Source organism: Robinsoniella sp. RHS (assembly GCF_001029355.1).
GTDB lineage: Bacteria > Bacillota > Clostridia > Lachnospirales > Lachnospiraceae > Robinsoniella > Robinsoniella peoriensis.
In genome coordinates, this window is sequence record NZ_JNGB01000001.1 from 115,344 (window position 1) to 230,686 (window position 115,343).

Annotated in this window: 102 protein-coding genes, 3 tRNA genes, 1 other RNA gene and 1 pseudogene (1 of these 107 only partly in view); 25 read left to right on the forward strand and 82 right to left on the reverse strand. The window is 40.4% G+C overall.

The genetic code is table 11. From position 1 onward, the window contains the following. Positions 1-1,698, reverse strand: partial view of a metallophosphoesterase gene (locus tag RHS_RS00475; protein ID WP_047832065.1) — the 5' portion only. 4,128 nt of this gene lie to the left of the window's left edge; the window shows 1,698 of its 5,826 coding nt (coding positions 1-1,698); its start codon is at positions 1,696-1,698; its stop codon lies beyond the left edge, outside the window. A gap of 307 nt (positions 1,699-2,005) precedes the next feature. Between RHS_RS00475 and RHS_RS00480 the strand changes: the two genes are divergently transcribed. Continuing rightward, positions 2,006-2,077, forward strand: a tRNA-Glu gene (locus RHS_RS00480). A 146-nt stretch (positions 2,078-2,223) separates the two neighbouring features. On the opposite strand, the gene RHS_RS00485 is transcribed toward RHS_RS00480, so the two are convergent. Further along, positions 2,224-2,613 carry a tyrosine-type recombinase/integrase gene (locus tag RHS_RS00485; protein WP_047832066.1) on the reverse strand — a complete coding sequence of 130 codons (390 nt, stop codon included), beginning with the start codon at positions 2,611-2,613 and terminating at the stop codon, positions 2,224-2,226. 801 nt (positions 2,614-3,414) lie between these two features. Here RHS_RS00485 and RHS_RS29800 point away from each other — a divergent pair. Beyond that, positions 3,415-3,630, forward strand: a complete 216-nt coding sequence (locus tag RHS_RS29800) for a hypothetical protein (RefSeq protein WP_395020884.1) — start codon at positions 3,415-3,417, stop codon at positions 3,628-3,630. A gap of 470 nt (positions 3,631-4,100) precedes the next feature. On the opposite strand, the gene RHS_RS00500 is transcribed toward RHS_RS29800, so the two are convergent. The 4 genes from RHS_RS00500 to RHS_RS29805 form a co-directional block, all read right to left on the reverse strand. Beyond that, positions 4,101-4,502: a hypothetical protein gene (locus RHS_RS00500; RefSeq protein WP_047832068.1), complete on the reverse strand. Its 402-nt coding sequence runs from the start codon at positions 4,500-4,502 to the stop codon at positions 4,101-4,103. An 86-nt stretch (positions 4,503-4,588) separates the two neighbouring features. Continuing rightward, positions 4,589-5,539: a hypothetical protein gene (locus tag RHS_RS00505; RefSeq protein ID WP_047832069.1), complete on the reverse strand. Its 951-nt coding sequence runs from the start codon at positions 5,537-5,539 to the stop codon at positions 4,589-4,591. A gap of 67 nt (positions 5,540-5,606) precedes the next feature. Continuing rightward, positions 5,607-6,548 (reverse strand): leucine-rich repeat domain-containing protein, encoded by a 942-nt coding sequence (locus tag RHS_RS00510; RefSeq protein WP_047832070.1) that lies wholly within the window; start codon positions 6,546-6,548, stop codon positions 5,607-5,609. A 37-nt stretch (positions 6,549-6,585) separates the two neighbouring features. Next, entirely contained in the window at positions 6,586-8,886 is a 2,301-nt protein-coding gene (locus tag RHS_RS29805) for a S8 family peptidase (protein ID WP_395020888.1), read from the reverse strand. Positions 8,887-9,149: 263 nt separating this feature from the next. Here RHS_RS29805 and RHS_RS00520 point away from each other — a divergent pair, with 263 nt between their 5' ends. From RHS_RS00520 to RHS_RS00535, 4 genes are all read left to right on the forward strand, one after another. Next, positions 9,150-9,794, forward strand: coding sequence for a hypothetical protein (locus tag RHS_RS00520; protein WP_047832071.1), 645 nt, complete (start codon positions 9,150-9,152; stop codon positions 9,792-9,794). Between the two features lie 346 nt (positions 9,795-10,140). Then, positions 10,141-10,410 carry a hypothetical protein gene (locus RHS_RS00525; RefSeq protein ID WP_395020890.1) on the forward strand — a complete coding sequence of 90 codons (270 nt, stop codon included), beginning with the start codon at positions 10,141-10,143 and terminating at the stop codon, positions 10,408-10,410. 172 nt (positions 10,411-10,582) lie between these two features. Continuing rightward, entirely contained in the window at positions 10,583-10,912 is a 330-nt protein-coding gene (locus RHS_RS00530) for a cupin domain-containing protein (protein WP_027294300.1), read from the forward strand. Between the two features lie 912 nt (positions 10,913-11,824). After that, on the forward strand, positions 11,825-12,385 hold the full coding sequence (locus RHS_RS00535) for a DUF2812 domain-containing protein (protein ID WP_395020893.1): 561 nt from the start codon (positions 11,825-11,827) through the stop codon (positions 12,383-12,385). 161 nt (positions 12,386-12,546) lie between these two features. On the opposite strand, the gene RHS_RS00540 is transcribed toward RHS_RS00535, so the two are convergent. The 3 genes from RHS_RS00540 to RHS_RS00550 all read right to left on the reverse strand — a co-directional run bounded on the left by RHS_RS00540 (position 12,547) and on the right by RHS_RS00550 (position 13,982). Next, positions 12,547-12,870: a hypothetical protein gene (locus RHS_RS00540; RefSeq protein WP_027294303.1), complete on the reverse strand. Its 324-nt coding sequence runs from the start codon at positions 12,868-12,870 to the stop codon at positions 12,547-12,549. Next, positions 12,863-13,075, reverse strand: coding sequence for a helix-turn-helix domain-containing protein (locus RHS_RS00545; RefSeq protein ID WP_047832072.1), 213 nt, complete (start codon positions 13,073-13,075; stop codon positions 12,863-12,865). Before RHS_RS00545 ends, RHS_RS00540 begins: the two co-directional genes overlap by 8 nt. Before the next feature lie 478 nt (positions 13,076-13,553). Continuing rightward, on the reverse strand, positions 13,554-13,982 hold the full coding sequence (locus tag RHS_RS00550; protein ID WP_027294305.1) for a hypothetical protein: 429 nt from the start codon (positions 13,980-13,982) through the stop codon (positions 13,554-13,556). A 337-nt stretch (positions 13,983-14,319) separates the two neighbouring features. On the opposite strand from RHS_RS00550, the gene RHS_RS00555 reads away from it, so the two are divergent. The 4 genes from RHS_RS00555 to RHS_RS00570 all read left to right on the forward strand — a co-directional run bounded on the left by RHS_RS00555 (position 14,320) and on the right by RHS_RS00570 (position 15,941). Continuing rightward, positions 14,320-14,679 (forward strand): DUF2089 domain-containing protein, encoded by a 360-nt coding sequence (locus RHS_RS00555; protein ID WP_027294306.1) that lies wholly within the window; start codon positions 14,320-14,322, stop codon positions 14,677-14,679. A 22-nt stretch (positions 14,680-14,701) separates the two neighbouring features. After that, complete coding sequence (locus tag RHS_RS00560) at positions 14,702-15,085, forward strand: hypothetical protein (RefSeq protein ID WP_027294307.1); 384 nt, start codon at positions 14,702-14,704, stop codon at positions 15,083-15,085. 14 nt (positions 15,086-15,099) lie between these two features. Next, positions 15,100-15,363 carry a hypothetical protein gene (locus RHS_RS00565; RefSeq protein ID WP_027294308.1) on the forward strand — a complete coding sequence of 88 codons (264 nt, stop codon included), beginning with the start codon at positions 15,100-15,102 and terminating at the stop codon, positions 15,361-15,363. Positions 15,364-15,734: 371 nt separating this feature from the next. Next, positions 15,735-15,941 (forward strand): hypothetical protein, encoded by a 207-nt coding sequence (locus RHS_RS00570; protein WP_044295916.1) that lies wholly within the window; start codon positions 15,735-15,737, stop codon positions 15,939-15,941. 112 nt (positions 15,942-16,053) lie between these two features. Here RHS_RS00570 and RHS_RS00575 read toward each other — a convergent pair whose 3' ends face one another. From RHS_RS00575 to RHS_RS00585, 3 genes are all read right to left on the reverse strand, one after another. Then, a complete protein-coding gene (locus RHS_RS00575; RefSeq protein ID WP_027294310.1) occupies positions 16,054-16,860 on the reverse strand; it encodes an alpha/beta fold hydrolase in 807 nt (268 codons plus the stop codon). Positions 16,861-16,882: 22 nt separating this feature from the next. Continuing rightward, positions 16,883-17,428, reverse strand: coding sequence for a helix-turn-helix domain-containing protein (locus RHS_RS00580; protein WP_047832073.1), 546 nt, complete (start codon positions 17,426-17,428; stop codon positions 16,883-16,885). Between the two features lie 145 nt (positions 17,429-17,573). Further along, positions 17,574-18,095 (reverse strand): hypothetical protein, encoded by a 522-nt coding sequence (locus tag RHS_RS00585; RefSeq protein ID WP_047832074.1) that lies wholly within the window; start codon positions 18,093-18,095, stop codon positions 17,574-17,576. Between the two features lie 244 nt (positions 18,096-18,339). Between RHS_RS00585 and RHS_RS00590 the strand changes: the two genes are divergently transcribed. From RHS_RS00590 to RHS_RS00600, 3 genes are all read left to right on the forward strand, one after another. Then, positions 18,340-18,414, forward strand: a tRNA-Pro gene (locus RHS_RS00590). 7 nt (positions 18,415-18,421) lie between these two features. After that, a tRNA-Gly gene (locus tag RHS_RS00595) sits at positions 18,422-18,492 on the forward strand. Positions 18,493-18,616: 124 nt separating this feature from the next. Further along, complete coding sequence (locus tag RHS_RS00600) at positions 18,617-19,084, forward strand: tryptophan-rich sensory protein (RefSeq protein ID WP_047832075.1); 468 nt, start codon at positions 18,617-18,619, stop codon at positions 19,082-19,084. Positions 19,085-19,173: 89 nt separating this feature from the next. On the opposite strand, the gene RHS_RS00605 is transcribed toward RHS_RS00600, so the two are convergent. From RHS_RS00605 to RHS_RS00630, 6 genes and pseudogenes are all read right to left on the reverse strand, one after another. Beyond that, entirely contained in the window at positions 19,174-20,004 is an 831-nt protein-coding gene (locus tag RHS_RS00605; protein WP_395020899.1) for an alpha/beta fold hydrolase, read from the reverse strand. After that, complete coding sequence (locus RHS_RS00610) at positions 19,985-20,641, reverse strand: GNAT family N-acetyltransferase (protein ID WP_242858541.1); 657 nt, start codon at positions 20,639-20,641, stop codon at positions 19,985-19,987. Before RHS_RS00610 ends, RHS_RS00605 begins: the two co-directional genes overlap by 20 nt. A 194-nt stretch (positions 20,642-20,835) precedes the next feature. After that, positions 20,836-21,015: a heavy metal-associated domain-containing protein gene (locus tag RHS_RS00615; RefSeq protein ID WP_027294316.1), complete on the reverse strand. Its 180-nt coding sequence runs from the start codon at positions 21,013-21,015 to the stop codon at positions 20,836-20,838. A gap of 55 nt (positions 21,016-21,070) precedes the next feature. Beyond that, a complete protein-coding gene (locus tag RHS_RS00620) occupies positions 21,071-21,373 on the reverse strand; it encodes a metal-sensing transcriptional repressor (RefSeq protein ID WP_027294317.1) in 303 nt (100 codons plus the stop codon). A gap of 29 nt (positions 21,374-21,402) precedes the next feature. Beyond that, positions 21,403-23,644 (reverse strand): annotated as a pseudogene (locus tag RHS_RS00625) (heavy metal translocating P-type ATPase). Between the two features lie 98 nt (positions 23,645-23,742). Then, positions 23,743-24,588, reverse strand: a complete 846-nt coding sequence (locus tag RHS_RS00630; protein WP_047832077.1) for a PHP domain-containing protein — start codon at positions 24,586-24,588, stop codon at positions 23,743-23,745. Positions 24,589-24,877: 289 nt separating this feature from the next. Here RHS_RS00630 and RHS_RS00635 point away from each other — a divergent pair, with 289 nt between their 5' ends. Next, positions 24,878-25,879, forward strand: a complete 1,002-nt coding sequence (locus tag RHS_RS00635; RefSeq protein WP_052377811.1) for a Cof-type HAD-IIB family hydrolase — start codon at positions 24,878-24,880, stop codon at positions 25,877-25,879. A 112-nt stretch (positions 25,880-25,991) separates the two neighbouring features. Continuing rightward, positions 25,992-26,114 carry a hypothetical protein gene (locus tag RHS_RS29810; protein ID WP_276325441.1) on the forward strand — a complete coding sequence of 41 codons (123 nt, stop codon included), beginning with the start codon at positions 25,992-25,994 and terminating at the stop codon, positions 26,112-26,114. Between the two features lie 789 nt (positions 26,115-26,903). Here RHS_RS29810 and RHS_RS00640 read toward each other — a convergent pair. The 12 genes from RHS_RS00640 to RHS_RS00695 form a co-directional block, all read right to left on the reverse strand. Next, the gene (locus tag RHS_RS00640) at positions 26,904-29,024 is read right to left on the reverse strand and encodes an RNA degradosome polyphosphate kinase (RefSeq protein WP_027294320.1); all 2,121 of its coding nucleotides are present in this window, start codon (positions 29,022-29,024) and stop codon (positions 26,904-26,906) included. A gap of 15 nt (positions 29,025-29,039) precedes the next feature. Continuing rightward, entirely contained in the window at positions 29,040-30,563 is a 1,524-nt protein-coding gene (locus RHS_RS00645) for an exopolyphosphatase (protein ID WP_047832078.1), read from the reverse strand. A 25-nt stretch (positions 30,564-30,588) separates the two neighbouring features. Next, positions 30,589-31,887, reverse strand: a complete 1,299-nt coding sequence (locus RHS_RS00650; RefSeq protein ID WP_027294322.1) for an ATP-binding protein — start codon at positions 31,885-31,887, stop codon at positions 30,589-30,591. A 109-nt stretch (positions 31,888-31,996) separates the two neighbouring features. Beyond that, positions 31,997-33,127, reverse strand: a complete 1,131-nt coding sequence (locus RHS_RS00655) for a bifunctional chorismate mutase/prephenate dehydratase (protein WP_027294323.1) — start codon at positions 33,125-33,127, stop codon at positions 31,997-31,999. Continuing rightward, complete coding sequence (gene folK, locus RHS_RS00660; protein WP_027294324.1) at positions 33,120-33,935, reverse strand: 2-amino-4-hydroxy-6-hydroxymethyldihydropteridine diphosphokinase; 816 nt, start codon at positions 33,933-33,935, stop codon at positions 33,120-33,122. Before folK ends, RHS_RS00655 begins: the two co-directional genes overlap by 8 nt. Positions 33,936-34,005: 70 nt before the next feature. Next, a complete protein-coding gene (folP, locus tag RHS_RS00665) occupies positions 34,006-34,815 on the reverse strand; it encodes a dihydropteroate synthase (RefSeq protein ID WP_044296061.1) in 810 nt (269 codons plus the stop codon). 36 nt (positions 34,816-34,851) lie between these two features. Next, positions 34,852-35,334, reverse strand: coding sequence for an HD domain-containing protein (locus RHS_RS00670; protein WP_047832079.1), 483 nt, complete (start codon positions 35,332-35,334; stop codon positions 34,852-34,854). A 10-nt stretch (positions 35,335-35,344) separates the two neighbouring features. Next, positions 35,345-35,899 (reverse strand): GTP cyclohydrolase I FolE, encoded by a 555-nt coding sequence (gene folE, locus RHS_RS00675; protein ID WP_027294327.1) that lies wholly within the window; start codon positions 35,897-35,899, stop codon positions 35,345-35,347. A gap of 5 nt (positions 35,900-35,904) precedes the next feature. Then, on the reverse strand, positions 35,905-37,194 hold the full coding sequence (locus RHS_RS00680; RefSeq protein WP_027294328.1) for a folylpolyglutamate synthase/dihydrofolate synthase family protein: 1,290 nt from the start codon (positions 37,192-37,194) through the stop codon (positions 35,905-35,907). A gap of 238 nt (positions 37,195-37,432) precedes the next feature. Continuing rightward, positions 37,433-38,233: an HAD-IIA family hydrolase gene (locus RHS_RS00685; RefSeq protein WP_044289401.1), complete on the reverse strand. Its 801-nt coding sequence runs from the start codon at positions 38,231-38,233 to the stop codon at positions 37,433-37,435. Continuing rightward, on the reverse strand, positions 38,221-39,564 hold the full coding sequence (locus tag RHS_RS00690) for a sn-glycerol-1-phosphate dehydrogenase (RefSeq protein WP_047832080.1): 1,344 nt from the start codon (positions 39,562-39,564) through the stop codon (positions 38,221-38,223). Before RHS_RS00690 ends, RHS_RS00685 begins: the two co-directional genes overlap by 13 nt. A 101-nt stretch (positions 39,565-39,665) precedes the next feature. Continuing rightward, positions 39,666-40,760 carry a LacI family DNA-binding transcriptional regulator gene (locus RHS_RS00695; RefSeq protein ID WP_044295911.1) on the reverse strand — a complete coding sequence of 365 codons (1,095 nt, stop codon included), beginning with the start codon at positions 40,758-40,760 and terminating at the stop codon, positions 39,666-39,668. Between the two features lie 219 nt (positions 40,761-40,979). On the opposite strand from RHS_RS00695, the gene RHS_RS00700 reads away from it, so the two are divergent. Continuing rightward, positions 40,980-41,360 (forward strand): hypothetical protein, encoded by a 381-nt coding sequence (locus tag RHS_RS00700; protein WP_027294332.1) that lies wholly within the window; start codon positions 40,980-40,982, stop codon positions 41,358-41,360. Between the two features lie 53 nt (positions 41,361-41,413). On the opposite strand, the gene RHS_RS00705 is transcribed toward RHS_RS00700, so the two are convergent. Beyond that, on the reverse strand, positions 41,414-41,815 hold the full coding sequence (locus RHS_RS00705; RefSeq protein ID WP_027294333.1) for a PH domain-containing protein: 402 nt from the start codon (positions 41,813-41,815) through the stop codon (positions 41,414-41,416). 298 nt (positions 41,816-42,113) lie between these two features. Here RHS_RS00705 and pyrB point away from each other — a divergent pair, with 298 nt between their 5' ends. Continuing rightward, positions 42,114-43,031: an aspartate carbamoyltransferase gene (gene pyrB, locus RHS_RS00710; protein ID WP_027294334.1), complete on the forward strand. Its 918-nt coding sequence runs from the start codon at positions 42,114-42,116 to the stop codon at positions 43,029-43,031. A gap of 135 nt (positions 43,032-43,166) precedes the next feature. After that, the gene (locus RHS_RS00715) at positions 43,167-43,595 is read left to right on the forward strand and encodes an aspartate carbamoyltransferase regulatory subunit (protein WP_047832135.1); all 429 of its coding nucleotides are present in this window, start codon (positions 43,167-43,169) and stop codon (positions 43,593-43,595) included. Positions 43,596-43,704: 109 nt separating this feature from the next. Here the strand turns inward: RHS_RS00715 and rnpB are convergent. The 26 genes from rnpB to argC form a co-directional block, all read right to left on the reverse strand. Further along, positions 43,705-44,049, reverse strand: an RNA gene (gene rnpB / locus RHS_RS01295) — RNase P RNA component class A. A gap of 78 nt (positions 44,050-44,127) precedes the next feature. Next, the gene (locus tag RHS_RS00720; protein ID WP_027294336.1) at positions 44,128-45,795 is read right to left on the reverse strand and encodes a nucleoside kinase; all 1,668 of its coding nucleotides are present in this window, start codon (positions 45,793-45,795) and stop codon (positions 44,128-44,130) included. A gap of 73 nt (positions 45,796-45,868) precedes the next feature. Next, entirely contained in the window at positions 45,869-47,110 is a 1,242-nt protein-coding gene (locus tag RHS_RS00725) for a cation:proton antiporter (protein ID WP_027294337.1), read from the reverse strand. Positions 47,111-47,193: 83 nt separating this feature from the next. Then, the gene (locus tag RHS_RS00730) at positions 47,194-47,991 is read right to left on the reverse strand and encodes a Nif3-like dinuclear metal center hexameric protein (RefSeq protein WP_047832081.1); all 798 of its coding nucleotides are present in this window, start codon (positions 47,989-47,991) and stop codon (positions 47,194-47,196) included. Further along, a complete protein-coding gene (locus RHS_RS00735) occupies positions 47,988-48,680 on the reverse strand; it encodes a class I SAM-dependent methyltransferase (protein ID WP_027294339.1) in 693 nt (230 codons plus the stop codon). Before RHS_RS00735 ends, RHS_RS00730 begins: the two co-directional genes overlap by 4 nt. 16 nt (positions 48,681-48,696) lie before the next feature. After that, a complete protein-coding gene (gene rpoD / locus RHS_RS00740; protein ID WP_027294340.1) occupies positions 48,697-49,797 on the reverse strand; it encodes an RNA polymerase sigma factor RpoD in 1,101 nt (366 codons plus the stop codon). Between the two features lie 77 nt (positions 49,798-49,874). After that, a complete protein-coding gene (gene dnaG, locus RHS_RS00745) occupies positions 49,875-51,641 on the reverse strand; it encodes a DNA primase (RefSeq protein ID WP_047832082.1) in 1,767 nt (588 codons plus the stop codon). A gap of 11 nt (positions 51,642-51,652) precedes the next feature. Then, positions 51,653-52,660 (reverse strand): deoxyguanosinetriphosphate triphosphohydrolase, encoded by a 1,008-nt coding sequence (locus RHS_RS00750; RefSeq protein ID WP_027294342.1) that lies wholly within the window; start codon positions 52,658-52,660, stop codon positions 51,653-51,655. 168 nt (positions 52,661-52,828) lie between these two features. Then, positions 52,829-55,045 carry a DNA internalization-related competence protein ComEC/Rec2 gene (locus RHS_RS00755; protein ID WP_395020906.1) on the reverse strand — a complete coding sequence of 739 codons (2,217 nt, stop codon included), beginning with the start codon at positions 55,043-55,045 and terminating at the stop codon, positions 52,829-52,831. Further along, on the reverse strand, positions 55,042-56,112 hold the full coding sequence (locus RHS_RS00760; protein WP_395020908.1) for a GerMN domain-containing protein: 1,071 nt from the start codon (positions 56,110-56,112) through the stop codon (positions 55,042-55,044). Before RHS_RS00760 ends, RHS_RS00755 begins: the two co-directional genes overlap by 4 nt. 14 nt (positions 56,113-56,126) lie before the next feature. Continuing rightward, positions 56,127-57,512 (reverse strand): HAMP domain-containing sensor histidine kinase, encoded by a 1,386-nt coding sequence (locus RHS_RS00765; RefSeq protein ID WP_330377211.1) that lies wholly within the window; start codon positions 57,510-57,512, stop codon positions 56,127-56,129. Positions 57,513-57,671: 159 nt separating this feature from the next. Then, positions 57,672-58,361: a response regulator transcription factor gene (locus tag RHS_RS00770; protein WP_027294344.1), complete on the reverse strand. Its 690-nt coding sequence runs from the start codon at positions 58,359-58,361 to the stop codon at positions 57,672-57,674. A gap of 15 nt (positions 58,362-58,376) precedes the next feature. Then, the gene (locus RHS_RS00775) at positions 58,377-58,997 is read right to left on the reverse strand and encodes a ComEA family DNA-binding protein (RefSeq protein WP_027294345.1); all 621 of its coding nucleotides are present in this window, start codon (positions 58,995-58,997) and stop codon (positions 58,377-58,379) included. A 99-nt stretch (positions 58,998-59,096) separates the two neighbouring features. Further along, positions 59,097-59,525, reverse strand: coding sequence for a DMT family transporter (locus RHS_RS00780; RefSeq protein ID WP_027294346.1), 429 nt, complete (start codon positions 59,523-59,525; stop codon positions 59,097-59,099). A gap of 88 nt (positions 59,526-59,613) precedes the next feature. Further along, positions 59,614-60,036, reverse strand: a complete 423-nt coding sequence (locus RHS_RS00785) for a TrkA family potassium uptake protein (RefSeq protein WP_027294347.1) — start codon at positions 60,034-60,036, stop codon at positions 59,614-59,616. Positions 60,037-60,189: 153 nt separating this feature from the next. Further along, positions 60,190-60,870, reverse strand: coding sequence for a D-lyxose/D-mannose family sugar isomerase (locus tag RHS_RS00790; RefSeq protein ID WP_047832083.1), 681 nt, complete (start codon positions 60,868-60,870; stop codon positions 60,190-60,192). Positions 60,871-60,967: 97 nt separating this feature from the next. Next, the gene (locus RHS_RS00795; protein WP_044289402.1) at positions 60,968-61,933 is read right to left on the reverse strand and encodes an ABC transporter permease; all 966 of its coding nucleotides are present in this window, start codon (positions 61,931-61,933) and stop codon (positions 60,968-60,970) included. Between the two features lie 78 nt (positions 61,934-62,011). After that, positions 62,012-63,496: a sugar ABC transporter ATP-binding protein gene (locus RHS_RS00800; protein ID WP_044295906.1), complete on the reverse strand. Its 1,485-nt coding sequence runs from the start codon at positions 63,494-63,496 to the stop codon at positions 62,012-62,014. Between the two features lie 62 nt (positions 63,497-63,558). Continuing rightward, entirely contained in the window at positions 63,559-64,701 is a 1,143-nt protein-coding gene (locus RHS_RS00805; protein ID WP_047832084.1) for a sugar ABC transporter substrate-binding protein, read from the reverse strand. Between the two features lie 156 nt (positions 64,702-64,857). Beyond that, entirely contained in the window at positions 64,858-65,691 is an 834-nt protein-coding gene (locus tag RHS_RS00810) for a PocR ligand-binding domain-containing protein (RefSeq protein ID WP_027294352.1), read from the reverse strand. 195 nt (positions 65,692-65,886) lie between these two features. Further along, the gene (locus tag RHS_RS00815; protein WP_047832085.1) at positions 65,887-66,948 is read right to left on the reverse strand and encodes a hypothetical protein; all 1,062 of its coding nucleotides are present in this window, start codon (positions 66,946-66,948) and stop codon (positions 65,887-65,889) included. Between the two features lie 156 nt (positions 66,949-67,104). Next, positions 67,105-70,005, reverse strand: a complete 2,901-nt coding sequence (locus RHS_RS00820; RefSeq protein WP_047832086.1) for a penicillin-binding transpeptidase domain-containing protein — start codon at positions 70,003-70,005, stop codon at positions 67,105-67,107. A 244-nt stretch (positions 70,006-70,249) separates the two neighbouring features. Continuing rightward, the gene (locus RHS_RS00825; protein ID WP_330373772.1) at positions 70,250-71,449 is read right to left on the reverse strand and encodes an aspartate aminotransferase family protein; all 1,200 of its coding nucleotides are present in this window, start codon (positions 71,447-71,449) and stop codon (positions 70,250-70,252) included. Then, a complete protein-coding gene (gene argB, locus RHS_RS00830) occupies positions 71,433-72,335 on the reverse strand; it encodes an acetylglutamate kinase (protein WP_027294361.1) in 903 nt (300 codons plus the stop codon). The genes RHS_RS00825 and argB overlap by 17 nt, the downstream gene beginning before the upstream one ends. A 152-nt stretch (positions 72,336-72,487) precedes the next feature. After that, a complete protein-coding gene (gene argJ / locus RHS_RS00835) occupies positions 72,488-73,708 on the reverse strand; it encodes a bifunctional ornithine acetyltransferase/N-acetylglutamate synthase (protein WP_044295902.1) in 1,221 nt (406 codons plus the stop codon). A gap of 64 nt (positions 73,709-73,772) precedes the next feature. Then, a complete protein-coding gene (argC, locus tag RHS_RS00840; protein ID WP_044295901.1) occupies positions 73,773-74,813 on the reverse strand; it encodes an N-acetyl-gamma-glutamyl-phosphate reductase in 1,041 nt (346 codons plus the stop codon). A 555-nt stretch (positions 74,814-75,368) separates the two neighbouring features. On the opposite strand from argC, the gene RHS_RS00845 reads away from it, so the two are divergent. Continuing rightward, positions 75,369-76,592 carry an argininosuccinate synthase gene (locus RHS_RS00845; protein WP_027294364.1) on the forward strand — a complete coding sequence of 408 codons (1,224 nt, stop codon included), beginning with the start codon at positions 75,369-75,371 and terminating at the stop codon, positions 76,590-76,592. Between the two features lie 102 nt (positions 76,593-76,694). Here RHS_RS00845 and RHS_RS00850 read toward each other — a convergent pair whose 3' ends face one another. The 5 genes from RHS_RS00850 to RHS_RS00870 form a co-directional block, all read right to left on the reverse strand. Beyond that, entirely contained in the window at positions 76,695-78,245 is a 1,551-nt protein-coding gene (locus RHS_RS00850) for an ATP-binding protein (protein ID WP_047832087.1), read from the reverse strand. Positions 78,246-78,272: 27 nt separating this feature from the next. After that, entirely contained in the window at positions 78,273-79,610 is a 1,338-nt protein-coding gene (locus RHS_RS00855) for a VWA-like domain-containing protein (protein ID WP_047832088.1), read from the reverse strand. A gap of 59 nt (positions 79,611-79,669) precedes the next feature. Continuing rightward, positions 79,670-80,578: a leucine-rich repeat domain-containing protein gene (locus RHS_RS00860; RefSeq protein ID WP_138002466.1), complete on the reverse strand. Its 909-nt coding sequence runs from the start codon at positions 80,576-80,578 to the stop codon at positions 79,670-79,672. Positions 80,579-80,650: 72 nt separating this feature from the next. Continuing rightward, positions 80,651-80,905 carry a hypothetical protein gene (locus tag RHS_RS00865; protein WP_027294367.1) on the reverse strand — a complete coding sequence of 85 codons (255 nt, stop codon included), beginning with the start codon at positions 80,903-80,905 and terminating at the stop codon, positions 80,651-80,653. Between the two features lie 121 nt (positions 80,906-81,026). Beyond that, on the reverse strand, positions 81,027-81,866 hold the full coding sequence (locus RHS_RS00870; RefSeq protein WP_047832089.1) for a DegV family protein: 840 nt from the start codon (positions 81,864-81,866) through the stop codon (positions 81,027-81,029). Positions 81,867-82,181: 315 nt separating this feature from the next. Here RHS_RS00870 and RHS_RS00875 point away from each other — a divergent pair, with 315 nt between their 5' ends. Both RHS_RS00875 and htpG read left to right on the forward strand, forming a co-directional pair. Next, on the forward strand, positions 82,182-82,685 hold the full coding sequence (locus tag RHS_RS00875; protein ID WP_027294369.1) for a DUF5721 family protein: 504 nt from the start codon (positions 82,182-82,184) through the stop codon (positions 82,683-82,685). A 203-nt stretch (positions 82,686-82,888) separates the two neighbouring features. Further along, positions 82,889-84,964, forward strand: a complete 2,076-nt coding sequence (htpG, locus tag RHS_RS00880) for a molecular chaperone HtpG (RefSeq protein ID WP_027294370.1) — start codon at positions 82,889-82,891, stop codon at positions 84,962-84,964. Positions 84,965-85,040: 76 nt separating this feature from the next. Here htpG and RHS_RS00885 read toward each other — a convergent pair whose 3' ends face one another. Genes RHS_RS00885 through RHS_RS00895 form a run of 3 tightly spaced genes read right to left on the reverse strand, consistent with a single transcriptional unit; the run spans position 85,041 to position 89,546 of the window. Further along, the gene (locus RHS_RS00885) at positions 85,041-86,297 is read right to left on the reverse strand and encodes an ABC transporter permease (RefSeq protein WP_047832090.1); all 1,257 of its coding nucleotides are present in this window, start codon (positions 86,295-86,297) and stop codon (positions 85,041-85,043) included. Next, positions 86,297-86,965: an ABC transporter ATP-binding protein gene (locus tag RHS_RS00890; protein WP_044296053.1), complete on the reverse strand. Its 669-nt coding sequence runs from the start codon at positions 86,963-86,965 to the stop codon at positions 86,297-86,299. Before RHS_RS00890 ends, RHS_RS00885 begins: the two co-directional genes overlap by 1 nt. 10 nt (positions 86,966-86,975) lie before the next feature. Continuing rightward, positions 86,976-89,546 (reverse strand): HlyD family efflux transporter periplasmic adaptor subunit, encoded by a 2,571-nt coding sequence (locus RHS_RS00895; protein WP_395020914.1) that lies wholly within the window; start codon positions 89,544-89,546, stop codon positions 86,976-86,978. A 300-nt stretch (positions 89,547-89,846) separates the two neighbouring features. On the opposite strand from RHS_RS00895, the gene RHS_RS00900 reads away from it, so the two are divergent. Next, positions 89,847-90,470 carry a flavin reductase gene (locus tag RHS_RS00900; RefSeq protein WP_047832092.1) on the forward strand — a complete coding sequence of 208 codons (624 nt, stop codon included), beginning with the start codon at positions 89,847-89,849 and terminating at the stop codon, positions 90,468-90,470. Between the two features lie 142 nt (positions 90,471-90,612). Here RHS_RS00900 and RHS_RS00905 read toward each other — a convergent pair whose 3' ends face one another. Both RHS_RS00905 and RHS_RS00910 read right to left on the reverse strand, forming a co-directional pair. After that, positions 90,613-90,999, reverse strand: a complete 387-nt coding sequence (locus RHS_RS00905) for a DUF3783 domain-containing protein (protein WP_027294375.1) — start codon at positions 90,997-90,999, stop codon at positions 90,613-90,615. 283 nt (positions 91,000-91,282) lie between these two features. Then, positions 91,283-93,373, reverse strand: a complete 2,091-nt coding sequence (locus tag RHS_RS00910; protein ID WP_047832093.1) for an elongation factor G — start codon at positions 93,371-93,373, stop codon at positions 91,283-91,285. A gap of 228 nt (positions 93,374-93,601) precedes the next feature. Between RHS_RS00910 and aroF the strand changes: the two genes are divergently transcribed. Genes aroF through aroA form a run of 3 tightly spaced genes read left to right on the forward strand, consistent with a single transcriptional unit; the run spans position 93,602 to position 97,032 of the window. After that, the gene (aroF, locus tag RHS_RS00915; protein ID WP_027294377.1) at positions 93,602-94,618 is read left to right on the forward strand and encodes a 3-deoxy-7-phosphoheptulonate synthase; all 1,017 of its coding nucleotides are present in this window, start codon (positions 93,602-93,604) and stop codon (positions 94,616-94,618) included. Next, positions 94,615-95,712, forward strand: coding sequence for a prephenate dehydrogenase (locus tag RHS_RS00920; protein WP_027294378.1), 1,098 nt, complete (start codon positions 94,615-94,617; stop codon positions 95,710-95,712). The genes aroF and RHS_RS00920 overlap by 4 nt, the downstream gene beginning before the upstream one ends. A gap of 42 nt (positions 95,713-95,754) precedes the next feature. Then, the gene (gene aroA / locus RHS_RS00925; RefSeq protein ID WP_047832094.1) at positions 95,755-97,032 is read left to right on the forward strand and encodes a 3-phosphoshikimate 1-carboxyvinyltransferase; all 1,278 of its coding nucleotides are present in this window, start codon (positions 95,755-95,757) and stop codon (positions 97,030-97,032) included. Between the two features lie 119 nt (positions 97,033-97,151). Here aroA and RHS_RS00930 read toward each other — a convergent pair whose 3' ends face one another. The 15 genes from RHS_RS00930 to RHS_RS29815 all read right to left on the reverse strand — a co-directional run bounded on the left by RHS_RS00930 (position 97,152) and on the right by RHS_RS29815 (position 115,315). Then, a complete protein-coding gene (locus RHS_RS00930) occupies positions 97,152-97,814 on the reverse strand; it encodes a DUF1638 domain-containing protein (RefSeq protein WP_047832095.1) in 663 nt (220 codons plus the stop codon). Positions 97,815-97,841: 27 nt separating this feature from the next. Next, the gene (locus RHS_RS00935) at positions 97,842-98,651 is read right to left on the reverse strand and encodes a methyltetrahydrofolate cobalamin methyltransferase (protein WP_027294381.1); all 810 of its coding nucleotides are present in this window, start codon (positions 98,649-98,651) and stop codon (positions 97,842-97,844) included. Between the two features lie 11 nt (positions 98,652-98,662). Continuing rightward, on the reverse strand, positions 98,663-99,304 hold the full coding sequence (locus RHS_RS00940) for a B12-binding domain-containing protein (RefSeq protein ID WP_027294382.1): 642 nt from the start codon (positions 99,302-99,304) through the stop codon (positions 98,663-98,665). 58 nt (positions 99,305-99,362) lie between these two features. Further along, a complete protein-coding gene (locus RHS_RS00945) occupies positions 99,363-100,727 on the reverse strand; it encodes a uroporphyrinogen decarboxylase (RefSeq protein ID WP_047832096.1) in 1,365 nt (454 codons plus the stop codon). Positions 100,728-101,223: 496 nt separating this feature from the next. Further along, complete coding sequence (locus RHS_RS00950) at positions 101,224-101,646, reverse strand: thioesterase family protein (RefSeq protein ID WP_047832097.1); 423 nt, start codon at positions 101,644-101,646, stop codon at positions 101,224-101,226. Positions 101,647-101,677: 31 nt separating this feature from the next. Further along, positions 101,678-103,603 (reverse strand): EAL domain-containing protein, encoded by a 1,926-nt coding sequence (locus RHS_RS00955; protein WP_047832139.1) that lies wholly within the window; start codon positions 103,601-103,603, stop codon positions 101,678-101,680. Positions 103,604-103,839: 236 nt separating this feature from the next. Continuing rightward, complete coding sequence (gene queA, locus RHS_RS00960) at positions 103,840-104,865, reverse strand: tRNA preQ1(34) S-adenosylmethionine ribosyltransferase-isomerase QueA (RefSeq protein ID WP_027294386.1); 1,026 nt, start codon at positions 104,863-104,865, stop codon at positions 103,840-103,842. A 148-nt stretch (positions 104,866-105,013) separates the two neighbouring features. Next, on the reverse strand, positions 105,014-105,745 hold the full coding sequence (locus RHS_RS00965) for an NAD-dependent deacetylase (RefSeq protein ID WP_395020960.1): 732 nt from the start codon (positions 105,743-105,745) through the stop codon (positions 105,014-105,016). A gap of 204 nt (positions 105,746-105,949) precedes the next feature. Next, complete coding sequence (locus tag RHS_RS00970) at positions 105,950-107,344, reverse strand: MATE family efflux transporter (RefSeq protein ID WP_047832099.1); 1,395 nt, start codon at positions 107,342-107,344, stop codon at positions 105,950-105,952. 466 nt (positions 107,345-107,810) lie between these two features. Continuing rightward, positions 107,811-109,013: a class I SAM-dependent rRNA methyltransferase gene (locus tag RHS_RS00975; protein WP_027294389.1), complete on the reverse strand. Its 1,203-nt coding sequence runs from the start codon at positions 109,011-109,013 to the stop codon at positions 107,811-107,813. Between the two features lie 183 nt (positions 109,014-109,196). Beyond that, on the reverse strand, positions 109,197-110,864 hold the full coding sequence (locus RHS_RS00980; RefSeq protein WP_047832100.1) for an alpha-glucosidase: 1,668 nt from the start codon (positions 110,862-110,864) through the stop codon (positions 109,197-109,199). A 4-nt stretch (positions 110,865-110,868) separates the two neighbouring features. Continuing rightward, positions 110,869-111,699, reverse strand: a complete 831-nt coding sequence (locus tag RHS_RS00985) for a carbohydrate ABC transporter permease (protein ID WP_027294391.1) — start codon at positions 111,697-111,699, stop codon at positions 110,869-110,871. After that, complete coding sequence (locus tag RHS_RS00990; RefSeq protein ID WP_027294392.1) at positions 111,699-112,595, reverse strand: carbohydrate ABC transporter permease; 897 nt, start codon at positions 112,593-112,595, stop codon at positions 111,699-111,701. The genes RHS_RS00985 and RHS_RS00990 overlap by 1 nt, the downstream gene beginning before the upstream one ends. A gap of 1 nt (position 112,596) precedes the next feature. Further along, entirely contained in the window at positions 112,597-114,066 is a 1,470-nt protein-coding gene (locus tag RHS_RS00995; protein ID WP_047832140.1) for an ABC transporter substrate-binding protein, read from the reverse strand. A gap of 1,126 nt (positions 114,067-115,192) precedes the next feature. Then, positions 115,193-115,315: a hypothetical protein gene (locus RHS_RS29815; RefSeq protein ID WP_255348045.1), complete on the reverse strand. Its 123-nt coding sequence runs from the start codon at positions 115,313-115,315 to the stop codon at positions 115,193-115,195. Positions 115,316-115,343: the final 28 nt, after the last annotated feature.

A 115,343-nucleotide genomic window follows, 5' to 3' on the forward strand; every position in this document is an offset into this window, starting at 1 on the left:
ATTGTTATATATTTCTGCATAGGTGTATTGTCCATATTCATGAACTGGCAGCACTTCCGTAAAAATAAGGGGCGGCTCCTTTGTGTAGTCAAGATCGCCATGATTTACAGCCATCGTAATATTCTCTGTTAATTTTCCATCAGACGATTCCACGTGCCAGGTCACCTCATCCGACCAGAGAAGATCTTTCGACAGATCAACCGAGAACGTTGCTTCTGCACTTTTGTTTTTGGATTTCATCTGCACTTTTTCAGCCGGTAATCCTGCCTGCTGATAAGAAAGATATATATTTACCGCACCCAAAGCTCCGCTCACATCAACTGAAAACGATATCCTGTCTTCAAGTTCTTCTGCCGCAGCATTGGTTAACAAGGTCTCTGCCGACAAATCCACCGGCTGGTCCGGCATCTGCCAGGATGCTGTCATTCCAGGTGTTGGTTCAGCTGTAGTCGACACCTTATATCCCATATTTCCATCTTTTCGATAGGTAAACTGATCAGATACTTTTTTGGCAGGTGCCGGATTATCGCTTCCGCTGACACTGCATTCTGCAATAATATCATCCGTTGATTTTCCAATACGTACCGTCCGGTCCTGACTGGCATGAAAACCGCCATGCTTAATATGAATAACCTGGACATTCTGAGATATCCCATAATATTCCCTCATTGCAGTTTCTTTAGACTCGCTATATACCGTTCCTCCCGGCCAGAAAATACAGCTTTCTCCCGGCTGTAAGATCACATCTTTATCTGATATATGGCCGCTTGGTACCTTGGAAGCCGTTGTGCTGTTATATCCATCCGTAAACCACTCCAGCCAGCTTCCGGTAGGATAAACGTAATAGAAAATATAATCTTTCAGATTGACTGCTTCATTTGCATTGTTATACACTTCAAACCAGGTATAGCCGGCACCCTTAGGGGACGCCTGCACAGCCTCTGTAATTAAAAGAGGCGACGCTTCATCGCTGTCAACCGAGCTAATGAGTACCGTATCTTCATCGCTGCTTTTTACCGACTGTTCACCAAAAAATGCCTGGGTAAACCATTCAAGGCTGTCTGTATATAGCTCATCCCGCTCCAGAACTGCCTGATAGCTATCCGGATTATCCTGGCCAACAACTTGTGTCATTTCAACAGAAGTATATTCCTGATCCGGCATCTGGCGGTAAAACAGCCAGAGACTATCCGGTTTAGTCTCACCATCCACTGCTGCAGTTACTATTATATTTTCTCCCTTAATGTCATTTCCAGAAATTTCATTACGAATTGTATCCAAAAGTGAAGTTTTCAGATCGGAGTTATTCTCTGGCTTTAAATTATTATCGCTGCCTGCACTCGTGTCTGACTCATCAGTTTTAGGCTCTGACGATTCTTTATCATCCGATTGCCTTTGCTCTGTCTCCGGAAAATTTGTTTCTGCCTGGTATGTTTCCAGCGTATTTCTGCCATCCTCAGAAAAGTTCTGATGTTCTTCTACGCTTCCTGTCTGTTCAGATTCAGATTCCGTATCTGTTATTTTACTTTGTGCTGCTTCGCTTTCATCGCTCTGACTCTGATAGACCTTGTCTTCTGCTATCGACGGAATCGGTTCCCCGGAAACAGCCATTGCATTTAGCGATGGAGTCATTACCATTGATACCGACATGGCAATTGTCACAATTAGTGCCGTAATGCGTTTCATTCTGTTTTTCATTTCTTACCTTCCCTTCAATTAATTAATAATTTACAGAAATCATCCTACTAAAATAGAAGTTTTTCCTCCACCTTTCTTTAGTAAAATAACTGTAAAGAACAAGTAATTAAATTCGGGAAATATAAAATATATTTTACAAATATCGGTCAATTTAACATTTCACCATACCTTTACTGATTAATAATTTCCGGGAAATCCACCCTGTAATTTAAAATTGTCGTAATTTGCAAAAAAATTAAAAAAAATCAAAAAAAGTACTTGCAAAATTTTCTAAAATGGTATATGATATGCAAGTACCAAGCGATGAGGTCCGTTGGTCAAGCGGTTAAGACGCCGCCCTCTCACGGCGGAAACAGGGGTTCGATTCCCCTACGGACTGCTCTTTTAATCGTGGAAAAGCCTTGTATTTACTGGGTTTTTCCGCTTTTTTTATGTCTTCGTTTTTTATGTCTTTATTTCTTTGATTACCCTTGATTGCCTAACATTATCATGTAAATATTTAAGCTTTTAGTTTAAGTGCATTTTTCATCTGTTCTTCCGTTTGATACTTCGTATATCTGTTGAAGCAATAATTTCTGAGTGTTTTCCTCTCGTCTTCGTGCCCAACCTGTTTTCTGATCTCTTTATGTTTATATTGCCTTCAATCAATGCAGATATATACGTCTTTCTTATTTTGTGCATACTCCTGTTTGTTTTATTCAGTTTCTTACAGCATGTTAATAATGCAGTTGAAAAAGAATGTGATTGAATTCTTTCTCCATTATCTCTTATGAATAAATATCCTTTTTTCCAGATTCCATTATCGATATTGGTTTTTATAATCTGCTTCACAAGTTTCCTTGCATCCTGTGGAACATATACTGTTCTATCTCCAGCACATGATTTCGTATAGTCAACTACCTTACGCTCTTTCACGTGGTAGCATAACCTCCTCCATCTGTAATTTTACGTCAATATTTAATAAGGATAGCCACTCACTGGTAAATATCTCATTAAGGCAATCAGGAATGAGCATATTGCCAGCACTAACCGTAATCAGATTATTATTGAAGTCTTTTAGCGCATATTGGAACAGTAAACGTCTATATGCAGTGTTATAGTGGATAAATGCCTCTTCAAACTTCTGACCAGCCATACTTTCTATATTCATACAATGTATAATAATACGGCAAACCAGATAATTAGGCATCTAATGTCCTTGCGAATGAAGTTACAATAAATCTACATGCACACCGTTCTTGGGATTATAATGGTGTCCATTGGCTGGACTCCCCTATATTCATCGGTTATGGAAATATTTCCACGTCCATACCTCCCCAAATCACAGAATTAAACACAGTATCCCTATCCAATTACTTTATATTGTTGAAATCTGCTGGTGCAAATTTTAGCACTAGCAAACCCTTAATAACAATCTCAGCCAGTGTATTGATAACTTACGATTAAGTGTAGCTGCCATTTAATAGTGGCATACTCCAATCCTTTATGGTATATTTAAATCAACAATTAAATAAGAATTGGGGAGGTAGTTAAAATGAAAAAGACTTTATCGGTGACATTATTATTAACCGCTATGCTAACTCTTAGCGGATGTAGCAATATTAGAGATGTTAAGATTATTGATGTTGATTCAGAAATCTCGAGTCGGAAATTAATTCTGCAATAGATACGGTAGAAGAATATTTCAAATTGAACTTTGATGGGTGTACTTTGACCATGCTAAAGTACGCTGGTGATGATGATAATAAATCAGCAGATGAATGGGCTAAACGATATAATGCTGAAAGAGCAATTGTTTTACTTTCTTCATTTGATGTGGATTCGTCTGGCGGCTATGGCTCCTTTAATCCAGACTCTACATACAAGGACTGGCAGTGGGTATTAGTTGAAAACGAAAGTGGAAAGTGGGAGCATGTAGACCACGGATATTGATTCTTGCTGATTACAAGTAAATTCCCTTTAGAAAGAAATTCTTTCATTTTCTAGAGGTATATGTAAGTCATTATTAAAATTAGGGAGGCGTATATGAACAGTTACCAACAAAGTTTTTCAATTATTTGGCGTTAACCCAAGAAGATGGTTTATCTGAAGCCTCATAGAAATATAGATTATTTAAGGAGTAAACGAATGAAACAATCTAAAGCAATTACTTTTATTGGAGGTTATCATGTTTTTAGCGCAATAGTTGTATTGTTATCGCTGTTGTTAAATGGATCACCGATGAATACTGTATTTGGAGTTCCACAAATTCCCGATTATATTGTAAAAATGCTCGTTGTCATAATATATATTCCTACTGGTTATTTGTTCATGAAACGAGTCACTATTTCTTACTGGATTCTTCTTATATTACAAATCATCTTCTTTTTCATAAGTGCTGGCTTGGCAAAGAGATTTTCCACTCAACCGTATATTGGAAATATGATATATTCATTATTTGTTATCGTTGTAACCATATTGAGAAGGAAAGAATTTTGTAACCGCATAGATGTGATCTGGAACGATCCGCCGTCTTCAGCGTAGTTGTAAATTGTCTGGGTGTCTCGTCCGCTTGGATCGTATCGATAGCCCGTGTCCAGGCTTATACCTCCGGTTACTGTATCTCCGCCTGACTGGATGCCGTCATGCTGCGGGGATTCTGCTAACTGCCCGGTTCTGGAATATCCTCCTTCGGGTGAGTTGTAGAAGCTGTCAACGTTTGTGTGCAGGTCTTTGAATGACTCATCTACTGTTTCGGCTACGGCTGCTTCCATTTTTTTCATTATTTGTGCTTTGAGTGCTGATATTGAATTTACTGTTTTCATAATTTTCTCCTTAATTGAAAAAGCCCATAACTGCGGTTAAGCGGTTACAGGCTTGGTTGTTGTGGTATTAATTTTAGATTTTGTTTTTAATTGCGGACAGTAAAGTTTATTTCTTTCAATGTATAAGATTCGTTATCGTCATTATAAAACGAATCCACTACATATGCCTCTAATGTCAAGCGTTTATCCACCCATTGAATAAGATTTAAGTTTTTAAATGTAAATTTACCTCTGCTATCTGATTTAACTGATGCAATTTTATTCCCACTAGGATCTCTTAACACTAATTTAGAATTCTTATTTGTAATGCCTGATATTATTTTAGTATTTTTATTAATCTTTTTATAGGATGATGGATTAACAAATGTTATGTTCTTTACTAGGTTTTGAAGCTGTGCAGTGCTTTTATACCACGAATCTTTTCTGTCCCATTTTTTTGGTAACTTTTTATTTAATTCTTTTGCACTAATTTTATTATATTTAAACTCAACTTCATCCAAATTAGGATATTTTTTTAAATCAGGTAATTTTTTTATTCTGTTTATTTGAACATCAAGAGACTTTAATCTGGTTAATTTATTGATATCCTTGAGACTGGATATTTTATTATTATAAACATGCAAATATTCTAATTTTAACAAATTCTTTATTGCTGAAATATCAACTAGTTGATTATCATTTGCCGCTAAACTGGTCAGATTAACTAATTTTTCAACTCCAGACAAGGATTTTAATTTATTAGATGTAACATTCAATTCTCTTAAATTCTTAAGTTTACTGAGGCCTTTTAAACTCTTAATTTTATCTTTTTTACCGTATTTACTGGCATCTAACCGTTTTATTTTAGCCGCATCATTTTCTGTAAATGTTTTATTTTTTCCTAGTTTTTTCAATATTGTCTGATATAACACTTTATCCGGTATTCCAGCATTGTTATTAGGGATCACTTTACTTTTTGCCATAGCATTCAGTGGTAATGCCACCACCATTAATATTAATACTACCGATGTCAATATAATGCGTTTTGTTTTCGTCATTCTTACTCCTCTCTTGTAAATAATGGAATAGACACATACTAATGTATCCCCTCCTATAGTAATATTGTTAGTGGACTGTAAATTTAACTTCTTTCAATATGTTCTTTTCCCCATAAAGTTGATCGACAACATATGACTGTAAAGCTAATGTCTTACCTGCCCACTTCTTCAGGTTTAGGTTTCTAAATGTAAATTTACCTTTGCTATCGGTTTTAACGGAAACAATTTTTTTACCTTTTGGATCTCTAAGGGATATTGTTGAGTTCTTATTCGTAATACCCGATATGTTTTTTGTATTTTTATTGATTGCCCTAAAGGATGTAGGTTTAACAAGAGTTATGGTTTTTACTAATTTCTGAAGATTAACGGTACTCTTATACCAAGTACTATTTCTTCTCCAATATCGTGGAAGTTTTTTATTAAGTTCTTCTTCACTTATTTTATTATACTTTAGTCCAATTTCTGATAGATTTGTATATCGATTCAAATCAGGTATTTTTTTTATTTTATTAACTTGAACATCTAATGATTCTAGTTGAGTTAATTTTTCAATACTTTTTAGACTTGAAATTTTATTATAATTCAACGAAACATATCTTAAATTGTATAAATTTTTTATTGGATCTATATTTTTAATTTGGTTATGATCAGCATATAAACTAGTTAAATTGAATAAATTTTCTATACCCGATAAGGATTTTATATTATTAGACGACACATCTAATTTAGTTAGATTTTTAAGTTTTCCTATTCCTTTTAATGTTTTTATTTTGTTTTTTATTTTATCCTTACTGGCGTCTAATTGCTTTATTTTTTCTGCATCTTTTTCTGTAAAACTTTTGTTTTTTCCAACTTCACGTAATATAGTTTGATACAAAACTTTATCAGGTATTCCAGATTCATCATTTGGAATAATTTTGCTTTTTGCTGCCATTGTGTTAAATGGCAAAAAGACGCTTAATAAAATGACAAAAATTGATGTCACTAATACTTGTTTTTTTCTATTCATATTCTATTCCTTTCTAATTTTTATGATGTTTTCACCATTATTTAGATGCATTTTTTATTTTTTGTATTGTTGCATTATCTATTCCTCTATCGTTTCCACCGACATCTATCCAACATTTATATAAATCTTGTCTAACAAATGTATTATTAAATTTATCGCTTATAGCATAACCTACATCTGGAAAATCACCCTCCACGTCTATAACTAAAGAAGCTACACTACTAGACACTGCATCTCCAGCCACTTTAAATCTGTTTTTGCATATAGACGGCTTATCCGCATCTGGATGATCAATATACTTGCCTACTTTACCATTATCTTTATACCAAATTCTATGAGCAAAAGAATCCGATACAAGATGTATTGCGGCTCCCCATAAAAAGTATTTGCGGTTTGTTTTTGTGTTACCATATTTAGCAAGTATTTTACTCCAAGGTTGATCACCAAATTTTGTAATAGTTATTTTTGACTTAATCTTATCAAACACTCGCTTATCCATCCCTTTTACTATTTTATAATTTGTAAATTTAGATGTATCTCCGCCTTTTAATGCGATCTTTGTTAATAATTCATAACAAGAAAGAAAATTGATTGGTACTATTTCTTTGTCTTTCACTTTTTCCCATTTAACACCACCATGATATTCAGGATATGCTCCATAACCATAAATATTAGATACTTCTTTTTGATCCGGATAAACTACACCTTCTTTTATAATTGACACTGCTTGTACACTCAGATCCCAGCCAGCATTTGAAATACCTGTATCAACAAGATCCTTATGTCCTTCTCCAGCCCATCTACCTTCTACATAAGTTTCGTCTTCATTAACTTCACTAAATATATCTGGATTTTCTGGATTCTCTGGTATCATCTCTTCCCTTACGATATTTGATTCATCAAAGTTTTGCACAAATACTTCATACATACTCATAGCATAATTTGCATCAATAAGTCCACACTGATCTGTATTTGATATATTTTTAGATGTAGTGTCAATTAATTGTCTAATAAATTCATGAGTCTTAGATAAATCTTTTTCCCATAGTAGAGAAGCCACTCCTACCACATGAGGGACAGCAATACTTGTACCATGTGTTACTACAGATCCGCCAAAAAATGAAGCAGTTTGGATTTTTTCACCCGGAGCAGCAATATCTAGTTCTTTTCCGGTGTTGCTAAATGAACTAATCTCGGCTTCGGCATTAGTAGATGCTACTGCCATTACTTCTTTGAATGCTGCTGGATATTCCACCTTGTCTGCGTTATTTCCAGATGCTCCAACCATTAATATACCTGCATCATACGCATCTTCTACTGCCTTTTTCATAGCATTTGAATATGTGGATGTTCCGAAACTCATATTAATAATATTCACGTCATTGTCGATACACCAATAAATACCTTTTATAATTCTACTCAAAGGTGCTTTATTTTCACCATCTAACACTTTTACCGAATATAAATCTACGTTTGGATTAACTCCTTTGATTCCGCCTTCCCCATTTGCACAGATGATACTGGCGATTCCCGTTCCATGACCCGTTAGATCCTGGTACATTGGAACTACATAATCTTCTTCATCAACGAAATTAATACTATCAGACAGATCAATTCCATCATTATAATCTACACCTGAATCCAATAAAGCTACTTTCACTTTATCAATACTTCTTGCATTTATATTTACTTCATCTGCATTGATTGCCTGTAAGTTCCAGTCCGCCTCTACCTCAGTATCCCTTGCATTGTTTCTAGCTTCCCGTAATTTAAGCTTGTATTCCATTCTTTTTGCTTTTTCTGAATCTTCTGTTTCAGGTTCTTCGGTTTCTTCCAACGTAAGATTATCAGTATTTTCAATCGTTTCTGTGCTCACTGATGACTTTTCCGTAATTTCTGTCTCTTCCGTTACTTCTGTTTCCGCTGTTGTTGTTTGGCTTTCTTCTTCACTTTCAGTAAAAAACGTTTCTGCTTCTGTACCTTCTGTGATAATCTCTTCTTCCAATGAATTTGCAGAAATTATGATATCCTCTTCCACAATCAAACCATCATTTTGCTGCATCTCTTCTGCTTCTTCTGGTGATAATTCCATTACTGCAATGTTATTATCTGCTAATTCCGGATCTTCTTCTGAAATACTAAATGCTGCTCTGTTAGTAACATCGTTAAATTCTTTTGAACTGTCTGCCATAACGATATAGGTTTTTGTTTCTGCATCCGTTTCATTTTCTGCATTTGCGATCATCATATTATTGCTGCCAACCAACTGACACATCATTGCAAATACTAAACAGCTACTTACAACTTTTTTGCCTGAAATCTTCATCTTTCTCTTCATAGATATTCTCCCTTTTCTCTTTGGTAGTTTCATTGAACATATTACTTACTAATATGAATCTGGAATTGCCAAATAGTAATATCTTACTCTTCTCCCTTCTTCCTATATTTTCACAAAAAATTCACAATATTATATTTAAATATATATCATATTTTCATCAATTTTTCACCCCCTATTGACTAACTGGTAGCTATTCTCGTCTAGTTGGTAATATTCTCCATTTCTCATACCTATTGAATTAACTATTAAACAGGCAAGGTCATTTGATTACATCGTTTCCACTATTGTTTTTACCAGATGGTACTAAATGGCAATCATCTGAATGCTTAATGCCTATTGCCACACCTAATAAACTTACTGATCTTAATGAATTAAAAGATCAATTCAAAATTGAAGTACATAAATTAAATTATTCTGTATTTTGTGAAAATTTTCCATATCAAGGAGACGGTTTTTGGATCTGTACGTGCGGATATTTTAATCTAAATAAAAGTAATCGCTGTCTCCATTGTAATCTTGACAAAATAAAACTATTTGAAATAAGTAATTCTGACTTTTTATCAAAAGAAAAGATCATTTTGGAGCAGGATAAATATCCCTCTAAAACTATATCCGAGACAACCAATGCAGCAGAAACATCAAATGAAGAAAGTTTACAAAAAGACACTCCCATTAATAACAAATATAAGATAATAATTATAGGTATTTCTATTGCTATTTTCTTCATTGTTGTAACTATGTGGAATACTATGAAAAACAGCGAAAAAGATTCGTCGCCTAAAACAAACATCGGTCAAAGTGATTCTTCCAGTGAGATGAATAATAATGCTATGAATAACGGCTTCTATGACTATCTTAATACTCATATATGTTTTATCATTATTATGTTGCGTAACTTTTATCATTAGTACCTTTTGATTGCCTAGTTGATTGCCTAAAAAAAAGATGTGCAAAAAAATCCCCTTTCTATCAGTGTTTTTCAGTGTGTCGTGGGGTTCGATTCCCCTACGGACTGTTAATTGAATTGTGGAAAAGCCTTGTATTTACTGGGGTTTTCCACTTTTTTTACGTCTTTATTTTTTGATTGCCCTTGATTGCCTAACATTTATCTTGTGTCTTTACCAAACTATGAATTTGGTCATATTCTTGATGTTCTACACGGTTATGAGAAACTACCATTTTATTAGTAGCTTCTTCTACTTCTATATGATATATTTAAATCAATTAAAGTTAAAGTTGTGGAGAAGATGAATAATGAAAAAAATAAATTCGTTTGCCATATCATTGATGTTATGTATTGCAATCACTGGTTGTGGTAAAAGAGCCGATTTTGATATCAGCGTTGTAGTACCTGCTGGAAATTCAGAATTTGTTTATTCTGATGAAGAAATTTCTCCCCTTAATAATCAAATTACCATTTCATCTGGTGAGGGATTAGTTGATACGGAAATCGTTTTAAAAACGATAGAGGGTAAAGATAAAAACGCTTATGGACCAATATATCTTACACCTGGAAAACAATAGATATACATGTAAAAAAAGGTTCTTGGTTTAAGGTTGGGGTTTCCGTGCAAAATACAACAGATGAAGATATAACGGTTCATGTTAAATTTAAAGATATTGAAGTTCGAATAGAATAGAATATTAACTTAACAGTAAAGCTATTAATCCAAAATTAGTTTGTGGAGGTCATAACATGTTTATTAATTTTAATGAAATTGCAGAGCGAAAAATAACTGGAATGAATGGTGGTAATGGTGAAATGTCAGCTAAGATGTTTATGAGCGACAATGGAAAAATTATTCCATGCCGTATTCATGCTAGAGGTTCTATTGGTGTGCATAGTCATCAAACAAGTGATGATATTAACTATATATTGTCAGGTACCGGAAAAGCTATCTGTGATGGCAAAGAGGAAATTCTTATGGCGGGAGTATGCCATATTTGCCAAAAAGGTTCTGAGCATAGCATTACCAATACTGGTGACGAAGATTTAGTTATGTTGACAATTGTTGTAGAACGATAACATCTCTGGTTTAATATAACTATACTACTTTCTCCGATATAAACCTGGGATATCTTCAATTGCCAAATTGCATATCTTTCTTTAGACAAATACAGTAGTATTACTAATTGAATAATTAAGGAAATAAGTCCATAACTGCGGTTAAGCGGTTACAGGCTTATTATCTAATTGATGATATTCATTTATTTTACATGGATTACTTTGTTATTTACGGACAATAAACTTCACTGCTAAATGTACCTTGATTTTACTGTTTGTATTCTTTGTTTATTAGAATCTCTAAGCACTATCTTCGACTTTTTATTTGCTTTTCCAATTATTTGTTTAGTACTCTTATTGATTCTATTAAATGTCTTTGGTTTAATTAGACTATTGTTTTCACAAGATTTTGTAGTTTAATGTGAATTTTAAACCAATTGTTATTTCTAAGCCAGATCTGGCAGCTTTTTCGTCAATTCTTTTCTGCTAATTCGATTATATTTAAAATTAGCATCTGCTAATTTCGCATGTAGTTTTAGGTCTGGATTTGATATAAAACTTAATCTGGTATACCAGTATTGTCATTACTAATATTTTGTTATTTGCAGCCATAGTATTATTTACTGGCAGCATTACTATCACATTTTTATCCCCTATTGACCAACTAGTATCTATTCTTGTCTATATGGTAATAAATTCAATCTCATAAGTTCTCCCGATTTTCAAAAATTGCAAGAATGTCACTGCCAAGTGACGATCCCCGCAGAAAGGTGTATACAATTACAGAATTAGGCAAGGACGTTTTATATGCTGATTATCAAAGAATGCAATTTATGCTTAAGACTACTGAACATATATTTCGGAAGGAGATTTTAGATGAAGATATTTAAATTCTTTTTAAGCTTTGAAAAGGAAGAATAATGGCTTAACAAAATGGCAAAGCAAGGATATTTATTAGAGAAAAAAGCTTTGTGTTATCATTTTAAAAAAGTTGATTTCCCAAAAGCTACATTTAGAATAGATTATAGAAAATTCAGCAACTATCAAGATTTTCTTGATTATGAGACAATGTTTGAGGATAGTGGCTGGAAACATATAGTGGGTACAAAATCATCAGGTGTTCAATATTTTAAAAAAGCAGACAGCAACAGTGATGAAGATATTTTTTCTGATGTTCGTTCGCGTGCAGGCAGATACAAAAGAATAGCAAATATGTGGCTGACTTGTGAATTAGCTTTTATTGCATATTTTATTGTGCTGAAATCACAAGGTATGATAAGCATTCAAACCCTGCTCACTCCTAAAGACTGGTATCTTACCCCTGGATTATGGGAATTAGATGGGTTAGGTTTTCTGTGGTGTTTTCTGTTTGAAACGCCGTTCGCGCTATTTAGAGGATGTTCGTGGCTATTTTGTATTTTCTTTATCATTTTATATAGTTTTTTTGCAATCAAATCGACACTATTGTATGATAAAAGTCTTAACAAGATATAAAAAGCGGTTTATAGGTATGTGCGGCAGGGCTTTACAATTGTCACTAAATATAAATCTGTGTATTAGCACTCAAGAAGACATTGACCGGTATTCATACTGGGATTTACTAATTACTGCCGCACTTACTTTATCCTGCTCTTTAAACATTTTTCAACATTCATTTACATTTTCTTATCAAAATATAATAAAGCAGCCAGCTCCAATGCATTACGCATAGCAATGAATAATATAACCCAAGTAAGAAATCTATTCCATGTTAGGGATATTTGGATATCTGCATATAACACCAGAATATCTAATACTGTAACTACTAATATCAAAATATAATTAGAAACATTTGCAGCACTATTTGCTCTATTTTGAATAACTTGCCAACGTTCATCTTTTTTGTACTCAATCTCTTTCTTTGCCTTCCATATATATAGAAAAAGTGTAGCTGCCACCCCTATAATCAGGAAAAATAAAATAATTAATTGTTCATTCATTGATTTTGTCCTCCTTATGTTCAAACACTTCGTTAATTGAAATATCAAATACTTCTGCTATCTTGAAAGCTAATTCTAATGAAGGCACATATTTATATTTTTCTATTGATATAACAGCTTGCCTGGATATTCCTACTTTATACGCTAAATCAGCCTGTGTCCAATTACGTTCTGCCCTCAAAACCTTAATGCGATTATATATCAAATTTCAACCTCCTTTACTTCACAAAATGTAACGGCTTGCTTACATTCTAAATGTAACACACTCATTACATTTTGTCAATAAGCAAGTACATCTATGTGTTACATCATTTAATTCTATATGGTATACTCCATTATTTATAGTTAGCAAAAGAAAGTGTTTAAAGTCAACATGTTTGCTTACTATTATAATTGACTCTTTGAAGAAACAATATTGCCGCATCGGATTAAAATAAATAAAGATGATTTTGGTATCAATGAATTACAGAAGTGGTGGAATGAAAAAGATCTTATAAAAATAATTATGGAGAAAATTTTTAAATGGAAATAAGTTTAACAGATATTGTTGGAAATGATTTGTCAGGATGTGAATGAAAATGAATGATTTTTTTATATTTCATGCAAAGCATGTATCTGCTAATGGTCAAATGAAAATGTTATCATTTGACTCATTTTTATAACGCAGTACCTGGACCTATCTCCTATTCTTTTTTCCCGAAATCATCGAGGTAGCTCAATGCCATTGTAGCCTTGGCGTTTTTAACTGATAAATATACTGAATAGCACATAACACCTATCACATAAATAGAGATGCATACAACCAACACCAGAAATAATGTTTTCAATTCTAAGATTTTTTCTTCTGTTAAAATTATTTTATCAGAATTCATCAAAAATTGAACAATAGTCATTAATATTGAGACAGTTGATATGCAAAGTGCTAACATTGAAAAATTCATAGAACTATTCTCGTTTGCAGTAATTTTGTATTTCAACTTTGCCCGAATCCAGACTACCTCTCCTTCACTCATGTCTTTTATTCTCCTTTTTATCTCACCTACTCTTGCATTACAGCAGAATTTAATAAAATTATTTATCTTTCTTTTTTCGTAGCTGCTTTTTTTGTACATATCTATTACCTCCCGGATCTTTCCATATTATATCATATAAGGTATATTATTTTAAGAAAAAGATTTGTGGTATTATAAAATTTATGACATAGCTGAAGAGTCTCCTCACTTTGTAAGGTGATTTGGTGTTTATTACATCACGCCAATTTCACGTCAGATTCATATGTAAATCGAATCGCAATCACTTCCATCCACATCCCGTTCCCAGATGGCATCCAGATGCCATAATATAACCCTGCATTAATATTTTTAATCTTTATATTGAATATATTAATTTAATGGTTGACATTTTTAATTTTTGATACTATATTGATATTAACAGAAAGGAAGTGTTGGTATGCAAAAGATCATTAGTCGTTGTCCGGTATGTAACAATGAGTTGACAGTTGCAAGACTTAAATGTGATTCCTGCGATACGGTAATTGAAAATAATTTCAGACTTAGCAAATTCGATTATCTGTCAGATGAGGACCTGTATTTTACAGAGACATTTATTAGGTGTCGGGGGAATATCAAAGAAGTGGAGAAGGAACTTGGCATATCCTATCCCACAGTCCGCTCCAAACTGGACTCAATAATTAAAAAGCTTGGATATGAAGCAGGAACAGACGATCAGTCGGTTAAAAGAGAGGAAATTCTAAAGGCTCTGGAAAATGGAGAAATTACCGCAGATCAGGCGATTGCACAATTAAAATAAGATGCAAAAAAGGAGATTTATTATGGATGAAAGATTAAGAATTTTAAAAATGGTAGAAGAAGGAACAATTACTGCTGAGCAGGCCGCAGAGCTGATGTCAGCCATGAATATAGATTTACCGGTACAGCAGTCCGCTATTGTCAAGAGCAGCTATGATAAAAAGATGTTCCGCGTTATCGTCGACAGTATTTCCGGCGATAAGGTAAATATACAGTTTCCGGTAGGGGCCATTAAGAAGATTTTGAAAGTAACCGGTAAACTTCCCATACCGGAGAAAGACCTGAAGGGTGTCGATCTTTCCAGCATGATGGATGCCATTTCAGAATGTCTGGATGGGGAAATTGAAGGCGATTTTGTAAATGTAGAGGCAGCGGATGGAACAACAGTCAGAATATTTGTTGACTAATTGAGATTTATGATATGAAAGTAAAAATCAGAACAAAAGATTTTCGTTTTTACATGCCTGTGCCGGTCGCCATGATTGGATTTGTTATAAAAATACTTCCTGACAGGATATTTGAAGAATTAAAAGTAAATACACCGGAACCTTATTGCTGTCTGATTACGAAAGAATACATCAGCATGATATTGGGAGAATGTCTGGATATTTTAAAAGAAAATAAAGGTCTAGAGATCGTGCATGTGGAAGCAGCGGATGGCACATTCGTATCCTTAAGGCTATAGATGTTATTATGAGCAGTACCTCGTTGGATGAAATATTATCTGTAGGGTACTGCTCTATTCTATTCTTACACCAGCCTATTCAGTGTATGGTTCATAATTTTTTTTGACACATATAGCTATTTGTTTTATAATTATTTATAATAATAGTCCTTTAAACTTGAATTTGCATAAAATACTTGTTCTTTTGTTTTTCGAAACACTGGGCATATGCAAAATCAAACTTTATAGACTATTAAAGTCTGTTTACAAACACGTTCTTTGTAACAGCAATATATCAGCGTTATAAAACGCTCTTTATTCTGACATTAATTACCAGGCACAATTTGTTAGTTATGTAATATAATCAGTATAACAAATACTGGAGGGATACCATGAATAAACGCCAACGAAAAAAGAAACTTCAAAAATCATGTGACCATAGATTTTCTGCCCGGATCAGAGAAATATTGATTTTAATCACAGATGAATACGAGAAATTTCTTACTAATGAGGAATGTCCGGATCTAACTGATGAACTCAGTGAGAACTTATATAGTAAAATATTATTAAGAATTGATGAGCGTAATAAAATTGAATAAGACAAGTGACAATATAATCACTTGTCCGGTTTTTCAATAGAATATTATCTTATTCCTGTTTCTTTGTATTCTTTTCCCGTATCTTTTTATCCAACATCTTATGTTTAGCTTTTTATTCTTTAGATATTATATCCTTAGGTTTTTTATCTTTCTGAAAGAATGGTTCGGCAATTTCCAGCCACTCATCCGGCAGATAAATTGATAAATATCCATGATTATATCCTTTTGCCTCATATATCTTACAGGATGGTACATAAGATTTAAACATCTTTGCAGAATTCTTGACACACTTCATTTCCTTTTCCCCATACCAATACATTACCTCAGCTTTCGTCTTCCTTACACTGTCTTTCAGCGTATATTGCATCATATAAGTACGGTACATGGTATAGAGTGTCTCTTTCCTAAGGTGCGGCATATCCTGCATATAATATTGGACAAGCTCTTCCGGATACATCATTTTTTTTGGCAGCAGTTTTGGCATCATCGCTACTTGCAGACGGCAGGCTCTTTTACTAAATAAAAGTCCGCCACAAAAGCGGATTGATCCCATACAGAAACGTGCCATAACGGGCTTTGGGTAACAAATGCTGCCATCAATAATAGCTTTTTGGGTCAAGTCCGGTTTTCGGGATAAAAGTTCCATCACGATCTGACCGCCAAGAGATACACCGCATAGTGCAAATAAATGACCTTTGCATTCAGTGTTAATATAAGCCATCAACTTGTCTGCTGTATCCTCAGTTGAAATGTATTTTGAGGCATATTCCTCGCCATGCCCGTCCATTGTAGGTAGAATCACATAGTAACGGTCGGATAAAACGCGTGCCTGACGCAAATAGTTCCACCATGAATTCCCACCACCGTGGATCATCATGATATACGGATTGTTTTTATTTCCAAACTCATGAAATTTCATATTTTATTTCTCCTCGTTTTATTTAAACATCCGGGCTATCCTTTTTAAGATTTTTCTTATCTTCCTCTTTTAGTGTCGGTGCAGAAATAATGGAAAGTTTTCGGAGCGGCCGGCCTGAATCTGGGTTTCTTTCTATGTACGGCTTCAACAAATTCCCAATATCCTGCACAAGATTCCTGTATTCATCATCTGTTATAAAAAGCAGCCCCGTTGTAAACCATACCTGATCTCTCTTACAATCCGGGTCATTGCTGCTTAAATACTCATTCATTTCCTGCATCAACCCCATATGAAATGCTGTAGAGAGGGCAACAGATGTCTCTTTTTCCATTGGGGTATCATTTTCACACATGGAATAAACCTTCTCAAGTGTCCCCCTCACTCTATTTTCCTGCACAACTTCAATGATTTTATTATCTTCCAAAATCTTTACGTGATGATATACCGTTGCCCGGGGTATATCCTTCAGGTATTCAACTATATCAGATGTTCGGACACTACCATGCAAGCGAATATACTGCATTATGCGAAGCCTTGCAGGATTGAGAATTAATTTTGCTGTATCCATTTTTCGATCCCCTTTCGTCTATAAATTTATTATAGTCTAATTTATTAGATTGGTCAATAAAAAAATTGCAATACCCCATTTTCAAACGCTGTTCCGATTTCAAGATAATCAGAGCAGGCAAAGATATAATTCCTAGCTTTTACTTTTAGAAAAATTTGTTGTACCCGCCTTCCGGCATTTTCCCTTCTAGCCCAAGCACCCTGGGCCATAAATTTGTATCCGCTGCAATAAATCCCATAATCATTCCCATATGTGTATGTAAGTGCCGGATTTGTGCCATTATCAATGTGAATCTGTTATATTCACAGACTTCAGGACGTTGTAGAAGCTCCTCATCCTTTAAATCCAACAAATACTGGTTTATCTTTTCCTCTATTTGAAAAAAATATGATTTTATTTCATTATAGGTTAACTCTTTTTTTGAAACCACATTCAGGTTATTTAAATCTTTCACGTGAATAGTTGGTTCCTGAAAGTGACTGTCTCTGGGATTGATGAACCATAGATCCAAAGAATGCATCATATGATATACATGTTTCCACAGAGGCATTTCACAATATTCTTTTTTCCATAATTCTTCCGGTATGCAGTCTACTACATTTTTTACTTCCCACAATGCACGTTTCATCTGATCTGAAATTATATTTACATATTCATTAACTTTCATTCTGTTTCCTCTCTGCTCTTTTGCTTGTACTATCCTTTTATTTGACTATATTTTACTCTCAATATAGACAAATGTACATATCAAAACTACCTGTTTAACATTCCACGGAACTGAACAACTTCTTATCAAATCTGAATAATTTCAGTAATTTGACAAGTTTTAAAAAAATATAAGAAATTACTTGCATTTATATTCTATATATGCTATTATATTATTCGTTCGCTGGTTTGCGAAAATATTTTTACGGGGTGTGGCTCAGCTTGGCTAGAGCGCCTGGTTTGGGACCAGGAGGTCGCAGGTTCGAATCCTGTCACCCCGACTTTTATGCGGGTGTAGTTCAATGGTAGAACACCAGCCTTCCAAGCTGGATACGTGGGTTCGATTCCCATCACCCGCTTATTTTTTTGCCTAAAAATCTTATTCTAGCCAACAATTTTTTCTCTTTCCCTTTCCCTTATCCCCTGATTTTATCATATTTACTGCTCCTATTTCATATATATAAACAAAAACAGGATCACAACATGAAGATTAAATTTGATAAATTAATCATAAGTATTTTAATTCCACTGGCAGTCGGTCAGATTTCTGCCCTGCTGACCCGCAGCTCCGCAGACACCTATGCTATGCTGAGCAAATCTCCTCTCAGCCCACCTGGCGTGGTATTTCCGATTGTATGGACTATTCTTTATATTTTGATGGGAATATCCTGCTATCTTATTATTACTTCCGGAAACGAAAATACGAAAAATGCATTGACTTGGTATGCTTTGCAGCTTGTACTTAACTTTTTTTGGAGTCTGATCTTTTTTAACCTGCATTTTTACTTATTTGCTTTTATTTGGCTGCTCCTTTTAATCGTCACTATTATTATCATGATCATTAAATTTCACAAGATCAACCCCCTGGCTGCTTATTTGCAAATCCCTTATCTACTTTGGTGTATATTTGCAGCATACTTGAATTTCTCTATCTATTTATTGAATAAATAACAAATTAAATCAAGCCAAAAAGAACCTTTATCTCATATAAAAAGAGATAAAGACATTCTTTTTGGCTCATCTTTTGTCCGAAAATCATGTTACTGGATATTATTTTTTTCGGTCCTCTGAATCCACTCTTTCACCAGACTATTAAATATCTCTGATTGTTCAATCTGCAAATTGTGCCCTGCCATATCCAGTACTGCAAATGTTCCTCTTGGGTAATCTTCTATAATGCTCCATAAATCCTGATAGCCTACGCAGTTATCCTGACGCCCGGCAAGTAAAAGCACAGGTTTCTCAAATCTTAATTCACGGCTTTTCCTATCAACGTCAAAAGAAAATGCATAGTCATTTTGAAGTTTTTCTATAAAACTCGAATCAGCCATTTTCAATCCGGGCAAAATCTCCTCCTGGTAACGCAGAAATATGTCTTGATTTGCAACGACTGCATATCCACAATAGGATTCCCTTTCATCCGCAGAAAGTCCTCTTAGAAATTCTTCATCGTACTGTAAAACTTCTTTACCTGGCACATTTCGCAGATTATGACCGGGGACAATCACGGGACATATCATTAGAAATCCATCTATATCCTGAGATAACCTGGTCAATATCCCCCTCGCCAGATATCCTCCGTAGGATTCCCCTGCTATCAGAAATGAACCCTTTGTCACTCTTTTTATAAAGGTAATTAAGAGTTCCATAATTTTATCGGAACTCCCTACTGAAAGCGGCGCCTTCGTCTCTCCCATCCCGGGCAAATCTATATAGATACGCTGATATCCTTCACACATGTTAAACACCGGTTCCATACATCCCAGCATTAGTCTATAATCACATGCACAACCATGCAGCATAATAACAGGTTTTCCCTCACCGATTACTTCATAGTGAATTTGCATACCATCAATGTACTCCAGCATCATTATTCTCCTTTCTGGGTTTTCCCATAAAAGTAGTGCCTTCATCCTGAAAACCATATTTCTTATAAAATTCATGGGCATCCTGTGTCGCCAGGATTCCTCTCAGAGATGAGATTTCCACATTCCCTTCGATTGCTGTAAGTAAGGCTTTCCCTATGCCAGCGCCACGGTAACGTTGGTCTACAACTACATCACAAAGATAGTACGTAGTGGCATAATCTGTTATCACACGGGCAAAAGCAATCTGTTCTCCGGTGTCATTGCGAAATGCACCATAGCACAAAGAGTTTTCAATCGACTTATTTATCGTAGCCAAATCTCTCGTATTCGCCCAGTAAGTCTGACTCAGCAGATTTTTAATTCTGTCCGCCTGCATCCATTCATTTCCATGCCTGATGGTAAACTCATCCATCACCACTTCTATCTGGTTTTCTATAACATCTTTTTTATTGCATTTTGCTGCTTCAAAAATCTCATATGCATCTTCATTTACAGCAACCGATACACCCGCGCTGTCTTTTGCCCAGACACCTCCGTACCAGGTATCGTTTACAATCAAAATATCCCCGTAGTTAAAATCATCAAATTCTGAGCAATGGATAATTTTGATCTTATCTTCTTTTTTCGCTTTGTGATTCATACTCGTCACCTCATCTATATTTTTTAATATTTTACAATAAAAATATTTAAACGTTCAAAAAAGAAGTGATTCATTATGAAAAGAATCCCTTCTTCTTCAAATACTGTCAGGCTGCCGGTTCTTCTGTATAACACGGTTCTGCTCTACGCCTCCCCGTCCATGCAATATGGCGGGAATGCATTTTCAAACACGATTTAGAACCCGAGATCATCCAGAATTTCTTTTGCAGTAGCAATACACTTATCACATCCATCAATAGAAACTGTTTTATCTGCCAGATTTACCTCATAGGTAAGCCCTGCCTTGTCAAAAGCTTTACTGATTCTTTCTACACATTTTTCGCAATGCATTTCCTCTACTTTTAATACTGTCATAATCGTACACTCCTTTTTCTTATACTTTTTCTTATATAAATTCATAGATGAATTTCTATTTCATCAATTTTTGAATCGTTTTACACAATTCATCTACGACTTCATCATTTCCACCCCGTATATCTTCTACTACACAGGATTTAATATGATTTGCCAGAAGACTTTTATTGAAACTGTTTAATGCTGACTGAATGGCTGAAACCTGTGTCAAAATATCCACACAATAACGTTCTTCTTCTACCATGTTCTTTATCCCCCGTATCTGTCCTTCAATGCGGTTCAGCCGGTGAACCAGATCCTTGTATTCCTTGTCTTCCCTGTGTTTATGTTTTTCACAATTACATATTTCTTCGCTCATCTGTCCACCTCTTTTTCATTAATCTGTTTTTATAACTTAAGCCGTTTCAGGCGCAGCGCGTTGCTTACTACGAATACTGAGCTGAAGGACATTGCAAGCCCTGCAAAAATGGGATTCAGCAGCGGGCCTCCAAATGCATACAGCACACCGGCTGCAACCGGAATTCCTATGGTGTTAAAGATAAATGCCCAGAACAGATTTTCTTTAATATTCCGGATCGTAGCTTTACTTAGCTTAATTGCCCGGTATACATCCTGGAGATCAGATCTCATTAATACCACATCACTGGATTCCATGGCGATATCACTTCCGCTTCCAATTGCGGTACCTACGTCAGCCTGCACTAGTGCAGGTGCATCATTGATACCGTCTCCAACCATCATAACTTTTTTTCCCTGCTTCTGAAGATCAGCTACTACTGCTGCTTTATCACCCGGAAGCACTTCTGCAATTACGTGATCTACGTGTGCCTGTCTTCCAATATACTGGGCAGTCCGTTTATTATCTCCGGTAAGCATCGTTACCGTAATCCCCAGCTTCTTCATGTCATCAATGGCTTTGGTACTGGTTGGTTTCATCGTATCCGCAACACTTACAATGCCCTTCAATTCTCCGCCGCTTACCACAAACATAGGCGTCTGGCCTTTATCTGCGATAGAATCCGCTGTACTGCTTCATACTTCCAAGGTCAATACCAAGATCCGATATCATCCGTTCATTTCCGATATATACTTCATTGCCTGCAAATTCTGCTTTAATTCCTTTTCCGGTAATGCTTTCAAACGCTTCCGGCTCTGTTAATCGAATTCCTTTATTTTTCGCATCCTCTACAATCGCTCTGCCAAGAGGATGTTCGGAATCACGCTCACAGGATGCCGTTATCCGAAGTAATTCCTCTGCTTCCATCTCCGGACTGACGATTTCAACCACTCTGGGTTTTCCTTCTGTAACGGTTCCGGTTTTATCCAGAACAACGGCATCTATTTTATGGGTGATTTCCAACGCTTCACCACTTTTTATCAGTATGCCATATTTTGCTCCAAGTCCCGTACCAACCATAATGGCTGTGGGTGTTGCCAGTCCCAGTGCACATGGGCATGCAATTACTAATACGGATACAAAAATTGTTAAAACAAATGCCAGGTCATGCCCCGCCAATGCCCAGATAATTGCCGCCGCAACTGCTATGACAATAACTGCCGGTACAAAATACCCCGCCACGGTATCCGCCAACTTCGATATAGGTGCTTTCTTTCCCTGTGCATCCTCCATCAGCTTGATGATCTTCGCCAATGTAGTATCACTGCCTGTATGGGTTACTTCAACCTGCATGGAACCGTTATAATTGATACTGCCGCCTATCACTTCACTTCCGGCGGTCTTTTCTACCGGTATACTTTCTCCTGTCAGCATGGATTCGTCCACACTGCTGTTTCCACTAACGACTAATCCATCCAGAGGAACTCTGCTGCCCGGACGTATTAATAAGATATCACCTTTTTTTACTTCCGTTGTGGGAACTTCCGCTTCCGTGCCGTCTCGCAGTACGACTGCAACATCTGGAGCCAGTTCCATTAATTTTTGAATCGCCTCTGATGTTTTACCTTTACTGCGGCTCTCCAGGTATTTACCAAGCATAACAAGAGTTACTACAACTGCTGCTGACTCGTAGTACAACCGTTCAACATACATGTGGGATGCAGGTATTAGCGCTGTCATAACCAGACTGTAAATATACGCACTTCCCGTACCAATTGCCACCAGTGAATCCATATTTGGATGTCCTCTGAACAATGTTTTAAAACCAATAATATAAAATTTTCTTCCACAGATTAATATGAAAGTAGTAAGAATCAGCTGCGCCAGCGCAAAGTTAAGGGGTTGTTTATGCATATCCAAAAATCCCGGCAGTGGAAGGGGAAATGGAATCATATGTCCCATAGAAATATAAAGCAGGGGAACCGCAAGTACAATACTGATGATCAGTCTGCGTTTGATCTTGTGGGATGCTTCCTCCCGCTCCTCTTTTTCTTCCTTCACTTTTTTCTCATCTTTTAAAACTTCCTGCTCTGCCGCAAACCCCGCCCGTTCTACCCGGTTCATGATATCTTCGGGTGTGACCTTTTCTTCTTCATACTCTATGGTCATCTTGTTGGTGGCCAGATTGACATCACTTCTCGTTACGCCATCCATTTTTCTGGTTACACGTTCAACAGCACTGCTGCAGGATGCACATGTCATCCCTTTTATGATATAGACTTCTGTCTTCAAATCTATTCCTCCTTTCATATACCCCTGCGGGGTATGTATTCATCATAGTCTATATCATAGGATTTGTCAATTACCTTTTTTTATTTATTTTAATTATTTTATTTCTGCAGCTCATCACGCATTTGTTTTAGTATCTCATATGGTATTTTAAGATTTCCCCTGCCGCAGCCGAGATCTATTCCAGGCTTACGTGTACCATGAAAATCAGAACCTCCGCTGATATGAAGTCCGTGCAGGCGTGCCATCCGGCGGACTGTACTTTCTTCAAATCCAACATGGGTGGAATAAAGTGCTTCAATGCCGATTAAACCGGCTTTCTTTAAATCCTCCAAAAGTCTATCCATCTCTTCATCTTTTAAATGGTACAGCAGCGGATGAGCAAGAATCGGAATTCCTCCGGTCTGGCGGATCAGATGAACTGCCTGAACAGGCGTCACTTTTTCCCTGGGAACAAAGTAAGGACAGTTGTCACCGATATAATACCTGAATGCATCCCGCATATCTTTTACGTATCCATGTTCCAAAAGGTAACTTGCAAAATGAGCTCTTGTCCAAACTGCATCCTGATATCGTTCCTCCATCTTCTCCCAGGTAATATCAATTCTCCCGTCCCGCAGTTTCTCTATCATCTTCCGGTTGCGCAAATCCCTGGAATCCTGAAATTTTCCAATCTGGCTTAAAAAAGCGGGACTTTTGTAATCAAATTCCAGCCCCACAATATGAATGTCTTTTCCCAGATATTCTGTAGAAAACTCAATTCCCGGTATTACTTCTATTTCTTTCCCCTTTGCGGCTGCAAATGCCTCCTCAAGCCCTGCCGTGGTATCATGGTCTGTCAGTGCAAATGCCGACAGATTCTTCTTAATCGCATAATCTACTAATTCAGCAGGTGTAAAAGTACCATCAGAGCAATTTGAATGTACATGTAAATCTATATATTTCATTATTTATACCTATTGCATATTGCGGGCAGACCCACAATATTCCTTTCCGTTTCTCTATGATATATCTTCTGGAAGTATCCTTTTGCTCTTTTTAGTATACCCTCAATTTGGAAAGAATTCAACCCGCCCAGGTTATCCCAAGTGTACCCGGAATGTACTTAAAGCCGGTCTGTATCCCGCTGCTACATTCCCCCTTGTCTTCCCTGTCACTTTTAGGTATAATATTTGCAGAGTATATTTTTATACTAACTAATAATAAGATGCTTTTATGCATCCAAATGGAGGAATTATGACATTTCGTGAATTATATATGAACGGTTCAATTGAATTTGATGAAATTTTTGATTATACCAGCAAATGGAATTTTAGTGATGATACACGCACTTTGCGTGAATATCTGGGACTGACGGCCACAGAGGAAGATATCTGGATCAGTGACAGTGATGAAGCTCTGGAAGATTTTATGGAGAAAGAGAAGAAAATCAAAATCTTATTCCTAGACCTGGACGGCACCTTGTTAAATGATGATAAGGAAATTACATCAGGCAATCATGAAGCAATCCAAAAAGCTTTAAAGCAGGGACATAAGATCGTGATTACTACCGGAAGACCTCTTGCCAGTGCAATTGTTTTATCAAAAGAACTGGGATTGACACAGGATGGTTGTTATGCAATTGCTTTTAACGGGGCAGAAATCTATGATTTATACCATAAGAAAACCGTCTTTAAAGAAACGCTTCCGCTGCCTTTTGTCCGCTATCTTTTAGATGCTGCGCATGCACAGGGGCTGCATTGCCAGACCTATTCAGACACTCATATTCTTTCAGAATATGATACACCCGCACTGCACAGATACGAGTCACTGACAAATCTTACCTCCAGAATTGTGCCTGATGTTATGATGGAATTAACCACTGAGCCGGGGAAAGTAATCGTAATCGATTATGAAAACCATGATAAACTGGTACACTTCCAGGAATCCATTTCAGAATGGGCAGACGGCAAGGTAGAACATATCTTTTCCTGTCCCCAGTACCTGGAATTAGTGGCCCCGGGTATGTCAAAAGGACATGCTATTGAAGTATTATGTGGTATTCTGGGCATTCCAAAATGCAATACCATTGCTGCCGGAGACGCTCCTAATGACATCTCTATGCTTGAAACGGCTGCAATCGGCGTCGTTATGAAAAATGCGGCTGATGATATTAAAAAATACGGTGACTACATAACCCAAAGAGATAATAACCATGACGGTATTGCAGAAGTGATAGAAAAATTCCTCTTGTATTAACCATCGGTGTCTAAAACGTTTGAATTAGCAATAAAAATGCAGCAGAGTGGGAAATAGACAATTAGCTTAAATTTGGGTTTAGCTAAGGAAAGACGCTTTGTAGATGGAGGTAGTGTACGGAAAGATGGGTGTGGGAAACTGGCATGGGCTCCGTCAGCTGGCCGCAGAACTGGTATTTTCTAACCTTTCCGGAGCGCTTTTTGGCGGCACGCGGGCATTCACCGAGAAATCCTGATGCATTTCTCGGTTCAGTGCCCGCTTAGTATCCGATGGGAGCCAGTCGAATACTATCCGCCAAAAAACACTCCGGAAAGGTAAGTAAATACTCAGCTCTGCTCTACGCTTCCTCCGCCCATGCCAGTTTCCCACACCCATCTTTCCGAGATCCAGTTTACTGCCACAAAGCTGGTTTTCTCAGCAGAGTGGAGACCCTTGGACTGTGACAGGCTGTTCTTTATTGGATGCTGCGCAGTATGTTTCGGCTGTTTGTGTAAGAGAAGATGAAAGTTTGTTCGTTTTTCTGGTTACAGAATGAAAAACAAATTCCGTTCTCAAGATCAGTTGCTTTACGCCAATAGCGTACAGCATGCCACAACCCCGGGGTCCCACCACGCTGAGAAAACCAGCTTTGTATCAGTAAACTGCATCCCGGAAAGAGAAGGGGGCGGACCAGGACATTGGTTTGGAAGGCGTATAGCAGAGCTGAGCATTTACTTACCTTCCCGGTGTGCTTTTTGGCGGATACAATTCGACTGGCTCCCATCGGATTGTAAGCGGGCAGTGAGCTGCGAAATGCATCAGGATTTCGCAGCGAATGCCCGCGTGCCGCCAAAAAGTGCTCTGGGAAGGTTAGAAAATGCCAGTTCTGCGGTAAGCCTTCCAAACCAATGTCCTGGTCCGTCCCCTTCTCTTTCCGTACACTACCTACATCTACAAAGCGTCTTTACTCACCTAAACCCCAATTTAATATTTTCATCCCTTTTCCTGCCCTTTTGGCATTTTCAATGATAAAACAGCTTTCTCATCAATTATCTATCGGTTCTGCCGGAATAAATACCCTGTCTTTTACAACGTCTTCCGGTTTTACAGCCCTTTCTATTGCTTCTTCACAGAAATACTCCTGAGAATTCATTTTCACTTTACCTCTTCTGTCTACTTTCTCATAGCTTCCGTCCGGCTGTAAAATATGTGCCTTCACATTATCTTCCAACTGAATCTGCAAGATGTGTATCACTTCCATCTTCAAGCGTTCACTTTCAACCGGAAAGAGAATTTCTACACGTTTATCCAGGTTACGCGGCATCCAGTCTGCGCTTCCCATATAAACCTCTTCGCTTCCATTGTGGTAAAAGTAGAAAATACGGCTGTGTTCCAGAAAGTTTCCAACAATAGAACGTACGGTGATATTCTCACTCACACCGGGAATTCCCACCTTCAGACAACAGATACCACGTATAATCAGATCTACCTTCACGCCTGCAGCCGATGCTTCATAAAGAGCAGCAATGATATCTTTATCGCATAAAGAATTCATCTTGGCTATAATATGAGCCTGTTTGCCTTCCAGGGCATTCCTGGTCTCACGCCTGATCAGTTTTAAGAAGCGGTTTCTCAGCCAGATCGGTGCCACTGCCAGCTTGTTCCAGCTCTTTGGCTCGGAATAACCGGATAGCATGTTGAATACTGCCGTAGCATCTTCTCCAATCGGCTCTGAACAGGTCAAAAGGCCGCAGTCTGTATAAAGTTTCGCCGTTGCGTCATTGTAGTTCCCTGTTCCCAGATGGACATAACGGCGTATTCCGTCTTCTTCTCTGCGGACAACAAGGGTGATTTTACTGTGTGTCTTAAGTCCCACTAACCCATAGATAACATGACATCCGGCTTTTTCCAGCATCTTTGCCCATACAATGTTATTCTCTTCATCAAAACGGGCTTTTAATTCTACCAATACGGAAACTTGCTTGCCGTTTTCCGCAGCCTGGGCAAGTGCGGCAATAATCGGTGAATTTCCGCTGACCCGATACAGTGTCTGTTTGATCGCCAGAACGTCGGGATCTTTCGCCGCCTGTTTTACAAAGTCTACTACGGGATTAAATGTCATAAATGGATGATGAAGCAGTATATCCCCATTTCGGATCTGGGTAAAAATATCCTCTTCTCCCATCATATCCGGTACCGGCTGAGGATGGTAAGATTCGTATTTCAAATGATCAAAACCGTCCAATCCATACATCTTCATCAGGAATGTCAGATCCAGGGGACCGTTGATTGAAAAAATCTCTTCTTCTTTTATACTAAATTCTTTCTTTAATACTTTCAAAAGATGTTTATCCATCTTATCTTCGATTTCCAGACGGATTACCTCGCCCCACTGACGCTTTTTCAGCTGGCGCTGTATTTCTTTTAGAAGATCTGCTGCCTCGTCTTCGTCAATGGTTAAGTCTGCATTCCTCATGATTCTATATGGGTGGGCACAGATTACATTATAGTTTAAGAACAGCTTCTGGATATTACGCTCAATGACCTCTTCTAAAAGTATTACCCTTTTTTCTCCCTTTTTTCCTTCCGGAAGGCGGATGATTCTGGGCAGTACTGAGGGGACCTGTACCGTAGCAAACTCGGTTTCACCCTTTTTGGAAATCAATGCTCCTATATTTAAAGATTTATTGCGTATCAGGGGAAACGGCCTGGAAGAATCCATTGCCATTGGGGTGAGTACCGGATATACATTTTCTTCAAAATATTGGTCAACAAATAGTTCCTGTTCTTTGTTTAAATCTTCGTGGCAGACTACCACTTCCAGTCCCTGCTGCTTTAAAGCCGGCAAGAGAGAACGGTTATAGGTGGAGTACTGCACATTTACCAGCTCATGTACTTCTTTTAAGATCATATCAATCTGTTCTGTGGCGGTTAAACCTGCTATATCTTTTTTCATATAACCTGCATGTACCATATCTTTTAAAGATGCCACACGGATCATAAAGAATTCATCCAGATTTGAAGCTGTAATACTCAGAAATTTTAACCGTTCGAATAACGGAAGGGATTTATCCCTGGCTTCGCTCAGGACTCTGTCATTAAATCCTACCCAGCTAGATTCCCGGTTGGTATAAAATTCAGGTTTTGTAAAATCAATTTGTTCCATCTGTCTCCCTCCCTGTTACATTATTTTCTTCTGTTTAATCACTGGCCGGACGCTGAATACTTCTTCAAAGAAATCTGCTTTTTCCCTAAACAGCCCCTTTTCCAATGTAATATCTTCCTGGGTTTCTGCTGTTATCACCAGTTCATTTTCTCTAAATGCCAGCCTTACATCTTTGAATTTCTGCTTGTGGCTGCGGTCAAGAGCATTAGCCACACGTAAAATCGCTGTTAATTTTGCAATTCTTAAGTACTCATCTTTGCTGATCTCCGTAATCCGTCCTTCGGTCACGTCATAATAAGAGAAATCCATGGTATTGTATTTTACCACATTTGCGATGATTTCCCGCTCAACATGGGCCAATCCAATAATCTCTGTTGCCATAATAATACTGTAGGAGCACTCCGCCACATTAGAGAGGCTGATATATTTACCACACCCATGGAGTATGACTGCAATCCGAAGCAGAAGCCGGTCTCTGGCATTCATTCCATGCACTTTTTTCAACTTGTCAAAAATAGGAATTGCCAGGTCTTCCAGTGCTTTGATATGACCTTTATTGCATTGGTACCGCTTGGAAATATTTCTGGCAGCAGCAATGATATCATTATCAAAGTTATGAAGTGACTTGATTATTTTATTTTTCTGAGCGTATTCATATGCCATGCCATCACACAGGGAAACACCAGGCACCCAGATCGCCTCTGCTTCCATTTCTTCTAATAAACGCTTATAAATAATAACCGACGGAATGATAAGAGATGCACTTTCATAAGGAATCTCATATGCCTCAGCTATATCTTCCGGAGATTTACGGATCACTGTGTCATACAGTTTCAGAAATTCTTCTTTTGTCAAAAAGGATTTTTTGGTCAGATCCAGGATATAATCTCCGATCAGGATCACATTCTGAATCTCTCTTTCTTTTAAATATAACTTTTTAAATCCTAAAACCTCATTGTTAATCAGTTCTTCGATCAGAACCTCCATATGGGGCGCCTGATTCTCCATTACGGACAGACGTTCACGGATACGCATATTGCCAAGACGGATATTCTGTGTTGTTACCAGACTGTCCTTATCAAACAGTGAAATCTGCATACTGCCGCCGCCAACGTCCAAAATAGCAGTACCTTTTTGAATGATATTGGCAAATTCCGCTTCTCTGGATGCAATTGACTTATAATCCAGAAAACGCTCTTCTGAGTTCCCCAGCACCTCAATTTTAATACCTGTGCGCTTTTCGATATAATCAAGCATAATTAATTTATTTTTGGTTTCTCTGACTGCGCTGGTTGCACAGGCACGAAAAGCATTTACACGGTAACTTTTCATAATTAAAAGGAAATCCTGAAGTACACTGCAAAGCTCTTCCACTAAGTCCACGCTGATCTTCCCTGTCCGGTAGGCATCCTTTCCCAGTTCCATTCTGTGACGGATGCAGTCAATTTCACGCATCCCCTGTCTGGCGGAAAGTTCAAAAATCTTCATTTCTATTTCATAAGATCCCACATCAATTGCTGCATATGTTGCGATTGTCACTTTATCACCCCCATATAGTTTGTGTTTACTCCTGTATTTTACCTAATAAATAATCGATAAACTGCTGTGCCGTACGGCCTGACAGTCCGCCGTGCTGCAGTTCCCATTTATTTGCTTCCAGCAGCAGCTCCTCTTCCTCCATTTTTATGTTATACCGTTCTGCCAGAGTTCTGACGATCTTCTGGAATTCTTTTTTATCCGGAGCACAGAAGAAAATCTTAACTCCAAACCGGTATACTAAGGACAGCTTCTCCTGTACCGTATCAGATGAATGAAGGTCATCTCTGCGGCCCTCTTTATCACTGAATTGTTCACGAACCAGATGCCTGCGGTTTGAGGTAGCATAGATCAGTATATTATCCGGCTTTTTCTCAAGTCCCCCCTCTATCACAGCTTTCAGATATTTATATTCGATTTCAAATTCTTCAAAAGATAAATCATCCATATATATGATGAACTTATAATTTCGATTCTTAATTTGAGCAATTACTTCATTTAAATCCTGGAACTGGTGCTTATAAATTTCAATAATGCGAAGTCCCTGATCATAGTACTGATTTAAAATACCTTTGATGCTGGAAGATTTACCGGTACCTGCATCTCCAAATAGCAGACAGTTATTGGCTTTTCTGCCCTGAACAAAAGCCTCTGTATTATCGATCAGTTTCTTTTTGGCTATCTCATATCCCACCAGGTCATCGAGATGTACATGTGCGATATTTGTAATTGGTACAATATGTACACCGTCTTCTTCATGCGCCACACGGAATGCTTTGTGGAGGCCCAGCTTTCCCACACCGAAGTCTTTGTAAAACGTCGTCATATCCTCCATAAATTCATCGATGCTTCCGGCGTTCCCAAGTTTCACACTCAGGTCGCAGATACGGTCACGAATTCTCTTGTTAAACATTTTGCTGTTTTCATTAATGTTCTGATAATTACTTACAAAACTAAAACAATTCACCTGAAGAAACTTTTCTACCGGTTCGAAATCATAATCAAATAGTTCTTTTAAGATTTCAAAATCATGACGCACTAATGCATTGATGCTGCCATCTACCGGCCCCACAATTTCACAGGCAGTGCTAAAGGTGTTTTCATTATTCACCAGCAGAAAGGTAAGGTAGTTATGCCATAGATTTTTCGAAAAGCCATAGCTGCCCGCCAGCTCTACCAGACCGTGTATGCAGTCATAAAATAAAGCCCGGATATCTTCTACATTATAATATTCATTATACAAATGTCCCATAATCCAGGTCATATCCTCCAGCACCTGTCCCTGTTCAAAGTTTCTGTATACAATTAATTCATTTATTCCTGCCATTTTGACTGCCTTTCTCTGATGCCTTTTCGACTATCTATTAATTCAGCATACACTCCCCGTTTTACTGACGGAATCGCACATACTGATATATGCAATTTTCAAACGTTCTCTAATAATTACCTAATATCTTCATATTGATTGCTTCTTCCCGAATACCACGCAGTGCATTTTTTACTGCACTGTCACTGAGATTTCCTTCGAAATCGATAAAGAACCGGTACTCCCAGTTTTTGCCCGGTATGGGTCTTGATTCAATTTTGCTCATGTTCAGATTATTGTATATAAAATGAGAAAGCATGTTATATAACGAACCGCTCTTATGAGGCACTTCAAAACAGATACTGACCTTGTCTGCATCTTTTCTGAAAATTCTCTGGTTAGTGGCAATAATAAATCTGGTGGAATTGACTTCGTTATAACATACCTGAACACCCATATCCTGAAGGTCAAAAAATTCTCCTGCAAAGGCACTGGCTATGGCCACCTGGGTTTTATCCCGGTCATTTGATACTTTCTTTGCAGCTACTGCCGTATTATCTAAAGGCACCTGTTTCCAGCCTCTGTGCTGGTCTAAGAACTGCTTGCACTGCATCAGCCCCTGCGGATGGGAATATACGGTTTTCACCTCATCCAGATTAGTACCGGGAACAGCCAGAAGCTTATGTTCACAGCGGATCACCTGCTCTGCCACAATATAATTTTCAAAATCAACCAATAAATCATACATATCGTTCACGATTCCGGCTGTAGAATTCTCGATGGGAAGCACCGCATAATCTGCTGAGCCCTCTGCGATGGCTTCCATGGCATCCTTCCAGGTTTCCACATGGAAAGCATTTACTTTATCTCCGAAATACTCCTTCATTGCCGCATGGCTGTATGCACCTTCCACCCCCTGGAAAACAACTCTTATATTCTCTTTTTGGATTTCATCCACTTCAATAAACGGCAGTCTTCCTACTGCACCTTTTTGTGCCAGCAGCTGATACTGCAGTTTTCTGCTCATAGCCATAATCTGCTGAAACAATTCTTCCACACCATGTTTATTAAAATCATTGTGAGTCATATTGGTAACTGCTTCAATTTTGGATGCTTCTCTTGCTTTATCAAATACTTTCTTTCCGGTATCAATTTTATATTCTGCAACCTGGCCGCTGATGCTCATTCTTTTTTCGAATAAAGCAACCATTTCCTTGTCAATACGGTCAATCTCATCTCTTAATTCTGTTAAATCAGTCATTTAATTCTCCCTTTAACTGTTCCATTGTTTTCTTTAGCAGCGGATGTCTCTTATATGGTGCAATCTGAACCATAGGTTCCAGTACAAAGTCTCTCAAATGCATTTCAATATGAGGAATGTGCAGATCTTCCGTATCTAAGATGATATCATCATACAAAAGTATATCCAGATCCAGCGTTCTGGGACCCCAGCGTATTACCCGCTCCCTGCCGGCTTCCAACTCTATTTCATGAAGTTTTTCTAACAGCTCCTGAGGTGTAAACAGTGTTTTAAGCTTCAGGGCTCCATTTAAAAATTCATCCTGTTCTACCCCGCCGTAAGGTGCTGTGGTAATCAGTTCCGATACCTTTTCTACCTGGCAGCCATAAAGTTCATCCAGAGATTTTACCGCACCCTGCAGATAGGAACTTTTATCTCCCATATTCGAACCAATGGCAATATAAGCCGTGTGCCAGCTTCTTTTAATTTCCACTGCTACGGTATCTAAAGGAAGACCTACCGGCGCCCAGGGTTTCTTGATCTCCAGCTTAACCTTTTTTAGATTCGCAACTTCGATCAACAATTCCATTGCCAGTTTTTCCGCAACCGTTTCAATGAGTTTGAATGTATGATTCTGCATGAATTCCGTAATAAAATGACTTACGTCACCATAATGTATGGATTTGGTTAAATCATCATTCATTCCCGCTTCTCTGGTATCCGTATACAGCGTTGCCGATACAATAAACTTCTGTCCTAATGTATTTTCCTCTGGAAACACACCGTGGTGACAGTATATTTCCAGGTCTTTAATCTTTATTTTATCCATGCGTTCCGTTCCTCCAGCTTATGTTTTTATATGTCCGCTCTCCGGAATATGTTTTAAATTTCTATCATATTCAAGCACGTCCAATGATCGCCTCAGTCATCTTAATAATTCTTGCATTTGCCCGGATATCATGAACTCTCACAAAAGCAGCTTTTTTCATGACGCCCATTACCGTTGTGGCAAGTGTCCCCTCTAATCGCTCGGAAGCCGGAAGATCCAGGGTAAGTCCGATCACTGATTTTCTGGAGGTTCCAAGGAGGATCGGGCAGCCAAGTTCATGCATGCGCTCCAGCCTGTCTATCGCTTCCAGATTATTTTCATAAGTCTTTCCAAATCCAACTCCGGGATCTAAGATGATTTTGTTGTCTGCTATTCCGGCTTTTTTCGCGATGGAAATTGTTTCTCTCAGGTCTTGCAGCATATCGTTGATAAAATCCTGATAATCCGCTTCTCTGCGGTTATGCATCAGGCAGCAGGGTGCCTGATATTCTGCAATTACACCTGCCAGGTCATCATCATATTTCAGGCCCCAGATATCATTTACCAGATCTGCTCCTGCTTCCAACGCCGCTCTGGCTACGCGGCTTTTATAAGTATCGATGGATACCGGAACGTCAAACCGGCTCTTTATCGCCTGAATCATCGGAACAACACGTGCAATTTCTTCTTCATCAGTCAGCAGGGTATATCCCGGCCTCGTGGACTCGCCTCCGATATCAATGATATCTGCACCCTCTTCTATCATATCCTGTGCGTGCTTAAGGGCAGCATCCTTATTATTCCATTTTCCTCCATCAGAAAAGGAATCCGGCGTTACATTTAAAATGCCCATAATATAAGTATGTTTATCTACATCAAAATCCCGATTGCCTATTCTCATCATGTCTCTAACCACCTTTATATTCTGTTTTTATAACTATAAAAGAATCTTTAAATTTTTCTTTTCATCACTCCAGCTGCACTGTTTTTCAGCTTCACATCCATAGCAGCTTCTGGACATCTTATCTGCCCTGTAGATAATGCCTGCAAGACTCTTTTCATTTTTTATTTCACTGTTTCTATGCTGGGCAATGGCATTTATAATATCTTCACTCTCTGCCTTTGCAAAGCCACACGCCTGTAAAATAGCCGAAGCAATTCTGGCGCTTGCCTCCTGGTGCGGTGTACCATCTATATACTGTTCATGTCTCCCTATATCGTGTAAAAGAGCGGCCGCATAGATCCGCTCCTCCTTGATATTCAGTCCTTCTCTTAGATTTATAATATATGCAAGCCTTGCCACATCCATAAAATGTGCCATATCGTGCTTGCAGAAGATCCGGTCTGCTTCACATACACGGATTTTCCCCAGACATTCCCGGTAAGTCCTGTTCAATAATATTTCATTAACCCGATCCATTTGCTTCAACCTACCTTAACATTTGATAAAATGTGTTCTGCAGTTTTTCGTTATCTTTAAAAATTCCTCTGGTAACTACGGTAACTGTTTTCGAACCCGGTTTTTTAATTCCACGCATGGTCATACACATATGCTCTGCTTCTACCATAACCATTACTCCCTGGGGAGCCAGATTGTCCATAAATGCATCCGCTATCTGGGCTGTCAGCTGTTCCTGCAGCTGCAGGCGCTTTGCAAATACTTCTACCGTTCTTGCTATTTTGCTAAGCCCTACTACAGAACCATTTGGAACATATGCAATATGTGCTTTTCCGAAAAACGGAAGCATATGATGCTCACAGGTAGAATAAAATGTTATGTCTTTTTCCAATACCATTTCATTATTTTTCACATGAAAGCGTTTGCTTAAATGCTCAGCCGCATCTTCTTCCATTCCGCCTACGATCTCTGTATACATCCTTGCAATACGGTCCGGTGTCTCAATCAGTCCTTCTCTTGTGGTATCTTCACCGATTCCTTCTAAAATAAGTCTAACGCCTTCTTTGATTTTACTCTGATCTATCATGATAGTTAATCCTCACTTTCTCCCATTTCTCTGGTAATCTCTCCTAAAAAAGAAAGGGAACCAAAGGCAATAATCACATCGTCTTTCCCCGCCATTGAAAGGCTCTTATCCAGTGCATCCCGGATGCTTTTTGCTGCTTCCACATGATTATGGTACTTTGCTGCTGCAATTGCCAGCTCCTGTGCCGGCAGCGCTCTGTCGTTATGTGGCGTTTCGATTGTAATAATTGCTTCCGCAAATGGAGCGGTTGTTTTTAATATTTGATCATATTCTTTATCTTTAAAAACACCCATTATATAATATATTTTTTTGTTCTGAAAATACAGTTCGATGGATTCTTTTAAAACCTGAGCCGCATCCCGGTTATGCGCTCCATCAATAATAAATACCGGGTCTTTACGAATCAGGGTAAAACGTCCCGGCCATTTCGTGTGGAAAAAAGCGCTGCGCAGGACCTCTTCCGTTATCTGGTAGCCCAAACGTACCAGCCCCTTTACCGCTTCCACTGCAAGTACTGCATTAGCAATCTGATAACTTCCTGCAAGGGAAATCCTGAGATTGTCGTATCCACCATAGGTGAAAGATTGCTCTTCATATCCATAATGGATATCTTTTGCCCTTTTCGGCGAAGCAATCATCACACTGCAGTTCTTCTCCTTAGCAGTGTCGAGAACTACCTGCATGGCTTCTTTCTTCTGCTGCATGGTAACAACCAGGGTTTCCGGCTTTATAATACCGGCTTTCTTAGCTGCAATCTCTTCGATGGTATTGCCAAGTACCCCCATATGATCCATGCTGATTGATGCAATAACCTCCATAACCGTGGTGGTAATCACATTGGTTGCATCATCCAAACCTCCAAGTCCTGTTTCCAGAACTACGATATCACACTTTTTTTCTTTGAAATATAAAAAGGACAACGCCGTTTCAATCTCAAATGAAGTAGGATGCGGCAGTCCTTCTTCTTCCATTGCATCTGCCGCCGCTTTTATTGCTGCTACATGGGCTGCCAGGGAATCCTTCTCAATAAAGATCTCATTTACCTGGATTCTTTCACGATACCGGAACAATGCCGGGGAGATATAACGTCCTACCCGGTAGCCGGCTTCCTTCAGGACAGTTGACAGATATGCCAGTACACTGCCTTTGCCATTAGTTCCTGAAATATGGATAAACTTCAATTTATCCTGCGGATTATCAAGCCTTGCGAGCATTTCCTTCATGTTGTCAAGACCAAGTACACTTCCGTATTTAGCCGCATTGTCTAAATATACTCTTGCTTCTTCGTAGTTCATGATTCTCCAATCTATTTTTTAAATAATGATCTGCTCATTATGATAAAATTCTACTTACTTTAATTGTTTATTATATTATACTTCTTAGCAAAATTCAATGAAATTGTGCGGATTTTAGGGATTAAAATCTATACATAAAGAAGGAGCCCAGACAAAGAAGCTTTTTTGTCGCTTCTTTGTCTGGGCTCTCCAGTACCTCACGGCGTATTTACGCCGGGAGGCACTGGTATATACCGAATCAGGATCGCTCTATAAATTCCAATAATTCCCGGACTGTCTCAAAACAATAATCCGGCTTATAAATTGTACTTTCCAGATCTTCCCGCTTCGCTTCACCGGTCAGCAGAAGGCATGTCTGTGCTTTTCCCTCTATGCCGCAGGCGATATCTGTATACAGCCGGTCCCCTACCACCAGGGTTTCTTCTCTTGTAAATCCAGACCGTTCCAGGCACAGTTCGACTACTTCACGGCTTGGTTTTCCAAGATACTTTGGTTTGCGGTAAACGGCTGCCTCCAGCATATTACAGATCGAACCGCAGTCCGGTATAAATCCAAAAGGTGCCGGGCAGCAAAGATCGGGATTGGTGGCAAGATAAGCAACTTCCTTTCGATAGAGCAGCTCACAGGCTTTTTCCAATTTTTGATAGTTTAACTCACTGTCATATGCAGCCAGCACACATGCCACGTCATCTTCCACAGCTTCGGTTACCAAAATGCCTTGTTTTTGTAATTCTGCAATATAAGATTTTGTTCCAAGTACAAATATTTTCTGATTTTGAAAATAACTTTTTAAATAACGGATTGCCATGTATCCCGACGTGACAAACTGCTCTTCCTCAGTGCTAAGATCCCATTTGGCAAATTTTTCAACATAATCCCGATTGCTTTTCGTGGAATTATTAGTAATATAATATGCACTTCCACCGATCTTCTCTATATACTCCAAAAGTTCCCTGGACCCGTCAAACAAGGTATCACCGACGGATAAGGTACCATCGATATCGAATAAAAATAATTTCTTATTACTTAATTCTGACATGAAAATTCCCTCACAGCTAATTCTGACATTTCTTCTAATTCTCCTGTATCAAACAAAAATTGCAGTAGTCCAAAACGGTTACGCAGTTCTTTTGCATATAATACACTGTTTTTTAGTGTTTTATGATCTACTCCGATCTGCGCCGGCTGGAAAGGAGCATCCATTTCTTTTAACATCCCTGCAATTTCATCTGCTTTTGGCAGGGCTGCTATCATTTTTCTGATCTCTTCTTTATGCTTTTCAAGCTCATTTACACGGCTGTGAACAGCATCGTCCGCATTTTTATGTACCTGATTTTCTAACAGGATCACCTGAGGTGCTGCCTGCCTGTATGCTTCCCGAATCAGCTGATCCCATGCATCCCGATGAAAGGAAGCACTTTTTTCCTTCAGATTGTCCAGTTTTTCACCCAGCTTTTCGTACATTCTTAATCCCAGTACCGTACCAATTCCTACTTTTGTCCCATGCAGTGCCCCATGGCTGCCTCCGAATAATGACATCATTTCCCAATAATGGGATAAATGGTGCTCGCTTCCGGATGCCGGGCGGGAATTCCCCACATAACTCATAGCGATACCGGATAAAACCAATCCCTCCATAATGGAACCTATTGCCTCTTCGTCCCGCTCTTTGACTCTTGAAATAGCTGATACTACAGCTTCGATGGAACTGCGGATCAAAGATTCTACATACTCGCAGTAATATTCTCCGGTAACCAGATGGGCCAGTTTCCAGTCTGTTAAACACACGTACTTGCCCAGAATATCTCCTGCACCTGCAGCGATCATAGAAATCGGAGCTTCTTTTAAGATCTCCAGATCTCCGATGATTACTTTTGGTTTCCCAACTTCATATGTGGTCTTCAGATTTTTTACAATCAGCGGAGCTACATTGGAAGCAAATCCATCCATAGAAGGCGCTGTTGCCAAAATAAAATAATCAATATTTAATTTGTAACTGATAAACTTGCAAAGGTCATTGATGGTTCCGGAGCCTACTGCCAGGATCAAATCGCAATTCTGCGGCAAATCAACCAACAGGCTCCCTAATATCCTTTCATCCGGAATCAATTCATCTTCCGGAAACACTACCTTCGTATATTGATATCCATTTTCATTTAATAGAGCGGAGACTGTCTTACCTGCAACCTGCTCCGTATGAATGTCAGATACGACGCAGATATTTTGGTAGTTATAGCGGGATAAAATGCCCGGAAGCTTCTTTAACGCACCCGCTTCTATCAGTATTTCATCAATATCGCAGCGATGTTCTTTGCTGCAGCTGCATGGTATTTCCCTGTTTAAATATTCCTGCCAGTCTTTTATCTTCATAATGGACTCCTTCTTTCCTGAGAAATTTTCTTATGCTGCTACTCTACCCGACTTTTTCTGTTTTGTCAAAGGCGGTATCAAATTATAAATGAAGTCTATTATTAATATTTTAAATTATAAACAGCATAAGATGAAGTCCCACGTATAATCAAACGCGGTTCATATTCCACTCTGTGAACCACATGTTCTGTCATTATCTCTTTTTCTCTCTTCTGGCGTTCCATTTTCTGCATCAGAAGGTTACAGGCATCTTCTCCCTTTTTCCCTGCATAATGATCTACCGTCGTCAGATCAATTCCACGCATCTGGGATGCCAGTATATTGTCACAGCCTACAACCGAAATATCCTTGGGTATTCTGTATTTCTCCTGCAAAAGAGCATCTCTGATTCCAAGCGCTATCATATCATTTAACCCTACGATTGCCGTAATATCCGGCACCTCCCTGATCAGCTCCAGCGTCAGCAGGTAACCCACTTGAAATTCCATATCCATGTTTTGCAGACAGGGGGCTTTTCGTGCCTCATCAGGCTCTTTTATAAATACCTGATGATCTATTCCCGCATTTTCGAATTCTTCTGTAAATCCCTCCTTGCGCCTTAGTCTGGCGGGCTGTTTTTCATTTACAGCAGTCGAAATATACCCTGCTTTCCGATGCCCAAGCTCCAGCAGATATCTGGCTATCATACTGCCAGGCTTCCGGCTGTCCAGTTCTATGGAGTCAACTAATAATTTATTATTTTTTTCACCGATAAACACTACCGGTATTTTCATGGCCATCCGGTTGACCATGTCCGGAAAAGCCGGCATACAGGTATAGATAATACCAGAAGGGCAAAGCTTTTCAAGCCGTTTCAAATATTTCTCTTCTGTCTGCAGGTTCCGGTTCGTCTGGCAGACGAATATATCAAAACGGTTTTTTAAAGCTGCCTGTTCGATTCCGTCAATCAGCATACCATAATAGGGATTGTTTAGATTGGGACATACTACAAAGATTGTCCCTTTCATTCTGGACTGCTGCCTGGCAGATTTCTTTTCCATTGAATATCCTAAATTCCGTGCTGCCTCTTCAACTCTTTCAATTGTCTCTCTGGAAAAAGAAACATTGTATTTCTTATTGAGGATCATAGAAACAGCAGCCTGGGATACTCCCGCTGCTTTTGCTACATCCGTAGCCGTAACTTCTTTTTTATTCATCTTTATACCCCCTGCATATCGCAGGTTCCTCCTGCAATACTGCATTAATAAGTTGTATACCGCAGGCAGCCTGCAATACTGCCAAAATAATACGGATTCTAATGATAAACATGTGGCATCCTTCCCGGAACATAAAGCACTGCAGCAGGGCGTGACTGAATTTTTTATTTATTATGAACGAAATGTATAATACATGATAATCCGGCGCATACTCTCCATATGAAGAATAATTTTATTAAATGCGGCATCTGCGGCTGGTGTCTGGAAATCCTCTGGACCGGCTTTCTTTCATTCCGGCGCAGAGAACTGAAATTAACCGGAAAATCCTCGATCTGGATGTTTCCTATCTATGGCATGGCAGCTTTTATCGGTCCAATTTACCAGCGCATAAATAAAAAAAGCGCTATTTTCCGCGGATTTATCTACACCATGGCCATATTCGGTACCGAATTTCTAACCGGTGCTTTCCTGAAAAAACGTGGTATGTGCCCCTGGGATTACAGCAATGCAAAATTAAATGTAAAAGGAGTAATCAGACTGGACTACGCTCCCTTGTGGTTTGCCACAGGGCTGCTCTATGAAAAAATTTTAAAACGATAAAGGCTGTTGCATACAAACGATGTAACAGCCTTTTTCCTGTCTTCAAACACACTCTAGCCCATATGCTGTCCGCCACAGTCACAGTCCACATTCCCCTGTGCCCCGTCAAAACTGCCGGCAACATCCATGGTATTCAATGTTCTTCGTTTGATTCGTTGTTCCTCAGAAGCTTCCAGAATAAAATTCTTTATCTGTTTTGCATTCTTAATATGTACCAGCGCCAATGTAGGATTCGTTACGTCTCCCCCATAACAATGCACCGTACCAAGTCCAAACAACCGCTCCAGAAGGCTGGTATCCAGCCGTACATCCACAATCTTATACATGTATGCATCATTCTCCTCATGATTTAGCAAACCTGAATTCACTGTAATGTACTCATTCGTAATCGTATATTTTGTGAACGTCCATGGCAGTCCAAAAAACAGCACTCTTTTTTTCTCTACAAACTTCATATATTACCTCCTCCACCGCCAATTACCTTCAAAACCCGGAAACAGGCAGTATTCCATAGTAAATTTCTTCTGAATAAATACCAAAACTTTTGTTTTTATTATATCTCATACGCCCCATAATTGCAAAAGATTTTTCCCCTGTCTAAGCCGCATTTCCCTCCCATTCCTTTTACATTTCAAATCTATTTTGATACCAAGTAATTACTCCGGCTGTAATATAGAAAAAAGCACTTGAAATTCAATACCATCTATTATATGATATTAAAAGCAAATATTCATTGCGCGAAAGGAGAAAACTATGAAACACTTAATGAGTCCTTTAGATTTTAGCGTGGAGGAATTAAATACTATTTTGAATTTAGCTAATGATATTGAAGCCAATCCATCGAAATATGCCCATGCATGTGAAGGAAAAAAATTGGCAACTTTATTTTATGAACCAAGTACCCGAACCAGATTAAGCTTTGAAGCAGCTATGATGAATCTGGGAGGTAATGTACTTGGTTTTTCTTCGGCCGCATCCAGCTCAGCTTCCAAGGGCGAAAGTGTTGCCGATACAATCCGTATGGTCTCCTGCTACGCAGATATCTGCGCTATGAGACATCCCAAAGAAGGTGCTCCTATGGTAGCCTCTATGAAATCTTCTATCCCAGTTATTAACGCAGGTGACGGCGGACACCAGCATCCGACCCAGACACTGACCGATCTCTTGACCATCCGTTCTTTAAAGGGACGCCTTGGCAACCTGACGATTGGATTATGCGGGGACTTAAAGTTTGGAAGAACAGTTCACTCACTCATTCATGCTCTGGTACGCTATACCGGTATCCGGTTTGTACTGATTTCTCCGGATGAACTGCGTGTTCCTGATTATATCCGTGAAGATGTTCTGGAACAAAACCATATGGAATACAAAGAAGTAGTCCGCCTAGAAGAAGCCCTTCCTGAATTAGACCTGCTCTATATGACCAGAGTTCAAGGGGAACGCTTCTTTAATGAAGAAGACTATGTCCGCATGAAAGATTTCTATATTCTGGACAAACAGAAAATGGAACTTGCCAAAGACGATATGCTGGTGCTCCACCCCCTGCCAAGAGTAAATGAAATCTCGGTAGAGGTAGATGATGACCCGAGAGCTGCCTATTTCAAACAGGTACAATATGGTGTATATGTCAGAATGGCATTAATTCTTACCTTATTGGAGATAGAAGGTTGAAAGCCTGCAATACTGCAATGGGTAGAAGGTTGAAAGAAAATTATGATATAGAAAGGATGCCACAGTGTGATTCTTTCAACCTGTTTTATTGTGGCAGTATTGCAGGCAAGCCTGCAATATGCAATGGGTATAAATATGTTAAATGTAGGACAATTAAGTGAAGGCTTTGTACTGGATCACATTGAGGCCGGAAAAAGCATGTCTATCTATCACTATCTGAGACTGGACAAACTGGACTGCTGTGTTGCAATAATCAAAAATGCCCGCAGTAATAAAATGGGAAAAAAAGATATTATTAAAGTAGAATGTCCCATTGATTTGCTGGATCTGGACATCCTTGGATTTATAGATCACAACATTACTATTAATATTATCAAAGATGGAACGATTGTAAACAAAAAAGCACTTTCCCTCCCGGAAAAAATTACAAACGTGATTAAATGTAAAAACCCCCGCTGTATCACTTCTATCGAACAAGGTCTGGATCAGGTCTTTGTATTAACTGATCCGGAAAAAGAAGTTTACCGCTGTAAGTATTGTGAAGAAAAATATACCGGACGTTAATTTGAAAACGTGTATTCGAAAAACGAACTCCGGACATAAAACAGCCGCAGGCAATTAATATGCCTACGGCTGTTTTATGTCCAAATCATTTCAATCTAAAATATTATTAAATATAAGCAGAACGATAAGCCGGGTTATGTCGTGAATGGTCATCTATCTAGGCCTTTTGTCGCCAAAAGGCTCCAGCGACCTACCTAAAGCTGACGGGCCGCCATATGCTTTCGTTCGGTCTTGCTTCGGATGGGGTTTACATATGCCCCTTCTGTTACCAGAAAGGCGGTAGTCTCTTACACTGCCCTTCCACCCTTACCAGTAAAACTGGCGGTTCATTTCTGTTGCACTATCCTTAGAGTTGCCTCCACCGGACGTTATCCGGCATCCCTGCCCTGTGAAGCCCGGACTTTCCTCGTCTGGCACCTTTCGGTCTGCCAGCCGCGACCATTTATTCTACTTACTTTGGGTATTCTACCATCTCTTTTTATTTTTGTCAATGCAGGTAATTCATTTATACATTAACATGCAGATATTTCACTTATACATTAAAACAGCTTCCACCCACAAATTCCCTTAAGATAGAATTATGCGGAATACTCTCACTTGGCATCCCCACAAAATAATCCAAAAACTTTAACAGACGTTTTGCTTCCAAAAATTCCGGCTCATCCGGATCGATACTGAATAATAACGGCTCCGCATAGAGTTTCAGTGCTGCCAGTTCATAGATTAATGCTGAATTGAACATCACATCTGCCTCTTCCTGAAATGGGAAAATATATTTTTCTTCCCCTCTTCTTACAGATGGCCACATACTGATTGTTCCTTTTGCACTGGTTCCTCTGGTTCTTGCGTCCCGGATCATACGCCTTAAAAGCCTTCCATCGGTCGTTGGAATTCGGTTATGTTCATCAATATTAAGCTGGGTAAGTGCGCTGATATAAATTTTAAACTTACTATCCCTTGGCAGGCTGTGGGACAATTGATCATTCAAACAGTGAATTCCTTCCAGAACCAGAATGTCATTTTCACCCAGCTGTTTATAGTTTCCTTTATATTCACGCTTGCCGGTTTTGAAATTATAATGAGGCAGCTCTACTCGTTCTCCTGCAAGCAGCGCGTTCATATCCTGGTTAAACTGTTTCACATCAATTGCTTCCAGGCATTCAAAATTGTGTTTGCCCTCTGCATCCACCGGCGTCTTATCCCGGTCAACAAAATAGTCATCCACGGCAATGGGATGTGGCTTTAAACCATGTGCCGACAGCTGAATCGATAGCCTGTGTGAAAATGTAGTCTTCCCGGAAGAAGACGGACCGGCGATCATCACCAGACGTTTACTTGGATTATTCAAAATCTGTTCCGCCATTTCGCCCATTTTTTTCTCCTGCAGGGCTTCCTGAATCAGAATGAGTTCATTAATCTCTCCATTGACAATCCGTTCATTCAAATCTCCCACGGTAGAAATATCCAGCATTTTCCCCCACTTCAGTGATTCCTTCTGAACATGGAAGATTTTCGTTTCCGGAAGGAATTCCGGTACAACTCTCGGATGACTGCGGGTTGGAAACTGTAAAACAAAGCCTTCGTCATAGAGATGCATATCAAAATATTTTAGATACCCGGTACTGTATACCATATAACCGTAGAAATAATCTTCGAACTCATCCAGATCATAGAGATTAACTGTAGATACCGTACGGTATTTAAATAATTTTTCTTTATCTATCATTCCATAGTGCCGGAACAGGCGTTTGGCATCCGCAATGCTGACATTTCTTTTTGTGATGGGAATATCCTCTTCTACCCGCTTTAACATATAAGCTTTTACATGCTGGAGAAATTCTTTATCCACCTTTAATTTCCCATCCACGGTAAAGTAATAACCTTCGCTTACCGAATAATGGGCGCAGACCTTCTTAATATTCGCATGGCCGCCCATATGATAGATTGCCTTTAGAAGTAAAAGAATCATACTTCTGCGGTATGCGTCAAATCCAATCTTATCCTCTGCCGTCAGAAATGTAAGCTGGCAATCCTCCTCTAATTCCCTGTGAAGTTCCCTTAGTCTTCCATTTACCATGACGAGCAGGATATCCTGTTCATAATGATGTTGATAATCTTTTGCTATTTTGTAGAAACTGGTACCGTAAGGATACTTCTTCTTTTCTCCTCTTGACTCTACTACTGCCATTTGTTCAGCCATATTATCCCCTGCCCCTTTCTGTAATAAAACTTGTATAAATACCCTGTATATGTATTATATGAAATTTTTTGAATTAAATTACTTTATCGAATGAATCCACCAATGCAGAATCACTGAGCGGCAATTCCGGTCCCGGCCCTTTTTTAAATATGATCTTTAACAGAATGGGTGTAATAATCGTTGTAATTACAACGACGACTACAATGGGTCCCAGAAAACTTTTACCAAGCAATCCCAGTTTGGAACCTTTATTTGCTACAATAAGCGCAACCTCACCTCTGGATATCATCCCGACACCGATCCTGGCACATTGATAATTTTTATAATGACATACCTTTGCACCAATTCCGCATCCAATGATCTTGGTCAGTATTGCCACTATAACCAATATCACGGAAAATGCTATAATTTCTCCCGTCATAGCCGGAAGTTCCACCTTTATTCCAATACTGGCAAAAAATATGGGGGAAAGCATCAGATATGATAAGGTGTTGAATCTGGCTTCCACATATTGAGCCCGTTTTGTCCGGGACATGATAAGACCTGCAATAAATGCACCGGTGATATCAGCAACGCCAAAGAAATGTTCTGCAGCGTAAGACATCAGCAGGCAGAATACGAATGCCGCAATTGCATGTCTTTGCAGCCCTCTTTCTGAAGGGTCACTCCACTTTTTATAAAACAGGTAAAACAGATATCCTGCTATCAGAGCCACGATGAAAAATGCAACGATTTTTAATAAAACATAAATCACATTTACAGATGTATCCGCCATACTGGTTACGATTGTCAATGCAATAATGCCAAGGATGTCATCGATAATTGCTGCCCCCAGAATTGCATTTCCGGAACGGGTTTTTAATTTTCCCATTTCTTTCAATGTTTCAACCGTTATACTCACTGAGGTAGCTGTCAGGATAATGCCAATAAATATGTTCTGCAATAACAGGGATGCATTTGCGTCTGATTCAATAACACCCGGCCGGTTAAAGAAATAACCCACTGCAAGCCCTCCCGCCAGCGGTACGATTACCCCTAACACTGCTATGACAAAGCTGGCTTTTCCGCTGCGCTTTAGCTCTTCTATATCTGTTTCCATTCCTGCACAGAACATCAGCACAATTACACCAAGTTCTGCCGTAGCCTGAATAAAATCAGTTTCTTTCAGAATTCCCAGCATCGCGGGACCCATTATCAACCCTGCAAGCAGCGCACCTACTACCTGAGGCATATGATACCTCCTGGTAATCAGTCCCAACACCTTTGTGCTCAATAAAATGAGCGCCAAATCCAACAAAAAACCATAACCATCCATAACACTTTTCTCCTTCTTTCTGTCTCAAAATCCAGTTTTATCTCTGTATTCCTATCTTATCACAAGGCGATATATCCTTTCAATCAAAAAAGGACATAAAAAGGGTTTTTTACAAACTCCTGCTCCACTTCCAGCTGTGGGAAAATTTGTTTTAGATATTCAGCCATCTGTTTAATAAAAATATGTTCCAGTCCATAATGCCCCGCATCTATAATGGAAAGTCCCTGGGAAACTGCATCCAGGCCTTCATGATGTCCGATATCTCCTGTAATCAGCACCTGGGCACCGGATGACAGTGCCGGAGTGATCATACTTTTACCGGATCCCGGAGATATTGCCGCCAGACTGACAATTTTGTCTAAATCACCGAATATTTTTACCGTATCCAGACTAAATGCCTGTTTGACCAGCTCGCCGGCTTCTCTTAAGGTCATTTCTTTTTTTAATCTTCCAACCCTGCCAAATCCCTCTTCCCGGACAGCATTGCCTTCATATCCCCGGTAAGTCACTTCCATTACGGCGGGATCCTGCAATTCTAAGTATTCGGCACTTAAACCTGCCATCATCAGAACATCATAATTTGTATGCATTGAGAAGCAGGATATATCATTTTGTATCAGCCTGATAATTTTTCGTCCCATAAAATCATCTGTATTAATTTTTTTCATTCCGGACATAAGCATGGGATGATGGGTAATCAGCATATCTGCTTTTTTATCAACTGCCGCCTCAATTACTTCATCCGTAGCATCCAATGCTACAAACACTTTTTTAATCTCTTTTTCTCTTCTTCCCACCTGCAGTCCGGGGTTGTCCCAGTGTGCTGCATAAGAAGCAGGATAAATTTCCTCTAATTTTTCTATGATTTCTGTTCCTGTCATGCCATATCCTCCTTTGCTCTGCGAATATACTCCAGTTCCTGTTCCACTTCTGCGAAACGCTGTTTTGCGTGATCCCCATCGTTACCCCGAAGAGTTACCAATACTTTTTCATAAGTCTTCTCTTCTTTATCCAGAAAGGATTTTAAACATTCGTTTTTCTGCTCCAGAAGGAGCCTGCCATATTTAAAATCAATCTCTCTATTGTAATCCATTTTTCCATGTACTGCTTTCATCATGGGATAATATTTTCCTTCATCCAATACCATATTTTCTTCAATGACTGCGAATTGGTTTTCCTGTAAAAAGCGGCGCACAAAAGCGAGCTCAGACTGTGGCTGCAGAATGAGCTCCTTTACACTTTCCAAAACCTCTGATCCTTCGGTCAGTATTTTAATTACCAGGCCTCCGCCCATACCGGCGATAACAACAGAATCCACTTCCCCATTCCGTAGTGCCGCTGCTCCGTCGGAGAGCCTGGTCTCTATGTATTCCTTTAGTCCATGAAGTTCAATATTTTCTTTTGCCCTGTTTAAGGGGCCCTTATTTACATCCATGGCAATTGCATGGGGCACTCTCTGATTCTCAACCAGGTAAATTGGTATGTATGCATGGTCCGTTCCAATATCCGCCAAGCGGCTATTGGAAGTTACCATTTCAGAGACTGCTAACAATCTTTTTGATAACTGCATATGATAACTTCCTTTCTTAATCCAAATAGTCCTTTAGCTTGCGGCTGCGGCTTGGGTGACGCAGTTTACGCAGTGCTTTCGCCTCAATCTGACGAATGCGTTCTCTTGTGACATTAAATTCTTTTCCAACCTCTTCCAGGGTTCTTGCTCTTCCGTCCACCAGACCGAAACGCAGGGATAATACCTTTTGTTCACGGTCAGTCAGTGTATCCAGAACTTCTACCAGCTGCTCCCGGAGCAAAGTATATGCAGCTGCTTCTGCCGGAACCGCAACATGGTCATCCTGGATAAAGTCACCCAGATGGCTGTCATCTTCTTCTCCAACCGGAGTTTCCAAAGAGACCGGTTCCTGGGAAACTTTCAGAATCTCTCTCACTCGCTCCGGTGACATATGCATCACTTCACCTATTTCCTCCGGCTTGGGTTCTCTGCCCAGATCCTGGACAAGCTGCCTGGATGTGCGGATCACTTTATTAATTGTCTCCACCATGTGAACCGGAATACGGATAGTTCTTGCCTGATCGGCAATCGCACGGGTAATCGCCTGACGAATCCACCAGGTGGCATAGGTACTGAATTTATATCCTTTGCTGTAATCAAATTTATCAACTGCTTTGATCAGTCCAAGATTACCTTCCTGAATCAAATCAAGCAGAGCCATACCTCTTCCTGCATAGCGTTTGGCAATGCTCACAACAAGACGCAGATTAGCCTCCGCCAGCTGATGCTTCGCCGCTTCGTCACCTTCTTCTTTTCGAATGGCAAGCTGGATTTCATCTTCTGTGGTAAGCAATGGTACCTTACCGATTTCTTTGAGGTACATACGGACGGGATCATCTGTTCCCACTCCTTCCGGAACGGACAGGTCTATTTCTTCCGGATTGATCTCATCTTCATCATCTAAGATCAACGGTTCTTCTTCGTCATCCGAGATACGCAATACGTCTACTCCATTATTATCCAAATAGTCCAGAATTTTTTCGCACTGCTCTTCGGTGAGGTCAGTGCCTTTGAAAAACTCCTGCACCTCTATATATTCTAACACATTTTTCTTTTTTCTGGCGTATGCTAATAAAGCTTTTAATTTTTCCGTAAAATCCAGTACTTGTTCTTCCATCCTGCATCCTTCCTTTCATAGCTTCCACCGAGATCTCAGGCTTACTAATCAATGCTGTACTGATTACTATTCTGTCCTCAATCCAGGGAAATATGCACTTTTTCAATATCCTGAAGCCTTCGCTTTGCCTGGATAATCTGCTGAAGACCAACAATATCTGTAGGATCCAGATGTGTGGTCTTATACTCGATGCTATTATTCATCACTCTTGCGATTGTCTCTTTTAGTGCTTTATTCATTTCTTCTTTTGTCTCAACGCGGATACTGGTATTAAAAAGTGCAGCGGTTTCTCTTTGCTGCTCAGGATCTGTAAAATGATTAATGATTTTTGCCGGATTTAAAGCACCGTTCTCATACTGTTCAAACAGCATTCCTGCCACTGTATGATACAACTCTGTGGTAAAATCATCCGGTCCTACGTATGGTTTTATCTGTGCAAACAAACCGGGATTTTCGATCAGCCAGGTCAGCAGCAGTTTTTGGGATTTCAGCATCCCATCTTCCTTTTCCGCATTCCGGTTTTTCGGCCTCTGCTTTACTTCCGGTGCTGAAATGCTCTTCATAGCCATACGGTTAACCAATTTTCTGAGATTTTCAAATCCCACATGATACCTGGAGGCAATGGCTTCTATATAATTTTCCCGTTCCAGTTCCTGCTCGAATTCCAGAAGTCTCTTAGCAACCTGATTATAAAAATCGGTTTTGCTTTCCGGGTCATCCATATTATAACCCTTTTGCATCACATCTATTTCAAAAAAGAAACTGTTTACTGCATGATCAATTCGATCCTGAAAAGCCTCTGCTCCAAGAGCTTTGATAAATTCATCCGGATCCTTATATGGCTTCATATCCAGCACTTTTGCTGAAAGTCCCGCTGCTTTTAATATCGGAATAGCCCGAAGTGCCGCTTTCAGACCGGCCTCATCACTGTCATAAGTTAGTACTACCTCTTCTGTGTACCGCTTTAAAAGGCTCGCATGCTGAGTCGTCAGCGCCGTACCTAAAGAAGCTACCGCATTTTTGAATCCTGCCTGGTGCATGGAGATTACATCCATGTAGCCCTCGCAGACCAGGAGATTTTTCTTTCTGGATGTTCTGGCAATGTTTAAACCGTATAGATTACGGCTCTTATCAAATACCTTCGTTTCCGGTGAATTTAAGTATTTAGGCTTTCCATCCCCCATTACACGGCCGCCGAAACCAATCACCCTTCCATTTACATCCATTATTGGGAAAATAACGCGGTTCCAGAATTTATCATACATTCCATGTTTCTCATCCACGTTCATCAATCCCGACTGGCTTAACAGCTCGTCCGAGATCCCTTTCTTTTTCAAATACAGATATAAATCATCACTGTATTTATTTGCAAATCCAAGGCCAAATCCTTTGATGGTCTCATCGTTTAATTCTCTGCCCTTCAGATAATCCATCGCCTGCCTGCCGCACTCCTGGCGAAGCTGGAAATAAAAGTAATTAGCAGCCATTTTATTTAAATCCAGAATACGGCTTTTTAAATCCTGCTGCTTTTTCATTTCTTCATTATATTCCTGCTCCGGCAGATCCACACCTACGCGGTCAGCCAGAAATTTTACAGCTTCCGGAAAGGTGTAATTTTCGTATTCCATAACAAAGGTAAATACATTTCCACCTGCTCCGCAGCCAAAGCAGTAATACATCTGTTTTGCCGGGCTTACTGAAAAGGAGGGAGACTTTTCATTATGGAACGGACACAGTCCGAAATAGGAACTCCCTTTCCTCTGCAGTTTTACATATCCTGAAATTACATCAACGATATCATTTTTTAACCTTATTTCTTCTATCATGTCATCTGAATAAAACATTTTAACTCTCCTTACACCTGCCAGGACTTCGGAATAAAAAGCTCCGAAAACTTATTTATGGAATACTGGTCTGTCATACCAGCTATGTAATCGCACACAACCCGCTCTTCTCTTTCATTTCTTTTTTCAATCAGCTCGAGATATTCGCCTGGCAGCATTTCCAGGTGCCTGGAATAATAATAGTATAATTCCTGCAGCATATTCCTGGCTCTTGCCTCTTCTCCCTTAGCTTTTGGATTGCGGTAAACGTGCTTGAACATAAAGGACCTAAGCCCCTGCATTGCCTCTTCTATATGAGGTGACATAATGATATCCGCTTTATCCTCACTGTTTCTTACAATATCATGAATCAGGGTATTTAACCTTTCCCGGATGGTAAATCCCAAAATCTCCCGATACTCCAGTGGAATATCTTCTTCCCGAAGGATACCGGCACGCTCTGCATCATCAATATCATGATTAATATAAGCAATCTTATCCGAAAGCCGCACAACTTTTCCTTCCAGTGTGTTTGGATCACCGGCGGTTCTGTGATTTAAAATCCCATCCCGCACTTCCCAGGTAAGGTTTAATCCTTTTCCTTTTTTCTCAAGTAACTCCACTACCCGCACACTCTGTTCAAAATGAGCAAATCCCAGCGGGCAGACTTCATTCAACGCACTTTCTCCGGAATGTCCGAAAGGAGTGTGTCCCAGGTCATGTCCCAGGGCAATTGCCTCTGCCAGGTTGTCATTGAGCCCTAATGCCTGTGCAATCGTCCTTGCCGTCTGGGAAACCTCCAGCGTGTGAGTCAGGCGGGTCCGATAGTGGTCTCCCAAGGGAGTCAAAAACACCTGTGTCTTATGCTTCAGCCTGCGAAAAGACTTGCAGTGCAAAATCCTGTCCCGGTCTCTCTGGTATACCGGACGGATATCACACTGTGGTTCATCTCTGTCCCGGCCCCTGGAGTTCTTACTCAAAGATGCATAGGGACTAAAAATCTGTTCTTCTCTAAGTTCTGCTTTTTCTCTGATCGTCAGCACCTGTCTCCTCCTTTTCCAGATCGTGTTTGAAATTGCTTTCCGGCAGCTGTGTGTCTCACTTTTTGGGTGATTCGTTCCAAATGAATTTTCAAACACGCTCTAACATTCTCATACTAAATATATTCCGCAAAAAATGGTTTTTTCCTTTATTTTTCTTTGAAAATTTTACTTATCTGATTTTTTTGGGTTTTTCATCCCGTGAATATTCATTTCTTCGCCATCACTGGTCACTTCCAGGGCTCCATAATCCGTGGTGGAATAATAAGTCACCCCGGCCATCCGAAGACGATTCAGAAGTTCTTCATGGGGATGTCCATAACGGTTTTCTTTTCCATAGGACAAGATACCTATCTGGGGACGAACTTTATCCAGAAAGGCGTCTGGTGTGCTGTTTTTTGAACCGTGGTGTGCAACTTTTAAAATATCAGCCCTTTTCAATTCCTTTGATCCCATTAACTCTTCTTCTCCCTTTCCTTCCACATCTCCTGCAAGAAATATACGAAAATTTTTATAGGTCATTTGCAATACCATAGAATTTTCATTTCTGTCTTCCGAATTTGCATTCCCAGAAGGATGAAGACAGGAAAAAGAAAACCTGCCATTTAAAATTCTATCACCTTTTTGAAAATATAGAACCTTTATTTTATTTTTTTTCGCTAAATTTTCAATTTCCAGATATTCTTCATCCTTTTTTGCCAATTTTGGCAAGATCAGATGCCGGATTGACACTCCGGAGGCATTATCTCCTGCTAAGTTTAAAGCATATGCCTGCAGTAGTTCCATAATTCCATTTATATGGTCGGCATCCATATGGCTGATAAAAAGATAATCCAGTTCCTGAATCCCCCGGCTTTTAAGAAAGGGCTCAATCCTTTTACTCCCTACCAGTTTTACATCACTGCTGCCCCCGTCAATGAAACAATTTATTCCTCCGGGCGACTGGATACAGATGCCATCCCCCTGCCCCACATCCAGAAAGGTAATTCTCATCCCTGTTATGGGCTGTCTGGAAATCAGAAAGAACATAAATGCTGTTCCCCATACCCACTTTACAACCTCTCCATACTGTTTATTTTGTTTAATCAGACATAAGGCCAGTAAAATAAGATAATATAAAATAATCTGCCATAATTGGGGTTTTCCAATGATCACTTTTGCAAATGGCAGCTGCAGTACCGCAACACAGAGGTATTTATACAGTCCTAATATATAATAACAGGGGGAGATCAGGAAGATACCCGCCGGAATAGAAATAAGACCAGCTATACCGCCTGCAATGCCAAATCCCAATACGAGACTCATCAGCGGGATCACGATCAGGTTTAAAGCTACTCCATACAGGGGGATTTCAAAATAAAAGTATAACACAATGGGAACCGTTGTAAGCTGAATCGCCATGCTGACCAGAAATGATTCCAGCAGTTTATTTTTACTGGAGAATATATCCCGCATCACAGGTGCCAGTACAGCTGCACCAAGTACTGCCAGAAAAGATAATAAGAAGCCTGCATCTGTCAGGTACCGCGGATTCTCTATTAAAATCATTACCGCAGCCAGCGCAAGTGCTGACACAATATCATAAGTCCTGCCCAGAATCCCCGCCAGCAGGTACATCAGGAACATAATAACCGCACGGGTGGTGGAAACGCCAAATCCCGTCATCAAGCCGTATGCACACATCGTAATTCCTGCTGCTCCCCCGGATATGTACCAGGAAATCCCCAGTTTGCGCAGTAGTTTGTGTAAAGCGATTCCCAGCATGGAGATATGCAGACCGGAAATTGCCAAAATATGAGCGATCCCGTTATCTTGATATAAGCTTTTCACTTCCGGGTCAAGTTCCTTTTTTTCTCCCAGCAGCATTGCGGTCAGTACAGAGGCATTTTCTTCCCCTGCTACTTGAAGAAACGTCCGTTTAAAGCGTTGTCTCATGTCCCACAGAAACTGCCGGATATGCCAATACTTACTGCCGGTATCATTCACTTTTCCCTTATTCAGAACCATCTGGATTCCTTTAATTTCATAGTACTTTTTTAAATCAAACTGTCCCGGGTTTCCCGGCTCTTCCATTTCCCGGCAGATCCCGGTTACTTTTAGTAAACTGCCAGCCTTATACATTGTTACATCGTCGGTAAATATAAGAATTTGTTTTTGTTTTGGAATTTTATAAGATTTCGATTGATAAATAATAGAATTGTTTTTCAGATATAATTGATTTGATGTGGCGCTTTGTTCCTGTTTCACAAGCCGGCCTGTGACGGTTATTTTTTTGTCATAAAGCCGGGAGGTCCAGGATGAATTTTCATTCATCCCGTACTTCCCGCTGACCAGCAGCCAGCCGATCACCAGAAAACAAATGACACAAAGCGGTCTTCTTGTCACTTGTCACTCTCCTTTGTGGTATCCGTTTCCTGCTTCAGATTTGGATCAATCCCCATGGTTGGTTCATGAACACTGGAATCATTTTCTGTTCCGGTCATATCCGTATCTGCCTGGCTGTCAGGTACGGTACTCTCTTGTTTAGTACCCTCTACCTGCATGATAATATCTTTGCTGCGTTCAAACGGCACTTTGAAACTAATCTTATCCCGGTATTGCACTTCGGCATTTCCGCCTATCTGCATCTGGACTCTGGTAATTTTACAGGAATCAATGATTGAATTAACCATGGCATAAATTGTGACCTCCGGTAAAATTTCCCTGTCTAAAAGAATCTTATTAAAGCTTTCATCAAAATTAATGGTACAGCTTTCCTTATCAGCCAATACACTCGACACTTTCGTATTAGCGGGTAAAACGGGCTGAAGCTTTGTATTAACCGGGCCTGCAATCAGCTGTTCCAAAACTACCTTTTCCAGGGTTGTGTTTGTTGAGTAATGCACATTACGCATCTCTTTTACCAGCCTGGTACCGTCTTCATTTGCAAAATATAATGTCAGTGACGCATATTGATAGGAATTGATCCCCTTTCCTTTTGTATCGATAAAGGTGTCTGCATTCATTGGACCAATAGGATTGCCCGTATCGTCCATCAGTTCCTGGTCACCAATCTTGAAGACTACATCATCCACGCCTTCGATTTGAACCAGGGTTTTCACTATTGCAGCCCTCATAAGCACTTCTGTTACATTGTTCATTTTCTGATAAGCATCATCAAATGTTAAGATCAGCTGTTTACCCTCCAGCAGATACCCCGCAATATGAACATCTTTTGGGATAGCACTTCTATGCTCCATTGGAGACGGATCAGCCTTTAGCTTATCCAGCATCTCCCGGATCATGTCTTCCGGGTTGGCAGAGGAAGCCTTATAATTTTCTTCTACCAGTTTTGTTCCTTCGCTGTTTGTACAGTAAATCTTCAGATTTGCCTGCTCTGTCATCTTTTTTGTACATCCGGACAAAGCCAGCAGCACTGCTGCAATCAGCAATAGTTTAAAGAAATTCTTCATGTTGTATCTCCCCATTATCCTACATAATTCAAAGGAATCCTAACGGTAAAAGTCGTCCCTTCTCCCTCTTTACTGTATACTTTAATCGCACCCCGGTGCATTAGTATTGCATTTCTTGTAATAGCAAGACCAAGACCCGTGCCTCCGATTTCCCTTGAATGTGATTTATCCACCCGGTAGAACCGTTCAAAAATATGTTCCTGGGATTCTTCGGGTATACCCATTCCGGAATCCTCTACTTTCACATAAAAATACTTATGGTCTACGTTGATGGACACATGAACCCATCCGCCTTCCTTGTTATATTTAATCGCGTTTTCTACAAGATTAGATACTGCAAGAGTCAGCTTTGTTTCATCCACTTCTGCCGATACCGGACGGAAAGTTTCCAGAACCAGCTCGATATTGCGTTTTGCTGCAATGGGCCGCAGTCTTTTTAAAATGAGCTCTAATAATTCATTGATATTTGTTGGCTGTATATTCAGATCCGAAGCCTTTTTATCCAGCTTAACCAAAGAAAGCAGATCGTTGATAATTTTATTTTCCCGATCAATTTCTTCTGCAATATCTGTCATAAATTCCTTGTACAGTTCATTTGGAACTTCTTCCTGCATCAGAAGAGAATCAGCCAGTACTTTCATGGAGGTAATGGGTGTTTTTAACTCATGGGAGACATTGGATACAAATTCCTGCCTGGAATCATCCAGCGCCTTCATACGGCCCAGCATTTTATTGTATGCCTCCGACAGCTGCTGTGTCTCCGTATAGTCTAAAAGCTTGATATCGTCTTCCAGAAATCCCCCGGTAAGCTCTTCCAGAGATTGCGTCACTTTACCAAATGGACGCACCAGAATCTTGGATGTGTAGAATGCAATTCCAATAACGCAAAGAGCCAAAACAATCTGCAGTACGAATACCTGTCTGCCTAATAAATCCCTTGCATCTTTAATATCCTGAGTGGGCGTGCTTACAATCATAACGCCGATTAATTCTTTGGTAACTGCATCTTTTACAGGGACGGTCATTTCGATAAATTCTCCGTCTTTATCATAATGGAGGGTATCTTCCCCTTTAAAACTCTTGATCAGTTCCTCTGATACGATAAATTTTTTCTCGTCAATCCCGTATGTATCTTTGATGACCCGCAGTTGATTATTTACAATCACCACACGTCCGCTGTACAGATTTGCCAGTTGTGCCAGTTCATTATCAATGACAGGCGATGAATTCCCCTTAAAATACATCGAATCGCTTAATTGGTCCGCGATATTATTGCACTGGTTTTGAACCATTTTCCCCCGTTGCTGAATAGACTGGTTTTCATAGCTTTTCAGAATCCCGAATTTCAGGACCATAATCGGCAGCATTCCAACCAGACAGAAAATTACAAATATGCGCACTTGAAGGCTCTTGGCATATTTCTTGATAAATTTATTGTTAAAAATCCCTCGCACGTCTCATAATCCCCTCGTTTTTTCTAAGCAGGGACGATGCACACAGATGCCTCGTCCCCTCTTCACAGCCCTGCTCCAGAGCCTGTCTGAAAATGTGTCTGAAAACTAATGCTGAAAATAATAACCAACGCCCCACTTTGTGTGAACATACTTTGGCTCACTTGGATTTATCTCTATTTTTTCACGCAAACGTCTGATATGTACATCCACTGTTCTTACATCGCCCGGATATTCATATCCCCATACGATGTTCAGAAGATTTTCTCTGCTGTATACTTTGTTTGGGTTAAATACAAGCAGTTCCAGGACATCGAATTCTTTTGCCGTAAGATTAATTTCTTTCCCGGCTATGCTGACTCTTCTTCCTTCACAGTCTAATACCAGGTCACCTACTTCAACCATTCTGCCTCTGGTCGATGCCTCTGCCTTTTTAGCCGTACGCCTGATGATTGCCTTGATCCTTGCCTTTACCTCCAGAATATTAAACGGCTTTGTGATATAATCATCTGCTCCATATTCCAATCCCAGAATTTTATCCATATCGTCACCTTTTGCAGTTAGCATTACAATCGGAACACTGGAAAATTCCCTGACTTGCTGGCATACCTCAAATCCATCCAGCTTTGGAAGCATGACGTCTAAAAGCATAATATCATATTCATTCTCTCTTGCAAGTCTGACCGCTTCTTCTCCGTCATATGCACAATCTACATCCATGCCATCCTGCTCCAGACTGAAACGAATCCCTTTTACGATTAACTTTTCATCATCAACAACTAATACTTTCTTTCCCATGCTTCATTCTCCTTATTAAACCACTATTTTATCTTTTATTTTATTAAATACTGCGTCTTTGATTCCACTGATGTTCTTGATTTCTTCTATACTTTTAAAACCACCCTGTTCTGTTCGATATGCAATAATATCCTTCGCTTTTGCTTCTCCTATTCCGGGCAGTGTCATAAGTCCTGCCTCATCGGCTGTATTCAAATTCACAATACTGGTTTCTCCTGGTGCCCCGGGGGCTGCAGGTATCTCAGCCTGCGCCATTGTTTCGGCCTCTGCTGATGTATAAACTCTGATCTTCTGCCCGTCACTCAGCTTTTCAGCCTGATTCAGTGAGTCTTTATCTGCATCTGGAAGAAGTCCGCCGGCCTTTTCTATTGCTTCATAAATTCTGGCATCAGAAGGCAGCTCATAGACTCCGGGGTTTAAAACCGCCCCGCTCACATCTATATAAATTTCAGTCTTTATCTGTACGTCCGTATGCTGCTCTTCGCTTTGACGGTTACTCTGATCCTGACTGCCTGTCTCTTCTGTCCCTATGGTTTCTGTCTCCAGAACCAGAGGCATATCATTATCGTGACATCCGGTCAAAAGGAGTACACTCAGCAGGATGCAGGCGCCTAAGCATTTGATTCTGAACTTCATATTACATAATCCCCTTTCATCATTTTGATGTAAGGGCCCCCTATGCAATCTCTTATATTTTAACGAACTTTCTCCCCGATTACAATAGCTATTTTTAAATTACCACTTAAATATTACAATTCCTACGATTGCAACGCCCATTCCTAAGAGCTTCCGCCATTCAAAAGGCTGCTTTTCCACACCGAATATCCCCATCAATTCAATGACATATGCCACAATGAGCTGAGAAATTACAATCAGCATGGCTGCCTTTGCCGGTCCAAGGGAATCCATACTCTTAATTACAGTTATTGTGATAAAAGCTCCGATTACACCGCCCAGCAGAGCAAATTTATTCGGAACCTGTAAAATCGCCCCAAAGCTTTCCCGTCCGGTAAAAAACCAAGCAATCAGGCAAACAATTAATGCTGAAAACTGTACAAAGCTGGTTGCCACCCAAAGACTGCTATTTTTCGTTACGTCCGTATTAAAAACACCCTGTACGCTCATCAGGGCTCCGGATAAAAGTGCAATTAATATTCCCAACATAAAAAGAACTCCTTTTGTTTTTCTGCTTATTATGCACAAAAAGAGTTCTTTGTATGTATTTTATTAAAATTCGTTGCAAGACCCTCATTTATGATGCCGGTTTGCAGGTCAGATGATCATATTCTTTGATGGAAAGACTTACGGGACATATTACTTTAATTTTCATAAAATCCAGGAGGCATTGTTTTTTCATATCCTCCAGTCTTGCAAAAACAGTATCCACTTCATAGATCTGTTTTGCCATCTGTGCCACAATACAGTTGATATTGTCGTCATTGGTAGCGGTAATTACCTGAATGGCATCTTTCATGCCCGCCTCTTCCAATATATCAGGATCTGCTGCATTTCCAAGCACCTGGACTCCATTAAAATCCAACGGCAGTTTTCGGAATGCTTCCGGATCCTGATCAATAATTACTACCTGGCTGCCTCCCCTGGACAGCTCCCCGGCAAGGCCAGCTCCGAAACGTCCGCATCCGGCAATTAAAATATTTTTTCTCTGCTTCCACATAACCATTATCTCCTATTTTTCTGTGATAAGAGGATTATATCATAACTTTTTTATTTGTCTTGCGTGGAAATGGAATTTTAAATCTGTTTTCATATGGAGCATGAGATTTTAATCTGTTTTTTATACAGGATGCAAAAATTTCTGCCAATAGTTTCAAATCTTGCTATAATCATTAAAGATCAAATATTTTGCAGGTTCATCCTCTTCAATCTCAGGCAGTCTTCCGGCAGCCGTGTGAAACCGGTTATCGACACGGTCATCATTCACAGATGAAACCTCAAATAACAGCACATCACCGGTTCCGGGTATACCCTGCCAGGTATGATACTGCCCCGGCTTCAGGGTAATACTCTGTCCCGGCTTTAAAATCACATTTCCACCAGCCGGTACGACCTTTTTTTGTCCGTCAATTGTCACTAATACATCTGTATCCGCAAACGCTTCATCTTCATTGGAGTTATAAAGTGTCAGCACAAGATCTCCTCCTCCGCGGTTAATAATATCCTCCATCTTGCTCCAGTGAAAATGATAAGGAAGTATCTGTCCGTCTCTTACAAGAAGCAGTTTTTCAGCATAAGGCTTGGGATAAGTTTCTTTATCCCGTAAGCTTCCGTTTCGAAATGTGAAGATGGTCAAACCAATCTTTTCAAAATCCCCGCTTCCAAAATCGGTAATATCCCAGCCCAGCATATTATCTATAATTTCTCTTTCATCCGCTCCTGCCATCTTCCATTCTTCAGGACCCCACTTTGCAAATGGCGGCAGCGGCAGACCTCTCTTCTCCATCAGTTCCACGGCGTATTGTATGATATTATTTACTTCAGAACGTTTCATATTTTTCCTCCTAATCCGGCAAGACTTCACCGGCTCCCTTAAGTCCTGCCAGCGCTGCAGCACAGGCAGTTTACGGCCTTTTCATTTATAGTACATTTTAAGATGCGGCAATCATTTTACTTCTGACCCGTTTGGAATAGGAAGAGAATGCAACTGCCGCAATCAAAACTAATCCTTTCACTAATTGCTGTACATAATCATTAATATTTAGCATAATCATACCGGTTCCCAGAATTCCCATTAACAATACGCCAATGATAACCATTGAGAGTTTTCCTTCTCCTCCGCTGAGACTTACACCTCCAAGAACAACCGCCGTAATCGCATCCATCTCATAATTCGTTCCGGCGGAGGGCTGTCCGCTATTTGTTCTGGACAGCAGTACCAGACCTGCAATTCCGGCCAGTAAACCGCTTATTGCATACGCGAATAATTTAATCCTGGTTACATTGATACCGGACAATCTGGAAGCTTCTTCATTGCCTCCCACACCATACAGATAGCGTCCGATTGTCATTTTCTCCAGTGCATAAATTGCAATGATAAAAATAAGGATCACCAGTATCACCGGATATGGGATCGCGGCTACCGTTCCTGTTGCAAAATTACCAAAGGCTTTATTGAAGCCAAATACCGGCAGACCTCCGGTTACAATATACGCCAGCCCCCTGAGCGCTGTCTGAAGTCCAAGCGTGGCAATCAGCGGCGGCATCTCCAGTCTGGTAACGCAAAAACCGTTGATTGCACCGTAAAAAACGGCAATTATTAATACAAGAATACAGGTCAAAAAAATTGGAACCTTATTCAGCATCAGCATAGCAGCTGTAACGCTTGACACCCCTGCTATAGATCCTACCGATAAATCAATGCCTCCGGTCAGCATAACGAAGGTCATTCCCACCGAGATTATTCCGGTAATGGAAACCTGTTTTAGTATGGTAAACATGGTTGAAAACTTAAAAAAATTGCTGGATGCCAATGCAAAAATACCGATCATGATAACCAAAACAACCAAAATCCCATAATTCAGCAATATGGCTGTTGCTCTTTTATTCTTACTCATTATGTCTCCTCCTGTAGCGTGTCTGAAAAATGCTTGTACCAGACGGATGCAATGATTATTAAGACACGTTCTAAAGCTTTATACCGCGGATGCCATCTCAAGGATAGTCTCCTGCTTAAATTCTGATTTATTTAATTCTCCTGTTATGCACCCGGCTCCCATTACCAGTATCCGGTCTGACATTCCGATTAGCTCTGACATCTCTGAACTGATCATAATGATGCTCTTTCCACGTTCCGCCAATTTACACATTAAGGAATATATTTCATATTTTGCGCCAACATCTATTCCTCTGGTAGGTTCATCAAAGATCAGTACATCACAATTGGTAGCCAGCATCTTTGCCAGCACTACTTTTTGCTGGTTGCCGCCAGAAAGGTTTTTTACGGGTTGATCCTTCGAAGGAGTTTTAATATTCAATTCTCCTATGTATTTTTCCACGTATTCATTTTCTGTCTTTGCAGATATGATCATTCCCCTGGAACACTTTTTCAGGATACTGTATGATGCATTTTCTTTCACGGACAAATTCAGCACACACCCCTGATTCTTGCGATCCTCCGGTATTAAACCAATTCCTGCTTTTAATGCTGTTTTAGGCGTGTGGGGGACGTATGGACTGCACCTTAGCTCTATTGTCCCTTCTGAAATACTGTCTGCTCCGAAGATAGCCCTTGCCAGTTCTGTCCTCCCCGCGCCCACCAATCCCCCAAAACCTAGAATTTCACCTTTTTTAAGTTCAAAGGAAATATGATTCAGATTCTGGTTACACAGGTTATTTACCTTCAGGATGGTCTCCTTTGCTATATTACGGCGGGGTACCGGATAATCATCCGCAAGTTCCCTGCCAACCATACTGGAAATTAACTGCTTCTGAGTGATTTCTGATACCTTTTTAGTGGAAACATATTTTCCATCGCAGAATACAGTCACACGGTCACAGATCTGGAATACCTCCTCCAGCCTGTGAGAAATAAATACAATGGTTACCTGGTCTTTTCTCAGCTTCTCAATGATCCTGAAAAATATCTGTGTCTCATTTACGGTAAGCGGTGCAGTTGGCTCATCCATGATAATAAATTTGGACTTTTGTGAGACCGCCTTTAAGATCTCAACAATCTGCTGATAAGCAATACCCAAATCACAGATCCGAGCATTGATATCGATATCTACTCCCATTTCCCCGCACAACTCCTGTGCTTTTTGTTTCATTGCCTTAATATCCCGTACTCCGTGCTTCTTGATTTCTCTTCCGTAAAATATATTTTCAGCTACAGACAAAAACGGAACGAGACTGAACTCCTGATAGATAACATTGATCCCCAGTTCCATTGACTTCCTTGGAGTCAGTCTCTTATACTGCTTACCTTCAAATTCAATAATCCCCCTGCTGGGTTCATTTGCCCCTGTCAATATTTTAATAAAGGTAGATTTTCCTGCACCATTTTCTCCGCATATGGCATGTACTTCTCCTCGTCCGATCTCAAAGGAAATCCCATCCAGAGCCTTAACTCCAGGATAATATCTGCAAATATCCTGCACCTTTAAAATTGTGTTCTGCATTTCAAACCTCCCGGATTCAGGAGAGGATATATCCTCTCCCTCATTTCTTACTGATTCACGATTTATTTTTTATAAGTTCCATCTAATAAATCCTTTAGCGGAACTGCCACAGGTTTCAGAAAGATATCCTCCTGCTCTGCCGGTCTTCCATTCTGGACATATTCAAAAAGTTTCTTTGCACTTTCAAAACCTGCCCGGTAGGGATAAAGATCAACTGTTCCACGGTATATCGTATCCTCTTCTTTCATCGCATTTAAAGCTTCATCCGTTGCATCACCAGAAAATACCGCTACCGGGTCATCTCCGGTAAAACCTGCTGCAGAGAGTGCCTGATATCCGCCGATTCCGCCTGAATCATTGACAGCAGCTACGACATTCAGGTCAGGTGTCTGCTGCAGTACACCTTCTATAATCTTCATCCCCGCCTCAGGTGTATCCCCTGGCTGTCTTGATACGATCTCTACATTAGGACACATCTTTTCCAGGGTTTCCTGCACACCGTCTCCTCTCGGTATCACAGCCTCAACATTGTCCTGAGAGATAATCGCGACTTTAACTTTATCCAGATCCTTCAGATTTTCATTAATCCAGTTTGCTGCATTTTCACCGATAATGGAGCCATATTCATATTCATTTACAATATATCTCATATCTGCGTTATCCTGGCTTTGGGCAACACAGCTGACTGCAATGTTTTTTTCTTTTGTCTTATCAATGAGCGCAGAGGTCGCATTCTGGTCAATGGGAGAGATCATGATGCCATTGTAATTATCATTGATTAAACTCTCCAGATCACTTACCTGTTTGTCAACATCGTACTGGGAATCCACAACCATACCGGTTACGCCAAGTTCCTTGCACGCATCCTCAAATCCTTTTTTTACTTCAACAAACCAGGGATTCCCAAGATTCATACAGACAAAGCCTAATTTGATATCTTTGTTTCCGCTTTCCCCCGAAGCTTTTTCCGTTCCGGAAGCCTTATCCCCTGCCTGTGCGGTATCTGTATCCGCTTTTTCTGCGTCTGCAGTTTTTTCTGTGTTTCCTGTCTTTTCTGCGTCTGCCGCTGCTTCTGTTTTTTTTGTATCGGCTATTGTTTCCTTCACGGTCTCACTGCCATCTGCCGTTTGGGTTCCTGAACCGCATCCGGTCAGAAAACTTACTGCCATTACCAATGTGATCCCCATTTTTAACATCTTTTTCATAGATTCTACCTCCAGCCATATTAAATTATTTTGTTATCAGTGACGTCCTGTATAACTTATTTGCATTATATCAGTTTGCATATTTGATTTATAGTATAAAATGTCCAAAAAACTTTGCGTATTTCCATATTTACAATTTTTTCAAAGTTTTTTCTGTTATTTTCTATCCCGGTATTTTTTTGCTGTTAACCCCGTCATTTTCTTAAAAACAGCACAAAAATAATTATAATCTCCGATTCCCACCATTTGGGCTATTTCTGAAATGGACAATTCCGTTTCCCGCAAGAGTATTTTTGCTCTGTCGATTCTCTTTTCTTTAATATATCTGGCAATACTTTTTTTCACTCTGTCATTGACAATCTCATATAACTTTGTTTTACTCACTCCCAGTTCACTGCATATTTTATTAACAGTAATCGTCTCACTGATATGCCCCTCAATATAATGATCCATTTTTGATAGAAAATCTGTTTTACTGAGGCGTATCATATCATTATAAATAATGTAGTAGGTACAGGCTTCTAAAATTTTGGCAATTGCCAATATCTCCTGCGTAGTTTTGACGTGTATATTTTTCATCTCAGACTTCAGGTCAATATCCTGCATATTGTATTTTGCACAGGCTTCTTCAATTAATTGCAGAAGATACTCTTTATCTTTTACATTGGATATCTGTCCGAAAATTACATAGCCAATGGTTACATCTTTGTCCTTAAGCGGTGTGATGACTTCATTCAGCCCCACATGGCATTTATATACGATAGTATTTTCTGCCTTGTTGCAGAGTTTAAATGCTCTCATATTGCTTTTCTGGCATTCCATATTACTGATTTCATTTTCGTGCATCAGCTGGCAGATGCCGGTATTTTTCTCCGGATAAGCAATTATTTTTCTATAATTACTGTCATACACCGCGCTGCGGACTCCGGTAGTGATGTAAAAATTACGCATAAATCTCTTCATTTTTTCCATATTCAATTCCAGTTCCATATTCCCCTCCTGCTTTTGGTATATTTTATTCCATCTGTATTCCTTCAATACAACTTTGTATTGTATTTACAATGCTGTATATTGCATATAAATGTCATATAGTTGTATTCACATCAATCATATCATATTTCCATTTATAAATATACTACAAAAAACCGCTCCCACCAGACCGGCACAAAAAGAGCATCCTCAAATTTAATGAGGATGCTCTCGTACAGCGTCATCATAGCTTGCCGGGACAATTTTTTGAGAAAAATCTCCTTTGGAGATGCTTCGGATATTTGTAAGCAATAATTTTATATTGGAAGAAATCTGCCCGGAAATCAAAACAGCTATGGCCGCAGAGAGGATTACCCCCAGCAGAGCAGACCAGATTACCGGGGTTAACAATTTAAAAATGCCATCCATAATCACCTTCTCTGAAATGAGGTTCATGACCTGAATTCCGTTCCCTTTTGCCTTCCAGGTTGTGTAGATATATTTTTCATTTTTATAATAGATTTCTTTCCCTTCTTCATTTATAGGTTTATACTTCTCCAAAATGATTTCAGCCAGCTCCCTACCCTTATTGTCTTCTCCGATTAATATCTGCCTGTCCTGGTTCAGCACTAATATCTCATTTGCCTTTTCGGAAGAAATATTTTTATACAGTTCTTTAAAATAAGCGGTGTCAATCCCTATGGAAATTACCCCCAGGGGTTTCATGGATTCAAAATCAAAAACCAGGCTGCTGGCAAAAACAAGTTCTTCATTATATGGCTTCCAGTATGTAGTCCCCCACATTTCATAAGCCTTTTGAAATGCCAGGTTATCATCCTGCTCTTCCAGGCTCATAGAGCTGTAATCCGTTGAATAATAATAAATATTCTCAAAATTATCCTGTACCAGCACTGCTTTGATGTACTTATTAAAATTCATAAGGTTATAACTGAAATTCAAAAGCTTTTTCTTCCGGTCAAATAATGCCTTGCTGTTCCCCTTCTCCGTCTCTTTCCCGATAATGCCGGAAAAATCCTTATTAAATGTCTGCATTAAAATAAAATCCTCCAGAGATTCTATTGCATAATCAAAGTTGGAACTCAGCTGTTCCATTAAATCTACGGAGGATTTTACCGAGGTGGTTATCAGCAGGTTTCTGGATATATAATACCCCGATACACCTGTCAGACAAACCATAATCAGAATAATACCGATATTAGAAATCAGTAACTTCTGTTTTATTTTTAAATTTGAAAATTTTATCCAATAGTTTTTCATGTCCCTCTCCTTTTATGCCAGGCAGATTTCTACTTTTATCTGTAATCAGACATACTTTACCTTCTCTAATCATATCTGTAATTTTAACATGATTCTATTGGAAATAATTTACTTTATATTAGCTTTTTTTACATCATCCTTACTCAGCCCCCATATCTAATCCATATGTGCATTATCACTAGCCCTGGATGCCGTTCCGGTCAGAATATCCTCCTTTTTCTCAAGTTTAAAATAATATTTAAATATATCCTGGGATACTCCCACTGCATTCCCGGATGCAAATCCATGTGCAATACGGACAGCTACCGCAATTTCCGGGTTCTCCGCCGGAGCATACCCCACAAACAGACCGTGTGTTGGTCTGCTGGGTGTTTCTTCTGCGGTTCCGGTCTTGCCGGCAATCTTAATACTCAGCTTGCTTAACATTGCATTACTGCCGGCTGCTTCCTCCATTCCGGTGTGAACATCGTTCCATACCTCCGCCGGAAGATCGATCTGATTCCTTAATTTCGGAGGGTTTTCCTCTGTTATGTGACCCTCTTTATCCATCACTTTGTCAAGCAGGGTAAGGTCATAACAGCTCCCACCATTGGCAAGCGTATTCACATACCGGGCCAACTGTACCGTGGCATAGTTATGCGTACCCTGCCCGATTGCAGAAGGAATGGCAAATTTATCCGTGATATGAGGCTCCGACTCGGGAAGCTGAATTCCTGATTTCCGGTCTAAACCGAACATTTTGGTGTAGGATGTAAGCCGCTTCAGGGATTGTTCATCGGAAAATTTACCATTTCCGTCCAGTCCCATCCGGTAGGATATTTCACACAGATAGTCATTGCAGGAATTCTTTATCGCACTTGCAACCGTTGGGATATCCCCATGTCCCGACAGGTTCCAGCAGTGCAGCGGCGGCTCAACTTTATCAAACACGCCGTCACATAATACATCTGTATCTGACCAGATTACTTCTTCCATTAAGCCCGCTATGGCAGTGACCGGCTTAAAAGTGGATCCCGGTGCCGTAAGCTGTTGGGTGGCTCTGTTGTAGAAAGGTACTGATTTATCCTCATAGAGCTTCTGATAATATGCTTCATCCATTTGGTTGGCAAGCCGGTTCACATCATATCCGGGATAGGTAACACATGCCAGCACTTCACCTGTCCCCGGATCTGTGATAACCGCAGAACCTGAGCAGGGATCCAGGGCAAGCCAGGACGGCTTTATCTCCAGACTGTTAATTTTATCAATCACAAACTGATAACTTGAAATATTTCCACTTGCTAATCCTTCATAGACCGCATCCTCTTTTGATAAAACCCCCTGTTCATAGAGCAGCAGGCAGATCTCCCGCGGCGCTATCTCTTCCTGCTGCAGCATATACCAGCAAAGTCTTTTTAAGAAACCTTCATCTGCAGCAAGGCTTTCGCTGATTGTCTTGCTCAGTAATTCTAAGGACTGCCCGGAATCCATATAAGTATCTTTTGAAGGTATATGTGACATATCAATCCAGCCCTCTGCAACTGCCTCTGTGAGAAAATCCTTCAGGCTTATATCCCCATCCTTTTTCCAGGACTGGTATCTTTCATTTTCTTTGTCTATTTTCCCTGCATCCAGTAAACCCGTTTCCTCCATAAGCAGCGTATCCACAATATAATCCTGATACTCCTGCATTTCTTTATCCAGATCCTTATAGATGCTTCCATCTCCCTTTAGCTCCGAGTTTAATTTCTGCATCACCCGCCCCAGTTTATCCTGTAACCTTACGTAAATTTCTTTTTCAAAAGCAGTCGCATCCGCCTGTCCAAAATGAGTGAGATCTACCACAGAATTATCCAGAAGAGCAAAATACACATCATAGACCGGAATAACCAAATCTGCCGAATCTGTAATTTTACTGGTATCAAATTCCTTGATATCTGCAATGTTAGTCGTTAGGATGCCTGCGATCCGCTGTTCCAGAATCCGGTACACGGCTTCAGTCAGGTCTTTGTCTATGCTCAGGTAGACATCTTTACCCGGAACCGGGTCTTTGGGGGTTTTTTCTTTTTGGACCACCTTTCCCATATTGTTAACATATACCGTTTCTGACCCCTCTATTCCCTGAAGATACTGCTCCATAGATTGTTCAATCCCCGATTTACCCACCACAACATCACTGGTATAGTTTTCATTTTCTTTTTGCAGTTCCTCCAGTTCTTCTGCGGAAATTTTGCCGGTATACCCCAGAATATGCCCAAAGGCATCCCCGCCCTCATATACCCGGATCTCCTCATCACTGATCCCCACTCCCTGCCATTGGGATTTATGTTCCAGTACATATGACACGGTATCTTGGGATACATCCACTGCCACCGTAACGGGAATGTAACGCTGAAAAGTGTTAAGTGACAGCATATACCGGATATTTAAAATCTCCAGGGCATCTTTTTTGCTGAGTTGTTTGGGAAGCCCGCTGCTTTCCAGTTCCTCCTTGGTATATGCCTGCCCGTTTTTCTCATATAAAGCAAAACGGTCTTCTCCTGCTAAATATGCCACAATCTCATCTGCCCCGGCTGCCGCTTCCATATCTGTCATATCTTCTATAAAAGCCCTGCCAAAAACGTCTGCCCGAAAACGGTCCAGAGAAACCCCCTCCGTATTAAATACATATTCCCCCTTTTCATCCAACACGATGGCAAGTGCCGTGGTCAATGTTTCCTTCTGGCTATGTACCAGCCGGATCACCTGATAGGCTGTCCCGTTCAGGGACAACTGTTTCTCCCGTTCGGATTGATACGACCCATTATCCTCCATGGTTATCCCATAAGTCATTTTATTCCCCGCAAGAAGATTCCCATTTCGGTCATAGATATTCCCTCTGGTGCTTTTCAGCACACGGGTCTTCTTAATCTTCATAACAAAATTATTCCGATAGTCCTCCCCTCCTAAAATCTGCAGCTGATAAAGCCGGTAAAACAAAATCATACACATTCCAATAAAAACAGCTGTTAAAATCTTTACCCTGGAAACCGAGGTTTGCTTTTTCAAAGCCTTCATAATCTTCCTGTTTCTTATCATATAATTTCCTCACTTTTCGTACACAACTTGAAATTCATTATATCCTACAGATGTAATACTTTATATATTACATCTGTAGGTTTTAAAAGTCAAGTGGCAGCAAAAGGGAAAATACGAACGGGCAGGAGCCCGTCGAGTCTGGGAAATTGTCATTTTCCTAAACTGTCAGGGCACCTGCCCGTCACTGCTTCGTTTCTTAAGGCATACCACCTTATTTCACAAAGTCTCTAATCTAAAACTGTCCTTACACTTCTTCTAATACCGTCTCCAACTTCCCAATCATTTCATCTACATGCTCACGTTCAATCACCAGGGGAGGTACCAGTCTCAGCACATCACTGCCTGCTGAAATAACGATCAGTCCATTTTCAAGAGATTTCTTGACGATATCTCCCACTGGACGGCCTTTTACCACAAGCCCCTGCATCATGCCCTTTCCTCTTCTGGTATCCAGAAAATCATATTTTTCAACCAGCTGGTCTAACTTTTCTTCCAGATAAGGAGCAATTTCATTTACATGATCTATGATATGGTCGTTTTCAAATATATCAAATACTTTTGAAACCGCTGCACAGGCAAATGGATTTCCGCCGTAGGTTGTTCCATGATCCCCGGGAACCAGTGAATTCCCTGCAGTTTTTTCATTCAGAATAAATGCTCCTACGGGAACCCCGCAGCCAAGCGCTTTGGCACAGGTCATAATATCCGGTTTCACTCCATAGTCCTGCCAGGCAAACATCTTGCCGGTTCGTCCCATACCGCATTGAATTTCATCTAATATCAGCAGAATATCCTTCTCCTCACAGATTGCCTTAACTCCTTCCAGAAAATCTTTGTCCGCCGGATAGATACCGCCTTCACCCTGAACCGTTTCCATGATAATCGCACAGGTTTTGCCGGTAATCTGCGCTTTTACACTTTCCAGATCGTTAAAATCAGCAAATTTAACTCCACCCATCAAAGGTTTAAAAGCTTCCTGGTAATGAGGATTTCCCGTCACTGATAACGCGCCAATGCTCCTTCCGTGGAAAGAATGATTCATGGCTATAATTTCATGATCGGTACAGCCGTCTTTCGTATACGCGTATTTTCTGGCCGCTTTAATGGCTCCCTCAATCGCTTCTGTTCCACTGTTTGTAAAGAACACTTTATCCATTCCACTGCATGCTGCCAGCTTTTTAGCAGCTTCACCCATTGGGACATTGTAATACAGATTAGAAGTATGGATAATTTTATCAATCTGGTTCTTCAGAGCAGCATCGTAGCCCGGATAGTGGTAGCCCAGGGCAAAAACTGCAATCCCTGCTGCAAAATCCAGATATTTTTTTCCTTGTGTATCCTCCAGGTATACTCCGTCTCCCCTTTCAAATACTACGGGGAACCGATTATAAGTATGTAATATGACCTCTTCGGCTTCTTCCATATAGCTATTCATTGTCTTCATTATAATATCGTTCCTCCTGATCACCCATGATTGCAGTTCCGATCCCTCTGTTCGTAAAGAACTCTAACAGCAGGCAGTGCTCGATTCTGCCGTCTAAAATATGAACTCTGGAAACACCGGCTTTCATGGCATCGATACAGTTCTGCAGTTTGGGAAGCATCCCGCCGCCAACATTTCCGCTTGCCAGGAATTCTTCCGCTTCGGGAATTGACATCTCTGAGATTAAGGTGGACTTATCCAGCGGATCCCGGTATACCCCTTCTATATCAGTTAAAAACGCAAGTTTTGCAGCTCCTACCGCCGAGGCAATGGCACATGCGGCATCATCGGCATTGACATTATAGGAATGGTATTCATCATCTGAGCCTATCGGGCAGATCACAGGCACTACATCATTATCTAATAAAATATTCAATAACTCCGTATTTACCTTCTTCACTTCTCCTACGTATCCAATGTCCTTTCCGCCGGAAAGCTTTTTGTCAACACGTAATACCGAACCGTCTTTTCCACTGATTCCAACTGCCCTGACACCCAGTTTTTCCATCATGGAAACCAGACCTTTGTTAATCTTATTTAAAACCATTTCTGCTGCTTCCATAGTAGCCTTATCTGTTACCCGCAAACCATTTACGAAGTTGGTTTCCAGACCGATTTTATTTACCCATTTCGTAATTTCTTTACCGCCTCCGTGCACAATAATCGGACGAAATCCCACCAGCTTTAACAGCGCTACGTCACGAATTACATTTTTCTTTAACTGATGGTCCACCATGGCACTTCCGCCGTATTTTACTACAATCGTTTTGCCGTGAAACCGTTGAATATAAGGTAATGCTTCTATTAATACACCTGCTTTTTGCAGCCAGTTTTCCATTGTTTCCATAATTATACCCATTGCATATTACAGGCTTGCCTGCAATACTGCCACAATAAAACTGGTTGAAAGAATCACACCGTGGCACCTTTCTATATCATAATTTTCTTTCAACCTTATCCTCTTTTCATTTTACTTTTACTATTGTTTGCTTATGAATATCAGGAGCGGTAATCTGCATTGATTTTTACGTAATCAAAGGTGAGGTCGCATCCCCATGCCGTGGCAGTTTCCTTACCCATTTTAATATCTGCTATTGCCGTCACTTCCTGTTCAGACAGGATTTTTGTAGCCTCTTCCTCACTGTAATCCAGTGCAACTCCATTTTCAATAATCTGTAACCTTCCTGCTGCACTTTCAAAGAATAAGTCTACCTTTTCCGGATCAAAGTCAGCTCCGGAATATCCCATGGCACAGAGTATGCGCCCCCAATTTGCATCGTGTCCGAAAATCGCTGCTTTGGTGAGACTGGATGTTATAATTGACTTGCTTAAAGTAACTGCCTGCTCTTTGGACCAGGCACCGATTACCCTGACTTCGAACAGCGCAGTTGCTCCCTCTCCATCTCCTGCAATTTTTTTAGCAAGACAGGTATTCACATAATTGAGAGCCTCAAGGAAAAGTTTATAATCCTCATTTTCTTCGGTGATCAAAGGATTGCCCGCCATTCCGTTTGCAAGAAGAAGCACCGTATCATTTGTAGAAGTATCCCCGTCAACAGATACCATGTTGTAAGTATCTTTAATATCGGCGCTCAGTGCTTTCTGCAGCATCTCTTTTGAAATTGCGGCGTCTGTTGTTACAAAGCTAAGCATGGTACACATATTTGGATGAATCATGCCGGAGCCTTTGCACATGCCGCCGATGGTGACTGTTTTACCCCCTATTTCAATCGCTACTGCAATTTCTTTTTTTACCGTGTCCGTAGTCATAATTGACTCCGCCGCCAATGTACCTGCCTCTTTTGACCCGGAAAGCAGAGGAACCATTTTTCTGATTCCCTCTTTTAAGGGCACCATGGGAAGTTGTTTGCCGATTACACCGGTAGATGCAACCAGAACAGCCTTTGGATCTATATGTAAAAGTTCTGCCGCCGTGTCCGCGGTATCCTTGCAATAAGCCATCCCTTCTTCTCCTGTACAGGCATTTGCCACACCGCTGTTGGCAATAACCGCCTGGGCATTCTGATAATTGTAAACCACGTCCATATCCCATTTAACAGGCGCCGCTTTAACAATATTAGTGGTAAAGGTGCCTGCTGCCGCACATGGCACCTCACTGTAAATCATAGCCATATCTTTTTTGTCTTTCTTAATCCCTGCATAAATCCCTGCTGCCTGAAATCCTTTTGCAGCAGTAACTCCTCCATCCATCACCTTCATGATTCTTCCTCCTTATATGTGGAAACTATTTACCTTACTGTAATAACGTTTCAAATATCCCATCTTACGGGAACATGGGCACTAGCTGTAATCCCATAGTTTCATCAAACCCAAAGAGCAGATTCATATTCTGCACTGCCTGGCCTGCGGCGCCTTTTACCAGATTATCCATAGCGCCCATCATAATAATGCGGTTCGTTCTCTTATCGATCTTGAAATTCACATCCACATAATTACTTCCCTCTACCCATTTCGTCTGAGGGCATACATCCTGATCCAGTACACGTACGAAACACTCATTCTCATAGTATTTATCATAAACTGCTTTCACTTCTTCATAGCTGACATCTTTCTTCAATGAAGCATACGCAGTGATCAGAATTCCTCTGTTCATAGGAACAAGATGAGGTGTAAAATTAATCCGGATCTCCTCTCCTGCCGCATAGCCCAGCTGTTCTTCTATTTCCGGAGTATGTCTGTGGGAGGCAACACCGTATGCTTTGATATTTTCATTTACTTCACAGTAGAGATTATCTACTTTTGCACCGCGTCCTGCTCCGGAAGTACCGGATTTAGCATCGATAATAATCGTAGCCGGATCAATCAATCCTTCCTTTAATAAAGGATAAATCGACAATGTACTGCAGGTAGGATAACATCCCGGATTCGCAATCAGTCTCGCCGCTTTCACCGCTTCCCTGTTGATTTCACATAATCCATATACTGCTTCTCCAATAAACTGCGGAGTCTTATGGGAAATATTATACCACTCCTCATAGGTCTTTACATCTTTAATACGGAAATCCGCACTCAGGTCAATGACTTTTACTTTGGAAAGTATTTCTTCGGTAACAAGTGAAGCACAAAGTCCCTGAGGGGTAGCAGTAAAAATCACATCCACCTGATCTGCCAGCTCCTGCATATTGTCATCCATACATTTTGCATCTACGATTTGGAACATATTCTGATATACTTGCGAATACTTTTTATCTATGTAACTTCTGGAACCATACCACGCAATTTCCACTTCCTTATGCCCTAATAATAACCTCACAAGTTCACCGCCTGCATATCCGGTTGCTCCGATAATTCCTGCTTTTATCATTTTCAAAACTCCTTTTCTTCTTTTTTTCCTTTGTTTCCAGTCTAATAGAACTCTTGCTCATTTCTCCAGGCTGCTTTCTTATTAATATATAATAAGATTTCAGCGAAGTAAAGTGTTTTTCTTCTAGTGCCTCCCTGCGTAAACTTATATTGACAGTGCTGAATATCCTGTCATCTGCACGCCCCACTTTGCGGCATATCTGCCGTTCCTGGGTATGGGTTGCGATTTCATTTATTTTAATTCCTCCGCATGAATAATATGCGCATAATTATACATTGAATGTGTATATTATGCAAGTACTTTTTTTAAATTTCTGGAAAAACTTTCTTCCCGGCAATTTTATTTCCGACAGCCTTCGATATACCAGAATTCCTTTCTTTCCTATTTATATGCCTTTTCTACTATATAATAGAACTTATGCTTTTTTCCCCGAATCACACAAAAATATTTTTAGAATTTATGTAAATTTACTCTTGCATAATTATGACAGTTGATGTATAGTAGTCATTAGCGAAAAGCAATCAAATAATACATAATATTTAGGAGGATACACCTATGAAAGAAAAAGTTATTCTGGCATATTCAGGTGGTCTGGATACGACCGCAATCATCCCTTGGTTAAAAGAACATTTTGATTATGATGTAGTTTGCTGCTGCATCGACTGTGGACAGGGAAATGAATTGGACGGATTGGAAGAAAGAGCAAGTCTGTCAGGAGCTTCCAAATTATATATTGAAAACATCATTGATGAATTCTGTGACGATTATATTATGCCATGCGTAAAAGCAGGTGCTGTATATGAAAATAAATATTTACTGGGAACCTCTATGGCACGTCCCGGTATTGCAAAAAGATTAGTAGAAATCGCCAGAAAAGAAGGCGCTACTGCTATCTGCCACGGAGCTACCGGAAAAGGTAATGACCAGATCCGTTTTGAGCTGGGCATCAAGGCACTGGCTCCTGACTTAAAAATAATTGCTCCATGGAGAATGACCGATATCTGGACCATGCAGTCCCGTGAAGATGAAATCGAATACTGTAAAGAGCATGGCATCGATCTTCCATTTTCAGCAGACAGCAGCTATAGCCGTGACCGTAACTTATGGCACATCAGCCATGAAGGTCTGGAATTAGAAGATCCTGCAAACGAACCAAACTATGACCACTTATTAGTGCTGGGCGTATCCCCGGAAAAAGCTCCGGAAGAAGGCGAATACGTAACCATGACCTTTGAAAAAGGTACTCCAACCAGCTTAAATGGTGAACAGATGAAAGTATCTGAAATCATTACAAAATTAAATGAACTGGGCGGAAAGCATGGTATCGGTATTGTTGATATCGTAGAAAACCGTGTTGTTGGAATGAAATCCCGCGGTGTATATGAGACACCAGGAGGAACAATCCTTATGGAAGCACATGACCAGTTAGAAGAATTAGTATTAGACCGTGCCACCATGGAAACGAAAAAAGATATGGGCAACAAATTTGCACAGATCGTATACGAAGGAAAATGGTTTACCCCTCTTCGCGAAGCAATCCAGGCTTTTGTTGATGTGACACAGGAATATGTAACCGGCGAAGTAAAATTCAAACTTTACAAAGGCAATATTATCAAAGCAGGCACTACTTCTCCATATAGCTTATATAGTGAATCTTTAGCAAGCTTTACCACAGGTGAATTATATGACCACCATGATGCTGATGGATTCATCACATTATTTGGCCTTCCACTAAAAGTTCGTGCAATGAAAATGGCTGAGATCGAAAAAAATAAATAAAAAATAAATAGATACATGCAAGAAACAAGAAAGCAGGCAGGACATATCGGCAATTGATATGTCCTGCCTGCTTTCTCGTTTTCATACACTTGCCGAATGCCTTTAAATATTCCCAAGCTCTTCTATTTCATCCAGCTGATGTAAAATCCCCTTCTGTTTCTCAGCAAATAATAACGTTTTATTATATTTGTAATACCGGTCACAGCCATTTTCATCCACAAACCATACACTGTAATAATCCGTATTTAGTTCTGTGATAAAGATAACCATTTCCTGGCTGTCTCCAAATGCAGTTTCCATAAAATCGAACGCGTAATTCAGTGCCTCTTCCGCTTCTTGTATCAAAGTACTGCGGGAATCCGTGATGTCTGCAAATCTTTCCTTTACCGCTTCAAAAGCTTTCCGGCTGTCAATATAGTCTCCTCCTTTTAACAGATTTTCATAGGATTCCAACTGGGCACCCGCTTTTCTGCGGATATGCTCCTGCTCCTTCGTTAACTGCTCTGCAGCAAGCAGTCTGGCGGTGTCTTCTTCCATCTTACGGGTGAGCTTTGTCATTGCATCATAAGCAGCACCATTTGCATCCGTATTGTCCCTGGTGCCGTCATAAGTGCCCAAACTGTCTTTAAAATACTTTAACTGCTCATAGACCATTGTCACAAACGCATCGCTGCGGTAACATATCCGGAACAATTCATCCAGCCTGGAAACCAAAAGTCCAATTACACTTAATTTTTCATCAAATGCCGCACGCCGTACTTTATCAATTGCCGCATACGAAATGTGTCCTTTTAAAATATCTGCAACCTGATAGTCCTTTTTATATTTTTGATATAATTCCAGATAATTAGAAAAATCTTTTGCAATCTTCCAATGCTGAATGTACTGGTACACCACTTCCCTGTCAATCCTCTTTCCAATTTCTTCATATACCTTGATCAGCTGGGACAAATCCTCCCAGCCTCTTGCCGTTGCAAAAAGCTTGCCGTCCACAGTAGTCTCAATACAGTAAAAGTGATTTTTCTTCAATTCCAGATATGACAGCACCGCATGATGAATGCCGGCATGGTAGGCGTATTCTTTCCAGACAGAAAAGTCCGCCTCTACATCTATTTTCTTAATCCGGTCCAGGGTAACCACATCAAAATCTCTCACCGACTTATTATATTCAGGCGGATTTCCGGCAGCTACAATCACCCAGCCCTCCGGAACCTTCTGATTTCCAAAGGTTTTGCACTGCAAAAACTGAAGCATGGTGGGTGCCAGGGTTTCCGACACACAATTAATCTCATCGATAAACAAAATACCTTCCCGGATGCCGGTTTTCTCGATCTTTTCATAAACCGAAGCGATGATTTCACTCATTGTATATTCCGTAACGGATACCTTTTCGCCCCGGAATTCTTTTTCAACGATATAAGGCAGACCAATGGCGCTCTGTCTGGTGTGGTGGGTGATGGTATAGGCTACCAGCCCTACCCGGCACTCTTTCGCAATCTGTTCCATAATCTGGGTCTTACCGATTCCGGGGGGGCCGATCAGAAGCAGGGGCCTTTGCCGCACTGACGGAATCTGATATTCTCCGTATTCATTTTTCATCAGATATGCTTCAATGGAATTTTTAATTTCTTCCTTAGCTCTTTTAATATTCATTTCTATTCTCCTATATCATCTATCATTTTAAACAGGATACCGGTTTGACAGCTCCTCTTCATCTATTATTATTTTTATCGCCCAGGGAGGCACCTGCGTATCATCGTAGTCCTCCCGCATAAATACAAATGCTGTTTCATAGGGCGGCATATTCTTTGGAAAAATCCCAAATCCGTCTGTAAAATACAACAGGCCTTTGAGATTTGTAAATTCTTTTCTTCTGCAAAGCTCATCCACATAAGCAAAAGCCGGACGAAAATCCGTTCCTCCGCTTCCCACTATTTCCATCTCTTCCATATATTTTTGTAATTCTTCTTCCGTTGTAATCTTCCGGTCCTGCTGTACCTTTTCATCGCATTGAATAATGTGAATATTTACTTTTCTAAAAAAGCTGTCATTCTCCTGCAGAATATGATAAGTTTCTTCCAGGAAAAGACGCACCAGATGTCCCGAACAGGACATGGAAGTGTCAATGACAATGGCAAATTCTTCAATCTTCATTACTTCTTTGGATTCAACCGGTTCAATCAGCGGCATATTGCCATACATGGTCATGCCATAGGTATAAAATGCATAGTCAAACTGATCCGTATCCACCTGTATCTCTTCTTTTAACACGGAAAATTTTCTTAAAAACCGTCGGTAATCATCTCCCTGTTTTTTACGGACTTTCAATTGGTCCCGCAAACCTCCGGATGCCTCCACGGATTCTTTAGAGAAAGTATCCAGATCCATCTCCATCTGCTCCCTGATATCCTGCCATTTCTGGTTCATTTCACTGTTTTTTTCCGAATCTTCTTGTTTATTCCAGTACTGGTGGCTGTCCCTGCAGAATTCCAGGATCAGTTTATCCAGTTTTCGGTTATTCACGCCAAAATCCATTTTTTGCAGTTCCAGATAAATACCTTCTGCAGTGAGCACCTTCAGGCTCCTGCCTAACTCCCGGTACGTGCTTTCCCGAAGCCAGGACATTCCCTTTTTCAGGCAGCGTATCTGCATACTGTCAATAATGGATTCAACGGCAATGTCGCATGCCAGATTCCAGTAGATTTCCTCACGTTTCTCTGTTTCCACTACGTGGCAAAACAGGCAGTGCAGTACCTGGTGCAGATATGCACGGTTAATTATAGTACGGCTCTCCCGAAATAATCCCCCAAGGAACCGGGCATTGTAATAAATAACATTTCCGTCCGTTCCCAGACTGTTCATTTCCATATCCATCTGATATTGAAATGATGACAGTGCCACGTCAAGGAAACGCATATGAATATATAACTCATTTCTGGCGTTAATCAGGATATCGAAACCTGCCTGATAAAGTCTGTCCCATATCTCCTGCTCTCTCGCTGCAAAATCTTCGGTCATATTAACTCCTTTCTAGCGCGTGTTTTATAATTGCTTTCTGACATCTGCGCGCCACAGTATTATAAATCAAAGCTCTTTTTCTTTTTTGCAAAGTGTTCATTTTTATAATCCATCAGATAACCCACCGCTTCCATACGCTCCTGCTCCCCTGCAAAACGTATCAGATGCTCTAAAATCTCCGGCTGCCATACAATCTGGCTGCTTAAAAAATCCAGCTGATGCATCCGGTCAGAACGAATGAGCCACATCCCTGCGGCTATACTGTGTTCGGACAGATATTCCCGGTACTGTATCTCATGCTCCCCCGTCAACTGCAAGGGATATTCCAGGCGGTAAAGTGCCAGGTGTACACAGAAATCCTCGGATTCCCATGCTTTTGCATCATAAAACAGGCGGTCATATTCCAGAAATTTAAATTCTCCGTTATGAAAGCACTGCCGATAAGTATATCCGGAACCATGGATACGGGTTTCTAAAATCCTGGCAGGTGTATTTTCCACAGCTTCTTCGTAATATTCCGGAAACAGCAGCCTGGCGATAGTCTGTCCTTCTCTGCTTAATTTTACTTCCACCTCATGATTTAACTCAGCAATTACATTTTTAAAACAATATCCCATCGGGCCATCCAGACTGATCTTCAGCCTGGATAGTTTTGCACATCCGGTGAATGCTCCGCCGCCAATCTCACGGACCCCCTGATACAATGCCATCTTCTTAAGCTGTCTGCACCCGTAAAATGCATAATCACCGATTGTCTGTACGGTTTCCGGTAAAATTACCTCTTCCGGCAAGTCGGCACAAATGGCTTTTTTGCCGCCATCCCCGTCGTACGCCCCGGAAAATATATATTTTCCCAGAGCAGTCACCGGGTATCCTTCCAGCTGTCCTGGGATCACTACTTTTCTCCCCTCCCCAAAACAGCGTAAAATACATACCTCTTTATTTTCTATAATATAATCAAATTGCAACCTTCCGGTTCCTCCTTGTCTTCCTCATTACCAAAAAGTTACAGCCGGAATGCTGCGCACTCCGGCTGTCCATTATTTTGCTGCTTCTGTTTCCGTTTCATTTAATCCCTGTAAATAATCGTCTACGGCTGTAGTCTTCACCTCGTAATTTTTCACCGGAGGTGTATAGAACTTATTAAAAGCCGAAAAACCTACCCAGCCTACAATGACAAGACATACTGCCAAACCGCCCAGCTTCATGAGCATTTTATTGCGTTTCTGTTTTTTAAGAAGCTTTTCACGATTTGCTTTTTCTTGTTTGTAGCGGTCTACTTTCTCCTGACTCATATGTTCTTCTCCTTACTTCTGCTATCTGTCATTTCTTTAAGCATATTTTTTATATTATATCACAGATTTGTAGGAATTGCATGTTTTTTTTACTTGTTTTGACATTTATACGGCAATTATTTTAAACAACAATAATAATTCCACCGTCATTAGCGTACATACTGCTGATACCTGCGGTATCAACAATAAAAATATCCTTAAGTGATAATCTGGACAATAAAGCATCTTTTATCATTTTAGCACGGTCCGGGCAGTTGCAGTGAGAAATGGCCAAAATCTTTTCTTCCGAATTTTCTACCTTCTCGACTATAAAATCTACCATTTTAACCAATGCCTTATTCATTCCTCTAGCCTGATCCAGCTGTACAATGGTACCCTCGGGTGTAGCTCCCATTACCGGTTTGATCTTAAGCGCCGTTGCCACAAATGCCTTTACTTTACTGAGACGTCCATTTTTCCGGAGGGTATCCAGATTCTCCAAAACAAACCAGGTGCTCTGTCCGGCAATATACTTTTCTACGGTATTCACAATTTCTTCAAATTCCATGCCCGCATTTTCGCATTCCTGTATCTTCAAACCGATCAGGGTCTCACCAATAGATGCTGAACGAGAATTAAAAATATGAACCTTGTTATCCGGATGTTCTTCTAAAAATAACTTTCTGCCAAGCTCTGCGCTGTTGTAAGAGCCGCTTAATTCCGCCGACAGCGTAACCGCATAAGCTCTCGGCGCTCCGCAGTCAAAAGCACTCATATAGGCTTCCGGTGATGGACATGATGATTTAGGGCAGTTCGGACTAGCTGCAATCCGTCTTAAAAAATCTGCCTGGTCAAATGTTTCATCATCCACAATTGTGCACTCATCCACCTGCATAGAAAGTGATGCTGTAGCAAAATGACCGTCCTTCTTCATCTCTTCTGTCAATTCGCCGCAGCTGTCAATAATTATCTTGTAATCCATTAAAAATTCCTCCTAAAATCTTGCATCACTCATGCAGAATATTCATCAAGTACAATCTTGTACAGCATTGCATAATTATTGGTAAATAAAATGCCTGGTATCTGCGTCTTTATTCACTGTTAATTGCACAAGGATGTACTAGTACTAATTAGCATATCTTATTATGTAGTTTTTAATACCACATAATCATAGCACATATAAATTCGTTTGAAAAGGGGTTTTTTCCATTTCCGGCTGAATCCCTGCTTGCCGTCTTCTTACATTGCGGTTATAATAATAACAGATGAAATTTTTTATGAAAAAAGGAGCAAAAAATTGATCGCACTACATATATTAGATGTCAAACAATTTATGTCAAAACTATTGCTGAATGATACTTTTGACCATTTTCTGCTGTCTGAAGCCGTTATTACTACTTATAATACCTTTCATATTGACGGCCGCCTGCAAAAAGATTATTACAATCCGGATGAACTGGAAGAACGAGGCCTTTCCAATACCAATTATTCGTCCTGGATGCAGTTACGTCCCTATTGTTTTGAATTAATTAAAGGAAAGCGCACGCCGCTGAATTTTAAATTTGTCTTTCAGCTCTCCCCTGCCAATCTTGAAAAATTGTTAGTTCAGACTAAACTGCCTATGTCCTCTTCTGATATCAACGGCCTGTTTTTAAATTTAAAATATGATGGACATAATCTGAGCTGTATCACCGGTTCTTCCATCCGAATCTTTACAATGGATAAAACACTGGAGCAGTCCTGGGATACCATGGTACAGAAATTTCTCAGGCAGAAAGAAATTGCATTTGAGCTACTCTGAACATTTACCATTATTCTTTCCAACTCAGGTATTTTTTATGTTTATATCCAAAAAATGGATGAGTTTATAATTTGTTTATAAAGTTTATAGAAATTTGTTAGCACTCATCTTGATTGAGTGCTAATTTTTTCTTGACAATTTATTTTTCCCGTATTAAACTAGCTTTAGATAAAAATGAAATAATTACAAAAGGAGTGTTACTTATGAGCAACAAAAAAGGAAGCTTATCAATTAACAGCGAAAACATATTTCCAATTATCAAAAAATGGTTATATTCTGACCATGACATCTTTTTCCGTGAATTGGTTTCCAACGGATGTGATGCAATCACAAAGTTAAAGAAACTGGAAGTAATGGGTGAATACTCATTCCCGGAAAAACACAAAAACAAAATTGAAGTAATAGTAAATCCGGAAGCGAAAACATTAAAATTTATTGATACCGGTCTTGGTATGACAGCTGATGAAGTAGAAGAATACATCACACAGATCGCATTTTCCGGTGCAACCGATTTCCTTGAAAAATACAAAGACAAAACAAACGACGACGAAATGATCGGTCATTTCGGTCTGGGCTTTTATTCAGCATTTATGGTTGCTGAAGAAGTACACATCGATACTCTTTCCTATAAAGAAGGTTCTGTCCCGGTTCACTGGGAATGTGACGGCGGCACCGAATATACTTTAGATGATGGGAATAAAAATACCGTAGGTACGGAAATCACACTCTTCTTAAACGAAGAAAGCCTGGAATTCGCTAACGAATACCGCGCTCGTGAAGTATTGGAAAAATATTGTTCTTTCATGCCTGTAGAAATTTTCCTTTCCAAGGAAAATGCAGAGCAGGAATTCGAAACCATCGATGAAGCAGATCTTCGTGAAGATGATGTGGTTGTAGAACATATCCACGAAGAAGCAAAAACGGAAGAAAAAGAAAACGAAAACGGTGAAAAAGAAATCGTGGAAGTTTCTCCTGCAAAGGATAAAGTAAAAATAAACAAACGCCCTGTATCTTTAAGTGATCCTGCTCCTCTTTGGACCAAGCATCCAAATGACTGTAAAGAAGAAGAATACAGAGATTTTTACCGTAAGGTATTTATGGATTTCAAAGAACCTTTATTCTGGATTCACTTAAATATGGACTATCCATTTAACTTAAAAGGTATCCTCTACTTCCCGAAAATCAATACGGAATATGATTCTATTGAAGGTACCATTAAGTTATACAATAACCAGGTATTCATCGCAGATAATATTAAAGAAGTAATTCCTGAATTCCTGATGCTGTTAAAAGGTGTCATCGATTGTCCGGACTTACCGCTTAACGTATCCAGAAGTGCTCTTCAGAACGATGGCTTTGTTAAGAAAATCGCTGATTATATCTCCAAGAAAGTAGCTGACAAATTAAGCGGCATGTGCAAAACAGACCGTGAACAGTATGAAAAATACTGGGATGACATCAGCCCATTCATCAAATTCGGCTGCTTAAAAGACGGCAAGTTCAGTGATAAGATGATGGATTACATTCTTGTAAAAAACCTGGAAAGCAATTATCTGACTCTGCCTGATTTCATTGCAGAGAACAAAAAAGACGAACCGGAAACCGAGGAAACTGCTGCTGAAGAAACCAGTGCCGATAACACAGAAGATGCAGATAAAAAAGAATCGGAAAAGCCAAAGACTACACTCTTCTATGTTACGGATGAAGTACAGCAGAGCCAGTACATTAATATGTTCAAAGAGGAAGGTCTGGATGCGGCTATCTTAAAGCACAACATTGATTCCGCTTTCATCAGCCATATCGAACAAAAAAATGAGGAAGTTAAATTCCAGCGCATCGATTCCGACGTGACAGAGCACTTCAAGGAAGAAGTAAATGCTGAAGAATTAAAGGAAACTACAGATACACTTACTGAATTATTCCGCAAAGTTCTTGGCAAAGAAAAACTGGAAGTCAAAGTTGAAAAGCTGAAAAACGAAAACATCTCTTCTGTAATGACTCTTTCTGAAGAAAGCAGACGTATGCAGGATATGATGAAGATGTACAATATGTACGGTATGGATCCAGGCATGTTTGGATCTTCCGAAACCCTTGTATTAAACGCTAATAATCAATTAGTAAAATATATCTTTGAAAACAAAGATTCTGAAAATATTCCGATGATGTGTGAGCAGTTATACGATCTTGCACTCTTAAGCCACAAACAGCTGGCTCCGGAAGAAATGACAAAGTTCATTTCCAGAAGCAATGAAATCATGATGATGTTATCAAAATTATGATTTTGAAAACGTCCAGATAATAATGTCTGGACGTTTTTATTTGCTTATTGACAAAGCTCCTGCTCATTTATAGTTGTCACCCGGAATATCTGAGCGCTTCTATCGGATGCTTTTTTGCCGCCTTATTTGCCGGATAAATACCGAAGACTACCCCGATAATGCTGGAAAAACCTACAGCGATCCATACTACCTGATTGGACAATTGGAAACTCATGGAATCCATAATCATACCGGCTGCCTGCAAAATAACCCAGGACAAAAATATCCCAAACAGACACCCTAAAAGGCTGATCATCAATGCTTCCAGCATAAACTGCAGCATAATGCTTCCCCTGCCTGCCCCGATTGCTTTTCGGATACCGATTTCTTTCGTACGCTCAGTTACGGATACCAGCATAATATTCATAATCCCAATACCGCCCACAACTAATGAGATCGCTGCGATACCTCCCAGCATCAAAGCAAGGGTGTTGGTTACGCTGCTCATTGTTTCCATAAGCGTAGACTGGTTTTGTATGGTAAATGCATCCTCATCCTGTCCAAAACGCTTTAACAGCATTTCTGACATGGCATCTTCTGCTGCATCCAGACTGTCTTCACTGGTAGCTGTGGCATAGAACGTCGTGATTTCTGATGATATATTGCTGGCAATTCTTGTCAGCGTTGTATAGGGAATATAGGCGTCCAGGCTTGCATAAGAGGTGCTGGTGGACGATGAACTTTTAGAAGAAGCACTCCCCCTGCCTGATCCAGAGCTTCCCGATGATCTGGATGATGATTTACTGCTGGTCTCGTCACTCTTGATAATTCCTATAATTAAAAAACTTCTGCCGTCTAAGGAAATACTTTCTCCCACTGCATTAGCACGCCCAATAATCTCCGTAGCCGCATCCTCATTTAATACCACTACATTCGAATGATTGTCAATATCTGCCGCTTTTAAGAAACGCCCATAAGCCAATTCCTTGCCTTGTATATCCAGATAGGAGCCTGTTGTTCCATATGTGGTAACCGTACTGCTGGTATATCCGCTTTTTGCTGTTACGCTGCTTTGGGCTATTGGTGCTGTCAGAGCAATTTCCTCATTTTCCGTAAAGTCTGACAGTTCGGATAATTTCAACGGATTTTCTTTGTTATCCTCGATCCGGATCGTTAAAAGATTCGTTCCGATATTCGAAATCTCATCTGTTACAGAAGTCGTTGCGCTATTTGCGATAGAGACCAGTACTACCAGCGACATTACACCGATGATAATTCCCAGCATGGTTAAAAAGGATCTCATTTTATTCGAGGTTATGGCACTCCATGCCATTTTTAAGGACTGAAAGACCATCACTCCACCTCCTTTACATGACCATCCAGAATATGAATTCTGCGCAGTGCCTGTTTTGCCACTTTGTTATCATGGGTAATTAACACAATGGTATTCCCCTGTTCATGCAGTTCATGAAACAGGCTCATGATATCGTCTCCGGTTCTGGAATCCAGATTTCCGGTAGGCTCATCTGCCAGAAACAGAGAGGGACTTGTTACAAGTGCCCTCGCTATTGCAACTCTCTGCTGCTGCCCGCCGGATAACTCTGTGGGTTTATGATGCATCCTGCTGGAAAGCTCCACTTTTTCTAACGCTTCCATAACCCTTCTCTTACGCTCAGAAGCATGGATACCCTGATAGATTAAAGGGAGTTCCACGTTCTCTTCTGCCGTCATCTTCTGAATCAGATTAAAATTCTGAAAAATAAATCCGATTTTATGATTCCGTATCCTGCCCAGTTCCCGTTCTGAATATTGTTCTATCTCCTGTCCGTCCAGATAATACTCCCCGCAATCAGCTACATCCAGACACCCTATAATGTTCATAAGCGTGGATTTACCGCTTCCCGAAGGTCCTATAATGCTGACGAATTCTCCTTTTTTAATCCTCATATTCGCATGATCCAAAGCCCTCACTTCTTCCCCGCCAATCTGATAATATTTACAAACATCCTGAAATATAATCATTGCCGTCACCTCACTGTCCGCCCGGTGCCTTCATCTGGCCCGAACTTCCACTTGGTCCTCCGCCTCCGGATGGCATTTCACCGCCAAAACCTCCGGACGGCATTTCACCACCCTGCATACCTCCCATGAAGCCACCCTCTGTATTAGAGGAGGAAGATCCTGTTTTATTGTAGTAGACGGTATCTCCTTCACCCAGTCCGCTTACTACCTCCACATTTGTTCCGTCTGACAATCCTGTTTCAATCTCTGTTTCTCCGGATAATGCACCTTCTTCGTCTTCGCTGGTATAGACAAATACTTTATTTCCCCGTTCCTGAAGGGCATTCATCGGTATCAGCAGAATATTTTCTTTATTCTCAATTGTAATAGTTGCTGACGCATTCATTCCGATGCGCATTGACGCATCTTTCGGTATAGTGATCTGTACCGGATATTTTGTTACTCCGCCGCTGGAGCTGGCCGAGTTGGAAATCTTTGTTACGCTGCCTTTGAATGTCTGATCTTCGATGGCATCAAAGGTAATCTCCGCTTCCTGATCCAGACTTACCGATAAGATGTCTAATTCATCTACATTTACGGTAAGAATTACGTTGTCCTGGGGCGATACCGTCATTATGGAAACATTCGAACCAGATGATGCAGTGGAAGTTGTGTCGTCTGAACTGGATTTACTTTCTGTGGAACTGTTTTCGCTTGCAGTTGTCTGTGCTGCATTTCCACTGCCGCTTCCACTATTCCCGGAACCACTGTTGTTATTCCCATTTGTATTATTTGTTAAGTTACCATTTGTTAGATTATCCGAATTTTCACTGCTCTTTCCATTGGTATCCTGTCCGTTGTTTTTGTCCGTATTTTTCTGTGACTCAGACTGCTTATTGCTGTCCTTTTCATTCTTCGTATCTGACTCTGTCTGAGGCTGTGTTTCTTTTGGTTCTGTTGACGGCTGAGGATTTGTCTCTGTTTCTTTTCCCCCGGAAGTTTCCGTTACCGGGTCTGTCTGTGTATCTGTCGGCTTCTCTGTAGCCTCTTCTGCCGTAGCCGGAAAAGCAACGGAAAACGTTAGAATACTATTATCTGCGCTTAAGGTTATTCCGGAAATGACACCTCCGCTTAACTGTGGTGCAATACCGGCAGCAAATTGATATCCTTCCTTTGCCGTCAGCGTAATTGCCGCCGTATAGGTAGTGGCAGGCTGAAAGACACTGTCTGAAGGATTCCATACTATGCTTCCGGCATAACTTTGTGTTTCCTGCAGTATATTCTGAGGTGAAGCCCCTTTTACAGGCGCTGTGATATCCGGTGTGCATTCCGAAATCTCCGTTTTATTTTGCTCTGTCTCTGTGTAAATAGAGATCTGTGTTTGTGCCGGCTCCTTTGTGGACTCCGATGTGTTTACGGCTGTCACAGCTGTTCCGACTGTCTTGGCTGTTCCGGCTGTCTCTTTTTTAACGGAAGCAGTCACGAAGACTGGCTGGCTGCCTGAGTTTGAGGAATAGGATGCTCCTGTCATTCCATTCGAGGAATTGGAACTCCCCGTGGAATTGCTGCCGGAAGTACTGCTATTGGAAGAACTGCTGCCCGCCGTTACATTTACCGTCTGGACGATTCCATCAAAATCAGCTGTAATGGTTGGGTTTGCAGACAGATTCATTAACTCCTGCAGTGACTGTGCCAGCTCTTCCCTGGCTGCCAGCAGTTCCTGGTAAGTTCCCAGTGACGCACTTTCTTTTAATTCAATCAGGGTCTCGTCTGCATCTACCGATTCATTCAGCGAAACATCCACGGAACTTACTGTTCCTGCAGTACCTGTAATTGCCAGCTGCTGATGAATATAAAGCTTCCCTGTTCCCAGTTCCTTTCCATCAGAATCCTTAACCGAAACTGTATCATTCAATTCGGGTCCGTAATCGGTCAGGGTAATTACACCGGTCTTCCCGGAAACACTTTCGACGGTTCCTGTTTTCTCTGTACCGCTGGATAGCGTTACAGTTACACTGTCTCCTGCTGCAATGCCGGACACATTTTCCAGTTTCAGTGCCATCTTTCCATCCAGTGAAAGCAATATCAGTGCCCCGTTTTCTAACATTACATCTGTTATTTTATCACCTGATGCGGCATAAATTTTTTTGACACGGCCACTGACACTGGTAGTAATGGTATCTGCATCTGAATCTTCTTTTGCTTCATTAATTTCTTTATCCAGTTTTGCAATTTCTTCCTGAGTATCTTCGATTTTCGTTAACAGTGACGCCTGATTGATTACAGCCAGTTCATCGCCTTTACTTACACTGTCACCACTTTCCACTTTCACTTCATCTATGACAAGCCCGGAAGGTATTTCAATTCCACTTGCTGTATCCGCTTCTAAAGTTCCGGTACCGACAATGGTATTGGAAATATTTCCTTTCTCCACTGTTGCCGTCTGTGACTTTTGGACCGCCGCTTCTACCGGCATTCTTTTTCTGGTCATGAAAAATGCAGTACCGCCAGCTCCGATTATACAGACTCCCAGGATGATCAATATCCATCTCCGCTTTTTCTTGTCTTTCCAGATTTTCATTTTTTTGTTTTTCTGTTTCATTACCATATTTCCCTCCATTAGTGATATCTTCATCTGTCTTAATTTTTCTTAAAATCTTATGCAACTAGAATAATCGATAAATGTGTTGAATCCATGGATGATAAATGGTAGTTTTGTGATGGTAACCCAAATTAACCTGAAACAATTCAATATTAGTAATAATTATTGTTATTGACATTTGGAAATTTATGCTATATAATACGAATATAGGAATACAAAAACATTTTCCGTGGAAAGATATGATATAGCAATAGCTGTAAATTCTGATCACCGAATTACATTAAGAAAGGGAATTTTACAATGAATACAAAAGCTTTTTTTAAACTCAGTTATGGTGTATATATCGTTTCCGCCAATTATGAAAATAAAGACGGCGGCTGTGTGATTAACACTCTGGCCCAGGTGACTTCCTCACCTGCAAGACTATCTATCGCCTTAAATAAGAATAACGAAACCCTGCGTCTGATCGAGGGTGCCGGATCTTTCTCTGCTGTCGTACTTTCCGAAGACGTAGATATGGAACTCATTAAAACCTTTGGTTTCCAGTCTGGCAGGGACGCCGAGAAATTTGAACAGGCATCTTATGAGCGTGACTTAAACGGAAACCCCTACCCCACAGAGGGTATTGCAGCAAGGTTTTCCTGTAAAGTAACAGACAGACTGGACGTTGATACCCATGTGATTTTAATTGGAGAAGTTACAGAAGCTGATATCCCTTCTGATTCCCAGGTTCTGACTTATGCCGATTATCATAGCAAAAAGAAAGGTACTACTCCTAAAAATGCTCCTTCCTATCAGGAAAGCCAGACAAAGGGCTTCCGCTGCAGTGTCTGTGGATATATATTAGAAGCAGACGAACTTCCGGAAGATTTTATATGTCCGGTATGTGGAAAGGATGCATCTTATTTTGAAAAAATAGATTGAATTTATTAGCTTACGGCGGAATTGTAATGTCATCCGCAGGCACTACAATTCCTATACTATATATGGTACCTCCTATTTACATAAAAAACAGCCCCCTTCCTGATTTTTGCGGGCTGTTTTTTATTGGTTTAACTAATATGCCTTATGGATTTCGCCTGGTCATTGTTTCATGCTCCTTATGCAGTTCTAAATAAAGCTGCAGGGAATTCCAGGAACGGTTGAACTCTGTAATGATTGCTTTCAGGTCGATACGCTCTACTCCTTCCTGTCGAAACCTGGCTAAAAGGGCATCTACCTGGCTGCTGTTTAAATGCATCACCATCATCTCATCCGGAAATCCACCTCCGGTGTATTTTCTTTCTTCTTTTTGAAATCCCGGAATTCCTGCCAGCAGACCTATGGGCTGGTAGTATTCTTCTAATGGAATATCTTTGGCTTCAATGCCCATCTTTTTAAGAACTGCTTTGACCTTCTCTCCTTTTGGCGTATCTTTTAATCCATATAATAATACACATGTACTGCTTTTCATTTTTACTCTCCTATAATTCTCTTTTCCTTGCTTAGGGTGCTGACACCAGATATGATTTCATCTGCCCCCCTGGGAGTTTTTGATTCCGTAACCGGGCTGCTTCACTTCAGCCAATATATAAGGTATCATTTCATTATTGGCATAAATATATACAACAATATCTAGAAATCCTGTTTTAGAAAACAGCTGCACCCGCTATTCTGTATCCGGTATATTTACAGGACAGGTATATCTCTAATTACAAAAAGGGGGCAAAATTTCTGCCCCCTTTTCCTATTCCAATTTATTCTTCATTTGTATTTACTTTACTTGCTCTGGCTTCAACTTCTTTTGCCTGAATATCAGATGGTGCCTGCTCATAACGTGCGAATTCATATGAGAAGGTTCCGCTTCCGCCTGTCATTGAGCGAAGTGCTGTGGAATATCCATAAAGTTCTGTCATAGGTATGTCGGCTTCAATAACCTGGTTCCCCTTAGAATCCGGGTTCATTCCAAGTACACGGCCGCGGCGCTTATTCATATCGCCCATAACGTCACCCGTATACTTATCCGGAACAATTACTTTCAATGATGCAATTGGCTCCAGAAGTACCGGGGAAGCTTCCATAAAGCCCTTCTTGAATGCCTGCACTGCTGCTGTCTTAAATGCCATTTCAGAAGAATCTACCGGATGGTAAGATCCATCATAGAGTACCGCTTTCACACCCACAACCGGATATGCTGCTAACGGGCCTTTCTGCATAGAATCCTGAACTCCCTTTTCTACTGCCGGGTAGTAATTCTTTGGTACGGCACCGCCCACTACGACCTGTTCAAACACATATGGCGTTTCCAGATCACCCGATGGCTCAAAACGCATTTTAACATGACCATACTGTCCATGTCCGCCGGACTGTTTCTTATATTTAGATTCAACATCGGAACTCCTACGGATAGTTTCTCTAAATGCAACCTTTGGTTTATCCAGGTCAATTTCAATTTTATATTTACTTAACAGCTTGCTCTGGATAATATCCAAATGCTGGTCTCCCATTCCATAGAGCAGAGACTGTCGGTTTTCACCATCATTTATTGCTTTCATGGTCAGGTCTTCATGCATCATCTTCGTCAATGCCTGTGAGATCTTATCTTCATCGCCTTTGTTCTTTGCCTTATATCTCTTATATGTATAAGGAATGGACAGATCCATCTTGCCAAACTGGATTGGAGTTGTCTTTGTAGACAGCGTATCACCGGTACGTGCATGGGACAGTTTTCCGATTGCCCCGATATCCCCGGCATGCAATTCCGTAACTTCAATTGGCTTACTTCCTTCAAATACATACAGTTTATTAATCTTCTCTTCTAAATCTTTATCATAATTAAACAGAGTATCATCATTCTTAATAACGCCGGAGCATACCTTTATCAAAGAATATTTTCCAATAAACGGATCTACAATTGTCTTGAAAATGTATGCAGATTTTGCCTTGGCGAAATCGTAATTCGCTTCGAAGATCTCTTTGGTCTTCATATTAATTCCAGCAAAATTTCTTTTATCCGGACTTGGGAAATATTGTACGATGTCATCCAGAAGATTAGCGACACCCTGGATATTTACCGGGGAACCCATAGATACCGGAACAATGGAACCGTCGGAAACATTTACGGTCAGCGCTGCCATAATTTCATGAACAGAAAATTCTTCTCCGCTAAAATAGCGGTCCATGAAATCTTCGCTTGTCTCTGCAACAGCCTCTAATAAGATTTCTCTGTATTTCTCCAGATATTCTAATGAATATTCAGGAGTCTCACAATCAACCTTCTGACCTTTATCCACCCATTTCCTGCTCGCTTTGCGAACAACATTTACATATCCTACAAATTTTTCATTTTCACGTATAGGCAGATGGATTGGCGCAATCTTTTTTCCGTACAAATCGGTAAGCTGTTCTACTACTTCACGGTAGCTGGCATTATCCAGATCCATGTTCGTTACAAAGAACATTCTGGGTAGCTTATACTTCTCACAGAGATCCCATGCCTTCTGTGTACCTACTTCCACACCGCTTTTACCGTTAATAACAATCACCGCCGCATCTGCTGCTGCAGCTGCCTCTTCCGCTTCACCTACAAAATCAAAGTATCCGGGGGTATCTAAAACATTCACTTTGACATCATTCCAAATAATCGGTACAACGGATGTGCTGATTGAGAATTTTCTTTTGATCTCTTCTTTATCAAAATCACTTACGGTATTGCCTTCTGTTACGCTGCCTAATCTGCTGGTAATTCCTGATAAATAAGCCATTGCTTCTACTAAGCTGGTCTTACCTGCTCCACCATGCCCTAAGACAACTACGTTGCGAATCCTGTCTGATGTGTACACTTTCATATTAAATTCCTCCAATACTAGTTATTTGCGAATGACACTGCTGTCATCCCTTGTTTAGTCTATGGATATATTTTACTAAAATTGTCACAATATTTCAAGTATTTTATTCACTTTTAACAAATATTTTTTTAACCCCAAATTTTCGCCGCGTTAAAGCGTCAAAGTATTGACAGAAGAGCTTTTCAATAGTAGAATAACAGGAGCTAAACATAGAAGGAGAATAAAATTATGATTATTGTAATGAAACCTCACGCACCCCAGGAAAATATTGACCACGTGGTGCAGTTAATAAAATCCAAAGGATTAGAAACCCATTTGTCACAGGGCCAGGAAGTAACGATTATCGGTGTAGTTGGAGACAAAACTAAACTATCCAACCAGAATCTGGAAATCGCTCCCGGTGTTGATAAGATTGTTCCTGTAACAGAAACGTACAAATTATCCAACAAAAAATTCCATCCGGAACCCAGCGTAATTAAAGTGGGCAATACGGAGATCGGACCAAACAACTTAACAATCATGGCCGGTCCCTGCGCGGTTGAATCTGAGGAACAGCTTCTTTTAATCGCCCACGCTGTTAAAAAAGCAGGCGCAACATTTGTTCGCGGCGGTGCATACAAGCCACGCACCTCCCCATACTCATTCCAGGGACTGGAAGAAGAAGGACTCCGTTACATGCAAACCGCAAGGGAGGAAACAGGGCTTAACACTATTTGTGAAGTAATCAGTGAAAAAGCTATCGAAGCTGCTGCCAGGTATGTGGATATGATCCAGATCGGTGCCAGAAATATGCAGAACTTCCAGCTTCTGAAAGAAGCAGGGCGTTCCGGACTTCCGGTATTATTAAAACGTGGTCTTGCTGCAACAATTGATGAATGGTTAAATGCTGCGGAATATATTATCGCGGAGGGGAATCCAAATGTGGTTCTCTGCGAGCGAGGAATCCGTACCTTCGAAACTGCCACCAGGAATACACTGGATATCAGTGCTGTCCCTGTAATTAAATCCAAGTCCCATCTGCCAATCATCGTTGATCCAAGCCACGCTACCGGAGTAAGAGCCTATGTAGCACCATTGGCTAAGTGTGCAATCGCTGCCGGAGCAGACGGACTGATGATTGAAGTACATAACAATCCTGCCTGCGCGCTCTCCGACGGACCGCAGTCACTGACTTTTGAACAGTTCGATGGACTTTCTGACGAACTGATACCATTTGCAAAACTTGCAGAAAGGACATTTAAATGAATGATGTAACCGTTGGCTTTATCGGCCTTGGACTCATTGGCGGGTCGATTGCCAAAGCCATCCGCTATTTTTACCCGGAAACGAAAATAATCGCCCATACCAGAAGTCAGTCAACCATTGACTATGCTCTGGCTGAAGGCATTATTGATGCTGCCTGCGAAGGAATTACACAGGAGTTTGGCAGCTGCGACTATATATTTTTATGCGCACCGGTTGAATCCAATGCCGCTTATCTTTGTCAGTTAAAGGATTTCATAAAAAAAGACTGCATTCTGACAGATGTAGGCAGCACTAAGACCGATATCCACGAGAAAGTCATTGCCCTTGATATGGAAGATAATTTCATAGGAGGGCACCCCATGGCGGGCAGTGAAAAGACAGGGATTCGAAATGCTAAGCGGCATTTAATTGAGAATGCATATTACATCCTTACTCCATCAGCTACTGTCCCTGCAGAAATGGTACAAAAGTATAAAACATTTGTATCAGCATTAAAAGCAATACCCCTTGTGTTAAATTATGAAGAACATGATTTTGCTACAGCTGCCATCAGCCACCTGCCCCATATCATCGCTTCCACTCTGGTAAATCTGGTAAAAGATTCTGATACGGGGAATGAAACCATGAAAACAATTGCAGCCGGAGGCTTTAAAGATATTACCAGAATTGCTTCTTCTTCTGCAGAAATGTGGGAACAGATCTGCATGACAAACAGCGGTAATATCCTGACTGTTCTAAACCGCTATATTGATAGTCTGAACCAGGTAAAAACTGCTTTAACTGAAAAAGATAACCAGGATATCTATCAATTATTTGACAGCTCCAGGGAATACAGGGATTCTATCTCGGACTCTTCCAGCGGTCCTCTGAAAAAGGTTCATATGCTTTACTGTGATATGGTAGACGAAGCCGGCGGGATCGCTGCTCTTGCAACCATTCTTGCCACCAATGGCATCAGTATTAAGAATATCGGGATCGTACACAACCGTGAATTCGAAGAAGGTGTCCTGCGGGTAGAATTTTATGAAGAAAACGCATTGAAAAAGGCCGTAGATTTATTAAGAAAATACCGCTATACCATTTATGAGCGATAGGATTTTACTTTTCTAAACGGATGATTTACATATGGAGGTTTTATGGAATTCACAAAAACAAAAGCTTTAAAAGGAGAAATCACAGTTCCCGGTGACAAATCCATCTCACATCGTGCCGTTATGTTCGGCGCACTCTCCTTAGGAACTACAGAAGTGAGAAATTTTCTGCAGGGAGCTGACTGCCTTTCTACGATCAGCTGTTTTAAAAAGCTGGGTGTTGATATTGAAAATACCCCGGACTGCATCCGCATACATGGAAAAGGGCTCCATGGACTGACAGCTCCAACTGATACCCTGGATACCGGTAACAGCGGTACAACTACACGTATGATATCCGGTATTCTGTCCGGACAGTCATTTGAAAGTATCTTAAACGGTGACGAATCGATCCAGAAACGTCCCATGAAGCGGATTATTGATCCGTTATCCATGATGGGGGCTGAGCTTATCAGCATCCGGGATAACGGCTGTGCTCCTCTTCGGATCATTGGAAAGCATCTGCACGGGATACATTATACTTCACCCGTGGCTTCTGCCCAGGTAAAATCGGCCGTTCTCCTTGCCGGACTATATGCAGATACACCTACCAGCGTTACAGAACCATTCGTTTCCCGTAACCACTCAGAAATTATGCTGAATTATTTCGGTGGAAATGTTACCTGTAAAGGAACTACTGCAACCATCCTGCCAAATCCCGTGTTAAAGGGACAAAGCGTATCCGTTCCCGGAGATATTTCATCCGCTGCGTATTTTATTGCAGCAGGATTGATTGTACCTGGTTCTGAAATACTGATTAAAAATGTGGGAATAAATCCTACCAGAGATGGTCTCCTCCATGTCTGCCGGGAAATGGGCGCAGATTTAACACTGTTAAATGAAAATTGTGACAACGGCGAACCTACTGCAGATATCCTAGTCCGTCACAGCAGCCTGAAAGGCATTACGGTGGGCGGTTCCATGATACCTACACTTATTGATGAACTTCCCGTTATAGCCGTTCTGGCTTGTTTTGCCAAAGGCACAACGGTTATTAAAGATGCTCAGGAATTAAAAGTGAAAGAATCTAACCGCATTGACGTAATGGTGAATAACCTGGCCTCCATGGGCGCAGATATACAGGCAACGGAAGACGGTATGATTATAAAAGGCGGAACCGGGCTTCACGGCAGTACAATAAAAAGCCATAAAGACCATCGTATTGCAATGTCATTTGCAATTGCTGCCCTGGCAAGCAGCGGCACGACGCATATTGAAGATGCGGACTGTGTAAATATCAGTTATCCTGGATTTTACCAGGATCTTGCAAGATTAAATAACTGAGTTTCGTTTTCCAGGCACGCATCTATGAACTTATCCGTGACCGGCACGAAGGAAATGTAAAAAGACGGTATCTGCGTAAATGCGGATACCGCCTTTTTGTAAGTCCTGTAGCGCAAGTCCTATTTCAACCACAAATCCCGATATTCAATAATTGCATTCGGGGCGACTGTAAGAAATTGTCCTGCAGGCCAGGGGCCTTTCAATAATTTCACCAGATAATCCACAGATGCACTCAGTTTTTCCTGTTCTAATTCAAGTGTAGCTGCTATTTCTTTTGTTTCTTCCATCAGCTTCTCAATGGGATAGCATCCGGTATCCAGTATACCAAGCCTTTTGTAATGCTTTAAGATTTCTCTGTAAAGTGATTTTGTCCTTCTTACCCCGTATTTCTTCTGGGCATACTGATATTCTGCCCATATATTCTGTTCCCCGTTCAGCCATCCTTTGCTGAGAAAATATGTTCCCTTTTGTCTGGCTATCTCCTCTCTTCGCTGAACCGATCCCAGTAAAAGGGTAATACAGTCATCTACTCTTGGAATAATAACTTCAAAGTTTCCTGCTTTTAAGTTCTGCACGGAATTCCCGCAAAATCCCATCGCCACAAGCACTCTTTCGGCATCTGTAATTTTACTGAATATTTCCTGTAACCGTGCTCTTAATCTATCCGGAGTATTGTGAAGTCCCGACTCAACCCAGATGATCGGATAAGATAATCCGGTTTTTTGGAGGGCGGTTTCCAGTTCATCCTGAAGGGTTTTACAACCTATAATTGTAGTTTTCATAACTTTTCGAAACGCCTCCTTCTCTGCTTACTTGTCTTTTATTGGTCCAATTCTCCCAGCCCGGTACGCTTTATTATACTTCCGGCAGAACCGATCCTGATTAAGCAGGGCTTCTGCAGCTAAAATCGTTGCATAAGTATCCCGGTTTGTCGGGTCTACAATTGCAGAATCCATTCCTGCAGATAATGCCAGTGCAAGGAAATTCTGATTTACTATTTTCCGGTAAGGCATCCCATAGGATATATTGGATAAACCTGAAGTTATTTTTACTGTTGGATATTTTTCTTTAATATTTCGGATTGCTTCCATAAAATTTAACATAGAGTCATTTACTGCGGAAAGCGCCAATACCAGCGGATCAATATAGATACGTTCCGGTGCGATGTTATAAGCAGACGCTTTTTCAATTAATTCGAATGCGATCTCCGTCTTACGTTTCGCATCTGCCGGAATGCCTTTATTATCACAGGTTAACGCAACCACTTCCCAATCATTATCCTTTAATAATGGGAAAATAACTTCACATTTATCTCCTTCTCCGGAAACAGAGTTAATAATCCCACTCTTTTTAGCCAGAGGCATCACTTCCTTAAGAATCTGAGGATTCGGACTGTCGATACAAAGAGGGGTATCTACGGTATCCTGAACAATCTTCATGAGCCAGGTCAGATCATCTAACTCCTTCTCCGGAGCTCCGCCTGCACACACATCCAGAAAATCGGCCCCTGCTTCCGTTTGGCGGATTGCCAGATTACGTATAAATTCTTCATCCCTGGCTGCTATTGCTTTCGCAGTAGAGGGTATAGCACCGTTAATTTTTTCTCCGATAATTATCATATATTCACCACCTATGCTGCACTGCCGGACCATTCACGACAAGTTCTAATTGTATCTGCCGGATTAATTGCCCAGGCATCTGCACCTACCAGTTCACATACTTTATCTGTAACCGGTGCTCCGCCGATTACGATCTTAACATCTTCTCTCAATCCTGCCTCTTTAAATGCTTCGATTGTGGCTTTCATAGAATCAATTGCCAGTGTAAGAACACCGCTCAGTCCGATAATATGAATGCCTTCCTCTTTTGCTTTTTTTACAATTTCTGCTGCCGGAACATCAATCCCCATATCCACAACATCAAAGCCGCTTGCTTCCAACATGGCTTTTACAATATTTTTGCCGATGTCGTGGAGATCTCCTTCCACGGTACATAAAATCATTTTCCCTACTTTTTCACTGGACTGCGACAAAAGTGCAGGACGTATAATATCCATGGCTTCTGTCATTAACTCACCGGAAAAAATCAGATCAGATACAAAATACTCCTGGCTTGCAAAGCGTTCGCCAACAATGTTCATACCTTCCTGGCACGCTTTCATTGCCTCACCAGCCTGTGAACCGCCGTCCTCCATTACCTTCTCCAGCATCTCTAATACATCATCTTCCTCCAGATCACCCATTGCATCCTTCAATTTATCAAAATCAGCCATAAAAAATCCTCCTATCCATCCGCAATATTTATTTCGTTTGTTTTATATTCCCGCAATTTTATTCACATAAGAAATACAGATATTTTATAATATCGTTTTCCAGATTCATAACAACTTCTCTGGCACTTTCCGGTGTCTCCGGATTTAATTCCCGATACTGCTCCCAGGTTCTGTAATACTTACTCTGAAGAGGTGCCACTTCTGAGTGCATATAATCTTCTTTATTAAACTGCATGCCTGCAGTCTCACCCGCATTTTTGTATACCCCATAATCCCGTACAGTCTCGCAGACAGCAATCAGATTCTCAAGGTTAATATCGTTATATGTTAATGCTCCCTTGTCAAACTGGAAGATAAATTTACCATCCGGCATCATGATATCCAGGAATTCTTTTGTATAGTCAATGCATTCCTGTTTGGTAGCTGTTCTGAGCATTCCAAGAGGAAATAGACCGGCAAGTATATGCTTCTTACCAAGTTTTTCTTTTACCAGCTTCGCATCACCCATCTCGAATGTCAGGTATGTATCGGTAGGCATTTCATAGAGATAATCCAGGTAACGCATCCAATCATGCTCGCAAAATGCATTTATGTGAAGTCCAAGGGATGCATAGTCATTTGCCTGGCGAAGGAATGGTTCCCACCACAATTTTTCAAAATCTTTTTCTTTCATATAAGTCGCCAGATGCAGTGGGAAGAATACCTGTCCGTAATTACTGATCTTCTTAGGAATACCGACCATATAATTAAACGGATATACTGCTTCCACCGCAGCTGCGATTTTATCACGTTTCCTGCGAAGATCCATACACATGCCGCTTAAGCTTCTCATATTGTCAGTCAGAATATCAAGCGGTGCATAACACATGCCTTTCGTTGCAGGATCTGCCGCGTAAAAGCCGTATTTCTGAGTCAGAGCTCCGATAATGGCGCCATTTTTCATCATATACTGATTTCTTGCGGTCATCCCCTGATTTAATGCAAACATCGCTCTGACCGGGTCTTTTTCAAAATCCAGTGCACTATAATTTCTGGGTAGAATCCTCTCAATCAGACAATCCAATGGATTCTCAATAAAATCATCATATTCTTCCGGCAATAGACCTACTGTGTTGGGATGCTGCATAAGCCCGGCTTTATTCATTTTAAAGTTATTCGATTCAAGCGCCTGATAAGAATCCGGCATACGGATCGTACCGCCGAATACGCAGATATCGGATGGCACTTTCTGGCACAATTCATCTGCAGCCTGCATCAGAATCTCCGGATGCCATGCTGCTTCTTTTCCATCCACTCCCGCATATCCCGCAACAACTTCCAGCGTCAGACTTACATTAATCGGTACACGTTTTGGAATCTTGTTATCAAATACATCCTGAAATATCCGGGTTCTCTCCTGCCTTAATTGTTCAACATCACCCATTAATAATACCTCCTTTAAATTGATCCGTTTTTAGTTTCCACTAACCCTGCAAATCTTATAAAAGTATTAAAAAAAAGACACCCCGCTGTGCCATTTTCCTTTTACTCATACTTTTCTGTTAGTGATTATCACTTATTTTTCAAATCACCACCCATTTTATTTCGGTATTTTGTATATAATTATTCTATCACTCGCTTTAAATTGTGTCAAGTTATATATTATTTTAAATATTTTGCAAAAAATCTGTTATTATATTAACAATTATATCAAATTATCCCTCCTTATTTAAATTGCACCTCTTCAACACAGTCATTTTTAAAGTTTTCGACCTATTTTGATTATTTCATTACTGCAAAAATCCGGTATTTTCCATATTTCCATGAGCATTATTGCAGTTGAAAATCTTCCAACCCCAAAATCTGCTTCTTCACAGACAATATAAAAAATACCGGACTTATGATATGTATCAAAAAGCTGTCCCTTACTTATAATTTTATCAATCCCTGCATAAGATCTCCCGAAACATCTGATCAAAAACAGGATTACTTTTTTTCAAGGATAAAAGCTTTCCCTCTTTCGAAAGAAAGCAATGCTCACTTTCTCCGTTGCAGCGGATTTCTTTCGTCTCTTTATCCCGTACTATGTATGACAGTGTCATTTTAATGCCATTATATTTTTTTAACCTGGCCTCAATTAATAAGATGTCGTTAAAATGTACCATCGTTCTGTATTGGCATTTCACAGATAGTACAGGGCTTATAATCCCCGCATCTTCCATTGCCTGATATCCAAGCCCCGTCTGTTCCATCAGGTCAATTCTTGCTTCTTCAAACCAGCGGATATAATTGGAATGATGGATAATCCCCATCTGATCTGTTTCATAATACTGAGCTTTATGCTCATAGCTTTTAAAATTCATCAACTGTCCTGCTCTCCTGTCATTTACTGCTTCATTTTTCTGCCTGTAATAATTTCAGCATGTCATCTCCCGGCATAGGTCGTGCATATAAGAAACCCTGAATATAGTCAATACCGGATTCTTTTATAAACTGATCCTGCTCCGGCGTCTCTACGCCTTCCGCCAGTACCTTTAAATCCATGTCGTGAAAAATGCCTGTCATACTGCGCAGCATCCCTGCTGATTTCGGTACTGTCATAGAAGACCATACCAGACTTTTATCAATTTTAATTACATCCAGAGGCGTTTCCATAACCGATACAATATTTGAATATCCTGTTCCAAAATCATCCAGTCCCATCATTACGCCATGCTTATGCATCTCCTCCGCAAATCCGATTACTAACTGTGCACTTTCAGCCAGAACACTTTCTGTTATTTCAATCTTAATTTTTGAATATGGTGTGTGATGCTCTTCAATAATATTCAAAACCTTCTCAGCCAGGTCAATCTGGGTAAACTGTACTGTTGAGAAATTCACATGAATTCCATCCAGTTCAATACCCTGTTCCATCAAACGATTTATATAACGGCATACTTTTGCCAGAATCTGATAGGTCATCTCAATAATCATTCCTGTCTCTTCTGCAATAGGTATAAACTCATCCGGATAAACCGCACCAATGGGTGAGCTGGGAATTCGCAAGAGCGATTCCGCCAGGACAAATTTATTGGTTCTGGTATCTACTATTGGCTGATAGTACACATCAAAATCATTGCTTTCTAATTTTGCTTTCAGGATCTCAGCGATTTGTATTCTGCGTCTTAATTCCCGCATCATTTCCTGTCCACAATAACAGACTGCCTTTGTCCGGTCCTGCTTTGCCTTAGAAACTGCATATTCAATTCCATTAATCAGACCTTCCACACTATCCGCCGTTTCGGGATAACTCACGATTCCCATTGCAGACTGGATTATACAGCTATATTCTTTTACCGTCCAGGGAATAGTCATTCTCTCCTTAAGGGTATCGATAATGTGATAAATCTTTTCCTTCTCTGTGTTTTTTTCCAAAATGGCGAATTCGTCACCGCTAAACCGGAACAAATACTGTTTTTCAATAATCGTATGCAGATATGCGCTGACTGCTTTTAAAAATGCATCACCGCTCTGCTGTCCAAAGGTATCATTAATTTGCTTAAAACCACGCAGTGATAATACGATAATCGTAAACGATGTTTTTTCATTCTTCCTGATCATCAGCTCCAGCATTTTCAAAAATTCCTGCCGGTTTGGTATATCCGTGAGATAATCAAAAGAAATCTGCTTATTTTGCAGATAAAGGTAAATCAGCAGCAAAGCACTGGTTGCCGCAGATCCCGACAGCAATATATTAGGAAATAACTGCTGAATTACAATAACAATCATAGCTATAAACGGAAAGATCGCCAATATCCGGCGTATTTTTTTCTCTATCCAGGAATGCTTAATCAGTACAATAACCATAGCCGCAAGGGAATATATGTAGAATACCAGATAGGTGGTAATTATAAGCGGTCCCTGCGTATAAGTGCCGTCCGGCATTATATTAAACAGTAATTTACACGGCAGGTTAGCAATCGCCAGAAGCAGATATAATATGCCTGGTATACTTGACCAACCAATCACTTTCGAAATGCCCTTGTGATTTTCATATACTGTGGCTGTAGTATAGAAAAAATAAGCCATTCCCATTAATGGAGTTGAAATAAAATAAATGATTGTCACTGCCCAGGAAAACTGGTATGGGACATAATGGGGAAATGCCAACGCTGCCGTAGATAATATATTCGAAACCATAGCACAAAACGTCGCCAAAAAGCAGCATTGAAATAAACGATTCTTCAAGGATGGAAGCAAATCCCCTTTTCTTGCATAAGACCAGATGATAACGAGAAAAACTACGGAAATACATTCCGCTGCCACATTCCACCTCAAAACTTCACCTTCTTCCTCTTTATCATCTAACAAGTATTCCTGGGTATTTGTCTTCCATGAACTGTTGTCTGTATTTTATAATTATTAATGATTATAACCGATATTTGGAAAGAATTCAATCTAAACTACATCACTGATATTTCAACTTTTTTACTACTAAAAGCAACACCATACTTGAATATTTTCTTAACGCCTTTCGCTCTCATTTCCGTATCATATCTGTATCATATCTGCGGTCATACTATAAACATTGCATCCCCAAAAGAAAAAAACCGATATCTTTCTTTCACTGCCGTCTCATAAGCATTCATAATATTCTCTTTCCCTGCAAGTGCAGAAACCAGCATCAAAAGAGTGGATTCCGGCAAATGAAAATTCGTGATCAGATGATCTATCATTTTAAACTGATAACCCGGGTAGATGAAAATCTCTGTCCATCCGCTTCCCGCTTTTAAGATGCCATTTTCATCCGTGGCTGATTCCAGAGTTCGGCAGCTGGTAGTCCCAACAGAGATAACTTTCCCGCCGTTTTTCTTTGTATCATTGATCAATTTTGCCTGATCTTCTTCTACAATGTAGAACTCGGAGTGCATATGGTGTTCCGTCACATCTTCTACTTTAACAGGCCGGAAAGTTCCAAGTCCAACATGAAGTGTAACGTGAGCTATTTTAATCCCTTTCCTTTGTATCTCTTCCAAAAGTTCCGGTGTAAAGTGCAGTCCTGCTGTAGGGGCTGCTGCAGATCCGTCATGTTTTGCATAGACTGTCTGGTAACGGTTTTTATCTTTCAATTGATGTGTAATATACGGAGGAAGCGGCATCTGGCCCAACTGATCCAGGATTTCTTCAAAGACCCCTTCATAAGAAAACTGAATCAAACGATTGCCTTCTTCAACCACATCGATGACTTCACCCATTAATAATCCTTCGCCGAATGATATCTTTGTACCTGGTTTTGCCTTTTTTCCCGGTTTGACTAAAGTCTCCCAAATATTATTTTCTTTCCGTTTGAGTAAAAGTACCTCAATCTTTGCATCTGTTCCCACTTTCGTCCCAAAAAGACGTGCCGGAATTACTTTTGTATCATTTACTACCAGACAGTCCCCGGGATTTAAGTACGCAGCGATGTCCTTGAAAATTTGATGGCGGATTTCTCCGGTCTCTCTATCTAATACTAAAAGTCTGGAACTGGAACGGTCTTCCAATGGATCCTGAGCAATTAATTCCTGAGGTAAATCAAAATAAAAATCTGAAGTTTTCATGTGCAGCTCTCCTATGTTTTCTGATTATGTATGGTTTTTCTTAAACTTTCTATAGTATAGCATCGTTCTATCCACCTTTCAAGAGCGTATAAAAAGGCCTTAGCAAAATATGCCAAAGCCTGTTCTTATCCCTGCTTACTACATCATACTAATATCCTAACAGAGGCAATACTTTTCTTGGTTCTTCAATGATTACCAGATCTGCTTTTGTATCTGTATAGTGTTCCTGATCGTGGATGATGACAAGGTTACTGCCTTCAAAATATTTAATATAATTGACAAATACTTCAGATGTAAGCGTTGTTCCCAGCAAAAGCAATACGTCTGCTTTTTCGATTTCCTCCGTTGTTTTCGTCATCAGCCTACTGTCCACCATTTCACCAAACAAGGAAACCATGGGGCGTATGGGAATCTTGCAAGTCTCACAGATCGGCATACCTTTGGCATTTAACATATAATCCAGGGTGTACTCTTTTTTACAGCGCGGACATTGGTTATGATAAATGCTCCCATGAAGGTTAATGATATTTTTGCATCCCATCTGCCTGCCGTGCTCGTAGATATTTGCAGTGATAATGCACTGGAGTTTTCCTGCCTGTTCCATGGCTGCCAGCGCAGGACCGGATTCTGTAATTACCGGCGGATTCTGCAACATTTCATGAATATAAAAATCAAAGAACTGTTCCGGTCTGGTACTGTAAAAAGCACTTGAGAAGATTTCTTCCGGTGATGCATCATACTTCTGTTCAATCTCATATGCCCGCAAAGGTTTTTTTACACCCGTGTACCCTCCTTCTTCCATCATCCCTGATCCGCATAATACTACCGTATACCGGCTTTCTTCCAGTATTTTTTTCAAATGCTCAATCTTGGTCATAATCGGTACCTCCTTCCCTTTTATATCAGGCATTACAGACTCACTGTATTAAGATACTGCCTGATGTTATTCTGTTAAAATAATTATACAATTATTTTATATAAAATACCATTGATACTATATTAATTTCAAATCCAAATTATTTCCAATTTCTTAAAGAAGGTGGGTTTTCACCTAATCCTGACCATCTTATCCATCAATTTACACTTACTTAACTGTCTGTGTGCTTATTTGCTGACCCAGCTTTTTCATTTGAATCGCTATAAGCGTAAAACAAATCAGAAACGTAAGCAGATCTGCAATTGGACCGGACCACAGCACACCATTTAATCCGATTGCAGATGTTAAAAGGACTGCCGACAATATTTTAAACACTAACTGATATGACAGGGAAATAGCCGCTGCCTGAGCCGGTTTTCCAATCGCCTGGAAAAATACACCGGTTATTGTCTGAAACCCAAAGAAAATATACAACAGGAAATACGTCTGGAAAAATTTCTTAGAAAACTCCATATATAATTTATGCTCTGTATTTCCAAATAACTGAATAATCGGCTCCGGGAAAAATACGAACAGTGCCGTAGCTGCCACCGATGTGACAGTCCCGATTATGATTGCCATGTGATATGTCTTTTTTACACGTGCATAATTTTTTGCACCATAGTTATAGCCAGCAATTGGCTGCATACCTATTCCAATACCCAGAAGCACCGTAAATAAAATTTCCTGAACTTTCATAGAAATTCCATACGCCGTCAGGGGAATTTCGCTTCCATATACCGTTGCCGCACCATAATGGACAATTAAATTATTATTCACAACCATGACCATGGAAAATGCCAGCTGGTCTATAAAGCTTGAAATGCCTAGCCCGCATATTTCACGTACCGTCTGAAACCGTAATTTTAAAATTTCCTTTGTAATTTTAATGCAGCGAAACTTCCGCAGATAACAGACAGATAAGATGAATGAGATCATCTGACCGATAAATGTAGACCAGGCAGCTCCTTTTATCCCCCATCCAAAGCCAAAAATAAATACCGGATCCAGACATCCGTTAACCAATGCCCCAATGATCATGGACGCCATTGCATATTTGGGACTCCCATCTGCGCGAATGACCGAATTTAAAGACGTACTGACCATAATAAAAGGAAGCCCCATTACTATGATGTATCCATAATCCTTAGCATAAGGCATCAGCGTATCCGTTGCTCCAAAGCCTCTGAGAATCGGCTCTAAAAACAGCATACCCACAGCCATTGCCAGAACACTGACGGATGTAATCAACAGAATCGCATTGCCCACACCCTTTGCTGCATCCTCTTTTTCGCCTGCTCCCAAACGGAGGCTAAAGTACGCTGCTGTTCCATCTCCAATGAGCAGCGATAGTGCAAGGGTCACCAGCGTTATGAGAAGAACCACATTTGCGGCTCCATTTCCCAGATAACCAACTCCTCTTCCTATAAAAATCTGATCTACAATATTGTACAGGGCATTAACCAGCATCGCCACAACACTGGGGATTGCAAATTTCGCAATTAACTTGCCGATAGACCCTGTTCCTAATATATTTTCTTCTTGATTTGATTGATGTTCCATCTTTTCTTCCTCCTGCACGGTGCTTTACTCTGCCCGCAATTCCATTCTTTCATATTTTTGCCCACAAAAAGAAGGCCGCCTGAGACCGCCTTCTATCCGGAAATATTTTCCCAAACAAAAGGCTGCAGACAAAACATCGTCCACAGCCTCTTGCCGCATGCATCTGTCACCGGAAAATGGTACACAAAAAAGAAGTATAGCATCCTACACTTTTGCCCATTTCCGATGAAACCAAGCATCTGCTTATCTATTATCAGGCTTTGCACAACGTTTCATCGTTCTGTTTTGTCCAAAGCCTTCTCTTCTTCTCATTACATTACTTAAAATGCATATCATAAGAACATTCCTTTTCCTGACTAATTTAATGTGCTTTTACACTTCATTTATTATATTGCAGTACTTAGTCTATGTCAACATAAATTCAGACTGCCCAGCAATTATATGATTCAGGCTTCACAGCAATTCCCTACTTTTCGTCACAAACCTGAAAGATATAAAATTTCAGATAATATGATTCCTGTGCTGCCCAGAGTATCGGATGATCTGCTGCCTGTGTCCTGTATTCCACCTGCCGAAGCCTTTTATGTACATTGCCTGCCGCTTCACGGATTGTCTTGGCAAATAGTTCCGGATCCATAAAATGGGAGCAGGAACAGGTAGCCAGGTAGCCGCCGTCTTTTACCAGCTTCATTCCTCTGAGATTGATCTCCCGATAACCTTTTACCGCATTTTTAATAGAATTCCTGGACTTTGTAAATGCCGGCGGGTCCAGTATGACAACGTCAAATTTTTCACCGTTTTTCTCAAGTTCCGGAAGCAGTTCGAATACATCCTGACAAAGGAAGCAGACACGTTCTTCCAAACCATTTAAAGCAGCATTTTCTTTTGCCTGTAACACCGCAAGTTCGGATGCGTCTACCCCCAGGACCTCTGATGCTCCTGCCACTCCCGCATTTAGCGCAAAGGAGCCGGTATGGGTAAAGCAATCCAGAACTTTTTTGCCTTTACACAGTTTTTGGATTGCAAGGCGGTTATACTTCTGATCCAGGAAAAATCCTGTCTTCTGTCCGTCTTCCACATCTACGATATATTTTACTCCATTTTCTACAATCTCCACCTTAGTATCAAAAGGATCTGAAAGAAAGCCCTTCGTTCTTTCAAGACCTTCCTGAAGGCGCACTTTTGCATCACTTCTCTCATAAATACCACGAATATCTATGCCATCCTCTTTCAGAACTTTCTTCAGCAAATCCAGTATCTTTACTTTTAAACGGTCAATGCCCAGTGCCAGTGACTCCACTACAAGAACATCCGCAAATTTATCCACAACGAGTCCCGGAAAAAAATCTGCTTCTCCGAAAATAAGCCTGCAGCTTGATGTATCCACAGTTGCCTTACGATACTCCCAGGCATCTCTCACACGCATCTCCAAAAATGCATCATCAATCTGTGTATCTTTCTTTCTGGACATCATTCGGATTGTAATTTTTGATCTGGTATTCAAAAATCCACGTCCAAGAAAATATCCGTCAAAATCTTCTACACAGACGATATCCCCATTGATAAAATCTCCCTCAATCCGGTCAATTTCATTATCAAAAATCCACATTCCTCCGGATTTCAATAAGCGGCCTTCGCCTTTTTTTATTCTCACAACTGTCTGTTCCATTTTGTTGTTCCTCTCCATTAACTTTCTAATTTAACTCCGGACTACAAAACAGTCCCATGAAGTCAGCAGCATTTTATAAAACATACTCTTGTGCTATTATATTTCATTTAGAGCAGCATGTAAACATAATTCCATTTTCTTAGAGAGGAACATCTATTTTAAAAAGTTTCTGCGCAGCACTGACTACTTTCTTCCAACTGCTAATGCCTCATATGCCCTCAGTAAAACCCGGTCTCCTTCCAGCTTCATATCTCCATAATTACTCAGAATATTTTCCCAGCTGCCTTCTAGTACCATCTTGGCTTCTCTATTTTGATAATTATGTATAGCTAAAACCTCACCCTCTGCAGTCACTCTCCTATAGGCAATTACATTTTCATCTTCTGTATCAGCGGGAATGAATTCCCCTTCTGTCAGAATTTCTTTATATTCTCCGGATTTTCTCAGCTGAATTAATTTTTTGTAATAGTTCAGAACGGATTTATCATCTTTTAACTCACACTCCACATTTACTTCGGGGTAATTTTCATTTACTTTGAGCCAGGTTTTATCTGCATCGGAGAAACCGGCATTTTTCTCATTACTCCATTGCATTGGTGTTCTGCTGTTATCGCGGCTTCTTTTGCCTGCCAGTTTAAATGCCTGCTCCGGTGTCATTCCTGCTTCCACCGCACGCTGATACTGGTCCTTTGTTGCAGGATCATTATAGTCATCCATGCTGTCCATGGGAATATTGCACATACCGATTTCCTGTCCCTGATAAATAAAGGGTGTTCCGCGAAGCAGCATAAAGAGCGAAGCCAGCATAGTGATACTATGATAATTTATCTCTCCCTGTGGCAAATATTTATTAACAGAACGAGGCTGGTCATGATTTTCCAGATAAAGGGCTCCCCACCCTCTTTTCTGAGTTTCCAGCTGGCTGTGGAAAATATTGTGCTTTAAATCCTTCAGTGTCCAGTTTGAAGGCTTATACCATTCCCCGGTCTGTGGAATATCAATATCTGCATAACTGAAATCAAACACCATGGAAAAGAACCCATTGTCACCAATAAACTGATCCAGCAGATAGTCCGGGACATTTGCTTCAGCTACCGTCATACTGTTGTGGGGCTGAAACGTTCTTTCTTTTAATTCAGATAAGAATACCTCTATCCCTGGCTGATTGGCGATGCCTTTTCCCACAAAGCAAAGTCCGTCTTCTCCGTCCGGTTCAAAGTTATTGGCTTCAAAATTTTTCTTAATATTGGATATGGCATCGATTCTAAATCCTCCAATGCCTTTATCCAGCCAGTAATTGATCATTTTATAGATCTCTTCCCGCAGTTTCGGGTTCTCCCAGTTCAGATCCGGCTGCTTTTTACTGAATGCATGTAAATAATAACGGTTATCTCCTGCTTTTTCCCAGGCGGAACCGCCAAAATAGGAACGCCAGTTATTAGGGGGCCCCCCATCTGCCCCTTCTTTAAAGACATAATAATCTGCATATTCACTCTGGGGATCTTTCAATGCTTCCTGGAACCAGACATGTTCATCAGAAGTATGGTTTACGACCAGATCCATTAATATCTTTATACCTCTTTTTCCTGCCTCCGTGATCAAAAGGTCCAGATCCTCATCCGTGCCAAAGCTTTCGTCTACGTGATAATAATCAGAAATATCATAACCATTGTCATCCATAGGAGACTTATATACCGGACAGATCCACAGGACATCCACTCCAAGATCCTCCAGATAGTCCAGCCTGTCTATAATTCCCCGTATATCCCCAATGCCATCATGATTGGAATCCTGAAAACTTTTCGGATAACATTGGTATACAATCCCGCTTTTCCACCATTTTTTTTCCATGGTATCATCCCTTTACTGCCCCATCGGCAATTCCTTTCATAATATATTTTTGTAAAAACAGGTATACGATAATAATTGGAATAATCGTAACCAGTACCGCCGGGAAAATCAGTTCCCAGGAGTTACTGTATTGTCCTGATACCATTTTTGCAAAATAAAGCTCCAGGGTCAGGGTCTTATACTCTGAATTACCGATAGTCAGAAATGGCAGCAGATAATCATTCCAGATCCAGATACCATTTAAAATAATTACCGTAACCGTGGTGGATTTCAGCATGGGAAATACCACCTTGAAAAACATCTGAAAAATGGTCGCCCCATCGATGGCAGCCGCTTCTTCTAAAGACTGGGGAACGCTTTTTAAGAAACCATGGTATAAGAAAACCGACATGCTCAGTCCAAAACCACAATACATTAGAATCAACCCTGCCAGATTCCGAAGCTGCAGCATATCAAATACACTGAGTAGCGGATACATGACTGATTGAAAAGGAATCAGCATGGCAGCCGTGAACAGTAAAAATGCTGCCTGAGACCATTTCGTTTTATTTCTTACCATCATCCATGCAGCAAGTGAAGATACGATAACCAGGACAAACACCGAAACTGCAGTGATGAAAAGGGTAATTCCAAATCCCTGTACAAAATGAATCTGATTCAGGGCACTTTTAATATAATCCAGGGTCCATACCGCCGGAAGTGCCATAGGTGAATCTACAATTTCAGCCTGGCTCTTAAAGGAGTTCAAAACCAGAAATGCGATTGGAAACAAAGTATATACTGCCATAATGACCAGTAAAATGCGTACGAGAACTGCTCCTGCTTTTCTTTTCATTACATTTCAACCTCCTTTTTCTTAGTGTAGGATACCTGTATCAATCCAACAATTGCAATTAAGATAAAAAATATGACTGCCTGTGCCTGTGCAAGACCATAATCCGGGGGTCTGGTATCCTTTGTCGTTCTTAAGATCTGTAATGCCAGAAGTCTGGTATTAAAGTTACCATCTGTAAGCGCTACGTTCTGGTCTAACAGTTTGAAGCAATTGGATAAGGTCAAAAATAATACAATGGTAAAGGACGGCATTAGCATTGGCAGCGTGATTTTTCTGAACTTGGTAAATGCTCCTGCTCCGTCAATAGAAGCTGCCTCATACAAATCACTGGAAATATTATTGATTCCGGCCACGAAGATCAGCATCATATAGCCCGCCATCTGCCAGACTACCATGATGACCAGGGCAACCAGGGTTTTTGTGGAATCCTGGGTCATATTCGTTAAAAATGGAATATGCAGAAGTCCCTCTTCTCCAAATAACATTTTTGAATATACGATCTGGAATATAAACTGCCAGATAAAGCCAAGCGCAAGCCCGCCAAGAAGGTTCGGCATAAAAAAGATCGTACGGTAAACACCGCTGCCCTTTCTTAAAATACTGATCATCATCGCCATAACAAGGCCTGCCACACTCACGGCAATCACTGCCATAAGGGTGAATTTTAAAGTATAAATCAAAGCGTCCAGAAACTGGCTGTTCTGAAATACTTTAGCATAATTACGAAGTCCTACAAAAGATTCAAATGCATTTGCCCCGCCGTGGAAATAAGTTCCCCTCCATGCGGAAAATGAATAGAACACACCTATGATAAAAGGTATAATAATAACTCCTACAAACAGTATGACTGCCGGAAGCAGCAACGGCTTAAACCATTTCTTATAATATTTTTCCATCTTAATCTTCCTCCCCTAATTTTCTTAAGGCTTTCCATTGGCTGATACATTCATCTGCAATCTTTTCATAAGCATCCGGTTCCCAGTCTTCCTTGATAAAATACTGTTCCATCAGGATCTTGCCATACACTTCCTGCCCCCAGGTAGGCGGTGCTCCGTTAAATGGGTTTGACAACACATTTCCCTCCCTCAGATATCCAATCAGTGCATTATTTAAGGGATTTTCAAATTCTACGGATGCATCTGCGGTAAATGGGATGAAAGCAAAATCATTGATAATAAAATCCTGGCCTTCTTTTGATGTATTCAGCCAGTATAGGAATTTTTCTGCTTTTTCCTGCTCTTCGGGCTCTGCTTTTTTATTGATGGCATAGTAACTGGGAACAAATTCCGGTACTGAGCTGTTAAATTTTTCTACAGTCATTCCCGGTATCTTGATATCCTCCTGGGTAAATGGCATTTTCACAGGCAGCATGGTAATGGTTTTGACAATTTCCGGATTAATCTTCTCTATATTGCTGTATACCCAGTTTCCCTGCTTGATAAAAATGGATTTATGATCTGCGAAAATCTGGATTGCCTGATCATATCCGCTGGTTGTGGAGTTAATAAAATCAGGACTTCTCTTTAATGTCCCCTTTGCCCCTGCCGCATGGCTAGTCATCAGTTCCTCCACCTGTATGGATTTTTCCAGGGGTGTTTTTAATTCATCCACCTGTTCATCGGTAGCATTCTGCGCTGCTGACAGGCTGTCAAGCACTGCGTTTAATGCAAAATTGCTCATGTGGTCACCATAAGTCCATTTCTCAGCTCCTGCCACGGAGAAGACACCATTGAGCTGACTAGAAATTTCATTTTTTTCCGGCTGGAAAGTATATTCATTTCCGCTCAAATGAACAGTTCCACCTGTACCATTTTTTATGTAATCGTCAGCGGCTGTTACCAGTGCTTCAAATTCATCATAGGTGGCTGTTTTAAAATCTTCCAGCCAGTTCATGGTGTTCTTCTCCCCAAACAAAGCATCTACCATCTTCGTATCTATAATATATCCATAACCTTCCACATTATAAGGTATGCCATAGTTCGTTCCGTTTCCGGAAGACAGCTGCATCCCCTGGGGAATACTTTCTGCAAGCTCCCGCATCTCAGGAGTGGATGCTTCCCGAAGATCCTTTAAGAATCCTCCCTCTTCCCATTCCGGCACTGTTTCCGCATTCACGGAATAGATCGCCGGTTTGTGATTGGAATTCATATCTGCCCTTAAAAGGTCTATACCGTCTGTGGTACCAATCGAAAAGACTTTAATTTTCTGACCCGTCTCTTCTCCATAGGCCTTGCATACTTTTTCCAGTGCATCCGCATTTTCACTTTTCACATTGAAAATATAAAAATCATAATCTTTCCCGCCGCATCCGGTGAACAGTCCCATGCATAATAATAGCGTGGCTCCCAATAGAAATTTTCTTTTCATGTCCTTCTCCTTTTCTTCTAAGTGAAACATGTTTCATTTCTCTTATAAAAATATGCTATGGTGATCCTCATGAACCATAACATATTTCTAACACTTATCTTTTAAAATGATGAGTTCCTGGATTCAAGCTTTTTTCAATGATTATTTCCATGAAACATGTTTCTTATGTATTTCATACTACTCTTTTTTGGGATTACTGTCAATATATTTGAGGATATTCCAACCGTTTCATCGAAATATACAAAATCACTGTTTCTATTTTAGTACATTTGCATCACTGTTAATTGGTGCAATGCTGTCTGGAGCGAACAATTTCATATTAAATTTGGGTTTTGCTGATTAAGACGCTTTGTAGATGTAGGTAGTGTACGGAAAGAGAAGGGGGCGGACCAGGACATTGGTTTGGAAGGCTTACCGCAGAACTGGCATTTTCTAACCTTCCCGGAGCACTTTTTGGCGGCACGCGGGCATTCGCTCCGAAATCCTGATGCATTTCGCAGCTCACTGCCCGCTTACAATCCGATGGGAGCCAGTCGAATTGTATCCGCCAAAAAGCACTCCGGGAAGGTAAGTAAATGCTCAGCTCTGCTATACGCATTCCAAACCAATGTCCTGGCCCGCCTCCTTCTCTTTCCGAGATAGCATTCGTTGATACAAAGCTGGTTTTCTCAACATGATGGGACCCTGGGGTTGTGGCATGCTGTACGCTATTGGCATAGAAAACTTAAAAACCAATAAACCAGCTGGATGTTATCACTGTGAACTGTCTCTAAATTCTACTACAGTATATTTGTGGTTATAGAACCTACATCCAGTTAAGTCTGTGATCAGGAAAGCAGGTAAAATTTCGTCTTATCATCCCCCTTTCACACTGAACTGCCGTAACACACTCTGCTGCATCCAAAAACGAACAGACCGTCACAACCCAAGGGTCTCCACCAGGCTGAGAAAACCAGCTTTGTATCAACGGATGCTATCTCGGAAAGATGGGCGTGGGAAACTGGTATGGGCGGAGGAAGCGTAGAGCAGAGCTGAGTATTTACTTACCTTTCCGGAGTGTTTTTTGGCGGATAGTATTCGACTGGCTCCCATCGGATACTAAGCGGGTACTGAACCGAGAAATGCATCAGGATTTCTCGGTGAATACCCGCGTGCCGCCAAAAAGCGCTTCGGAAAGGTTAGAAAATACCAGTTCTGCGGCCAGCTGACGGAGCCCATGCCAGTTTCCCACACCCATCTTTCCGTACACTACCTACATCTACAAAGCGTCCCCTTCC

Coding starts and splice junctions, on each gene's coding strand:
- RHS_RS00600 (WP_047832075.1), top strand. CDS start 18,617: ATGAAGATTAAATTTGATAAATTAATCATAAGTATTTTAATTCCACTG.
- argB (WP_027294361.1), bottom strand. CDS start 72,335: ATGGAAACAATGGAAAACTGGCTGCAAAAAGCAGGTGTATTAATAGAA.
- RHS_RS29800 (WP_395020884.1), top strand. CDS start 3,415: ATGCTAAAGTACGCTGGTGATGATGATAATAAATCAGCAGATGAATGG.
- aroA (WP_047832094.1), top strand. CDS start 95,755: ATGGAATTCACAAAAACAAAAGCTTTAAAAGGAGAAATCACAGTTCCC.
- RHS_RS00640 (WP_027294320.1), bottom strand. CDS start 29,024: ATGGAACAAATTGATTTTACAAAACCTGAATTTTATACCAACCGGGAA.
- RHS_RS00680 (WP_027294328.1), bottom strand. CDS start 37,194: ATGAACTACGAAGAAGCAAGAGTATATTTAGACAATGCGGCTAAATAC.
- RHS_RS00820 (WP_047832086.1), bottom strand. CDS start 70,005: ATGATAAGAAACAGGAAGATTATGAAGGCTTTGAAAAAGCAAACCTCG.
- argC (WP_044295901.1), bottom strand. CDS start 74,813: ATGATAAAAGCAGGAATTATCGGAGCAACCGGATATGCAGGCGGTGAA.
- RHS_RS00720 (WP_027294336.1), bottom strand. CDS start 45,795: ATGGCTGAACAAATGGCAGTAGTAGAGTCAAGAGGAGAAAAGAAGAAG.
- RHS_RS00930 (WP_047832095.1), bottom strand. CDS start 97,814: ATGAAAACTACAATTATAGGTTGTAAAACCCTTCAGGATGAACTGGAA.
- RHS_RS00690 (WP_047832080.1), bottom strand. CDS start 39,564: ATGAAGATAAAAGACTGGCAGGAATATTTAAACAGGGAAATACCATGC.
- RHS_RS00555 (WP_027294306.1), top strand. CDS start 14,320: ATGCAAAAGATCATTAGTCGTTGTCCGGTATGTAACAATGAGTTGACA.
- RHS_RS00935 (WP_027294381.1), bottom strand. CDS start 98,651: ATGATAATTATCGGAGAAAAAATTAACGGTGCTATACCCTCTACTGCG.
- RHS_RS00825 (WP_330373772.1), bottom strand. CDS start 71,449: ATGAAGACAATGAATAGCTATATGGAAGAAGCCGAAGAGGTCATATTA.
- RHS_RS00760 (WP_395020908.1), bottom strand. CDS start 56,112: ATGAAGAATTTCTTTAAACTATTGCTGATTGCAGCAGTGCTGCTGGCT.
- RHS_RS00985 (WP_027294391.1), bottom strand. CDS start 111,699: ATGAAAAGAAAAGCAGGAGCAGTTCTCGTACGCATTTTACTGGTCATT.
- RHS_RS00845 (WP_027294364.1), top strand. CDS start 75,369: ATGAAAGAAAAAGTTATTCTGGCATATTCAGGTGGTCTGGATACGACC.
- RHS_RS00790 (WP_047832083.1), bottom strand. CDS start 60,870: ATGAAACGTTCTGAAGTAAATAATATCATACAATACGCCGTGGAACTG.
- rpoD (WP_027294340.1), bottom strand. CDS start 49,797: ATGGAAGAACAAGTACTGGATTTTACGGAAAAATTAAAAGCTTTATTA.
- RHS_RS00580 (WP_047832073.1), bottom strand. CDS start 17,428: ATGGATACAGCAAAATTAATTCTCAATCCTGCAAGGCTTCGCATAATG.
- RHS_RS00940 (WP_027294382.1), bottom strand. CDS start 99,304: ATGGCTGATTTTGATAAATTGAAGGATGCAATGGGTGATCTGGAGGAA.
- RHS_RS00540 (WP_027294303.1), bottom strand. CDS start 12,870: ATGAATGAACAATTAATTATTTTATTTTTCCTGATTATAGGGGTGGCA.
- RHS_RS00650 (WP_027294322.1), bottom strand. CDS start 31,887: ATGGCAGGAATAAATGAATTAATTGTATACAGAAACTTTGAACAGGGA.
- argJ (WP_044295902.1), bottom strand. CDS start 73,708: ATGAAGGTGATGGATGGAGGAGTTACTGCTGCAAAAGGATTTCAGGCA.
- pyrB (WP_027294334.1), top strand. CDS start 42,114: ATGAAACACTTAATGAGTCCTTTAGATTTTAGCGTGGAGGAATTAAAT.
- RHS_RS00725 (WP_027294337.1), bottom strand. CDS start 47,110: ATGGATGGTTATGGTTTTTTGTTGGATTTGGCGCTCATTTTATTGAGC.
- folP (WP_044296061.1), bottom strand. CDS start 34,815: ATGAGAATAGGCAATCGGGATTTTGATGTAGATAAACATACTTATATT.
- RHS_RS00525 (WP_395020890.1), top strand. CDS start 10,141: ATGAAAAAAATAAATTCGTTTGCCATATCATTGATGTTATGTATTGCA.
- RHS_RS00950 (WP_047832097.1), bottom strand. CDS start 101,646: ATGAATTTTAAAAGCTATGAGCATAAAGCTCAGTATTATGAAACAGAT.
- htpG (WP_027294370.1), top strand. CDS start 82,889: ATGAGCAACAAAAAAGGAAGCTTATCAATTAACAGCGAAAACATATTT.
- RHS_RS29805 (WP_395020888.1), bottom strand. CDS start 8,886: ATGAAGAGAAAGATGAAGATTTCAGGCAAAAAAGTTGTAAGTAGCTGT.
- RHS_RS00585 (WP_047832074.1), bottom strand. CDS start 18,095: ATGAAAGTTAATGAATATGTAAATATAATTTCAGATCAGATGAAACGT.
- RHS_RS00795 (WP_044289402.1), bottom strand. CDS start 61,933: ATGAGTAAGAATAAAAGAGCAACAGCCATATTGCTGAATTATGGGATT.
- RHS_RS00855 (WP_047832088.1), bottom strand. CDS start 79,610: ATGACCGAAGATTTTGCAGCGAGAGAGCAGGAGATATGGGACAGACTT.
- RHS_RS00695 (WP_044295911.1), bottom strand. CDS start 40,760: ATGAATAAAAAAGAAGTTACGGCTACGGATGTAGCAAAAGCAGCGGGA.
- RHS_RS00635 (WP_052377811.1), top strand. CDS start 24,878: ATGACATTTCGTGAATTATATATGAACGGTTCAATTGAATTTGATGAA.
- RHS_RS00715 (WP_047832135.1), top strand. CDS start 43,167: ATGTTAAATGTAGGACAATTAAGTGAAGGCTTTGTACTGGATCACATT.
- RHS_RS00605 (WP_395020899.1), bottom strand. CDS start 20,004: ATGATGCTGGAGTACATTGATGGTATGCAAATTCACTATGAAGTAATC.
- RHS_RS00895 (WP_395020914.1), bottom strand. CDS start 89,546: ATGAAACAGAAAAACAAAAAAATGAAAATCTGGAAAGACAAGAAAAAG.
- RHS_RS00805 (WP_047832084.1), bottom strand. CDS start 64,701: ATGAAAAAGATGTTAAAAATGGGGATCACATTGGTAATGGCAGTAAGT.
- RHS_RS00570 (WP_044295916.1), top strand. CDS start 15,735: ATGAATAAACGCCAACGAAAAAAGAAACTTCAAAAATCATGTGACCAT.
- RHS_RS00870 (WP_047832089.1), bottom strand. CDS start 81,866: ATGGATTACAAGATAATTATTGACAGCTGCGGCGAATTGACAGAAGAG.
- RHS_RS00975 (WP_027294389.1), bottom strand. CDS start 109,013: ATGGAACAGACAGTTGTGAGAATAAAAAAAGGCGAAGGCCGCTTATTG.
- RHS_RS00780 (WP_027294346.1), bottom strand. CDS start 59,525: ATGTTGGGAATATTAATTGCACTTTTATCCGGAGCCCTGATGAGCGTA.
- aroF (WP_027294377.1), top strand. CDS start 93,602: ATGATTATTGTAATGAAACCTCACGCACCCCAGGAAAATATTGACCAC.
- RHS_RS00810 (WP_027294352.1), bottom strand. CDS start 65,691: ATGGAACTGGAATTGAATATGGAAAAAATGAAGAGATTTATGCGTAAT.
- RHS_RS00785 (WP_027294347.1), bottom strand. CDS start 60,036: ATGTGGAAGCAGAGAAAAAATATTTTAATTGCCGGATGCGGACGTTTC.
- RHS_RS00610 (WP_242858541.1), bottom strand. CDS start 20,641: ATGAATCACAAAGCGAAAAAAGAAGATAAGATCAAAATTATCCATTGC.
- RHS_RS00685 (WP_044289401.1), bottom strand. CDS start 38,233: ATGTCAGAATTAAGTAATAAGAAATTATTTTTATTCGATATCGATGGT.
- RHS_RS00670 (WP_047832079.1), bottom strand. CDS start 35,334: ATGGATCGGGTTAATGAAATATTATTGAACAGGACTTACCGGGAATGT.
- RHS_RS00865 (WP_027294367.1), bottom strand. CDS start 80,905: ATGAGTCAGGAGAAAGTAGACCGCTACAAACAAGAAAAAGCAAATCGT.
- RHS_RS00905 (WP_027294375.1), bottom strand. CDS start 90,999: ATGAAAAGCAGTACATGTGTATTATTATATGGATTAAAAGATACGCCA.
- RHS_RS00700 (WP_027294332.1), top strand. CDS start 40,980: ATGAAGAATAATTTTATTAAATGCGGCATCTGCGGCTGGTGTCTGGAA.
- RHS_RS00980 (WP_047832100.1), bottom strand. CDS start 110,864: ATGGAAAAAAAATGGTGGAAAAGCGGGATTGTATACCAATGTTATCCG.
- RHS_RS00730 (WP_047832081.1), bottom strand. CDS start 47,991: ATGACAGGAACAGAAATCATAGAAAAATTAGAGGAAATTTATCCTGCT.
- RHS_RS00910 (WP_047832093.1), bottom strand. CDS start 93,373: ATGAAAGTGTACACATCAGACAGGATTCGCAACGTAGTTGTCTTAGGG.
- dnaG (WP_047832082.1), bottom strand. CDS start 51,641: ATGTTTTATTCAGATGACATGATAGAAGAAATAAGGTTAAAAAATGAT.
- RHS_RS00550 (WP_027294305.1), bottom strand. CDS start 13,982: ATGTACAAAAAAAGCAGCTACGAAAAAAGAAAGATAAATAATTTTATT.
- RHS_RS00615 (WP_027294316.1), bottom strand. CDS start 21,015: ATGACAGTATTAAAAGTAGAGGAAATGCATTGCGAAAAATGTGTAGAA.
- RHS_RS00900 (WP_047832092.1), top strand. CDS start 89,847: ATGAATACAAAAGCTTTTTTTAAACTCAGTTATGGTGTATATATCGTT.
- RHS_RS00530 (WP_027294300.1), top strand. CDS start 10,583: ATGTTTATTAATTTTAATGAAATTGCAGAGCGAAAAATAACTGGAATG.
- RHS_RS00800 (WP_044295906.1), bottom strand. CDS start 63,496: ATGCAGAACACAATTTTAAAGGTGCAGGATATTTGCAGATATTATCCT.
- RHS_RS00885 (WP_047832090.1), bottom strand. CDS start 86,297: ATGGTCTTTCAGTCCTTAAAAATGGCATGGAGTGCCATAACCTCGAAT.
- RHS_RS00945 (WP_047832096.1), bottom strand. CDS start 100,727: ATGGGTGATGTTGAACAATTAAGGCAGGAGAGAACCCGGATATTTCAG.
- RHS_RS00560 (WP_027294307.1), top strand. CDS start 14,702: ATGGATGAAAGATTAAGAATTTTAAAAATGGTAGAAGAAGGAACAATT.
- RHS_RS00815 (WP_047832085.1), bottom strand. CDS start 66,948: ATGAAAAACTATTGGATAAAATTTTCAAATTTAAAAATAAAACAGAAG.
- RHS_RS00505 (WP_047832069.1), bottom strand. CDS start 5,539: ATGACGAAAACAAAACGCATTATATTGACATCGGTAGTATTAATATTA.
- RHS_RS00620 (WP_027294317.1), bottom strand. CDS start 21,373: ATGAGCGAAGAAATATGTAATTGTGAAAAACATAAACACAGGGAAGAC.
- RHS_RS00535 (WP_395020893.1), top strand. CDS start 11,825: ATGGCAAAGCAAGGATATTTATTAGAGAAAAAAGCTTTGTGTTATCAT.
- RHS_RS00770 (WP_027294344.1), bottom strand. CDS start 58,361: ATGGGAAAGAAAGTATTAGTTGTTGATGATGAAAAGTTAATCGTAAAA.
- folE (WP_027294327.1), bottom strand. CDS start 35,899: ATGATAGATCAGAGTAAAATCAAAGAAGGCGTTAGACTTATTTTAGAA.
- folK (WP_027294324.1), bottom strand. CDS start 33,935: ATGGATAAAATAAAGATTAAAGACCTGGAAATATACTGTCACCACGGT.
- RHS_RS00500 (WP_047832068.1), bottom strand. CDS start 4,502: ATGAAAACAGTAAATTCAATATCAGCACTCAAAGCACAAATAATGAAA.
- RHS_RS00970 (WP_047832099.1), bottom strand. CDS start 107,344: ATGGAACATCAATCAAATCAAGAAGAAAATATATTAGGAACAGGGTCT.
- queA (WP_027294386.1), bottom strand. CDS start 104,865: ATGAAAACTTCAGATTTTTATTTTGATTTACCTCAGGAATTAATTGCT.
- RHS_RS00735 (WP_027294339.1), bottom strand. CDS start 48,680: ATGCAGTTATCAAAAAGATTGTTAGCAGTCTCTGAAATGGTAACTTCC.
- RHS_RS00630 (WP_047832077.1), bottom strand. CDS start 24,588: ATGAAATATATAGATTTACATGTACATTCAAATTGCTCTGATGGTACT.
- RHS_RS00920 (WP_027294378.1), top strand. CDS start 94,615: ATGAATGATGTAACCGTTGGCTTTATCGGCCTTGGACTCATTGGCGGG.
- RHS_RS00850 (WP_047832087.1), bottom strand. CDS start 78,245: ATGAATATTAAAAGAGCTAAGGAAGAAATTAAAAATTCCATTGAAGCA.
- RHS_RS00890 (WP_044296053.1), bottom strand. CDS start 86,965: ATGATTATATTTCAGGATGTTTGTAAATATTATCAGATTGGCGGGGAA.
- RHS_RS00510 (WP_047832070.1), bottom strand. CDS start 6,548: ATGAATAGAAAAAAACAAGTATTAGTGACATCAATTTTTGTCATTTTA.
- RHS_RS00565 (WP_027294308.1), top strand. CDS start 15,100: ATGAAAGTAAAAATCAGAACAAAAGATTTTCGTTTTTACATGCCTGTG.
- RHS_RS00990 (WP_027294392.1), bottom strand. CDS start 112,595: ATGGAAAAATATTATAAGAAATGGTTTAAGCCGTTGCTGCTTCCGGCA.
- RHS_RS00705 (WP_027294333.1), bottom strand. CDS start 41,815: ATGAAGTTTGTAGAGAAAAAAAGAGTGCTGTTTTTTGGACTGCCATGG.
- RHS_RS00995 (WP_047832140.1), bottom strand. CDS start 114,066: ATGAAAAGAAAATTTCTATTGGGAGCCACGCTATTATTATGCATGGGA.
- RHS_RS00775 (WP_027294345.1), bottom strand. CDS start 58,997: ATGAAGTTCAGAATCAAATGCTTAGGCGCCTGCATCCTGCTGAGTGTA.
- RHS_RS00655 (WP_027294323.1), bottom strand. CDS start 33,127: ATGACTGATTTAACAGAATTAAGAGATGAGATTGACCGTATTGACAAG.
- RHS_RS00575 (WP_027294310.1), bottom strand. CDS start 16,860: ATGAAATTTCATGAGTTTGGAAATAAAAACAATCCGTATATCATGATG.